The organism is Anianabacter salinae (assembly GCF_019061145.1).
In the GTDB taxonomy this organism is placed as follows: domain Bacteria; phylum Pseudomonadota; class Alphaproteobacteria; order Rhodobacterales; family Rhodobacteraceae; genus Anianibacter; species Anianibacter salinarum.
Genome location: NZ_JAHQZS010000002.1, coordinates 228,818 through 338,858 on the forward strand (window position 1 = coordinate 228,818; position 110,041 = coordinate 338,858).

Consider the following 110,041-nt stretch of genomic DNA (forward strand, 5'->3'; position numbering starts at 1 on the left):
TCCCGGACGCCGCCGCCAGCCTGACGTGGCGCGGGGACAGGGTGGCAGGAGCGTGTCCGTGTGCGTAAAGTGTGCAACGCGGGCCCGGCATGAGAACCGTCGATCCCAAGGAGAACCCAGGATGCCCCAGAGCGCAGCCACCGATGCAGCAAGGCTATCGACAGCCCCGATGATGGATGGTGGGGATTTAAGCTGTATTTCAAAGGGTTGAGTGGAGTCGTGTGCAATGTATGTTCATGTTTCGATCGCGCAATGTCGTGCGGCGTCGTGTTCTCTTCGGTTCGTCATGCTCGAAACGGCGGAACTCAATTCTCAAATCTCATCTTCCGAAATGTCAGCGAAATGCGTCGCGTTCGTCGGGACTTCTGGCCTTCGACAAGATCCGTCTTTCTGGCCGGGATGGCATGGGTCCACTCATGGCGGGCCTCACCTGCCATGACCAAGAGGCTGTTGGGCTGAAGCAGAAGCTCCATGTGCCGGGAAGACCTCTGCGCGGCAAACCGCATCATGCATGCCGAGAGCAAGCTCAGTGAGGCTATCGCTTCCCCGAAGCAGGGTTGGCAGTCGATATGGGCAGAAATGCCCTGTCCGGGCCGATATTCGTTGACGATGACCTGATCCGGAAAGGCTTGAAAATGGCCTTCAGAGGTCAACCGTTCCGCCAGGTGCTGAAAAATGTCAGGCAGTGGTCCAAGATAGTCTTCCCGCCGGGCTTGCCGCGCCTTGTAGTCGTAGCGACAGCCGTAATGCTGCACCCGCCGCTTCAGATCGGTGCGCCAGGGGGCTGCGTTAATCTTTCGGACGAGCCTTTCGGCCTCATCCTCCTGAATGTAATTTTCCAGATAGGTCAGCCCGTCCGGCCATTCATCCTGACGAAATGAGAGTTGGGCCGACCGCAAACTAAAGGTCACCTGTGCCAACTACGATCCACCGCGTCCGACAGGTTTGATTGACATATTCAGGTCGCCTTTGTAGCTCCATCATGACGATATGAGAATCCACGCCCCTAACACCCTTGTTTCCCAAAGGCGTGCCCGCTTCGGAAATCAGTTCTTCGTAGAGTGCAGCGTTTTCGACCTTTAGAACCAAACCAGTGTCTTCTCGCCACGCGAACCAGAAATCATTGTCCGGATCGGCTTCTAGCGCGAGCCCGTAAACTGTTGTTTCTGTGGCGTAGAACGGCCATGCGTCGCCCGGTAGCAATGACTTTCCGTTGTCAAACTTGGGCACGATATCTGGCCTGAAATATGGTCTGCTCAGATCAATCAGAGCTTGTTTACCGATGTTCAAGCCATTGGGAAGCTGCACGCAGTGCGTCGGAACCCCGCAGAAGAACCCTAGTGCAAGAACTGCAGAGAGCGTTCCGATTGCCAAAAGGGGGCGGAAGCTATCCATAGGCGCTTCGCGCAGGATCCAAGTAGATTTGCCCGCTCAGCGTCCCTGACCAGTCGTCAGTTATCGAATACGGCTCACCGGTTTGAACCCCAAGCCGTTGGGGGCCACGCGGTGGAAGGCCGGTACGGCCCCTGAGATGATTATCGAGGGGTCTGTGGATGTTCTCAAAGATTGTCTCGCCAGGATCAATGATCTCAACCCCTATGTCGGCAGGGTCAGCAAATTCGTCTCTCAAGTAGAAATCAAACGAGCCTTCCACGCTCAGGACACCGTGCTTTTCTTCTACATTACCTGACAATTCACCGCCGATCACCGTATCGCCGATGCTGAAAACAACACTTGTCCTGTTGTACGGCCTACCAAATGGATAGATGAAGCCACCCGTGCGTTTACGGCGTGCTTCGGTTGCAATTTGATCTTTCAGCCGTTTTTCCACCCGAGCCATGTACTCACTAACGATTGCCGACAGATGGCCAGTCTCGCGTATGGTGACGCTTCTACCGGTTCCACGGTAGTAGTGGTTCACAAAATCCCTGCTACTCCAAGCGGCACCGCCGCCCGAAACACCCTGCAGGGAGATTTCTATGAATTCGGAGGTCTGTGGGAGGTATGGTTCCGCCGTGCAGCGGCATCCATAATCTTCCCCAGGGTGGCCACCTTCTGGCGGATCGTCCCATAAGAAAACCTGACCTTCGCGCTCAGCATGAGACGAGCGCACTTTGCCATCGCGACGTGTCCGCCAGACGTAATCCGTGGTTGGCCGGGTGTTCTTCGTCTCAAACCGGATCGGTGTTCCCTTGCGCAGATATTGCACAAAGGCTTCCCGATACTCTTGCGGGTCGATCAGAGTCATTTCACGCACCGGGCTGCTTGTTCAAAACACCTTTGTACCGACGAGCGCTTTAGAAGAAGTTAATCATAAGTTCGGTGACCTCGCTCGTCGATGTAGTGCGTCCTGAGAGGCTCCGAAGGGCCCTCAGAGATCCTCTGGAGCGGCAAGGAAATCTGATGACATGGATTGGAGAAGTCTGAAACCGGTGCGCTTGCATTCTTCGCGCCGGATCTCGTCAAGCGACTTGCCGGAAAGTTCGCCGCGCCGCGCCTGCTCGATCCTCGGCTCCAGGAAGTTGGCCAGCGCCATGAAGGCCTGGTCCTCGCTCATGCCGTCGAGGGCAGGGGTGTCGCCAAGCGCTCGACCCAGAACATAGTCCTCGATGCTCTGCCCCTTGAGAGCAGCGATGGCCTTGAGCTTCTGGTGGTCTTCCGTCGAGATATCGATCGAGAGTCTGGAAACGGGGAGAGGATAGTCGATCATGTCCCACATTACAACATTTGTTGAAGCTGAAGGGTTCAGCAATGCCCCTTGTTTCGAGGCACCACTACTCAAACGCCGCCGTCTTCCTGTCTTTGCACGGGGTGGGGTGGCAGGACAGACGCCGTGTGCGTATTGTGTGCACAATGGGTCCGTTCCGGTCGAGGGCGCACCCGAGGAGATCGCTGAATGCCCCAGAACGCAGCCACCCGGGCCGCGCGGTTGTCCATTGCCCCGATGATGGACTGGACCGACCGCCATTGCCGGTACTTCCACCGGCTGATGTCGCGGCGCACGCTGCTGTATACCGAGATGGTGACGGCGCCCGCCTTGGTGAGAGGCGGCGCGCGGCATCTGTTGCGCTTTGACGCGGCAGAGCATCCCGTCGCGGTGCAGCTTGGCGGATCGGACTCGGCAGAGCTCGCACAAGCGGCAAGGATGGCGGCGGACGAGGGCTATGACGAGGTCAACCTGAACGTCGGCTGCCCGTCTGACAGGGTGCAGTCGGGGGCCTTCGGTGCGGTGCTGATGAAATCCCCCGGTCTCGTGGCCGACTGCGTGGCAGCGATGATCGCGGCGCAGCCTGTGCCGGTGACAGTGAAATGCCGCATCGGCGTCGATGACCAGGTCGCTGAAGACGTCCTGCCGGACTTCCTGTCTGCGGTGCAGGCAGCCGGGGTGCGGCGGATCACGATCCATGCCCGCAAGGCGTGGCTGCAGGGGCTCAGCCCGAGGGAGAACCGCGACATCCCGCCGCTCGACTATCCGCTGGTCCACGCGATGAAGCGGGAATTTCCGGGCCTGCACCTGTCGATCAACGGCGGCATCGCCTCGCTTGGTGCGGCGGAGGACCAGCTTGCGGCTGGCATGGACGGCGTGATGATCGGGCGCGTGGCCTACCAGCAGCCCGCAGACATCCTTCTGAACGCGGACCGGCGCATCTTTGGCGAGGCCTCAACTCCGCTCACCCGCGCCGAGGTGGCCGAAGCGATGAAGCCCTACATCTCGGCGCATCTGGCCGAGGGCGGCAGGCTGCACGACGTCACCCGGCATATGCTGGGCCTGTTCGCGGGCCTGCCGGGTGCGCGGGGCTGGCGGCGCGTCCTGTCCGAAGGGGCACACAGGTCGGGCGCCGGGCTCGGGTTGCTCGATGACGCCCTGGCGCAACTTCTGCCCGAGGCTGCGGCGGCAGAGTGACGGAACGCGCGCAGGGGCCCGCATGGGGCGTGCACAGACCCTGCGCGCAATAGCGATTGTGATCCGCCCGCCGCTGCGGTCTATCTGGCGCAAGTTCGCGTTGCCGCAGGAGGGCGCACCATGCCAGAGATGTCACTGATCCTGCCGATGCTGGCGCTCTTGCTGGTCATCGGCGCGCTGGCCGGCGTTCTAGCGGGGCTTCTGGGCGTGGGCGGCGGCATCGTGCTGGTGCCCGCGTTCTTCTACGCCTTCGCCGGGCTCGGCTATGACAGCCCCTACCTTATGCAGATCTGCCTCGCCACGTCGCTGGCCACGATCGTCGTGACGTCGCTGCGCTCTGTCCTTGCGCACAACAAGAAGGGCGCGGTCGACTGGACGATCCTTCGCGGCTGGGCGATCGGCATCGCCATCGGCGCGCTTCTGGGTGTCGGTGTCGCCGCCGCGCTGCGCACCCAGACGCTGCAACTCATCTTCGGCTGCCTTGCGCTGGTGATCGCCTTCTACCTCGCCTTCGGACGGCAAAGCTGGTCGCTCGGTCCGCAGATGCCATCGGGCCCGCGGCGCTGGGTGCTGTCCCCGGCGGTGGGGTTCCTGTCGGTGCTGATGGGGATCGGCGGCGGCAGCTTCGGGGTGCCGCTGATGAGCCTCTATTCGGTGCCGATCCACCGGGCCGTGGCCACGGCGGCGGGCTTCGGCATCCTGATCGCGGTGCCCTCGGTGGCGGGGTTCCTGCTGCTGGACCTGCCCGGCGACGTGACGCCGCCCTACACCATCGGCGCGGTGAACCTGCCCGCCTTTGCCGTCATCATCGCCATGACCCTGATCACGACGCCCCTTGGCGTGCGGCTGGCGCACGCGATGGACCCGAAACCGCTCAAGCGGGTCTTCGCCTTCTTCCTCGCAATGGTCGCCCTGAACATGCTGCGCCGCTCGCTCGGGTTCTAGCGCGCCGCCCTGCTCATCTTTGGTCTTCAAATACCTCCAGGGGGGTCTGGGGGGACAGCGTCCCCCCAGCCTCGCCCCCAGCGCCGAGCTATCCGTCGCGCCCGGTCCGACCCGCCCGTCCGCCGCGGCGTTTGCGCAGGCGCGGGGCACGGTCCGGCAAGGCCTCCAGCACCGCCCGGCGCTCGTCGCCGGTCATCCGCGACCAGGCCGCGATCTCGTCCAGCGTGCGCAGACAACCGACGCACAGCCGCTCTTCGGGGTGCACGACGCAGATGCGCACGCAGGGGCTTTGAACCTCGTCCCGGGTCCAGGTGTCGTCGCTCATCGCTCTGCCCTCAGATGCCGGATGCGGTCCAGCGCGCCTTGCAGGATCACCCCGGCTGCGACGTGGTCGATCACCTCGGCGCGGCGCCTGCGCGAGGTGTCGGCCTCTAGCAGCGCGCGTTCGGCGGCGACGGTCGACAGCCGCTCGTCCCAGAAGGTGATCGGCACCTCGGTCAGCCGCGAGAGGTTGCGCGCGAAGGCGCGCGTCGATTGGCAGCGCGGCCCCTCGCTGCCGTCCATGTTGCGCGGCAGGCCAAGGATCAGCCCGCCCAGCGCCCGCTCGGCGACGATCTTCAACAGCGCCTCGGCATCGACGCCAAACTTGCTGCGCCGCACGGTCAGAAGCGGCGTCGCCACCGAAAGGGTGCCGTCCGACACCGCGACGCCGATGGTCTTGTCGCCAAGATCGAGCCCCGCGATGGCGCGGCGCGGGGGCAGGGCGGCCAGGAAGGCGCCGATCTCGTCAAGGATCACTCTGCCACTCCTGCATCTTGCGCGGCGCTGCGGATCGCGGCCAGCGCGTCCGGCGCGTCGGCAAAGACGCTCTGGGCCTCGGCCCAGATCGCGGCGGCGCGGTCCGTGTCGCCCAGAACCCCCAGCGCCCCGATCAGGCGCGCCCAGTCCTCGGGCGGCCCGCCCTCCGAGCCAAGCCGCTGTGCCAACCCGTCGACCATGCCGCGGATCATCGCCTGGCGGTCTTCGGCGCTCATCTCGCCGGCCGCTTCCATCTGTTCCCGGGTCGGACCGGGCGCAGCACTTGCCGGCGGGGTCGCGATGTCGGCCAGCGTGAAGTCGACCCCGGCGCGGGCCGCCACATCCTCGATCTGGTCGCGAACGGGGCGGGTCCAGGGGTCGCCTTCGGCGCTGTCGGCCAGCAATGAACGCCAGATGCGGAACGCCAGGTCGGGCCGTCCCGTCTGCGCGTACATCAGGCCGTAGTAGTAGCGCGCGGTGCCGTTCGCCCCGTCCCGCGCCAGCGCGCCCTGCAAGGCCGCCTCGGCCTCGGGCGAGACATAGCCGCCCGCCGCGAGGATCAGAAGGTCGGCGTAATTGGCATAGTCGCGCGCCTCGGCGGCGTCTCCCTTGACCGACAGGATGCGCTCTGCCGCGTCGGCCGCGGCGCGGAAATTGCCCAGCCGCGCCTCGTTGCGCGCCAGAAGCTGCAAGCCCTGCACGTCATCGGGCCGCTCGGCGACGACGCCGCGCAGGCGCTCCATCAGCGCCATGAAGTCAGGCTCTGCAGCGGGAAGGTCGGGCAGTTGCGAGCGTGCCTCTACCTCGGCCTCTGCCTCGGCCTGGCCGGGGCGGTCGGCGCGCATCTGCTCTGCCGTCGCGATACGCTGTGCCAGCGGCAGGTCGGCGTATCCGGGCGATCCGATCCGGGCATAGGTCACAAGACCGCCGCCGACGATGACCAGCGCGCAGACCCCGGCCACGATCCAGGACGCGGCCTTTGGGGCGCGGCCTTCGGGCGGGGCTTCGGAGGCGGCCTTGTCGGCGGCCAGAAGGCGGCGCGAGACCTCGGTGCGCAGCCGATCTGCCTCGGCGTCGCTGACGACACCGCGCGCAAGGTCGCGGTCCACCTCGGCAAGCTGGTCGCGGTAGACGGCGACATCGAAGGCTTCGGCTGGGGCGGCCTCGCCCGAGCGGCGCAGGACCGACGCCAGAACGGCGCCTGCAACGGCAAGCGACAACACGGTGGCGACGATCCAGAACAGCATGCGGGTATCCCTTTGGTTCCGTCCCCATGTATCCGCACGCGCGCCGCCGCAAAACCCCCAAGGCGGGACAGGATGCCTCAGGCACGGCGAGGCGTGATGTCGCTATTCTGTTCAAACCTGCCGTTTGCCGTCAGCACCGCCCTTGCCCGTAAGATAGGGAAGGGGCACTCCGGCTGGAACGGGGCCGGGAAAGGGAATCGGGCCATGAAACGCTATTCCGCATTCGCCATCGCCCGCGAGGCGCTGCGCAACCACACCGGATGGGACCGCGCCTGGGCGTCGCCCGAGCCGAAGAAGCGCTACGATGTCATCATCGTGGGCGCGGGCGGGCACGGTCTGGCCACGGCCTATTATCTTGGAAAGAACTTCGGCATCACCAATGTCGCGGTGCTGGAAAAGGGCTGGCTTGGCGGCGGAAACACCGGGCGCAACACGACGATCATCCGCTCGAATTACCTGCAGGACCCGTCGGCGGCGATCTATGAAAAATCACGCTCGCTGTACGAGACGCTCAGCCAGGACCTGAACTACAACATCATGTTCAGCCCGCGCGGCGTCATCATGCTGGCCCAGACCGAGCACGAGGTGCGCGGCTACAAGCGCACGGCGCACGCCAACGCACTGCAAGGGGTCAAGACCGAATACATCACGCCCAAGCGCGTCAAGGAACTGGTGCCGATCATCGCGCTGGACGGGCCGCGCTACCCCGTCCTCGGTGGGCTGTGGCAAGCGCGCGGCGGCACCGCGCGGCACGATGCGGTCGCCTGGGGCTATGCGCGGGCGTGCTCGGCAATGGGCATGGACATCATTCAGCGCTGCGAAGTCACCGGCGTGACCCGCGACGGCGGCAAGGTCACGGGCGTGACCACCACGCGCGGCGACATCGGTTGCGACAAGCTGGGTATCGTCGTGGCGGGGCACTCGGGACATCTGGCCGACATGGCGGGTTTCCGTCTGCCGATCGAATCCGTCGCGCTTCAGGCGCTGGTGTCCGAGCCGATCAAGCCCTGCATGGACGTCGTCGTGATGGCGAACACCGTGCACGGCTACATGAGCCAGTCCGACAAGGGCGAGATGGTCATCGGCGGCGGCGCGGACGGCTACAACAACTACACCCAGCGCGGCAGCTTTCATCACATCGAGGAAACCGTGCGCGCGCTGATCGAGACGTTCCCGATGATTTCACGCCTCAAGATGCTGCGGCAGTGGGGCGGGATCGTCGACATGACCGGCGACCGCTCGCCGATCCTGTCGAAGACGCCGGTGGACGGCGTGTTCATCAACTGCGGCTGGGGCACCGGCGGCTTCAAGGCGATCCCCGGCTCGGGCTGGGCGATGGCCGAACTGATGGCAAAGGGCACGTCGCCGCTGGCCGATGCCTTTTCGCTCGGTCGCTTCCGCGAGGGCCGGTTCATCGACGAAAGCGTCGCGGCGGGGGTGGCGCATTGATGGCGAACTTGAACCCCGTCAGAACAAGTATAGGTCCGGTGGGCAATCACGGAGATGCCCCATGCGCCTGCCCAGACTGCCGACCCGCGAAGCCCTCCTGCGCCGCGCGCCCAAGGCCGCCGGTTTCGCCTTTGGTGTCGCGGTTTGTCTCGTGGGTGCAATGCTGGTCACGGTCATTTACCAGGGGCACGGCTATTTCGTCTCGCCGACGCCCGCTGACGTGGTCTATCCGAACCTCTAGCGCATTTGCGCTGTGTGCGGTGCTGGCGGGTCCAGTTCTTGCCCAGGATCTGGGCGAGACGTTCCGCACCCGCTTCGGCCCGTTCACGGTGGTCGGCACCTTCTCGAAGCAGACCTGTCAGGCGCAGCAGACCGCGCGCTCGGCCCAAGGCCAAGCGGTGGGATTCACCGTCTACTGGCGCCCCGGCCGGTCGCTGCACCTTATCACCCAGCATCCCGGCTACCGCGCCGTGCAAGGCAACCAGCCGATCCGCTTCGTGTTTCCGGACGGGCGGGCGATGGATTTCGACATGACCCGCAACGGGTCGGTTCTGGGCACGCAGATCGGGTTCGGATCGAAGGCGCAGCAGTTCTACCGCCTGCTGGAGGCCAACCAGAGCCTGCGCATCGACATGCCGGCGGTGAACGATTCCGTGCAGATCGACCTGGCAATGCGTCCCGAACTGATCCGCGCGATGTTCTTCTGCCGCGACGAATTCCTGAACTGAGGTCCCCATGCTGATCCTGACCTGCCCCTGTTGCGGCGTGGCCGCTGACGAGACCGAGCTGGCGCCCGGCGGCGAGGCGCACCTGAAGCGTTTCGGGCCCGGATCGTCCGAGGACGCGTTCGAGGGCTACCTGTTCCTGCGCCAGAACCCTCGCGGTGTGCATTTCGAGCGCTGGCGCCATGCCTATGGCTGCGGCAAGTGGTTCCACGCCGCCCGCTCGACCACCACGATGGAAGTGTTCGGCACCTATTCGGCACAAGTGACCGAACCGCCGCCCGAGATCACCGCGAAGATCGCCGCAGCCGGAAAGCCAACCGCATGACCACACGCCTTGCAACCGGCGGACGCCTCCTTGACCGGGGCCGTTCGGTGTCCTTCACGTTCAACGGCAAGCGCCTGAGCGGGGTCGAGGGCGACACGCTTGCCTCGGCGCTTCTGGCCAATGGCCAGATGCTGATGGGCCGGTCGTTCAAGTATCACCGCCCGCGCGGCGTCGTCGCTTCGGGCGCGGAGGAACCGAATGCGCTGATGAACCTCGGCTCGGGCGGGCGGTTCGAGCCGAACCAGCGCGCGACCACGCAAGAGCTGTTCGACGGGCTGGAAGCGGCGAGCCAGAACCATTGGCCGAGCCTCGAATTCGACATTGGCGCGGTGAACAGCCACGTCAGCCGCTTCCTGCCCGCAGGCTTCTACTACAAGACCTTCATGGCGCCGCGTCCCGCGTGGAAACATGTGTTCGAGCCGTTCATCCGCCAGTCTGCCGGTCTGGGACGCGCGCCCAAGGAGCGCGACGCGGATGTCTATGAACACGCCTACCTGCATGTCGACGTTCTGGTCGTCGGCGGCGGCGTCGCCGGGCTGACCGCAGCCCGCGCGGGGGGATTGTCGGGCGCGTCGGTGCTGCTGGTGGAACAGACCGGCCATTGGGGCGGCCGCGCGCCCGTCGACGGGGCCGAAATTGACGGGCAGGGCGCCGAGGACTGGATCGCGTCTGCCGTGACCGAGCTAGAGGCGATGCCCAACGTCCGCTTGCAGACCCGCACGATGGGAGCAGGGGTCTACGATCACGGCTATGCGCTGGTCTACGAGCGGCTGACCGATCACCTGTCCGACAAGACCGGCCCGCGCCACCGCCTGTGGAAGATCCGCGCGCGCCACATCGTGACGGCGACCGGCGCCATCGAGCGCCCGCTGTCCTTTGCCGCGAACGATCTGCCGGGGGTCATGCTGGCCTCTGCCGTGCGCGACTACGTGGTGAATTACGGCGTGTCGCCGGGCGACCGCACCGTGGTTGTCACGAACAACGACGACGCTTACCGCACGGCGCTTGCGCTGAAGGAGGCCGGGCTGGAGGTTCCTGCGATCCTCGACGCTCGCCTAGAGGCGACCGGCGCGCTGCCCGAAGCCGCGCGCGCGGCAGGCATCCGCGTGCTCACGGGGCGCGGCATCGCCAAGGTCAAGGGCCGCCGCGCCGTCGAAGGCGTGGCGATCTGCGCGCAGGCGGGCGAGGGCGCCGTTCTGGAGGAGATCAAGTGTGACGCTGTCGCCATGTCGGGCGGCTGGTCGCCGGTCGTGCACCTGTGGTCGCATTGCGGCGGCAAGCTGAACTGGGATGATGCGGGCGCATTCTTTCGCCCCGACCCGTCCCGCGCGCCCACCGGCGCCGACGGCACGGCCTTTGTCACCGTGGCAGGCACCGCGAATGGTCATCTGCTGACCGCCGAGGCCATCGCCGACGCCCATGAAGCGGGCAAGGCGGCGGCAAAGGCTGCGGGCCACACCGCCACGCGCAAGGCTGCGCCCAAGGCCACCTCAGAAGTCGAGGCGCCGATGGCGCCGGTCTGGATGATGCCGCAGGGCGCGGGGGCAGCGCTGCGCCAGAAGATGTGGCTCGACTACCAGAACGACGTGAAGGTGTCGGACGTCCAGCTTGCCGCGCGTGAAGGGTTCGAGAGTGTCGAGCATACCAAGCGCTACACCACGCTCGGCATGGCGACGGATCAGGGCAAGCTGAGCAATATCAATGGTCTGGCGATCCTTGCGGGCAGCCTGAACGCCGCGATCCCGCAGGTCGGTACCACCACCTTCCGCCCGCCCTATACCCCCATTTCGATGGGCGCGATCGCGGGCGAGGCGCGGGGCGAGCTGTTCCAGCCGCTGCGCCGCACGCCGCTGCACGACTGGCACGAGGCGAACGGCGCGGTGTGGGAACCTGTCGGCGCATGGCGCCGTCCCTATACCTACCGCAAGCCAGGCGAGGCGACCGAGGACGCGGTCGCGCGCGAGATCACCGCGACACGGGCCAGCCTTGGCCTTCTCGATGCCTCGACGCTGGGCAAGATCCTTGTCAAAGGCCCCGACGCGGGCCGCTTCCTCGACATGCTCTACACCAACATGATGTCGTCGCTGGCGATCGGGAAATGCCGCTATGGCCTGATGTGCTCGGAAAACGGGTTCCTGATGGACGACGGCGTGGTCGCGCGGCTGTCGGATGACGCTTTTCTCTGCCACACGACCACCGGCGGCGCGGACCGTATCCATGCGCACATGGAAGAATGGCTGCAAACCGAGTGGTGGGACTGGAAGGTCTACACCGCGAACCTGACCGAGCAATACGCGCAGATCGCCGTCGTCGGCCCGAATGCGCGCAAGGTGCTGGATAAGCTTGGCGGCATGGACGTTTCCAAAGAGACGCTGCCGTTCATGGCCTGGGCTGATGGCGCGCTTGCGGGCCATGCCGTACGGGTGTTCCGCATCTCGTTCTCGGGCGAGTTGTCGTTCGAGGTCGCGGTGAAGGCGAACGAGGGCCGCGCGCTGTGGGACAAGCTCTTGGACGCGGGCGCCGAGTTCGGCGCGACGCCCTATGGCACCGAGGGGCTGCATGTCCTGCGCGCGGAAAAGGGCTTCATCATGATCGGCGACGAGACCGACGGCACGGTGATCCCGCAGGACCTGGGCCTTGGCTGGGCGATCTCGAAGAAAAAGGACGACTACATCGGCAAGCGGGCGCAAGAGCGCAGCCACATGACCGATCCCGCACGGTGGAAGCTGGTGGGGCTGGAAACCGTCGACGGCACCGTCCTGCCCGACGGCGCCTATGCGGTGGGCGATGGGGTCAACGAGAACGGCCAGCGCGTCACGCAAGGGCGCGTCACATCGACCTACTATTCGCCGACGCTGGCGCGCGGCATCGCCATGGGGCTGGTGCTGGACGGGCCGGACCGGATGGGCGAGGTGATCGACTTCGCCTCGCTCGACGGCACCGGCACCGTGGTGAAGACGAAGATCGTCGATCCGGTGTTCTTCGACAAGGCAGGGGAGAAGCAGAATGTCTGACGCGGTTTCGGTGCTGCTGGGCGCGCGGGTGGACGGCCCCGTCACGGTCGAGGATGCGGGCCTGTGCGGCATGATCGTCCTGCGCGGGGATCTGTCGTCGCCAGCGTTCAAGGCGGCCTGCACGGAAATCCTGGGCGCCGGGGTTCCCGAGGCTCTTGGCAGCACCGTCGCCGGGGACCGCGCGGTTCTGTGGATGTCCACCGACGAGGTGCTGGTCCTTGCGCCCTTTGCCGAGGCTTCTGCGTTGACCGCAAGCCTCGCCGAGGCGCTGGAGGGAACGCACCACCTGGTCGCCGATGTTTCGGACGCCCGCGCGGTGCTGCGGCTGACCGGGGGCGCCTTGCGCGAGACGCTGGCGCGGCTGACGCCCGCCGATGTCGCGCCCGCTAGCTTCCCGCCGGGCATGGTGCGCCGCACCCGGCTGGCGCAATCAGCCGCCGCGATCCGCATGGTTTCGGACAACGAGGCAGAGGTCTACTGCTTCCGCTCGGTCGCGCGCTATGTGATGGATATCCTTGCCAATGCCGCGCAGGGACGCCCGCTCGGGCTGTTCTGAACGCGCCATCAGGCGGTGCGGAATGGATCGGCGACGGAACAGGCGGGCGGGCACTTTCGTTCCCCTATCGCTTGACGCCATGCCGCGCGGCACTCAGGTATGGCGCATCCGATTTCAAGAAACCCGTAGGAGGGGCACCCATGGCTTTTGAACTTCCCGATCTCCCGTATGCACATGACGCGCTGGCCGATCTTGGCATGTCGAAGGAGACGCTCGAATATCACCACGACATCCACCACAAGGCCTATGTAGACAACGGCAACAAGGCGATCGCCGGGACCGAGTGGGACGGCAAGTCGGTCGAGGAGATCATCAAGGGCACCTATGATCCCTCGAAGGTCGCGCAGAACGGCATCTTCAACAACGCCTCGCAGTTCTGGAACCACAACCAGTTCTGGGAAATGATGGCCCCCGGCGAAAAGAAGATGCCGGGCGAAGTTGAATCGGCGCTGAACGACGCCTTCGGATCGGTCGACAAGTTCAAGGAAGAATTCGCCGCCGCCGGTGCGGGCCAGTTCGGTTCGGGCTGGGCCTGGCTCGTCAAGGACACCGACGGCAGCCTCAAGGTCACCAAGACCGAGAACGGCGTGAACCCGCTTTGCTTTGGCCAGACCGCGCTTTTGGGCTGCGACGTGTGGGAGCATTCCTACTACATCGACTTCCGCAACAAACGCCCCGCTTACATCCAGAACTTCCTCGACAATCTGGTGAACTGGGAAAACGTCGCCGCGCGCATGTGATCGCAGCGGACCCGTCTGACTGTAGCGGCCCGGGCATTAGCCCGGGCCGCTTTCGTTTCAAGCGGCTTCAACGGTGTGTCAGAGCCGCTCACGCCTGCGTGAGGCGGTGAAACCCATGTACTCCCCGATGCGTGAGTTCGCGTGAGGGCCGCAACGATCGGTCCCGCTGACATGAGATCAACGGAGGACTTCACGATGAAGAAGACGCTTATCGCCACCGCCGCAATCCTCGGCACCGCCGGTTTCGCGACCGCCCAGATGGCCGAGAACCCGACGGTCGGCGGCGCGCCGATGATGGCAGACATGACCATCGCACAGAACGCATCGAACGCCCCGAACCTGACCACGCTGGTCGCCGCCGTTGGCGCCGCAGGCCTTGTTGACACCCTGAACAGCGCCGGTCCGTTCACGGTCTTCGCCCCCACGAACGATGCCTTCGGCCGCATTTCCGAGGCGTCGCTGCAGACCCTTCTGCAGCCTGAGTACAAGGGCCAGTTGACCGAGATCCTGACCTGCCACGTCGTCGCCGCCGAGGCGTTCGCAAGCACCATCACCGGCATGATCGCCGACAGCGGCGGTGTGCACCCCGTCGAGACGGTCGGCGGCTGCACCCTCGACGCCTATGTCGAAGGCGGTGAGGTCAAGCTGCGCGACGAGAATGGTCGTGTCGCGACCGTGACCATCGCCGATGTCGATCAGTCGAACGGCGTCGTGCACGTCATCGACCGCGTGCTGCTGCCCGCCGGTCAGGCAGGCTGACGTCGAGCAGTTACCAGGTTCCTGACGAGTGACTGGTTAACGATTCACTGTATCGAGTGTGGGCCGCCCTTCTGGGCGGCCCGTTTCGTATGCGGTCCTGCCGCAACGGCATCCCGGAACTGCCCTTCGCCGCCTCGCGTTTTCCCTGCAGACACGCAAAGGAGATCCCCATGGCCGAGCGCAAGCGATCCAAGGACGGACATCAGGAAACCCGCGATATCCTGGGCGAACAGCCTGACGTGGACATCGATCAGGCGGGGCGCGCGGGCGGTGCACCTGCCCGCAATGTCGCCACCGCCGACGAGAAGAAGCGCGCGGTGAAGGACCCGGCGGGAAAGACCCGCGTCACCAAGTCGCTGGAACGCGGGCAGGAGGACGAGTGATGTCCGAGCGGCTTGATACCGGCACCTGGGTGCTTGTCGCCGATGGCGAGAAGGCGCTGTTTCTGGAAAACATCGGCGACGGACAGGACCCGCATCTTGTCGTGCGCCGCGAGGAAGAACAGGACAACCCGTCCGATGCCGCGCAGTCGGCAAACAGGCCGGGGCGCTTCAATGACGGACCGTCGACACATCGCTCTGCGGTGCAGGACACCGACTGGCAACAGCTTGCCAAGGACAGGTTCGCCGACGATCTGGCGGACCGGCTCTACAAGATGGCGCACAAGGGGCGCTTCAAGCGGCTCGTCATCGTCGCGGCGCCCAAGGTGCTGGGCGAGATGCGCAGCCACCTGCACAAGGAGGTCGCGGGCAGCATCATCGGCGAGGTTCCGAAGACGCTGACCAACCACCCGCTCGACGAGATCGAGGCGGTGGTCAAGGACGCGCTTCACAACGCAGGCTAGAAGCGGCGGACCGGGGGCCGTGCCTTGCGGCTTTCGGTTTGCGGTCCGCCAGCCGTCGGCGCATGGTCGCGCCGACCAGACGACAGGGCAGGGCGACATGACAGACGCGGGCAAGGGCGTTCTTGCGATGGTGGGCGCGTGCTGCGTCTGGGGCCTTGCGCCGATCTACTACAAGCTGCTTGCGCATGTGCCGCCGCTGGAATTGCTGTCGCACCGCACGCTCTGGTCGCTGATCTTCTTCGGCGGAGTGCTGGGCGTGCAGGGCCGGATCGGGCTGGTGCCGAAACTGGTGCTCAGCCGTCAGGTCTGGGCTGTGGCCTTGGCGGCATTCTTCATCTCGATCAACTGGCTTCTGTTCATTCTGGCGGTGCAGACCGAACGCGCGCTGCAAGCCTCGCTTGGATATTACATCTATCCGCTCGTCGCCGTGCTGATGGGGGTCGTCCTGTTCCAGGAGCGGCTGAGCCGGGGCCAAGCGGTTGCCGTGGGGCTGGCTGCTGCCGCCGTCCTGACCCTGATCGTGGGGCTTGGTGCGGCGCCCTGGATCGCGCTTGCGCTGGCCGCAAGCTTTGGCACCTACGGTGTCGTCAAGAAGCGGCTGGACGTGGGGCCGGTCGTTTCCGTCACCACCGAGGTGGTGATCCTGGCGCCGCTTGCCATCTTCTGGCTGTGGGGCGTGCACGTCATGGGCTGGACCGGCTTTGTCGGGCGCAATCTTGGCGTGTTCGGAAGTGATCTTCGCGACAGTGCGCTTCTGGCGCTGTCAGGCCCGCTGACCGCGACGCCGCTGATCCTGTTTTCCTACGCCAGCCGCCGCGTGGCGATGAAGACCATCGGCCTGGTGCAGTACCTGAACCCGACGCTGCAGTTCCTTGTCGCAACGCTGATCTTCACGGAAACCTTCACGCTGTGGCACGGTCTGGCCTTCGGAATGATCTGGACCGCGCTGGCTCTCTACAGCGCCGAGGCGTTCCGTCAGGACAGGGCGTCGCGTCGGCCTAGGCTTCATGTACCGCATGCCACCCAAGCCACCTCGCATAAGAACTGATCCCACGCCCCTCCGTGTCGCAGGTGTGGTCAAACCCAAAGTTGCGCATGCGCCACATTCTAGGTGGCAGATGCATACCAGAGAGCATGGCGGTTGCCCTTGCGGCATCCCTCATCCCAAGCTGAACTTCTTTAAGGCGCTAGTGAGGTTCCCCGTGATCAACCTTAAGTCTGCCGCCGTTGCCACAAGCGCGCTGCTTTTGGGAACTGCCGCATCGGCGGACAACAACTACTGGACGCTGCATGGGAGCTATGGGCCGTTCCTTGAAGCACACAGCTTCTTCGCGCCGAACTCGAACGCGGGTGGTCCGTTGAGTGGCACGGTGAACTATGACGATGCCTTCACCATCGGCGGTTCGATCGGTCGTTTCGTAACGCCCAATGTTCGCATTGGCGTCGAAATCAATTACTTCAGCCTTGATACGACGAGCATGGATGTCGTCTATCCGACGCCTCCACCCAATGACAATGTGCTGCTCGGCGGCAGTATCCGTGGGGCGTCAGCGTTTGTCGATGCAGCCTACGAGCATCGTTTCAACGACCGCTTTTCGGGGTTTGTTGAGGCAGGTGCCGGGGTGCTGACCCTTTCTGCGTCTAACATCCAGACCGGGCCGAATTTCAACGGGTTCATCGACGACAGCGCTACGGTCTTTGCGGGTAAGATCGGCGTCGGTACGATCTATCGTCTGAGCGAGCGGATCGAACTCTTGGCGAAGTATACGTACGTCAAGGGTGAGGACGCGAACATGAGATTCACCGCCCCGGGTGCTGGGATTCCCAGTGTCCCGTTCTCCATCGAGACTTCGGCGCACAACGTGCAGGTCGGCGTCAGGATGCGGTTCTGAACCCGTTCAGAGCGCGTCGCGCAGGGCGGCCTCAAGCGCCTCTACGTTGGGAACGACCGTGACGTAATCCAGAAGCGTGGCATCGGCGAAGCCCTGGTCCACGACATGTTGCACTAGCGACATGAGCGGCGCCCAGTAATCCGATGTGTTCAATAGGAAAATCGGCTTGGCGTGCAGCCTTAGCTGGCGCCATGTCAGCACCTCGAAGAACTCGTCCAGCGATCCCGCGCCGCCCGGTAGCACCACGATGGCGTCCGAGTTCATGTACATGACCTTCTTGCGCTCGTGCATGTTCTCGGTGACGACGAACCGCGACAGGTCGCGCTTGCCGACCTCCCATTCCAGCAGGTGCACCGGGATCACGCCGAACGTCTCGCCGCCTTCGGCCTGCGCCGCGCGCGCCACCGCGCCCATCAGGCCGACATCGCCCGCGCCGTAGACCAGCCTCCAGCCCGCGCGGGCCAGTTGCCGCCCCAGGGCCTCGGCGTCCGCGCGGTAGGCCGGATCGCCCCCCGTGCGTGAGCCGCAAAAGACACAGATCGACGGGGCAGTCGCGGACATGTCAAGTGCCTTTCACTATTCGCTTTTGACCCCTGATAGGGGGGTTGCTATGCTCGATCAAGCGCCCCCGGCCTTCGGGGCGCGCAATATGGAGTGGTAATGGCAATCTGGTCAGGGCTTGGTGTCAGCGGAACCGTCGCGGCGGGGGCGGCCATGAGCGTGGCCGTGGTGGTCGGCGGACTGGTCGGCATGCGGATGCTGCAGGAAAGCCAGACCGAGCCTCCGGTCGCCGCGCTCGAGATGCCCGAGACCGCCGCCACACCGGCGCCAGCGCCCGAGGCCCCGGCAGAAGCCGCGCCAGAAGCCGCGCCCGAACCGGTCCCTGAAACCACGCCGTCGCTGCCGTCCTTTGACATCGTGCGCTCTGACGCGCTCGGGGATACGCTGGTCGCGGGCCGTGCTGCGCCGGGGTCGAAGGTGGGTGTCCTGATCGACGGCCAGGAAGTGCACAGCGCGATGGCGGATCAGGGCGGCAACTTTGTCGCGATGTTCAACGTCGACGCCGCCGCGCAGCCGCGCGTGGTCACGCTGAACATGGACGCGGCGGGCATCAGCACTCCTTCGCGCAGCTCCGTCATCCTTGCGCCAAGCGCCGCGCAGGCGCCGCAGATCGCGGTCGCCGAGGCAGAGCCTTCGCCCGAAACGCCGCAGCCCGCCGAACGCATCGCGCTGGCCAACCCCGAGACCGGCATGGCACCGCCCGGCGCCCCCGACACCGCCGCCGCGACCAGCGACACACCGACCCGGCCCCAGATCGGCGGTCCCGGCCTTGCAGATAGGCCCGCGCCGCCCGAGACCGAGGCAACCGAGGTCGCCAGCGCCCCCGATGCCGTGCCTGCGTCGCCCGCCACCCCCGCCGCACCGGACGCAGGCGAGGCCGCCGCGCCGCCCACCGTCGATACCGCAAGCGCGCCGCAGGTTCTGCTGGCCGACGAGACCGGCATCCGCGTGCTGCAGTCCGGCGGAGACACCCCGCCCGTGGTCAGCACCGTCGCCATCGACACGATCAGCTACGATCCGCAAGGCGAGGTGTCGCTGGGCGGGCGCGGGGCCAGCGACGGCTTTGTGCGCGTCTACCTCGACAATCGCCCGATCCTGACCACCGCCATCGCCGCCGATGGCCAGTGGTCCGCCGACCTGCCCGACGTCGACACCGGCGTCTACACCCTGCGCGTCGACGAGGTGGACGGCGAGGGCAAGGTCACCAGCCGCGCCGAGACCCCGTTCAAGCGCGAGGAGCCCGAGGTTCTGGCCTCGCTCGCGCCGGAGCCACAGGCGCAGACGCCCGGGCCGAATGTCATCACCGTGCAGCCGGGCAACACGCTTTGGGGCATCGCCTCGGACCGCTACGGCGACGGCGTCCTTTATGTGCGCGTCTACGACGCCAACCGCGACCGCATCCGCGACCCCGACCTGATCTATCCGGGCCAGGTGTTCGAGGTGCCGGGCGGCTGATCGCACTGGTAACACCCCGCGCCAATGCCTAGCTTCCCCCCGAGCAGGGGAACGCCAGATGACAGACAGCACCGCAGCGGACGACGAACAGCGCATCGCCGCAGAAGAGCGCGCCAGCGGTCTGAACGTGATCCGGCGCGTGGCGCCCTATCTCTGGCCTGCGGACAAGCCTTGGGTAAAGCGCCGCGTCGTGCTGGCGCTGGTGTCGCTGGTGATCGCCAAGATCGTCGCCGTGGGCACGCCGTTTTTCTACAAGGCCGCCGTCGACGCGCTGTCGGGCGATGCTGCCGCCGATGCCGCCTGGACGCTTGGTGCGGGCGCGGTCGGCCTGACGGTCGCCTATGGCATGGCCCGCGCGATGAACGTCGGCTTTCAGCAGCTGCGTGACGTGATCTTTGCCCGCGTTGGCCAGCGGGCCCTGCGGCAGATCGCGCTTGAAACCTTCGAGCACATCCACCGCATGTCGATGCGCTATCACATCACCCGCAAGACCGGCGGGCTGAGCCGCATCATTGAACGCGGGGTGAAAGGCGTCGAGTTCCTCCTGCGGTTCCTTCTGTTCTCGATCGGGCCGCTGTTTCTGGAACTGTTGATGATCGGCGTCGTCCTCGCCGTGGTGTTCGACATCTGGTATCTGGTCGTCGTTCTTGGGACGATCGTCGTCTACGTCGTGTTTACCTTCAAGGTCACGGAATGGCGCGTGCGCATCCGCCGGGTGATGAACGAGCAGGACACAGACGCCAACCAGAAGGCCATCGACAGCCTGCTGAACTTCGAGACGGTCAAGTATTTCGGCGCCGAACGCCGCGAGGCCGACCGCTACGACGCCGCCATGGCCGGCTATGAGGAGGCGGCGGTGCGAACGTCGTATTCGCTGGCGGCTCTGAACTTCGGGCAATCGCTCATCATCACATCGGGCCTTGTTGCGGTGATGGTCATGGCTGCCGTGGGCGTGCAGTCCGGCGCGCTGACGGTCGGCGATTTCGTCATGGTCAACGCCTACATGATCCAGATCACCATGCCGCTGAACTTCCTCGGCACCGTCTACCGAGAGATCCGGCAGGCGCTGGTCGATATGGGGCAGATGTTCGATTTGTTGGGTCAGAAGCCCGATGTGTCGGATAAAGCCGATGCCAAAAGCCTGAATGTGACAAGCGGTGTGGTTGAATTCCAGGATATCCGCTTTGGCTATGACGCCGCGCGTCCGATCCTCAAGGGCGTGACCGTCACCGTCGGCGCGGGCGAGACGGTGGCGCTTGTCGGTCCGTCCGGGTCGGGCAAATCGACCATCGGGCGCTTGCTGTTCCGCTTCTATGACGTCAGCGGCGGCGCGGTGCTGATCGACGGGCAGGACTTGCGCGATGTCACGCAAGCGTCCCTGCATGCGCGCATCGGCGTCGTGCCGCAGGACACGGTCCTGTTCAACGACACGGTGTACTACAACATCGCCTATGGCCGCCCCGACGCCCTCCGCGGCGACGTGGAAGCGGCCGCCAGGGCTGCGAAAATACATGATTTCATCGCGTCTTTGCCCGAAGGCTACGAGACCCAGGTGGGCGAGCGCGGGCTCAAGCTCTCGGGCGGCGAGAAGCAACGCGTCGGCATCGCCCGTACGCTTCTCAAGAACCCGCCGATCCTGTTGCTAGACGAGGCCACCAGCGCGCTCGATTCCGAGACCGAGCGCGATATCCAGGACGAATTGAGAGCGATGAGCCGGGGCCGGTCGGTCATCACCATCGCGCACCGCCTGTCCACCATCGTCGATGCTGACAGGATCGTCGTGCTGGAAAACGGCGAGGTCGTCGAGGAAGGCCGCCACGAGGTCCTGCTGGCGCGCGGCGGTCGCTATGCCGCGATGTGGACACGCCAGATGGCGGAAGAGCAGGCCGCCTAGGCGGCGAGGTCCACCCAGACCGGGACGTGATCCGACGGCTTCTCGCGCCCGCGCACCTCGCGGTCGATGCCGCACCCCGTCATCAGGTCGGCAGCCTGGGGCGTCATCAGGATATGGTCGATGCGGATGCCATTGTTCCGCTCCCAGCTGTTGGCCTGATAATCCCAGAACGAATAGTGACCGGGCCCCAGGTGCCGCGCGCGAAAGGCATCGGTAAAGCCGAGGTTGACGATCTTGCGGAACGCCGCGCGCGTCTGCGGCAGGAACAGCGCATCCTCGGTCCAGGCGCCGGGACGGGCGGCATCCTCGGGCAGCGGGATGACGTTGTAGTCCCCCAGCATCAACGCGGTTTCCTCGTTCTCCAGCAAGGCCTTGGCGCGCGTTCTTAAACGCTCCATCCAGGCCAGCTTGTAGTCGTATTTCGGGCCCGGCGCGGGGTTGCCGTTCGGCAGATACAGCCCGCAAAGACGCACCGCCTGTGTGCCGACGACCGTGGCCTCGATCCAGCGCGCCTGCTCGTCGCCGTCGTCGCCCGGCAGGCCGCGCACCACGTCTTCGAGCGGCAGCTTCGACAGGATCGCGACGCCGTTGAAGGATTTCTGCCCGTGGGTCTCCACGTTATAGCCCATGTCCTCGAACAGATCGCGCGGGAAGCCTTCGTCGACTGACTTGATCTCCTGCAGGACGGCGACATCCGGTTGCGACTCTTCCAGCCACGCGGGCAGGGCATTGGCCCGCGCCTTGATGCCGTTGATGTTGAACGTCGCGATCTTCATCCGGGCCTCCGCACCGCCGCCTTGCGCCTTTATCGGGCGGGGCGCGCGCCTTGTCCACCGCCTGCCGCGATGGCCGTGCCCGCGGCCCAGCCCGATGACCAGGCCCATTGGAAATTATAGCCGCCTAGCCAGCCGGTTACATCGACAACCTCACCGATGAAGTAAAGCCCGGGAACCGCCTTGGCCTCCATCGTGCGCGCGTCCAGCCCGTCGGTGTCGACACCGCCCAGCGTGACCTCGGCGGTGCGGTAGCCCTCGGTGCCGACCGGCGTCAGACGCCAGGCGCGCAAGGCGTCTTCGATGGCGTCCACCGCCGCGTCTGTCAGGTCGGCGACATTGCCCGACAGGCCCAGCCGCGCGGCCCAGAACCGGGCCAGCCGTTCGGGCAGAACCTCGGACAAGACCGTCACCGGCGCGCGCCGCCCCGCGGTCGCCCGCACCTCGCGCAGCCGCGCGGCGACGCGTGCCGACGGGTCCAGATCCACGGTGATCGCCGTCCCCTCGCGCCAGTAACTCGACGCCTGGATGCAGGCCGGGCCCGACAGCCCGCGATGGGTCAGCAAGAGCGCCTCGTCGAACCCCGCGCCCCCCGCCGTCACCCGCGACGGCGCCGCCACTCCTGCGAGTGGGCGCAGGTCGTCCATCACCTCAGGGCCGAAGACAAACGGCACAAGGCCCGCCCGCGTCTCGGTCACCGCCAGCCCGAACTGCCGCGCGATGTCATAGCCGAACCCCGTCGCGCCCATCTTGGGGATCGATTTGCCGCCCGTCGCCACCACCAGTGCTCTCGTTTCGACTGTGTCGCCCGGCGACAGCGTGACGCGAAATCCCGCCGCGCTGCGCTCGATCCCGGTCACCCGCGTGTCCAGCCGCAACTCGGCGTCGCCCATCTCGTCCAGCAGCATCTCGATCACCGCAGCCGAGCGGCCGTCGCAGAACAGCTGTCCCAGTGTCTTCTCGTGCCAGCCGATGCCGTGCCGGTCCATCAGCGCGACGAACTCCCAAGGGCCGTGCCGCGCCAGCGCCGACTTGCAGAAATGCGGATTGCCGGACAGGAAATTCTCCGGCCCCGCAAACATGTTGGTGAAATTGCAGCGCCCGCCGCCCGAGATGCGGATCTTCTCGCCGGGCGCCTTGGCATGGTCCACGACCATCACGCGCCCGCCCTGCGCGGCGGCAAGCCCTGCGCAATACATCCCCGCCGCACCCGCGCCGATGACCAGGCAATCGACCCTCATGCCCGGCGCGCGCCTGTGCATCTTTGGTCTTCAAATACCTCCGGGGAGCGCGAGGGGCAGAGCCCCTCGCTCCCGAAATCTGCCACGCAGAACCTCACATCGAGAACGAAACGCCGCAGCCGCAAGACGACGAGGCGTTCGGATTCTCGATCACGAAACGCGCCCCGATCAGTTCTTCGGTAAAGTCGATCACCGCGTTCGACAGGAACGGCAGCGATACCTTGTCGACCACGACCTTCTGGCCCTGGCCCTCCAGCACCAGATCGTCCGCCTCGGGCGCATCCAGCGAGATGTCGTACTGGAACCCCGAGCATCCGCCGCCCTCGACGGCGACGCGCAGGGCCTTGCCGTCCGTTCCGGCGCCGATCTCGGCAAGGCGGGCAAAGGCACGGTCGGTGACTTTGGGGGGCAGGGTCAGGTCCATCGCGGGAACACTCCGGCGTTTCTATTGCGTCTTCCTTTCGATATATGGGCCGCGGGACGGCACAGCAAGACGCAGAGCAGAACGGGCAACGGAACGGGCGGCACGCATGAGACAACCCTATGCCTCGCATCCCGAGGACAGCCGGGGTCGGCTGTTCGCGGAAGAGGAAAGCACCTTCCGCTCGTGTTTCCAGCGCGACCGTGACCGGATCATCCACGCCTCGGCGTTCCGGCGGCTCAAGCACAAGACGCAAGTTTTCATCGAGCATGAGGGCGATTATTTCCGCACCCGGCTGACCCATTCCATCGAGGTGGCGCAGGTCGCAAGGACGATCGCGGGCGTGCTTGGGCTGAACCCTGAACTGACCGAGGCCGTCGCGCTGGCCCATGATCTTGGGCATCCGCCCTTCGGCCACACCGGCGAGGATGCGCTGCAGCGCCTGATGGCGCCTTACGGCGGCTTTGACCACAATGCGCAGGCGATCCGCATCGTCACCTCGCTGGAACGCCACTATGCCGATTTCGATGGGCTGAATCTGACTTGGGAAAGTCTTGAAGGGATCGCCAAACATAACGGCCCCGTGACGGGAGATTTGCCATATGCGCTGGCCGACTACGACGCGCGGCATGATCTGGAACTCGGCACCTATGCCAGCGCCGAGGCACAGGTGGCCGCGCTGTCCGATGACATCGCCTACAACAACCACGACCTGCACGACGGTCTTCGGGCCGAGCTGTTCTCGACCGACGAGCTTGCCGAATTGCCGCTGCTGGACGACTGTTTCGCAGCGGTTGACGCCAAGTATCCCGATCTGAACTACTACCGCCGCCGCCACGAGGCGTTGCGCCGGTTCTTCGGCGTTCTGGTCGAGGACGTGATCGCCGAGGCGCAGGCCAGCCTGACCGACCTGAACCCGACATCGGTGCACGACATCCGCCATGCGGGCCGACCGATGATCCGCTTCTCCGGCGAGATCTGGACACGGCTGAAGGTGATCCGCGAATTCCTGTTCCACCGCATGTACCGCGCGCCCGGCGTGGTCGAGATGCGCGGCCATGTCACCAAGGTGATCGACGATCTGTTCCCGCTCTATCTGGCTCAGCCCGAGCTTCTGCCGCGGCAATGGCGCAAGGACGTCGCCGAGGCCAGCGGCGACACGGCCTTGGCGCGGATCGTGGCGGACTATATCGCAGGGATGACCGACAGGTTCGCGATCAAGGAACATGCCCGGCTGACGGGCGGGGAAGAGGCGGCGCTCATATGGCGATAGAAACGGCGGCGGGCGCGCTCTCGCCCGTGACGGCGATCGCGCTTGTGGGCGCGCTGGGGGTTGGCTCGCAATGGCTCGCGTGGCGGCTGCGGCTGCCTGCCATCGTGCTGATGCTGGTCGCGGGCGTCATCGTCGGGCCGGTGCTGGGCCTGTTCGACCCGCAGCGCGACATCGGTCCGCTGACGCAGCCGCTGATTGCGCTCGCGGTCGCGGTGATCCTGTTCGAGGGCGGCCTGACGCTTGAATTTCACGGGCTGAAGGACCGGGCGCGCGGGGTGCGGCGGCTGGTCTTCGTCGGTGCGCCGCTGGGCTGGCTTCTGTCGGCGCTGGCGCTGCATTTCGGTGCGGGGCTCAGCTGGGAATCCTCGGCGGTGTTCGGCGGCATCCTGATCGTGACCGGCCCCACCGTGATCGCGCCGCTGCTGCGGCAGGCGCGGCTGTCGCGGCGCCCCGCCGCTCTGTTGCAGTGGGAGGCGATCGTCAACGATCCCATCGGCGCGCTGGCGGCGGTTCTGGCCTTCGAGGTCGTGCAGGTCCTTTATACCGCGACGACGGCGGGCGCTGCGGTGACCGAGTTCGTGCTGGGCATCGGAATTGCCACCGCGCTTGGCTTTGCGGGCGGCTTTGGCGTCGCACAGTCGTTCCGCCGCGCCAAGGTGCCGGAATACATGAAGGTTCCGGTGATCTTTGCCGCGCTTCTGGCAGTGTTCGCCGCATCCGACGCCTTTCTTCACGAAAGCGGGCTTCTGGCCGTCACCGTCATGGGCATCGTCATCGCCAATTCTGACCTGCCCAGTTTCACCGAGGTGCGGCGTTTCAAGGAACACGCGACGATCCTGCTGGTGTCGGGCGTGTTCATCCTGCTGGCGGCCTCGCTGGATTTCGCGGCGCTTGGGGCGCTTGACTGGCGGGCGGGGCTGTTCGTGGCGCTGGTCGTGCTGGTCGCGCGCCCGGTCACTGTTCTGGCCGCGCTCATGTTCACCGATGTCCCGGTGAAAGAGCGGGTGCTGGTCGCCACCACCGGCCCGCGCGGCGTGGTTCTGGTCGCGGTCGCCGGCCTGTTCGGCGAGCGTCTGGCGGCGCTAGGCGTCGCGGACGGGGCGCTGGTCGGTCCCTTGGCCTTCGTGCTGGTGGCGGTCAGCGTCGTGCTGCACGGCTTTACGCTTGGCCCCATCGCGCGGGCGCTTGGCCTGACGGGCGGCGACAAGCCGGGGGTGCTGTTGGTGGGGGGCAATTCCTTTACCGTCGCGCTTGGCGAGGCGCTGCAAAAGGCCGAGGTGCCGGTCTTGATGGCCGATCCCAACCCGACGCACCTGCGCGCGGCGTGGAAATCGGGGCTCAAGACCTTCTACGGGGACGTGCTGTCGGATGCCGCCGAGGACCGGATCGAGATGGTGGCCTACACCACTGTCGTCGCGGCCACGGACAATGATGCCTACAACACGCTGGTCGCCACCGATCTGGCGCCCGAGGTGGGCCGCGCCAACGTCTACCAGGTCGCGCGCGAGAAATCGGACAGCGCCCGGTATTCGCTGCCCGCGTCGCTGGGCGGGCGGGCGTTCGGCCAGAAGCAGACCTTTGCCGCCTTCCGCAGCCTGATCTGGCGCGACTGGACGGTGCGCGTGACCAAGCTGTCCGAAGAGTTCACGCTGGACGACTGGCGCGCCACCAATCCCGAGGGCATCGTGATCGCCACCATCGCCAAGTCGAACGAGATCCGCTTTGTCGTCGACGACGAGACGCTGGAGCCGCCGAAAGGTGGGCGCATTGTCGCGCTCTATCCGCCCGAGCCGCAGTCCGCCGCCGCTGCCGCCCGTTGACGCTGGCCGCTTGCATGCTACACCCCGCCCGATCCTCGAAAGGAACGGGCGGATGAACCTATTCACCGACATTCACGCGCTGGTGCTGAAATCGCTTGCCGAGATGCAGGAGTCAGGTGCCTTGCCCGCCGGGCTTGATCTGTCGAACGTCGCGGTCGAGCCGCCGCGCGACGCCGCGCACGGGGACATGGCGACCAATGCCGCGATGGTGCTGGCCAAGCCTGCGGGCTTCAAGCCGCGCGACATCGCCGAGGCGTTGGCGTCCCGGCTGATCGCCGATCCGCGTGTCGAAAGCGCCGACGTGGCCGGGCCGGGGTTCCTGAACCTGCGGCTTGATGCGTCGATGTGGTCACGGCTGGTCACGGGCATCCTGTCGGATGGCGCAGACTATGGCCGCACCGGGCTGGGGCAGGGCCGCAAGGTGAACGTCGAGTATGTCTCGGCCAACCCGACCGGCCCCTTGCATGTGGGCCACACCCGCGGCGCGGTGTTCGGCGATGCGCTGGCGTCGCTCCTTGCCTATGCCGGGTATGATGTCACCCGCGAATACTACATCAACGACGGCGGCGCGCAGGTCGATGTCCTCGCGCGGTCGGTCTACCTGCGGTATCTTGAGGCACATGGCGAGGCGGTCGAGTTTCCCGACGGCACCTATCCCGGTGAATACCTGATCGACGTCGGACAAGCGCTGCGCGACAAGGTCGGCGAGGCCTATGTCGGGCAGGGCGAAGAGGTCTGGCTGGACGAGGTGCGCAGTTTCGCCACCGAGGCGATGATGGACCTGATCCGCGCCGACCTGAAATTGCTCGGCGTCGAGATGGACGTCTTCTATTCCGAAAAATCGCTGTATGGGACCGGGCTGATCGAGTCCGCCATCGAAAGCCTGCGCGCCAAGGGCCTGATCTACAAGGGCACGCTGGAGCCGCCCAAGGGCAAGACCCCCGATGACTGGGAGCCGCGCGAACAGACGCTGTTCCGCTCGACCGACCACGGCGACGATGTCGACCGCCCGATCATGAAATCCGATGGCGCCTGGACCTATTTCGCGCCCGATATCGCCTATCACTACGACAAGGTGCAGCGCGGCTATGACCAGCTGATCGACGTCTTCGGCGCCGATCACGGCGGCTATGTCAAACGGATGAAGGCGGCCGTCTCGGCGCTGTCCGAGGGACGGGTGCCGCTGGACATCAAGCTGACGCAGTTGGTCAAGCTCTACAAGAACGGCGAGCCGTTCAAGATGTCCAAGCGCGCGGGCAATTTCGTCACGCTCAGCGACGTGGTCGATCAGGTCGGCGCCGATGTGACCCGTTTCGTGATGTTGACGCGCAAGAACGACGCGCCGCTGGACTTCGATTTCGACAAGGTCACCGAGCAGTCCAAGGACAACCCGGTGTTCTATGTCCAGTATGCCAATGCCCGGATCAACTCGGTCCTGCGCAAGGCGGCAGAGCAGGGGATCACCCTGACCGATACGCCCGACATGACCGATGAGGCCGAGGTTGCGGTGGCCAAGAAGCTGGCGGAATGGCCGCGTCTGGTCGAGATCGCCGCCAAGGGACACGAGCCGCACCGCATCGCGTTCTACCTCTATGACCTTGCCTCGGACTTCCACGCGCTGTGGAACCGGGGCAACGACAAACCCGCGCTGCGCTTCCTGCAAGACGACGATCCTGCCGCATCGGCAGGAAAAATCGCGCTGCCCCGGGCCGTCGGCGTTGTTATTTGCGCAGGTTTGGGTATTCTTGGCGTGACCCCGGTCGAGGAAATGCGCTGACCACAAGGCGCGCCTTGGCCACCGGGTCGCGTGGCAGGCAAAGATAATCCGCCGGAACAGGCGGGATCGAGGCAGTGATGGGTGACAACGAACTTCGGGCCGCGATGCGGCCGTCGGGCTGGCGTGTTGGCGCCATTTCCTTCCATTGGTCGCATATCGCGGGCGCGGCGCTGGCCGTGGCCGTCGTTGGTGCGCCGACGCTGTGGATGGCCGATCTGGTGTCGCGGGACGTGTCCGGCGTGCCGGTCGTCCTTGCGCTGAATGGCGTCGTTCCGCCTGCACCGTCCGATGTCAGGATAGCCGAGTTGCCCGCGCCCGAGGCGGATACGCCCGAACAGGTGCCCGAACAGGTGGCCGAGCTTGACGCCGCCGGTGTCGACGAGGCGATGGAGACGGCGACCTTCACGTCGGCGGATCGCTCGGGCGGGGCATTGTCCGCACCCGCGCCGCTACGCATCGCGCCGCCAGAGCCGCTTGACCTTGCCGCCGCCGCGCTGCCGCGCCCGGCCGCAGTGGCCGAGGAGATGGACACGCTTTTGCCCGAAGGCACGGTTCAGCCGCGCACTGAAGCGGCCGTTGCCGCCTCGCCGCGCCCGGTGCGCCGGCCGTCTGCGCAGATCGCCTCGACGCCCGCGATGACGGCCTCCGAGCGGGAGGAAGACGCGACACGGCGGGCGATCCTCGAGGCGCTTGGCGGGCAGCAGGACGTCACCCTGATCGACGACGGCGATGACATCGCGCTGACCAACATCGCCTTCACCAATGCCGAGCCCCGGCCAGAGGCCGCAAATGGCGACTTCCGCATCATTCGCGCAGTCGCGGCGCCCGGTGCCGTGCCTGCAGCCGTTGCCGCAGCCCCCGGCGCCCTGCCACCGCAGACCGTCCATGCCGCCGGACAGTCCGAACTCGTGTGTGTCCCGAGGGGCGTAGTGGAGAAGCTTTGATGGCCGTCACGGGCGGGCGAGGGTTCGTCGAGGACCAGGGCGCGGATCACGGGCACACGCTGACCTCTGCCGTGACCTGGATCGGCGCGCTCCTGTCGCTTGCGCTGGTGTTGGGACTTGGCGGCTGGGGCTACAAGCTGGTGTCGCGCGACGTCGCGGGGATTCCCGTCGTGCGGGCCGAACAGGGTGCGATGCGCATGCGGCCCAAGTCTCCCGGCGGCGAATTGCCCGTGCAGCAGGGGCTTGCCGTCAATGCCATCGCCGGGACGGGTGCCGTCGCGCCGCCGCCCAACCGCATCATCCTTGCGCCGCGCCCGCTGTCGCTGGCCGCCGAGGATGTTCCAGCGGCCGACCTTGCGCTTCTTGCCGCTGCGAATTTGGCGGTGCCGCGCGCGATCCAGGATACGTCTGCCGTGATGGCGCCGGTCACGCTGGACCCAGCGATACCCGAGGGTGTTCCCGGCCTTGGTGTTGGCGACACGGCAAACCCCGAGCGTGAACTGGCGCTCGTGCCGCCCTCGGTGCCCGGCATCGCGGCCTCGCCGATCCCGCGCCCGCGTCCTTCGGGCGATCTTGTCGCCGCGGCCCTCGTGGCGCGGGTCGACCGCGCGGTGCGCGGCGATGCCGTCGATCCGGCCAGCCTTGCCCCCGGCACGCAGCTGGTTCAGCTTGGCGCCTTCGACAGCCCCGAGGTGGCCGAACAGGAATGGGCGCGTCTTGCCACGCGGTTCCCCGATTTCCTGATCGACAAGTCCCGCACCGTGCAGCGCGCCACCTCTGGCGGCAAGGCGTTCTACCGTTTGCGCGCGGTCGGCTTCGATGCCCTCGCCGATGCGCGCCGGTTCTGCGCCGTGCTGCAGGACGGCGGGGCGAACTGCATCCCGGTGGTGACACGGTGACGGGCGCCGCGATCTATGGCTGCGCGGGGACGGAACTGAGCGCCGAGGAGCGCGCCTTTTTCCGCGATGCCGACCCTTGGGGGTTCATCGTCTTTGACCGCAACCTTGAGAACGCAAGCCAGATCCGCGCGCTGTGCGATGCGCTGCGCGACGGCGTGGGCCGCGACGCGCCGATCCTGATCGACCAGGAAGGCGGGCGCGTGCAGCGTCTGCGCCCGCCGCTGGCGCGCGACTGGCTGCCGCCGCTCGATCAGGTGGCGCGGGCGGGCGAGAATGCTGCGCGGTCGATGTACCTGCGCTATCGCCTGATCGCGGACGAATTGCGCGCGCTGGGGATCGACGCCAACTGTGCGCCGATGGCCGACATCGCCGACGACACCACGCACCCGTTCCTGAAGAACCGCTGCTATGGCACGAATGTGGACGACGTTGTTGCCGTCGCGCGCGCTGTCGCGGACGGCTGCCTTGACGGCGGCGTGTTGCCGATCCTCAAGCACATCCCTGGACATGGCCGCGCGGTCGCCGACAGTCACCACGACCTGCCGCGCCTGAGCGATCCTGCCGAAGCGCTGTTCGAGAGGGATTTCGAGGCGTTCCGCAGGCTGAACGACATCCCCCTCGGGATGACCGCGCATATCGTCTACGAGGCGTTCGACGACCGCCCGGCCACCACCTCGCCCGAGGTGATGCGCATCGTGCGCGGCGAGATCGGCTTCGACGGGCTGGTGATGACCGACGACATCTCGATGAAGGCGCTGAGCGATCCAATGGCGGATCGGTGCCAGGACAGCCTTGCCGCCGGGTGCGACCTGATCCTGCACTGCAACGGCGACATGGCCGAGATGAGGGTCGTGGCGGAAGCCTCTGGCAGGTTGTCAAAGGCGGCACTGGCACGGTCAGAGGCGGCGCTGGCCTGCCGGAAATCGCCCGAACCCATTGACATCGAGGCCGCCGAGGCCGAGCTTTCAAGGCTTCTCGGGGGCGAGGTTCATGGCTGACGGCCCGGACGACGACGAATTCGAAGCGGTGACCAGCATCGACGCGCGGCGCGCGGCCGAGGCGCTGATCGTTGATGTCGATGGCTTCGAGGGACCGCTCGATCTGCTGCTGACCCTGTCGCGCACCCAGAAGGTCGACCTGCGCCGGGTGTCGGTCTTGCAACTGGCCGAGCAGTATCTTGTCTTTGTCGAGCGCGCCAAGGAGTTGCGGATCGAACTGGCCGCCGACTATCTGGTGATGGCGGCGTGGCTTGCGTTCCTGAAATCGCGCCTCTTGCTGCCCCCCGAACCCGAGGAAGACGGGCCATCGGGCGAGGATCTGGCGGCGCATCTGGCGTTCCAGCTTGAACGCCTGCAAGCGATGCGCGAGGCGGCGGCGCGGCTGATGGGTCGCGACCGGCTGGGGCGCGAGATCTTCGTGCGCGGCATCCCCGAGGACATCACCCGCAGCCGCAAGGTTACGTACAGCGCGACGCTGCTGGACCTGATGCAGGCCTATGCCCGCATCCGCACCCGCGACGATTTCCGCCCCTACGTGATGGACCGCGACAATGTCCTGACGATGGAGCAGGCGCTTGAGGAAATGCGCCACCTCATCGGCTTTGCGGGCGACTGGGCCGACCTGTCGCGGTTCCTGCCGCATGGCTGGGCGGAAGACCCGGTCCGCCGCCGCTCGGCCACGGTAGCGACCTTTGCCGCCGCGCTTGAGATGGCAAAGGCGGGGCGTATCGAAATCCGTCAAGGCGGCACCTTCGATCCCATCGAAATCCGCAGACGCGAGGCGCTCGATGGCTGACGACACCGCACCCGAGCGCGATCCGATGCTGTTCAGCGCGCCGCCAATGGCCGAGCAGGAGCGCATGGTCGAGGCGATGCTGTTCGCCAGCGCCGAACCCCTGTCCATCGCCGAGATGGCGGGCCGGATGCCGCACGGGTCTGACGCTGCAGAGGCCGTGCAGCACCTGCGCCGTCGCTATGCGGGGCGCGGCGTGCAGGTGGTGCGTGTCGGCGACCGCTGGGCGATCCGCACTGCGCCCGACCTCGGTTTTCTGATGCAGAAGGACGTGACCGAAGAGCGCAAGTTAAGCCGCGCCGCCGTCGAGACACTGGCGATCATCGCCTATCACCAGCCCGTGACCCGCGCCGAGATCGAGGAAATCAGGGGTGTTTCGGTGTCCCGAGGCACGGTAGACCAGTTGTTGGAACTGGAATGGATCCGGTTCGGCCGCCGCAAGATGACTCCGGGCCGTCCCGTCACATATGTGGTGACAGAGGGGTTCCTGGATCACTTCGGTCTGGAAAGCACGCGCGACCTGCCGGGCCTGCGCGAATTGCGGGCGGCGGGCCTTCTGGATGCCCGCTCGATGCCGGGCCGCGCGGACACCAGCGACGATGACGACGCCGAGGATGACGATCAGGGCGATATGTTCGAAGAGTAACCAGAGGAAGGCACGATCATGAATGCCAACCAGATCATCAACATGGTGATGCGACTTGTGATGCGGCGGCTTGTGGGGCGCGGCATCAACGCGGGGATTTCTGCCGCGAGCAAGCGGATGGGCAAGTCCAAGACCGACGATCCCCAGGCGCAGGCGCGCAATGCGCAGCAGGGTGCCGAGACGTCCAAGCGTGCGCGTCAGGCGGCCCGTGTCACGCGGAGGCTGGGGCGGTTCTGAACCGGCCCGTCACGCGCTGCGAAAGTGCTTGGACAGCTTCAGGCCCTGGCCCTGATAGTTCGACTTGATGCCCGCTCCATACAGCACCTCAGGGCGCGCGGACATGCGTTCATAGACCAGCCTGCCGACAGTCTGGCCATGCTCCAGCACAAAGGGCGCCTCGTGGCAGCGCACTTCCAGCACGCCGCGTGATCCCGCGCCGCCTGCCGCGTCATGGCCAAAGCCGGGGTCGAAGAACCCGGCGTAATGCACCCGGAATTCGCCCACCATCGCCAGGAACGGCGCCATCTCGGCGGCATAGTCGGGCGGGATGTGCACCGCCTCGCGGCTGACGAGGATGTAAAACGCGCCGGGATCGAGGATGATGCGCCCCTCGCGTGTGCGGATGTCTTCCCAGAACTCGCCGGGGGTGTAGTGGCCCAGCCGGTCAAGGTCGATCACCCCGGTATGCGGCTTGGCCCGGAAGCCGACCAGATCGCCATCCTCGGGCTGCAGGTCTACCGAAAAGCCAAGCCCGTCGCCGATCACGGGCTCGCCCGTGACCAGCCCGGTCTCCTGGTGCAGCGCCGTCAGTTCGGCGTCCGTCAGGATCGCCTGACCCCGCCGGAACCGGATCTGGTTGAGCCGCATTCCGGGCCGCACCAGCACCGAAAAGGACCGCGGGCAGACCTCGGCATAGATCGGACCTTGATAACCTGCGGGGATGCGGTCGAATTCGGTGCCTCCGTCGGCAATCACCCGCGTCAGAAGGTCAAGCCGCCCGGTCGAGGACTTGGCATTCGCCACGGCGGTCACGCCGTCCGGCATGTCCAGCCGTTCCATCAGCGGGATGAGGTAGACACAGCCCTTCTCGAGCACCGCACCGTTCGACAGGTCCACGCGGTGCATCTCGAAATCGGCAAGCCGGTCGATCACGCGCTGTCCGTGCCCCGCCAGGAACGAGGCGCGCACGCGGTAGGCGGTGGTGCCAAGGCGCAGGTCGAGCGAGGCGGGCTGGATCTGCCCCTCGACGGGCGGCCTGTCGCAAGCGATCGCGCCCGTATCCAGCAGCGCTGCGATCTGATGATCTGGAAGAACGCCGGTTCCGGTCATGCTGCGCGGTTCCCCAGGGCCCGTCCGGCTGCCCGCAGGCAACAAAAAGCGCCCGCTGCAACCGCAGGGGCGCGATGTGTTTTGGTCGGGCTAGCAGGACTTGAACCTACGACCTTCCGTCCCCCAGACGGACGCGCTACCAGACTGCGCCATAGCCCGACGTGGAGGCCTACATACCGGTTTCGCCGGTGGGGGCAAGGGAAAATCTCCATCCCCGATGCAGGTCAATCGGACTTCGGCGTCGGCTCTGCCGCCATGCGCACGCTGAGCCGGGTCAGACGCTCGTAAAGGGGCCGCAGCGCAGCCGCATCGGGGCGCGCACCGTCGCGCAGGGACGAGATAAGATCATGGGCCGACACATGCGGACGTGCAGGTTCGGGGGCGACGACAGGCGGAACGGAGGGGGGTGCCTCGGGCTCTGCAGTCGGGGGGGCCGGGGCAGGGCCAAGGTCTTCGGGCGCGGCGCTGACAGGCTCGGCGGGCGGCGGGGCCGCAGCGTCCTTGGCTTCGGTTTCCGCCTCGGGCGGGGTGTCGGCGCCGGTCTCGGCCAACAGGGCTGCAACGGCATCGTCGGTCGCAGGCTCTGGCTCTGGCTCTGGCGGCAGATCAGGGGCGGCAGCGGGCGAGGGATCGAGGGCAGGCTTGTCCTGCGCGTCCGCCTCGGCCGCAGCTTCCGCGCGCCGGGCGGCCCGCGTACCGCCGCGCCGTTGCTCGAATGCCAGCACTTCGGCGCCGGTCTGTTCCTCTGGCGCTTCAGTGAACGGCGCCTCGAGCGAATCCTCCAGATCCAGCGGCGGGGCCAACGCTGCGACGTGTTTCACGCCTTCTTCACGCAGCATCTTCTGCACGCCGCGGATGGTCATGCCGTCTTCGTGCAGGAGCTTCTTGATGCCGCCCAACAGTTCCATGTCAGAGGGGCGATAGTAGCGACGCCCGCCCGCGCGCTTGACCGGCTTCACTTGCGTGAACCGGCTTTCCCAAAAGCGCAGCACATGCGTCGGCGTGCCGAGCCAGTCGGCGACCTCGCTTATGGTGCGGAAGGCGTCGGGGGATTTTTCCATGCGAAGACGGGCCTTTAGTGTTTCTTGTTCCCGGCTGCGACACGCTCTTTCATGAGGTGGGACGGCCGGAAGGTCAGCACGCGGCGCGGGCTGATCGGCACTTCCTCTCCGGTCTTGGGATTGCGGCCGACGCGGGCCGCCTTGTCGCGCACGCTGAAGGTGCCGAAAGACGAGATCTTGACGGTCTCGCCCGCGACCAGCGCATCGGAGATGTGCAAAAGCACGCTTTCCACGAGTTGCGAGGATTCGTTGCGACTAAGCCCGACCTCGCGGAACACGGCCTCACTCAGATCCATGCGGGTCAACGTGTTTTCGCCCATACTCATCTCCTGAAACTTTCGTGAGCATAGGGTCAGGGATTTTTCCGAGTCAATCTCAATGACTTGGAGCAGGCGCTTGACGTGTCACCAGCGCAGCACGACCGAGCCCCAGGCAAGGCCCCCGCCGATGGCCTCGGTGACCAGAAGATCGCCCGGTTTGATCTGGCCGCGCGCCTTGCCGACCGACAGGGCCAGCGGGATCGACGCGGCCGAGGTGTTGCCGTGGTCCTGGACGGTCACGACGACCTTGTCCATCGGCAGCCCCATCTTCTGAGCGGTCGCCTTGATGATCCGCAGGTTCGCCTGATGCGGCACGATCCAGTCGACATCGTCGGCGCCAAGCCCGGCCTTGCCGAGCGCGGCATGCGCCGTGTCGGCCAGTTTCTCGACCGCGTGCCGGAACACTTCCTTGCCCTGCATCCTCAGGTAGCCGGTGGAGTTCGTGGACACACCGCCATCGACATAAAGCAGGTCCTTGTAGCGCCCATCGGAATTGAGGTCGGTCGACAGGATGCCGCGATCCTGCGGGGTGCCCGCAGCGTCTTCGGCCTGCACGATCAGCGCCCCCGCGCCGTCACCGAACAGCACGCAGGTCGACCGGTCGCTCCAGTCCATGATCCGGCTGAAGGTTTCCGCTCCGATCACCATGACGGTGCGGGCCTGGCCCGAGACGATCAGCGCGTTGGCGTTCGCCAGCGCATAGATGAACCCCGCGCAGACGGCCTGCACGTCAAAGGCATAGCCCTTGGTCATGCCAAGCGCGGCCTGCACCATCGTCGCGGCGGAGGGAAAGGTCAGGTCGGCGGTCGAGGTGGCGACGATCAGCGCGTCGACCTCGGAGATCTGCATCCCGGCGTCGTTCAATGCGGCCCGTGCCGCGCGCTGCGCCAGGTCCGACGTGGTCTGGCCCTCGGCCGCGAAATGCCGACGCTCGATCCCCGAGCGCGAGCGAATCCAGTCGTCCGTGGTGTCCAGCGATGTCTCGAATTCCGAATTCGGAACGATGCGGTCGGGCAGGTAGTGTCCCACGCCCCGCACAACGGCTCTGGTCGTCATTGGTCCTGCTCGCTCTCTTCCCCGGCGCGTGGCTCAGACTGGGCGAGGGACGGGACGGATGCAACCCGTGCCGCCAGTCGGTCGGTAAATCCTGATTGTGCCAGCGTGAACGCGAGCTTGATCGCCGAGGAGACGCCAGTGGCATCCGCCGAGCCATGGCTTTTCACGACAGTGCCGTTGAGGCCAAGGAACACCCCGCCGTTCACCCGGCGCGGGTCGATCCGTTTCGACAGGCGGCGCAGCGAGGTCAGCGCGAGCAGCGCGGCGATGCGGCTGAGGGGCGTGGCGTTGAACGCCTCTTTCAGGAAGTCGCGGATCAGAGACGCGGTGCCTTCGCCGGTCTTCAGCGCGATGTTCCCGGTGAAGCCGTCCGTCACCACCACGTCCACCCGCGCGGACGGGATGTCACCGCCTTCGACGAAGCCGACGAATTCGAACTGGCCGCTGGCCGCCGCCGCCGCGATGCGCTCATGCGCGTCGTGCAGCTCTGCGCTGCCCTTGTGCTCTTCGGTGCCGACGTTCAGAAGCCCCACGCGCGGCCGGTTGAGGCCAAGCCCGTTGCGGGCATAGCTTGACCCCATCAGGGCGTATTGCATCAGGTCCTGTGCATCGGCGCGGATGTCGGCGCCGACATCCAGCATCACGTTGAACCCGCCCGGGTTGCGCGACGGCCACAGGCAGGCGATGGCGGGCCGGTTCACGCCCGGAAGCTTGCGCAGGCGCACCATCGACAGCGCCATCAGCGCGCCGGTGTTGCCGCAGGACACGCAGACCTCGGCATCGCCGTCGCGCACCGCCTCGATCGCCGACCACATCGACGTGCCCTTGCCGTGGCGCATGACGTAGGATGGCTTTTCATCCATCGTCACCACGCCGTCGGCGTGGCGAATGACGCAGCGGTCCTCGATCTTGCGCTTGCGCACGAGCGGGGACAGCACGTCCTCGGGACCGTGCAGGATAAAGGCGATGTCGGGATTCTTGCGCGCCGAATGCGCAAGACCTGCCACCACGGTGGCAGGTCCACGGTCTCCGCCCATGGCGTCGACCGAAATCACGATACGCTTGCTGGGCGTCACATTGGCCGAAGGGAAATCCGACATACGCTTATGCGCCGCCGGCCAGAATTAGGCCGCGTCTTCGTCCAGGTCGATCTCGTCGGCCTGTGCGACGATTTCGCGGTCGGCATAGTGGCCGCAGGACGCGCACACATGGTGCGGGCGCTTCAGCTCGCCGCAGTTCGGGCATTCGTTCGGGTTCTCAGCGGTCAGCGAGTCATGCGAGCGGCGCATGTTGCGACGCGAGCGCGTGATCTTGTTCTGAGGGACAGCCATGTCTCAACCTCGGTCTTCCGGGGCGCATGTCCCCAAATTCATGAATATCTGCAGGGTGTTTCGCGGCCGTGGCCGTTCCGTTTCGAACCCTGTCGAGCGAAGCCGGGAACATACTCGGATTCCCCGGCAGCGCAAGGGGGTATCTGGACGGTTTCAGTCCTTGTCCCGGGCCAGCTTGTCGCGCAGTTCCGCAAGCCCGGCAAAGGGCTTCACATCATCATCGGTCAGCGGCTCGGCACCGGATTCGGTGAACCGGGCCTCGACCGGCGGGATACCGTCCTTGCGCGGAAACGGCGGCAGCGCCAGCGCCAGCGCCTCGCGCATCACGGCGCCAAGCTCCAGCGTCTCGGGCAGCGGCTCGACCGTGTCGTCCTCGGGCATCTCGACCTCGGTGGCCTCGGGCACCTCGGGCGGATTGGCGCTGTAGCGGCGCTTCACTGCCTCGTCGATGCGGGTCGAGACCGGATCGAGGGTGACAACGCAGGCCTGCACCACCGTCGCGCCCAGCACCGCCTCAAGCCGCCAGTCGCGCTTGCCGTCGGGGATCAGCCGCCCCTCCAGCCGCAGCTTGCGCAGGCCCAGGATGCCCAGGTCTGCGGCGATGGCAGCACGCTCGGACGCGTCCGGCTCGATCACGAATGCGCGCGTCTCGCCTGCAGGCAGGTCGGACAGTCTGAGGCGATCCTTGCCTATCTGGGCCATATCGTTTCCAATTCTTGAACCTTGTGTCCCGAGTGATGTAGGTCGAGGTACGGATTGATACGCCACGTGACAAGGGGTCAGGGCATTGGGAGGCAGAGCATGACAAAGGCAAGACGCTGGATCGCGGCCGCAGTGCTGTGCGTGATCGCCGCATGTTCGCCGATCGAGCGCAACCACGGCTATGTCCCGTCGGATGCGCAACTGGAGGAAATCATCGTCGGCGTCGACACCAAGGCCTCGGTGGAGGACGTGATCGGACGGCCCAGCGCCGCCGGAGTTCTCGACGGTGCGGGCTGGTATTATGTGCGTTCGGAATTCCAGACGCGCGGCCCGCTGCCCAAGCAGGAGGTCGACCGCGAGGTCGTGGCGATCACCTTCAACCAGGACGAGGTGGTGACCAACATCGAACGCTTCGGGCTTGAAGAGGGGCGCGTGGTGGCCTTGTCGCGCCGCGTAACCGATTCCAACGTCGAGGGCATCGGCTTCTTGCGGCAACTGTTCGGCAACATCGGCCGTCTCGACGCGGCGCAACTGCTGAACTGATCGAAGGCGGCCATCAAGATAGCGGCGAGGAGCCGTTAACGCCCCCGCCGCGACGCTTCAGCCGTCTTCGGGATCGAAGGCCAGCGCGACTCCGTTGATGCAGTAGCGCAGCCCGGTCGGCTGCGGGCCATCCGGAAAGACATGGCCAAGATGCGCGTCGCAGCGGTTGCAGTGCACTTCGGTGCGGGTCATGAACCAGCTCTTGTCGACGCTTTCGCCGACCATCTCTCCGTCCAGCGGTTGCCAGAAACTCGGCCAGCCGGTGCCGCTTTCGAACTTGTGCTCCTGGTCGAAAAGCGGCGCATCACAGCACACGCAGCGGAACGTGCCGGGCGCCTTGGGGAAATCATCGTGGGTAAAGGCCCGCTCGGTGCCGTGCTTGCGCGTCACCTTGTAGGCCAGATCGTCAAGCTGGGCCTGCCATTCAGCCTCGGATTTGACCACCTTGTCCATCTTTCGCGTCCTCCTGTGCCGTCAAACGGCTGTCATATCTTGTGTGCTAATGCACCTCGAACCATATTTAGGCGGTGATCCCCCGTCCTCCAAGCCAAGGAGCGCGCAAGACATGCTGAGCTTACGCAAGGGCCGCTACGCCGCGCGCTTCGCCAAGGGCGATGCCGACATCCGTGCGGCGCAGGAACTGCGCTACCTGACCTTCATCGCCTCGTCCGGCGCCGCCCCGCGCGAGGGCGCGCGCGATGCGGATGATTTCGACGCGGTCTGCGATCACGTTCTCGTGGAAGAGGTGAAGACGGGCCGCCTCGTGTGCTGTTTCCGCCTGCTGCCGCTGCCGCGCGGCACCGAGATCGGACGCAGCTATTCGGCGCAATACTACAACCTCAGCGCGCTCGAGGCGTTCGACGGCCCGATGGTCGAGATGGGGCGCTTCTGCATCCACCCGGATTACAAGGACCCCGATATCCTGCGCGTCGCCTGGGGCGCGATGACCCGCTATGTCGATGAGCAGGGAGTCGAGATGCTGTTCGGCTGCTCGTCCTTCCACGGCACCGAGACCGAGAATTACCTCGATGCCTTCGCCATGCTGAAAGAACGGCACCTCGCGCCCAAGCTGTGGCTGCCCAAGGTCAAGGCGCCGAACGTGTTCCGCTTTGCCCGCCGCCTGCGCCGCAAGCCGGACGCCAAGCGCGCGATGCTGACGATGCCGCCGCTGCTGCGCACGTATCTCGTGATGGGCGGCTGGGTGTCGGACCACGCGGTGGTCGACCGGGACCTGAACACGCTGCATGTCTTCACCGGGCTGGAGATCCGGGCGATCCCGCCCGCGCGCCAGCGCCTGTTGCGCGCGGCGGCCGGGTAGGGCGACAGGATTTCATCGAAATCCTGAACCAAAATCCTGTCAGGATTTTGCGCCCGTTGACGGCGCTGCGCGGCAAGGATAGCTCGGCGCCCATGGCACAGCCCCCACTCCTCCAGCTTTCCGATATCGCGCTGACGTTCGGCGGCGATCCCGTGTTCGACGGCCTTGATCTGGCCGTGCAACCCGGCGACCGCATTGCCCTTGTGGGGCGCAACGGATCGGGCAAGTCGACGTTGATGAAGGTCATGGCAGGGCTGGTCGAAGCCGACCGCGGCGCGCGTGTCGTGCCGCCCGGCGTTTCCGTGGGCTACATGGAACAGCACCCCGACATCTCGGGCTTCGCGACGCTGGGCGACTTCGCCGCCAGCGGCCTCGATCCCGATGACGCCTACCGCGTCGAGATGGCTGCCGAGGGTCTGAAGCTGCGGCTCGACACGCCCACCGACAAGGCCTCGGGGGGCGAGCGCCGCCGTGCGGCGCTGGCCAAGCTGATGGCCGAGGCGCCAGAATTGATGCTGCTGGACGAGCCGACGAACCATCTCGACATCCAGGCCATCGAGTGGCTGGAGGATCAGCTCAAGACCACGCGCACCGCCTTCATCCTCATCAGCCACGACCGCGCCTTCCTGCGCGCGCTGACCCGCGCGACGCTGTGGCTCGACCGGGGCGTCGTGCGGCGGCAGGAACAAGGGTTCGAGCATTTCGAGGCGTGGCGCGACAAGGTCTGGGACGACGAGGACGCCGCGCGCCACAAGCTTGATCGCAAGATCAAGGCCGAGGCCCGCTGGGCCGTCGAAGGCATCAGCGCCCGGCGCAAGCGCAACCAGGGCCGGGTGCGCGAACTTGGCAAGCTGCGCGAGACGCGGGCGGGCATGATCCGGCGGCAGGGCGCGGCGGCGATGGCGATCGACGCCGGGCCGAAGTCGGGCAAGAAGGTGATCGAGGCCGAAGCCATCTCGAAATCCTTTGGCGACCGCACGATCCTGAGGCCGTTCTCGTTGCGCGTGGAACGCGGTGAGTGCATCGCCTTCGTCGGCCCCAATGGTGCGGGCAAGACGACGCTTCTCAAGATGCTGACGGGCGAGGTTGCGCCGGACACCGGCCGCGTCAGCCTGGGCACCAACATCGAGATGGCGGTGTTCGACCAGAACCGCAGCGCGCTCGACCCCGACCTGACGCTTTGGGAATCGCTGACCGGCGATCACGGCATGCGGGTGTCGGGCAAGTCCGACCAAGTGATGGTGCGCGGCGAGCCGCGCCATGTGGTCGGCTATCTCAAGGATTTCCTGTTCTCGGACGCGCAGGCGCGCGCGCCGGTGCGCTCGCTGTCGGGCGGGGAAAAGGCGCGGCTGCTGCTGGCGCGGATCATGGCGCGGCAATCGAACCTTCTGGTGCTGGACGAGCCGACTAACGATCTGGATGTCGAGACGCTGGATCTGTTGCAGGAACTGGTCGCCGATTTCGACGGCACCGTCCTTGTGGTCAGCCACGACCGCGACTTCCTCGACCGCGTGGCGACGACGACGGTGGCGCTGGAAGGCGACGGCAAGGCGACGGTCTATGCCGGCGGGTGGAGCGACTACCGCGACCAGCGCGCGGAGGCAGCAGCGCTGGACGAGCCTGCACGGACGGCCCCCCAGAAGCCTGCGGTAAGCGGCAAGGCTTCCGCGAAAGCCCCGGACCCTGCGCTGACCTTTACCGAAAAGCACCGGCTGGACAGTCTTCCGGCAGAGATCGAGCGCCTCGAGGCCGAGATCGGCAAGCTGGAACAGTTGCTTGCGGATCCGGCGTTGTTCACGCGGGAGCCGGTGAAGTTCCGCAAGGCGACCGAGGCGCTGGCCGAACGCCAGACACGGCTGGCGCGGTGCGAGGACGAATGGCTGTCTCTCGCCGAAAAGGCGGGCGCCTGACACGTCTGCGTGAAAGGCATCTTTCCGCCGACACCCGGGCCCGGTTTGGGCAATTCGGCGCGCATGCGAAACGATCACGGAAACGCGCGTCGCAACCCCGGAACAAACCCGATTTCTGCCCGTTGAGCAGGCGATGGTCGTCACCGAACGGCGGCCGCGACGCTGCGAACCACAACGATGGAGACAGGCATGAAAACGCTACTGATCGCAGGCGGCTCCGCCGCCCTGATTTCGACCTCGGCATTCGCCGGGAACTTGGACCCCGCACCCGTTGAGCCGGTGATCGTCCAGCCTGCGCCTGTCGCAGCGCCCGCCGGTGTCGACTGGTCCGGCAGCTATGGCGGTGTGTCGCTGGGCTATGGCACGTCGGTGACGAGCACGGCCCCAAGCGGTGACGGCATCGTCGGCGGCGCGTTCGTCGGCTACAACTACGACTTCGGCAACTTCGTCGTGGGTGCGGAAACCGAATATCAGCAGTCGGGCATCACCTATGGCGGCGGCGCCGGCCGGATCGACAACTTCACCCGTCTGAAGGCGAAGTTCGGCGTCGAGGCTGACCGCGCGCTGTTCTACGCAACCGGCGGCGCGACGCTGGCGAACGGCACCGTGAACGGCAACAGCTTCTCCGACACCGGCTACAACGTGGGCGTCGGCATGGACTATGCCGTCACCGATCGCTGGACCGTCGGCGCCGAGGCGCTTTACAACCGCTTCGACGATGTCGGCAACACGACCACCGACGTCGATGCGACGACCTTCTCGGCGCGGGTCGGCTACCGCTTCTGATCCTTTGGCCTGAGAAACTCATTGAACGCCGGGCCTTTGCCCGGCGTTCTTCGTTTGTGACGTGAGGTCGCGCAGAACCTCTGCCACACACATCACGTCATCCCGGGTGCAGTCGAACTGTCCCACCTGCACGCGGATCACGAAGGCTCCGTCGTGGCGGGTCTGGGTCAGGTAGACGCGCCCGTCGTCGTTGATCCTCTCCAGCAGCGCCTCGGTCGCAGCGTTGTCGCCATGCCGGAAGGTGAACAGCGACAGGCGGGGTTCTGTAACGATCTCGAAGCCGTCCATGCCCCGGATCACCTCGCACAGCTCCGCCGCCCAGGTGACATGGTTCCTGATGCGCGCGCGCAGCCCTTCGAGGCCATAGGCGCGCATCAGGAACCACAGTTTCAGCGCGCGGAACCGGCGGCCCAGCGGCACGGTCCATTCATTGAAGTTGGTGATCTCGTCCTGCCCCAGCGTATTGAGGTATTCGGGCCGCAAGCCCAGCGTGCGGACCTGCGGAACCGGGTCGGCCAGGAACTGGACCGCGCAATCAAACTGCGCGCCAAGCCATTTGTGCGGGTTGAAGACGATGCTGTCGGCGCCGTCGACGCCGTCCCAGAGATACCGGAATTCCGGGCAGATCATCGCCGATCCAGCCCATGCCGCATCGACATGGACATAGGCATCATGCGCCTTGGCGACCTTCAGGCACTCGGCGATGCGGTCCGAGGCGCCCACCGACGTGCCGCCGACGGAAAGGATCACCCCCGCAATGGCCGTTCCGTTCGATTTGTGCTGCACCAGTGCATTGTTCAGGGCATCTGGACGCATGGACAGCGTGTCGTCTGTTGGAATCTTGATGGTGTTCGCCTGCCCGATCCCCGCGATACGCGCCGCCTTGTCGATCGAGGAATGCGTCTGCCCGCTGGCAAACAGCGCCATTTTCGGCATCCCCGACAACCCGTCCTCCAGCCCGCGCCAGTCCAGGGCCCGCTCGCGCATGGTCAGAACCGCCGACAGGGTCGCGGTGGTCGCGCTGTCGTGGATCACGCCGGTGAAGTGATGGCCAAGGCCCAAGGCATCGCGCAGCCAGCGCACCATGACCTGTTCGATCTCGGTCGCCGCGGGCGAGGTCTGCCACAGCATCGCCTGCGCGGCGATGGCGTTGGCCAGTTGTTCGGCCAGCATCGAGGCGGGGGCGGCGTTGGCGGGAAAATAGGCAAAGAAACGCGGGTGCTGCCAGTGGGTCATGGCGTTCGGCACGATCCGCTCGAAATCGGCAAAGATCGTTTCCATGTTTTCAGCGGCTTCGGGGGCCTGCGCGGGCAGGGCGGCGGCGGTCTGTCCGGGCTGCACCTGCGCGCGCACCGGGCGGTCCCGCAGGCCCGCGTGATAGTCGCGGGTCCAGTCGGCGGCTCGCTTCGACCAATGCGCAAGATCGTCGTGGTTCATGCGGTGTCCTTTCCGGCGCCGGTCAGCAGTGCATCGACGTCCGCGCCGGGCATCCCGGCCCCCAGCGCGCCGAAATCGCCGTGGTTGAAGATATCGCCTGCCGTCTCGGCGATCACCCGGTGGGTCAGGCGCGCCAGCGCCGATCCCAATGAGATCCGCGCGATCCCTGCAGCGGCAAAGGCGTCACGGCTGGTCGAGGCAAAGCGGCCCGCTGCAAGCGCGTTGACCGGCTTGGCCGTGGCCGCGACGACCTTCTTCAAGGACGCCATGCCGGGCGGCATCGGCACATAGAGGCAGTCGGCCCCGGCGGCGTCGAACGCCTCGATCCGCGCGATGGCCTCTTCCATGCCGTAGGCGCCGGTCATCACGCCGTCGGCGCGCGCCACCAGCACGAAATCACCCGAAAGGGCGCGGGCGGCGGCCACGGCGGCGCGGATGCGTTCCACCGCCAGATCGCGGGCGTAAGGCGCACCGGCCGCGAAATCGGTGTCCTCGATGGAGATGCCCGCAAGCCCCGCCTCGGCGGACAGGCGCACGGTCTCGGCCACGGTCTCGGGGTCATCGCCGAATCCGTTCTCGAAATCGCCGGACACCGGCACGTTGACCGCCGCGACAAGCGCCTCGGCATGGACCAGTGCCTCATCGCGGGTCACGGTGCCGCCATCGCGGCGGCCAAGGGTGAAGGCATGTGCGGCAGAGGACGTGCCGATCGCGGGCGCGCCAAGGGCGGCCAGCATCCGGGCAGACCCGGCGTCCCAGGCGTTCGCAAGGACAAAGGGCATGCCGGGGCGGTGCAGCGCGCGGAACTCCGCGCCGATGTCGCGTGTCATGGGGTGATCTCCTCTGTGAAGCGGATGAGGCTGGTCAGGGCGGCGTCCAGTTCATCATCGGGCCGGGTCAGCGCCAGCCGGACATGCCCCGCCGCCGCGCGCCCGAAACTTTCGCCGGGCATCACGGCAATCAGCCGCTCGGTCAGCAGGCGGTTTGCAAACTCGATGCCCGAAAGCCCCGTCGCGCGGATGTCGAGCATGGCATACATCGCGCCGCCCGGCGGGATCAGCCGCAGCACGTTCTGCCCTTCAAGCCGGGCCGCAAGCAGGTCACGCCGCCGCCGGAACGGCTCTGCGATGGACGCCTCGAAGTCCGGGCCACGGTTCAGCGCATAAAGCGCCGCCATCTGGATGAAGCCCGGCACGCCATAAGTGGTGGCCAGCGCAAGGCTCGCCAGCGCCTCGACCACCGGCGCGGGCGCGACGATCCAGCCGATGCGGCTGCCGGTCATGGCGTAGCTTTTCGACATCGAGCCGACGACGAGCGTGCGCGCGGCCATGCCGGGCAGGGCGCGCGGGCTGAAATGCGCGCCGTCCCAGACCTGGCTGTCATAGACCTCATCCGAGATCAGCCACAGGTCTCGGTCCTGTGCAAAGCCCGCGATGGTGTCCAGCGTGGCGGCATCATAGACCGTGCCGGTCGGGTTGTTCGGCGTGTTGATCAGCAGGCTGCGGGCCTGAGGTGCAGCGTCAAGATCGCGGCGCAACGGTTTGAAATCGTTGTCTGGAGAGGTTGCGATGACATGCGGAACCGCGCCCACGGCACGGATCGTGCCGGGATAGGTCACGTAGTAGGGATCGAGGTGCAGCGCGCCGTCGCCTGGATCGCAGGTCGTCGCGTGGGCCGCCAGAAGCGCCGCCTGTCCTCCCGCCGTCACGATCACGTTCTCGGGCCCCGTCGCAACGCCCGACTGCGCCGCGACCCGTCCGGCGATGGCCGCGCGCAGGGCAGGCAGGCCGGGCACGTCGGCGTATCCGGTGTGCCCGCCGCGCGCCGCGCGCATCATCGCGTTCAGGATCGCCGGGTCCGTCGGCACGTCATGCTCGCCGATGGTCAACTCGGTCACGGGCTGACCCGCCGCCTTCATCGCGCGCGCCTGGTAGAACACCGCCCAGCCGTCGCCGCCGCCGCCGTTGAGCCCGGTGATCCGTGCCGAGAGTTCCATTGCTTCACCTGTTAAGTATCCTGGTGCACACGACCCCGGCGCCGCCGACTTGTCAATGCGTCCCGCAGTCAGCCGAAACCCTTGACCGGCCAGGGGTCAAGCGCCGCTTGTGCCTTGCGCGTCAGCCCGGCGCGGATGAGGCTGTAAGACGCCTCGATCCGGTGGCGCAATTCATCCTCGGGGCAATCCTCGGGCAACAGGATCCACGAGCGGTGGAAATACGCAGGCTTGGTGCCGACACCCGCCGCGCGCAGCATCTCAGCCGTCTCGACCGAGTCGCATTTGACCACGACGCCGCGCTGCACCGCGCCGATGCAGGCGAACATCTTGCCGCCGACCTTCCACGCGTCATGTCCGCCGCCCCAGGGGTCGGAGACCTCGGCGCCGGGCAGCGGCGTGCAGATGGCGGTGACACGGTCATTGAACATGGCGTGATGCTATCATGCCGCTTGCAATGCGGGAACACGGCGGCTACCGCTGGAGCCATGAAAACGCGTGGCATCATTTCCTGCTGCATTCCCTGCTGACATCGTCGCGCGGGGTCTTTTCGTTTTCACTTTCCAACGAAGTTGTTAAAGCCCCGCCGGGACACGCGCCCTTGCGAGGACGACACATGACCGAGATCAGGCTAACGAATTCGAAGACCCGGAAGAAAGAGGTCTTTGCCCCGCTCGATCCTGCGGATGTGCGGATGTATGTCTGCGGCCCCACGGTTTACGATCGCGCCCATCTTGGAAATGCCCGCCCGGTGATCGTGTTCGACGTGCTCTACCGTCTCTTGCGGCATGTCTACGGCGCCGATCACGTCCGCTATGTCCGCAACTTCACCGACGTGGACGACCGCATCAACGAGACGGCGCTGAGGCGTCAGCAGGCAGGCGCCCCGGGCACGCTCGAAGACCTCATCCGCGAACGCTCGGACGAGACGATCCGCTGGTATCACGACGACATGGATGCGCTCGGCGCGCTGCGCCCGGGCGAGGAACCGCGCGCGACCGCCTACATCCCGCAGATGATCGCCATGATCGAGGATCTGGTGGCCAAGGGTCATGCCTATGCCGCCGAGGGGCATGTGCTGTTCGCCGTGGACAGCTATGCCAAATACGGCGCGCTGTCGGGCCGGTCGGTCGACGACATGATCGCCGGCGCCCGGGTCGAGGTTGCGCCCTACAAGCGCAACCCGATGGATTTCGTGCTGTGGAAGCCGTCGTCCGGCGATTTGCCCGGATGGGAATCGCCCTGGGGCCGCGGCCGCCCCGGCTGGCACATCGAGTGCTCGGCGATGGCCCACGCGCTGCTCGGAGAGAGCTTCGACATCCACGGCGGCGGCAATGATTTGATGTTCCCGCACCACGAAAACGAGATCGCCCAAAGCTGCTGCGCCCACGGCCACGCCGATGACGGCGAGGGCTTTGCGCAGGTCTGGCTGCACAACGAGATGCTGCAGGTCGAGGGCAAGAAGATGTCGAAATCGCTCGGCAACTTCTTTACCGTGCGAGACCTGCTGGATCAGGGGGTACCGGGCGAAGTGATCCGCTTCGTGTTCCTGTCGACGCATTACCGCAAGCCGATGGACTGGACTCTTAGAAAGGCCACTGAGGCTAGGCAGACTTTGAACCAATGGGCGGGTTTGCTTGGTTCTGACGGTGCCGCACGCCTAAAGGAACTGAAGCCGGGGAAACCCTTGCCGGAAGTGATGGACGCGCTTCGTGACGACCTTAATACCCATTCTGCACTTCAGGCACTACAGCCGAAATCTCTGAGGAAACATTTCAACGTAGCTGAGTTTTCGGAGCGCCTTGAGGACATTTACGCCTCGCAGATGCTCCTAGGTTTTGATCTCCGAGAGACTGCTTCAGCTATGCTACATGCAGAGTCTCGTGACGGCTTGGCCACTGTGGTCAATGAGGCATTGCACCGTGAACAGGCGCTTGCCAACAAGGTGTCGGAGGCGCACTCGACGGCCAAGGTGACCAAGGATTTCTCAGAGGTCGACCGTCTGAAATCCGCGCTTCTGACGGCTGGCGTCGAAGTCCGCATGTCGAAGGATGGCGTCGAACTTGTCCCCGGCCCCAACTTCGACCCCGCCAAACTCGAAGGCCTCGAATGACCCCGCGCCCCTCACATCTTTGGTCTGCAAATACCTCCGGGGGAGTCGCCGCAGGCGGCGGGGGCAGAGCCCCCTCATCGCGCCGCCGTAGGGCGGGACTTGTCCCGCCGCCCCCCGCCGAAAGGCAACTGCAATGACCCGCGAACGGCTCTATCTCTACGACACCACGCTGCGTGACGGGCAGCAGACGCAGGGTGTGCAGTTCTCGACCCCCGAAAAGCACCGCATTGCCGCGACGCTCGATGCGCTCGGGATCGACCATATCGAGGGCGGCTGGCCCGGCGCGAACCCCACCGACAGCCAGTTCTTCGACGACAAGCCGCAGATGAACGCCACGTTCACCGCCTTTGGCATGACCAAGCGCGCGGGCCGGTCGGCCGAGAACGACGACGTGCTGGCCGCTGTCCTGAACGCGGGCACCCCCGCGGTCTGTCTTGTCGGCAAGACCCATGATTTCCACGTCACCACCGCGCTTGGCATCAGGCTGGACGAGAACACCGAGAACATCCGCGCCTCGGTCGCGCATCTGGTGGCGCAGGGGCGCGAGGCGCTGTTCGACGCCGAGCATTTCTTTGACGGCTACCGCGCCAATCCCGGTTATGCGCTGGACTGCCTGCACGCTGCCCATGATGCGGGCGCGCGCTGGATCGTGCTGTGTGACACCAACGGCGGCACCCTGCCGGACGAGATCGCCCGCACCACCCGCGCCGTCATCGCCAGCGGCATTCCCGGAACGCGGCTGGGCATCCACACCCATGACGACACCGGCAACGCGGTGGCGAACAGCCTTGCCGCCGTGGATGCGGGCGCGCGGCAGATTCAAGGCACGCTGAACGGGCTGGGCGAGCGCTGCGGCAACGCCAACCTCACCACGCTGATCCCGACGCTTCTGCTGAAAGAGCCCTATCGCAGCGCCTATGAGATCGGGGTGACCGTGGACCGGCTGCCGACGATCACGCGCGCCAGCCGGATGCTCGACGAAATCCTGAACCGGGTGCCACTGAAGTCGGCGCCATACGTCGGCGCCTCGGCCTTTGCGCACAAGGCCGGGCTGCACGCCAGCGCCATCGCCAAGGACCCCGCCACCTACGAGCATGTCGACCCCGCGCAGGTCGGCAACACGCGCATCGTGCCGATGTCAAACCAGGCGGGGCAATCGAACCTGCGCGCGCGGTTGACCGATATGGGGATCGAGACGGACAAGGGCGACCCGGCGCTGGCGCGTATCCTCGACATCGTCAAGGAGCGCGAGACCCAAGGCTATTCCTACGACACCGCGCAGGCCAGTTTCGAGCTGATCGCGCGGAGCGAGCTTGGCGCGCTGCCGCGCTTTTTCGAGGTCAAGCGCTACCGCGTCACGGTCGAGCGGCGCAAGAACAAGTACAACCGTATGGTCAGCGTGTCCGAGGCGGTCGTGGTGACCAAGATCGGCGATCAGAAGAATCTGTCGGTGTCGGAAAGCCATGATGCCACGGGCACCGACCGGGGGCCGGTCAACGCGCTGTATCGCGCGCTGGCCAAGGATCTGGGCCCCTATCAGCACATGATCGACGACATGCGGCTGGTGGATTTCAAGGTGCGCATCACCCAGGGCGGCACCGAGGCCGTGACCCGCGTCATCATCGACAGCGAGGACGGGCAGGGTCGCCGCTGGTCCACCGTGGGCGTGTCGCCGAACATCGTGGATGCGTCCTTTGACGCGCTTCTGGACGCGGTGAACTGGAAGCTGATGCGCGACGGGGCGACTGCACCGTGACGGACGCTTTTTTTGAAATCCACAGTAGCCTTGACCGCGAAGGCCCCGGCGACCGCGACAGCCTCGACTGGGCGCTGGAGCTGGCCCGGGTGCCGAAGGATGCCCGCATCCTCGATGCGGGCTGCGGGCCGGGGGCGGACATTGCGGGGCTTCTGCACCATGCGCCCGAGGGGCATGTGACGGCGCTCGACAGCCATGCGCCGTTCATCGATGCAGTGCGTGCCCGGCATGCAGGGGACAGCCGGGTGACGGCGGAAGTCGCGGACATGCTGGCGGCAGACGGTCCGTTCGATCTGATCTGGTGCGCGGGCGCAGTCTATTTTGCGGGCGTGACCGAGGCGTTGACTGCGTGGACGCCCAGGCTGACGGGCTCGAAGATCGTCGCCTTCTCGCAGCTTGCCTGGAAATCTTCCGACCGGCCGACCGAGGCGGCGGCGTTCTGGGCGGAAGGCTATCCGCCGATGACCGACCGCGACGGCGTGCTGACGCAGGTGCAAGAGGCGGGCTATCGCATCGTGGCCGCGCGGTTTCTGCCCGATGCCGCCTGGGAGGCATACTACACGCCCCTTGGCCGCCGGGTGGCGTTCCTGCGGTCGGGCGAGGTGCCGGACGATCTGGCCGAGGCACTGGATGCGGAAGAGCGCGAAATGGCCCTCTGGCGTGCGCATCGGGACGCGTTCGGCTACCTTCAGGTCGTGGCCACGCCGGAGTGAACGACCGATGAGCCTGCAATCCTGCGCCGAACTTCTGGAACGCGGCGATCCCGACCGGCTACGCGCCGCGCTGGCCGCCCCGCCAACGGCGCGCAAGGTGCTGTTCCCGGTCTATGCCTTCAACCTCGAAATCGCGCGGGCGCCCTGGGTCACGGCAGAGTCGATGATCGCCGAGATGCGGCTGCAATGGTGGCGCGATGCGCTGGAAGAGATCGGGCAGGGCGCCAGGGTGCGCAGCCACGAGGTGACGCTGCCGCTGGCCGAGGTGCTGGATGCGGACGGTGCCGCGCTGCTCGACGGGGTCATCGCCGCGCGGCGCTGGGACGTGTATTCCGAGCCCTTCGAGGACGAGGATCATTTCCGCGCCTATCTCGATGCGACGTCCGGCAACCTTGCCTGGGCGGCGGCGCGGGCATTGGGGGCACAGGGCAACGAGGCTGCGGTGCGCGATGTCGCCTTTGCCAGCGGTCTTGCGCGGTTCTTTCAGGCCGTGCCCGATCTGCAGGCGAAGGGCAGGGTGCCGATGGTCGACGGACGGCCAGAGCGGGTGCGCGCCTTCGCGGCCGAGGCGCTGGACCGGCTGTCGCGTGCGGGCCGCATCCGGGGACCTGCGCGCCACGCGCTCAATGACACTGTGTTCGCCGCGCCGCTGTTGCGACTGGCGCAGCGTGATCCGCAGGCGGTCGCAGAGGGACGTCTCGCGCTCCCCGAAGGCCGCAAGCGCCTGCGCCTGATCCTGCGGATGCTGGGCGGCTGACGGCGGCCTACCGGCCCTTCCAGATCCAGCCGCCGCCGAAGATGCGCGTGCTTTCGGTGTCGTAGAACACGCAAGCCTGTCCGGGCGAGATGCCTTCCTCGGCCACCAGCAGTTCCACCTCGGCCTCGGTGTCCGACAGGGGCCGGATCACCGCCTCGCGCGGCGGGCGGGTCGAACGGACCTTGACCGCAACATGCCATTCGGCGCGCGACGTGAAGGGCGCATCACCCAGCCAGTTGATCTCGCGCACGGGAACGGTGCGGGCGGACAGCATGTCCTTGGGGCCGACGATCACGCGGCGCGCATCGACGTCCAGCTTGACGACATACAGCGGCTCTTCCAGACCGCCGATGCCAAGACCACGGCGCTGGCCGATGGTGTAGTGGATCACGCCCGAATGCGTGCCCAGCACCCGGCCATCGGCATGGACGATCTCGCCCGGCTCTGCCGCCCCGGGGCGCAGTTTCTCGATCACGCTGGCATAGTTGCCGTTCGGCACGAAGCAGATGTCCTGGCTGTCGGGCTTGTCCGCCACGGGCAGCCCGTGCCGCGCGGCAAGCGCGCGGGTGTCTGCCTTGGACGCCAGATGGCCCAGCGGAAAGCGCAAATAGGACAGCTGCTGCGGCGTGGTCGAGAACAGGAAATACGACTGGTCGCGCGCCGGGTCGGCGGCAGAATGCAGCTCTGGCCCGTTCGGACCGTCGAAGCGCTGGATGTAGTGACCCGTCGCCATGCAGTCGGCATCAAGGTCCTTGGCGGTTTCCAGCAGGTCGCGGAACTTCACCCGTTCATTGCAGCGGATGCAGGGCACCGGGGTCGCGCCCGCAAGGTAGCTGTCGGCGAATTCGTCGATCACCGATTCGCGGAACGTGTTCTCGTAGTCGAGGACGTAGTGCGGAAAGCCCATCGTCTCGGCGACGCGGCGGGCGTCGTGAATGTCGCGACCCGCGCAGCACGCGCCCTTTTTCGCCAGCGCCGCGCCGTGGTCATACAGTTGCAGCGTCACGCCGACGACGTCATAGCCTTCCTGCGCCAGCTCTGCCGCGACAACGGAGCTGTCCACGCCGCCCGACATCGCCACCACGACGCGCGTCTGCGACGGCGGCTTGGCGAAGCCGAGCGAATTGAGCGGGTGGTCGGTGCGGTCGAGCGCCATGGGGGAATGCCTTTTCCGGGGGTGTGCCGGAATATAGGAAAATGCGCCTTATTCACAAGGGGCGGTTTCATCGCTCCTTAAACACGGCTGCCGCAGGATCGGGACCGCACACAAAGGGGTGAGGCCGATGTACTTGCGAAAATCACCGGGGCCGCGATTGGTGACGCTGCCCGACGGAACCACCATGACGCGGGCGGACCTGCCGCCTGCCGATACCCGACGCTGGGTGGCGCGGCGCAAGTCCGCCGTGGTGCGCGCCGTCGATGCCGGGCTGATCTCTGAAGACGAGGCGCTGTCTCTCTATGACCTCTCGGCGGAAGAGTTCGGCATGTGGCGCAAGGGCTACACGGAATTCGGAGAGGCGGCTCTCAAGACCACGCTCACACAAAAATATAGACAACCATGAGTTGCGGTGCGCTCAATTATTGCTAACGGAGATTTAACTATTGTGTCCGATCTTTGGCCGGACAATGTTATGAAGGAGGCTGTCATGCGGGTGCTATTGGTCGAGGACGACGCCGCGACGGCGCGCAGTATCGAGATGATGCTCTCGAACGCCAATCTGAACGTCTATGCCACGGATCTGGGGGAAGAGGGCATCGATCTTGCAAAGCTCTACGACTACGACCTGATCCTTCTCGACCTCGGCCTGCCGGACATGAACGGTCTCGAGGTTCTGCGCCAGCTGCGCCTTGCCCGGATAGACACGCCGATCCTGATCCTGTCGGGCGCCGACGACACCGACAACAAGATCCGCGGATTCGGGTTCGGGGCCGACGACTACCTGGTAAAGCCGTTCCACAGGGACGAACTGGTGGCGCGCATCCACGCGATCATCCGTCGGTCCAAGGGGCATGCGCAATCGGTGATCCGCACCGGCCCGATCGAGGTGAACCTCGACGCCAAGACGGTCGAGGTCGGCGGGCGCACCGTCCACCTGACCGGCAAGGAATACCAGATGTTCGAACTGCTCTCGCTGCGCAAGGGCACGACCCTGACCAAGGAAATGTTCCTGAACCACCTCTACGGCGGCATGGACGAGCCGGAACTCAAGATCATCGACGTGTTCATCTGCAAGCTGCGCAAAAAGCTGGCCGAGGCGACGGGCGGCGCCAACTTCATCGAGACGGTGTGGGGGCGGGGTTATGTGCTGCGCGACCCGCAGCCTGACCACGACGCCGAACGGCTGGTGCTGCGGGCCTGATCCGGGCCTGATCCGGGCGGGGCACGGGGCGCAACGGACTGGACGCCGCTGGGGGCTGGACCTATCACTTGGGTCGCGCGCAGTAACCGATGAAAGGCGCCCCCCGCATGCCCGGTCCGACCCCGATCGACAAGCTGGACGAAGACGCCGCGCGCCGGGAACTCGCCGATCTGTCGCAGAACATTCATCGCGCGAACGAAGCCTACCACGGGCAGGACGCGCCAGAGATCACCGATGCCGACTATGACGCGCTGAAACGCCGCCTTGCCGGGATCGAGGCGCGCTTTCCCGGTCTCAAGCGCCCCGACAGCCCCTCGGACCAGGTCGGCGCCGCGCCCTCCGAAGGTTTTGCCAAGGTCCGCCACGAGGTGCGGATGCTGTCTTTGTCGAACGCCTTTGACGCGCAGGACGTGCGCGATTTCGACGACACGGTGCGCCGCTACCTGGGTCTCGGCGCAGATGCACCGCTGGCCTATACCGCAGAGCCCAAGATCGACGGGCTGTCCCTGTCGCTGCGCTATGAAGGCGGGCGGCTGGTGCAGGCCGCCACGCGCGGCGATGGCGAAACCGGCGAGAACGTCACCCGCAACGCGCTGACGGTCGACGACATCCCGCAAACGCTGACCGGCGCCCCGGACGTGCTGGAAGTGCGCGGCGAAGTCTACATGAGCCACGCCGATTTTGCCGCCCTGAACGAGCGGCAGGCGGCGGCAGGGGGCAAGACCTTTGCCAATCCGCGCAATGCCGCCGCCGGATCGCTCCGCCAGCTCGACCCCGAGATCACCCGGTCCCGGCCCTTGCGGTTCTTCGCCTATGCCTGGGGCGCGCTGTCGGATGCGCTGGCCGAAACCCAGATGGACGCGATCAAGCGGCTGGGGGACCTGGGGTTCCAGATCAACCCGCTGACGACGCTGTGCGACGGGCCGGACGAGATGCTGGCGCAGTACGCCCGGATCGAGACTGGGCGCGCGGGGCTGGGCTATGACATCGACGGCGTCGTCTACAAGGTGAACGATCTTGCGCTGCAACGCCGCCTTGGCTTTCGCTCGACCACGCCGCGCTGGGCCACCGCACACAAGTTCGCTGCCGAACTGGCCTGGACCCGGCTTGAGAGAATCGAAATCCAGGTCGGCCGCACCGGCGCGCTGTCCCCTGTCGCGCGGCTGACCCCGGTCAATGTCGGCGGCGTGATGGTGTCGAACGCGACGCTGCACAACGAGGATTACATCGCCGGCCGCGACGCCCGCGGCCAGCCGATCCGCGAGGGCCGCGATATCCGCGAGGGCGATCTGGTGCAGGTGTACCGCGCGGGGGACGTGATCCCCAAGATCGCGGATGTCGACCTGTCGCAGCGCCCGGGAGGGGCACAACCCTTTGCGTTTCCGCAAACCTGCCCCGAATGCGGGTCCGAGGCGATCCGCGAGGAAGGCGACGCGGTGCGGCGCTGCACCGGCGGGCTGATCTGCCCTGCGCAGGCCGTCGAAAAGCTGAAGCATTTTGTCAGCCGCGCCGCCTTTGACATCGAGGGGCTGGGCGCGAAACAGGTCGAACAGTTCTACCAGGATGGCTGGATCAAGGAACCTGCCGACATATTCACGCTGAAAGACCGCTACGGCAGCGGGATGCAGCAGCTGAAGAACCGCGAGGGCTGGGGTGAGAAATCCGCCGAAAACCTCTTTGCCGCGATCGAGGAAAAGCGGCGCATCCCGCTCAACCGGCTGATCTTTGCGCTCGGGATCCGGCATGTGGGTGAGGTTGCCGGACAGGTGCTGGCGCGGCATTTCGGATCATGGGACGCGCTGACCGCCGCCGTCGATGCCGCCGCCGCCGAGCCGATCCTGAATGCCCTTGAGGACCGCAAGGCCGCATTGGCCGCCAGCCCGCACTATGCCGAGATCCTCGGCATCGACGGCGTGGGCGAAACCCTGGCCCGGTCGCTGATCGCCACGATGGACCAAGAGGCCGAGCGCGCGTCGATCGACCGGCTGGCCGCGCATCTGACGGTCGAGGATGTGGCCGCGCCGCAAGATTCGGCCAGCCCCGTCGTGGGCAAGACCGTCGTCTTCACCGGCACCCTTGAAAAGATGACCCGCGCCGAGGCCAAGGCGCGTGCCGAGGCGCTGGGCGCCAAGGTGTCGGGCAGCGTGTCGGCCAAGACCGACCTTCTGGTGGCGGGGCCCGGCGCGGGGTCCAAGGCGAAGAAGGCGGCAGAGCTGGGCGTCGAGACCATCGACGAAGACGCCTGGCTGGCGCTGATCGCGGACGCATGAGCGGGCGCCCCGAGGTCCTGTTCCCGCTGTTCGCAGAGCTGGAAACGCTCGACGGGATCGGACCGAAGACGGCAAAGCATTTCGCGCAGATGGGTGTCGAGCGTCCGCGCGACCTGATCTTCACGCTGCCCTATTCCGGCATCGACCGGCGACGGCGTGCGACGATCCTGGGTGCGGATTTCCCCGAGACGGTGACAGTCGAGGTCGAGATCGGCCATCACCTGCCGCCGAAGTCGCGAGGGCGGCCCTACCGGATCGAGGTGCGCGACGCCGAGACGACGTTCCAGCTGGTGTTCTTTCACGCCCGCGGCGACTGGCTGATGACGCAATACCCCACCGGGCAGCGCCGGGTGGTGTCGGGCAAGGTGGAACTGTTCGACGGCATCGGCCAGATGGTCCACCCCGACCACATCCTGCGCCTTGAGGAGGCGGACGAGATCCCGGGGTTCGAACCGGTGTATCCGCTGACCTCGGGCCTGACGCAGCGCACGGTCTACAAGGCCGCCGCCGCCGCCGTCGCCCGCGCGCCGGAACTGGCCGAATGGATCGATCCGGCCCTGCGCGCCCGCGAAGGCTGGCCCGACTGGCACGTCGCGGTGGCCACCGCGCATCGCCCGCTGTCCTTGGCCGAACTGGCCGCGACGCATCCCGCGCGGCAGCGGCTGGCCTATGACGAGTTGATGGCGCACCAGTTGAAGCTGGCCCTGGCGCGCGCCTCGTTGCGGCAGGGCAAGGGGCGGGCGACGGCGGGCGACGGGCGCTTGCAGGCCAAGGTCTTGGCGGCGCTGCCTTATGCACCGACCGGCGCGCAGACCCGCGCCATCGCCGAGGTCGTCGCCGACATGGCCGCGCCGCAGCGGATGAACCGGCTTTTGCAGGGCGATGTCGGCGCGGGCAAGACGCTGGTGGCGTTCATGGCGCTGCTGAACGCGGTCGAGGCGGGCGGGCAGGGCGTGATGATGGCCCCGACCGAGATCCTCGCGCGGCAACATCTGGACGGGCTGCGCCCGCTGGCCGAGGACGCGGGCGTGGTGCTTGAATTGCTGACGGGCCGCGACAAGGGGCGCGAGCGGGCGGCGAAGCTGGCGGCGCTGGCGGCGGGCGACATCCAGATCCTCGTCGGCACCCACGCGGTGTTCCAGAAGGACGTGGCGTTCCGCGACCTGCGGCTGGCCATCATCGACGAACAGCACCGCTTCGGCGTGGCGCAGCGGATGGAACTGGGCTCCAAGGGCGCGCTGGCCGATGTGCTGGTGATGACGGCGACGCCGATCCCGCGCTCGCTGTCGCTGGCGCAATACGGCGACATGGATGTCTCGGTGCTGGACGAAAAGCCGCCGGGCCGGACGCCGGTGAAGACGGCGCTGATCTCGACCGCCCGCCTGGGCGAGGTGGTGGATCATCTGCGCCGCGCCGTGGCCGAGGGACGGCAGGCCTACTGGGTTTGCCCGCTGGTCGAGGAAAGCGAAAGCGTCGACATGACCGCCGCCGAAGAGCGGTTCAAACGGTTGCGGGCGAGCCTTGGCGAGTGTGTCGTCGGGCTGGTTCACGGCCAGATGCCGCCGCGCGACAAGGATGCGGCGATGGCGCGCTTCGTGGCGGGCGAGACAAAGGTGCTGGTGTCGACCACGGTGATCGAGGTCGGGGTGAACGTGCCGAACGCGTCGATCATGGTGGTGGAGCAGGCGGAATCCTTTGGCCTGGCGCAATTGCACCAGTTGCGCGGGCGTGTCGGGCGGGGGGCGGCTGCGTCGACCTGTCTGCTGATGTATCAGCCGCCTCTGACCGAGACGGGGCAGCGGCGGCTGGAGATCCTGCGCGAGACCGAGGACGGATTCCGCATCGCAGAGGAAGACCTTGCGATGCGCGGCGCGGGCGATCTGATCGGCACGGCGCAGTCCGGGCTGCCCCGGTTCCGCATCGCCGATCTGGAACGGCAGTCGGCGTTGATGGCGCTGGCGCAGTCGGACGCGCGCAAGCTGCTGCACGACGATCCCGCGCTTGAGACAGAGCGCGGCAAGGCGGCCCGAGTGCTGCTGTGGCTGATGGAGCAGGACCGCGCGATCCGGCTGATTTCCGTAGGCTAGGGAACCACTTACGCGTTTTGTTCTCAAATGTTCTCACAAAGTTCTTTACATGGCGTTAATCATGTGAGAACAAAGTGGCAACAGAGCACAAAAAAGCACAGAGGTTCGAGATGAAGACGCGCATCAAGGCACTGCTTTCCGACAACGGGTCGATCCTGGGCGATTTCGCCGGGGCGGCCTCGCTCATGGTCCTTCTGGTGGCGCTGCTGCACCTGCCCGCCGTCGCCTGACCTTACCCCGTTTCCCCAACTGCCTGCGGTCTGTCGCCGGTCATAAGTCCTTGCGCTGCCTGTCCCCATAGCCCTGCGCAGGGTTCCTGTCCCAAACCCAGAGCCGGGATTGCCTCATCCCCCGGCCGGCCGGTTGCCTACAGATACGCCCCTTGCCGCCGCTCCCCTGTCCCGGGAAGCGGCGGTTTTTTTATGTAAGGCTCTATTTCAGGCCCGGCGACGGCGGCCTGCGCCCCCGCGGCCCCGGCCCGAGCCCGCCTCGGCGGCAGCGCGGGCGGCGTCGGGAAAGCTGGTGCCATCCTTCATCGCCTCAAGCACGCGGGCAAAACGGATCCACTCGGCGCCGTTCGGGTCGTGGTTGGCGAGGAAGTTGGCGGCCTTGATCGCTTCCATCTCGACGTGGCGGACGGGGTTCATGATCGCGCTGGTCATGCCTGCACCGATCGCCATCGGCAGGAAGGCGGCGTTGATTCCGTGCCGGTTCGGCAGCCCGAACGAGATGTTCGACGCGCCGCAGGTGGTGTTGACGCCCAGCTCATCCCGCAGGCGGCGGACCAGCGTGAACACCTGCTGCCCGGCGGAGGCCATCGCGCCGACCGGCATCACCAGCGGATCGACCACGATGTCATGCGCCGGAATGCCGAAATCGGCGGCGCGCTCGACGATCTTCTTGGCCACGGCAAAACGCACGTCGGGGTCTTCGGAGATGCCGGTGTCGTCGTTCGAGATCGCCACGACCGGCACGTTGTACTTCTTGACCAGCGGCAGCACGAGTTCGAGCCGCTCTTCCTCGCCCGTCACCGAGTTCAGAAGCGGGCGGCCGTGGCAGGCGGCAAGCCCGGCCTCGAGCGCGGCAGGCACCGAGCTGTCGATGCACAGGGGCACGTCGACCAGCGCCTGCACCAGTTCGAGCATCTTCACCATCAGGGGCGGCTCGGTCTCGTTCGGGTTGGGGTTCGAGTTGTAGACGACGCCCGCGTTCACATCGAGCACCATCGCCCCGCAGGCGACCTGTTCCAGCGCGTCCTTCTCGACGGTCGAGAAATCGCCCGCCTCAAGCTCTGCCGCCAGTTTCTTGCGGCCCGTGGGATTGATCCGCTCGCCGATCACGCAGAACGGCTCGTCAAAGCCGATTGTGACGGTCTTGGTTTTCGACTCGATGACGGTGCGGGTCATGGATGGTCCTTCAGATGTGGTTTGCGGGGCGCGCCGAGGCGCCGCCGTTGGCGATGGCCCAGTCGGCATTGGTCTTTATGCCGCCAAGCGGGAAGAAATGCACGGCCTCGATCCCGAAGCCGGGGTTGGCGGCCTTGTGGCGGGCAAGGTCCATCAGGACCTCGTCCGGCGTGTAGGGCAGGACCAGCTTCGTCACGTCCATCGCGCGCTTTTGCAGGACGCGCAGCGACGGGCCGACACCGCAGGCGATGGCGAACTTGATGAGCGTCTGCAGCTTGGCGGGACCGGCGATGCCGATATGGACGGGCAGGTGGATGCCTTCGGCGTCCATCCGCGATACCCAGTCGATGATCGGCTGTGCCTGGAAACAGAACTGCGTCGCCAGTGCGACCTTGGCATCGGTGCGGTTCGCAAAGTCCTGCTTCCAGCGCAGCGCGTCCATCACCATGCGGTCCGACCCGTCGGGGTCGATGTCGCGGTTGCCCTCGGGGTGGCCCGCGACATGCAGGCGGGTAAAGCCCGCCTTGTCGAACAGCCCGGTTTCCAGAAGCTGCATCGACGAGTGGAACGCCCCCTTCGCCTGCGGCACGCCGCCCGCAAGGACAAGGCCCTGCCGCACGTCCGCCTCGCCCTGATAGCGCGCGATCCAGTCGGCCAGCATCGCCTCGTCCGCGATGATCCGCGCGGGGAAATGCGGCATCACGTTGAACCCGCCCGCCGCCAGACGACGCGCGGTGGCGACCATGTCCTCGATGGGCGTGCCGTCGATGTGCGCGATGTAGACGCGTGTGCCCTCGGGCAGCAGATCGCGGAACTCCTCGACCTTCTCGGCGGTGCGCGGCATCACCTCGATCGAATAGCCCTCCAGGAACGCCTCAAGCTCGGGCGCGGCGGCGCGCGGGCGGTCAGCCTCGCGGCGGCGGAAGTTCAGAAGCGATGCCATGCGGTCTCTCCATCCCGGTTGCGGACCGGGCGCGTCGGCCCGGTTCAGGCTCATGCCCAGCCATCGTTGGCGATCAGGGCCTTGATGCGGTCCTGGTCGTAGTCGCGGTCGATGCGCTCGGCCTCTGCCTGTGCCACCGCGTCGGGGTCTCCCTCGACGGTGTAGGGGTCGGCCTTGCGCCATTCGGCAAGGTAGGCGTCGGTGCCCGAGGCCCCGGTCTTCATCGCCGCCCGGTCGATCGCCTGTTCAAAGCGTTCGGGCAGCGCGGCCTTCGATCCCCGGCGGCCCTTGCCGACGATGACCTGGGCCGGGATGTCCCGCCAGTAGACGATGGTGACGTCGGGCATGTGCGATTCCCTTGACCGTTCCTTGCGCTTCTACGCGCCGCCGCAGGGTGTTCGGGGATGGATTTCGACATCTCCCCGCGACAATGCGACGGATACGAAATCGCGGGTCGGCAAACCAGACGCCGCCGCCGTCGTAATTCTCATATCCATTATGAGGCGGCGCGGGGTCACGGCAGGCAATCACAACGCTTGTTTGCGGCCCCGTGCAGGATTACTCTTCAAGGCAACTAGTTCTGGAGGGCGACACGATGGCGCCCAAGCGTCCCATAGGTGCGGGCGCGTTCCCGATTTCGGTAGAGCCGCCAGCGCCGCCAAAGCCCGACCCGGCCAGCCTGTATGCCGCGCTGGACCTCGGGACCAACAGTTGCCGCATGCTGATTGCCCAGCCCAAGGGCAGCCAGTTTCATGTCGTCGACAGCTTTTCCAAATCCGTGCAGCTTGGCTCGGGGCTGGAAGCGTCTGGGCGGCTGTCGCGCGGGTCGATGGCGCGCACCATTCAGGCGCTGCGGATCTGCAAGCGCAAGATCGACAAGCACAACGTCACCCGGATGCGGCTTGTCGCGACCGAGGCGTGCCGCCGCGCCACCAATGCCGCCGAATTCGTCAACGTGGTCGAGCGCGAGACCGGCCTGCGGCTGGACATCATCGAGACCGAGGAAGAGGCGCGGCTGGCGGTGATCTCCTGCGCGCCGCTGGTGTCCACCCGGACCGAACAGCTGCTGGTGGTGGACATTGGCGGCGGCTCGACCGAGCTGGTGTGGATCGACCTGACCCGCGTGCCCCGCGTTGAGCGGCCCAAGGCGATCATGCGGCTGCATACCGGGTTCACCCCCGCCGAGAGCCCGTTTCCCCATGCCAAGGTGGTCGACTGGATCTCGGTGCCGCTTGGCGTTGCGACGCTGCGCGACCAGTTCATCGACGTCGAGGACGATTCGGCCCGTTTTGCCCTGATGAGCTGGTATTTCGAGGAGAACCTCGCCAATTTCACCCCCTACGACGCCGAGCAGACGCGCGATGGGTTCCAGATCATCGGCACCTCGGGCACCGTCACTACTGTTGCCGCAAGCCACCTTGGCCTGCGCCGCTATGACCGCAACAAGGTCGACGGGCTGCGCATGACATCCGACCAGATCGACGCGGTGATCCGCGACTACCTGCACCTTGGCCCGGCGGGCCGCCGCGCCGATCCGCGTATCGGACGCGACCGCCACACGCTCATCATGTCGGGCGCGGCCATCCTGCAGGCGCTTCTGCGCGTGTGGCCGACCGACCGGCTGTCCGTCGCCGACCGCGGCCTGCGCGAGGGGCTTCTTTATGCGCAGATGTCCGCGGACGGCGTGCTGGAAGACGGGCCGTTCTAGTCAGCTCAGGCGGTCGTCTTGCGGATCACGTCGAAGCCGCCAAAGATCAGCCGCTTGCCATCGAACGGCATCTCGCCGCCATCGGTTTGCGACATCTGTGCCCAGCCTGCGTCGCGGGTGGCCTTGTCGGGCCAGACGATCCAGCCGGCGGTGACGACTTCGCCGTCCTCGCACTTCACCGCCATCGGTAGCGAGGTCAGCGTGCCGTCCGGAACGTCGCTGGCCCAGCCATCGACGACTTCGGTTGCGCCAAGGGTGAGGAAATAGCCCTGCATCTCGCTGCAGAACGTGGCGTAGCTGTCCTTCTTGTCCGCTGCGATGGGGGCGACGAACAGATCGAAATAGGCCATGGTATGCCTCCGGTTGATGGCTGCGCGCAGTATCGCACGGATCGCCGCCGCGCCGGTGATCTTTCGCATCCCGCGCGGGTGGCTTATGTGCGCAGGACAAGGCAGGATGACGACATGGCAAAAAACACGAGCGGACGCGGCGAACGCGAGTTGCGGGTCAAGGTCAAGACCGCGCGGGGGCGCAAGCTGTCCTCGACGCGCTGGCTCGAACGGCAACTGAACGACCCCTACGTCAAGCGCGCGAAGGCCGAGGGCTATCGCGGGCGCGCGGCGTTCAAGATCCTGGAGCTTGACGACAAGTACCGCTTTCTTGTGCCGGGCGCGCGGGTGGTTGACCTCGGCTGCGCTCCGGGGGGCTGGTGCCAGGTCGCGGTGGCCCGCGTCAACGCGCTTGGCGAAAAGCAGGGCAAGGCCGTGGGCACCGTGCTGGGCGTCGACCTGCAAGAGATCGAGCCGATCACGGGGGCCGAGATCCATCAGCTTGACTTCATGGCCGACGATGCTGACGCGCTGGTGAAAGAGTGGCTTGGCGGCACCGCGACAGTGGTGATGTCGGACATGGCCGCGGCGTCGTCGGGCCACAAGGGCACCGACCACCTGCGTATCGTCGCGTTGTGCGAGGCCGCCGCCTATTTCGCCTTCGACGTGCTGGAAGAGGGCGGCACCTTTGTCGCCAAGGTGCTGCAGGGCGGCGCCGAGGACAGCCTCCAGAGTGTGCTGAAGCAACGCTTCACCAAGGTCGCCAACGTCAAGCCGCCCGCCAGCCGGTCGGACAGCTCCGAGAAATTTGTCGTGGCGACGGGGTTCCGGGGACGCGAGAGCAATTCCTGAAAGGAATTGTGACCAAATCCTTGAAGGATTTGGACCCGCTCACATCCCCAGGATGCGCCGCGCGTTTTCCTTCAGGATCAGTGGGCGCACCTCGTCCCGCATCTCGAGCTGTTCGAACTCGGACAGCCAGCGGTCGGGCGTGATCGCGGGCCAGTCCGACCCGAACAGCATCTTCTTCTTCAGGATGGTGTTGGCATACTGCACGAAGATCGGCGGAAAGTACTTCGGCGCCCAGCCGGACATGTCGATGTAGACGTTGGGCTTGTGCGTGGCGACCATCAGCCCCTCTTCCGTCCAGGGAAACGACGGGTGCGCCAGCACGATGGGCATGTCGGGGAAATCCACCGCTACATCCTCGACATACAGCGGATTTGAATACTTCTGCCGCATCCCCATGCCGCCGCGCATCCCCGATCCGACGCCGGTCTGCCCGGTGTGAAAGAGCGAGATCGCGCCTTCATCCGCGATCGCCTCGTAGAGGTCATAGGCCATGCGGTCGTTGGGAAAGAAGCCCTGCATGGTGGGGTGGAACTTGAAGCCCTTCACGCCGAACTCGCGCACCAGCCGCCGCGCCTCGCGCGCGCCCATCTTGCCCTTGTGCGGGTCGATCGAGGCGAAGGGGATCAGGATGTCGTCATTCTCGGCGCAAAGTTTCGCGACTTCCTCGTTGGAATAGCGGCGAAAGCCGGTCTCGCGCTCGGCATCGACGGGAAAGATCACGGCGGCGATGTTGCGCTCGCGGTAGTAGGTGGCGGTGTCCTGCACGGCGGGCAGCATGCCGTCGGCCCCGGCGGGGTTGCGGAAATACTTGGCCATCGCCGCCTGGAAATCGTCATAGCCATCGTCACGCGGGCCGCAGCAGGGTTCCTCGGCGTGGGTGTGAAAGTCGATGGCGACCACGGTGTCGAGGTTCATGTCGGGTCCTTTCCGTTGGGCAGGGACAGATAGCGTTTCAGCAGCCGTTTCAGTGTCGCCTCGTCCTGCGGCGACAGCGGACGGGCGGCATCGGCCTCGTGTGTGTCAAAGGCGGGCTGCACCTGGCTAAGATACTTGCGGCCCGCCTCGGTCAGCGACAATTCGACGGCGCGGCGGTCGTCGTCGGGCACGCGGCGGTCGATCCAGCCGCTGCGTTCCATCTGCGCGACCATCTTGGCCATATGCGCGCGCTTGATCGACAGGTGGCGCGCCAGAACGCCCTGCCGCAGGCCGGGGTTGCGCGCGATCAGCATCAGCACCGACACCTCGCCGGGGCGCACGTCATGGTCGCCCATCGCCTCGAAGAACCCTTCGAAGGCGCGCAACTGCGCCAGCCGCAACAGGAACCCCAGCGACTCGCCAAGGGCGCCCAGATCGACCGGCGCATCGGGTGTCTTGGCGCCGTCAGCCATCGCCGGGCGCCTGCACCTTGGCCACGCGCTTTTCCAGGAAGGCGCGCAGGCGGTCCTTTGCCTCGGGCGTGTCGGACGCAATCGAGGCCATCAGCGATTCCGTGAACAGGCCGTCCTCGGCCGACATGTCGCGGATGCGGGGCAGGGCGTTGATGACGGCATAGTTCGACACCGGCGAATTCTCGGCCATGCGCGCCGCGATCTCGGAGGCGCGGGTCAGCGCCTCGCCTTCGGGCACGACGTAGGACACGCCGCCCCAGGATTCCATCCGGTCGGGCGAGACGGAACGGCCGGTCAGCATCATGTCGCCCATCCGCGCCGCGCCGATCAGCCGTGCGATGCGCACCGATCCGCCGCCGCCAACGAAGATCCCGCGCGTACCCTCGGGCAGGGCGAAGAAGGCGGTGGTGTCCGCCACGCGCACATGGGTCGCCGCCGCCAGCTCGAATCCGCCGCCCACGACCGCGCCTTTCAGCGCCGAGACGAAGGGGATGTTGCCGCGCTCGATCAGGTCGAACACCGCGTGCCAGCGCCGCGATCCCTTGACCGCGTCGAACAGCGGTTTCTCGGAATGCTCGGCCAGGTCCAGCCCGGCGCAGAAATGCGTGCCCTCGCTTGCGAAGACGGCCGCTTTGGCGTTCTCTGTGGCACGGGCCACCGCCAGCGCGATGGCCTCGACAAACCGGTCCGAGATGGCGTTACGCTTTTCAGGGCGGTTCAGGGTCAGGATTGCGACATCCCCGTCCTGTTCGTAGCGCACCAGATCATCGCTGTGGTTCTCGGTCATCGCCTGCTCTCCCTCACGCAATTAGTTTCCTAGTAGACAAATTCTGCGAAGACTGTCAATCTCCGGCGCGTCACGGGACCGCCTGGAGGAGACATGACCGGAACTCGCCCCGACGCCACGTTTTGGACCCCGACCGTGCGCAGCGAAACCCGCGCCGACGGGTCGATTCTTGTCTGGCAGGATGAGCCGCTGGGTGGCTATGCCCGGGCGATCACCGAATATTTCGGACATTGGGCCGAACGCACACCCGATACCGTCTGGATGGCAGAGCGCGGGCCGGATGGCGCCTGGGCGGAAACCACCTATGCCGAAGGCTGGGACCGGATCCGGGCGATCGGATCGGCGCTCATGGAGATGGGCCTGTCCGAGGACCGCCCGCTTCTGATCCTGTCGGGCAACTCGGTCGCCCATGCGCTGATGGCTCTGGGCGCGCAGCATGTCGGCGTGCCCTCGGCGGCGCTGGCGCCTGCCTATGCGCTGTCGGGCGGGGATCATGCCAAGCTGCGCGACGTGGCCGAACAGCTGACGCCCGGCCTTATCTTTGCCGACCGCACGCAGAAATTCCTGCCCGCCATCGACGCGGTGTTCGCCGCGGACGTGCCGGTGGCCAGTGTCGAGGGTGACGCGCCCGGCCGTGTCCGCCATGCCTTTGCCGACCTGGTCGCCACGCCCCGCAGCGCCGCTATGGAGGCCGCCCACGCGGCGATCACCCCCGACACGGTGGCCAAGTTCCTGTTCACCTCGGGCACGACCGGATCGCCCAAGGCGGTGATAAACACCCACGAGATGCTGTGTTCCAACCAGCAGATGGTGCGGCAGTGCTTTGTCTTCGTGACCGAAACGCCGCCCGTCGTGGTCGACTGGGCGCCGTGGAACCACACGGCGGCCGGCAACAAGGTCTTCAACATGGTGATGACCAACGGCGGCACCTATTACATCGACGATGGCAAGCCGACGCCGGACGGCATCCTCAAGACGGTGCGCAACCTCAAGGAAATCGCGCCGACCTGGTATTTCAACGTGCCGCTCGGCTACCAGATGCTGCTCGATCATCTGGAAGGCGACGCCGACCTGCGCCGCACCTTCTTTTCGCGCCTGTGCATGCTGTTCTACGCGGGCGCCGGGATGAGCCAGCCGGTCTGGGACCGGCTGACGGCGGCGTCCGAACGCGAGGTGCCGGGCGGCGTGATGATCTCGACCGGCTTTGGCTCGACCGAGACCGGGCCGTTCGCGCTGAATCTGACCGAGCGGCTGGAAAGCTCGGGCAACCTCGGCATTCCCGCGCATGGCGTGAGCTTCAAGCTGGTGCCGCAGGGCGACAAGCTGGAGGGGCGCATCAAGAGCCCCTCGGTGACGCCGGGCTACTGGCGCAATCCTAAGCTTTCGGCGGAAGCCTTTGACGAGGAAGGCTATTACTGCTTCGGCGACGCGTTCAAATTCGCTGAGGATGGCAACCCTGCGGCGGGCTTCCTGTTCGACGGGCGGCTGGCCGAGAACTTCAAGCTGGCCTCGGGCACCTGGGTCGCGGTCGGCCCGCTGCGCGCGGTGCTGACCAACGATCTCAAGGGGTTGGCGTCGGACACGGTGATCGCGGGCGAGGAACGCACCGAGCTTGGCGCGCTGATCGTGCCCGACTGGTCGGCGCTGCGCGCGCTGGCGGGCGAGGCGCTGGAGGGTGAGGCGCTCTTGGCGCATCCCAAGGTGCGCGGCGCGGTCGCACAGGCGCTGGCCGATCATATGGCACGCTCTACCGGGTCGGCCAGCCGCGTGACGCGGGCGATGTTCCTTGCCGATCCGCTGGAGTTCGACAAGGGCGAGGTGACTGACAAGGGGTCGATCAACCAGCGCGCCGTGCTGCGGCACCGCAAGGCGCTGGCCGATGCCCTGTGGGAGGACGACCCGCGCGTGATCCTCCCAGCGACCGAGCGGGCCTGAGGCCCGCTTGCGCGCTCACGGCAGGGGGATGTCGCCGACCTTCCTTGGCACGTCATAGCCCCGCTGCACGGCAGGGCGGTCCGCAAGGCGCAAGTACCAGTCACGCACGTTCGGGAACGCGTTCAGGTCGATCTCCTGCCATTCAAAGCGCGACACCCAGGGCCAGATCGCCATGTCGGCAATGGAATACTCATCAGCGACGAAATCGCGCCCCGTCAGTCGATCGTTCAGCACACGGTAAAGCCGCGCCGCCTCGCTGCCGAAGCGTTTCTCGGCATAGTCCGACGTGCCCTTGTTGAAGCGCAGGAAATGATGCGCCTGCCCAAGCATCGGGCCAAAGCCGCCCATTTGCCACATCAGCCACTCCATCGCCCGCCAATAGCCGTCGCCTTCGGGCAGGAACCGCCCCTCGCGCTGCGCCAGCCAGACCAGGATCGCGCCTGATTCCATCAGCGTCAGGCCGCTGGCCTCGTCGCGGATCGCGGGGATCTTGTTGTTGGGCGAGATGGCAAGGAATTCGGGCGTGAACTGCTCGTCCTTGGTGATGTCCACGGCAAGGGCCGTGTAGTCGATCCCAAGCTCTTCGAGCAGGATCGAGACCTTGCGCCCGTTCGGCGTGGTCCAGGTATAGAGGTCGATCATCGTCGCGGTCCTTGTGCGGGGTGCGGATGCCGTCAGGGTGCCGTCATGGAGGGCGCTTTGCCACCCCCGATCATGCGCCGCCGGATCAAGACACGCGCGGGCCGCTCGAACAGGCGGTAGGTGGCGGCCGCGACGGTCATCGCCACCGCGAGGAAGATCGCAAGATGCAGGGCCGCGGGTACTTCGCCCAGACGCGCGACCAGCCGGGTGACGACCTCGTTGGTGAACCAGTGGGTCAGGTACAGTGCATAGCTGATCTCGCCCAGCCAGACCGCGAGCCTAGCCAGCATTGCAGGACACCGCGCGCGGAAGGCGGCCATAACGACGATCGCCGAAAGGGCGCTCAGCCCCAAGTACGCCAGGGGTGCACGGTAGATGTCGCGCCCGTCGACGATCGAGAAAGCGAGCACGAAAACTAGCGCCGCCAGCGCTGCCCAGAACATGCGTGGATCGTCGGCGGGGCCGATACGCCAAGCCCAGAGCCCAAATGCAAAGAATGGCGCGAAGGTGAGAGGCGTGGCGTAGAAGTACCAGTGATCCGGCTGCCCCAGTGGCGCGATCACCCACATCAGAAGCTGCTGGAACAGGATGGCCGCCAGTGTCGCCGCCGCAAGCTGGGCGCTGCTGATCCGCGCCATGGCCAGGGCGACCAGCGGAAAGACGACGTAGAACATCGCCTCGATCCCCAGCGACCACGCGCCGACGGCGTTCGACAGATAACCGGGCAGATGGAACCCGAAGGCCGCAGTTCCGGTCAGGATCGCCTGCGGCAGGGCGCTGTCCATCGGCTGCCCCCGCACGGCCGCACGCAGGAACATGGCAAGCGCAACCAGCATGAGAAGTGGCAGGATGCGGGCGATCCGCTTGGCGAAGAAGTCATAAAGGCCCTCGGCGTCGATGCTGTGATGAAACCGCTCGGCATGGCTGATCATCATCGCAAGCGCTGAAAGGATGAAGAAGATATAGACTCCGAAGGCGCCTGCGCTCTCGATTGTCAGTCCATAGTTCCAGGTGGCGAAGTGGTAGCACGCGACAGCAACCGCGCACAGGCCGCGGATCAGGTCGAGGGTGAGGTAGCGCCGCGTATCCATCCAGAGACCCACTTGCCGATGTCATGCGCGGATAGCGCACTTCCTGACGTTGGGGAAGTCTCTGACATTCGCAAGCTCACAACGACGGCAGCCACAGGACCAGCGCAGGGACCGCCATCAGCAGCGCGACATGGAGGAGGTCGGCCAGCACGAACGGCGTCGTCCCGCGGAAGATCGTCGTCAGCGGGATATCCCGCGCCACGCCGCTCAGGACATAGACGTTCATCCCCACGGGCGGCGTAATCAGCGCGATCTCGGTCATCCGCACCACCAGCACGCCGAACAGCACCGCGTCGTAGCCCAGCCCCGTCACGAGCGGAAAGAACAGCGGCACGGTCAGGGTCATCATCGCCGAGGCGTCTAGGATCATGCCCAGCAGCAGGTAAAGCGCGAGGATGATCAGCAACACGGCGAGGGCAGGCAACTCGGCAGAACTGACCCAGCCGACAAGGTTCAGCGGAATCGTCGTCACCGTCACGAAGGCGTTGAACACCAGCGCGCCGAACAAGATGCCAAAGATCATGCCCGTGGTGCGCAGGGTGTCGTAGACGGCCTTGCGCAGGGCCGCGACGCTCAGCTTGCCCCGGATGCCAGAGATCACCAGCGCGCCGAATGCGCCCATCGCACCGGCCTCGGTCGGGGTGAACCAGCCCCAAAGGATGCCGCCCATTACGAAGACGAACAGGACGATCACGTCGCCAGTGCGCAGAAAGCCCTGCCAGCGCTCACGCCAGCCATATCGCGGACCTGCCGGGCCTGCCGCTGGCCGAATGCGGCAGAGGATGGCGATCACGGTCATGTAGAACAGCGCCAGCAGGATGCCGGGTATGATGCCCGCAGCGAACATGTCGCCGATAGAGGTCTCGGTCAGGATGCCGTAGATGATGAACATGCCCGACGGCGGGATCAGGCTGCCGATCGTCCCGCCTGCGGCCACCGATCCAGAGGCGAGCGACAGCGAATAGCCATGACGGCGCATTTCCGGCAGGGCGACAAGGCCCATCGTCGCGGTGGTGGCCAGCGACGAGGCGTTGACCGACGCAAAGCCGGCCGACGCGCCGACCGTGGCCATGGCCAGCCCGCCGCGCCGGTGCCCCAGCATCCGCGCCGCGAAGTCGAACAGGTCGTGCCCGATCCCCGAGGCGAACAGCACATGCGCCATGAACAGGAACAGCGGAACGGTCCCGATGGCATAGTTGGTCGCAAGATCGAACGCGATGACGCCAACCTTGATGACCGCCGCGTGAAAGCTGATGAGCAGTCCGAAACCAAGGATGCCGACCAGACCCATGGCAAAGCCGATGGGCATCCCGAAGGCGATGAAGACGAACATCGTGCCGATGCCGACCATGCCTGCCAGAACGGGTGTCATGTCCGGCGCTCCCGGCCCGCGATGAACTGAAGGCCGCGCAGAAGGCATATGGAAATCAGAAGCGTGATCGCCGCCACCATCAGCCAGCGGAACGGCGCGACGGGAATGTCCAGAAGCGGCGTCGTCTCGCCCTGACGGCCCCGGCGCAGCGCTTCTTCGATCCCGGCGTAGAGAACGAAGCCCCAGAAGACCGTTCCAGCCAGAAGCGTAAGCCCCTGCGCCGCGCCTGCAACGCGCGTGCGGAAGGTCTGGACCAGCAATTCGACCCGCGTATGTGCGTCGTCCCAGGCGGCGAAGGCCAGCGCGCAGGACACGGTCGGGATCAAGAGCAACTCGGCCAGCACATAAGTGCCGGGAAAGGCGATTCCGGCGGCGCGAAAGGCGACCGTCACCACCGTCAGCGCCATGAGCGCCACCAGCGACAGCACGCCCAGGGCGGCGGCCCCGCGCACGGCGGCGCGCAGAAGTGTTTCGACGGCTCGCATCGGGTTGCCTCCAGATGAAACCCGGCGGCGCGCCCTCCGCGCCGCCGGTCAGTCGTTACTCGGCGTAGGCCGCGCGGATCGCACCCAGCACTTCGGAGCCGGGCTTGCCCATCGCATCGAGGCCGTCCGCGACCTCCTGGATCGCAGGCGCGAAGGTCTCGGAGTATTCGGCCACGACCTCGGGCGCGACGGTGTTGAAGACGACGCCTTCTTCCTCGCCATAGGTGCGGCCCGCCATCTCGGCCACTTGCGCCAGTTCAAGCGTGCGCAGGCTCAGCCATTCCGCGTTGTCGTCGAACACCTGCTGGATGTCCTCGGGCAGGCTGTCCCAGACGCTGCTGTTCACGCCCCGCGACGGATAGGCCCCGCGCGAGTGCGGCAGTTCGGAGTAATACTTGACCACCTCGGCGAAGCTGAGCGATTTCAGCGCCTCGTAGGGGGCGATCACGCCGTCCACGACGCCCTTTTCCAGCGACGGATAGGTCTCGGTCATGGGCATCGTCACGCCTTCGGCGCCGAAGGCCGCCAGCGGGCCGATAAAGTCGACTGCCGAGCGGATGCGCAGGCCCTGAAGGTCGTCCAGCGTCTCGACGGGCTTGTCGCGCAGCAAGAGGTGCATCGGCGTGCCGACGTTGTAGCCGACGACGTGCACGCCCTGCAGTTCCTCGGCGAAGACCGGATAGGTCTCGACAAGGTCCATGTAGACCTGAAGCACCTTCTCGGGGTCGGTGTAGCCATAGAACATGCCCGGCACGAGGCGGTTCATGTCATAGCCCGAGCGTGCATAGATCGGCGCGATATAGCCGACGTCCGCGACGCCTGCAGCCAACTCGTCCACGCCTTCGCGCGACGTGACAAGCGAACCGCCCCAGTAGGGCGTGATGTCCACGCGCCCGCCGGTCTGTTCCTCGATGCGGGCGATCCATTCGGCATCGGCGGCGCCGTAGGGATGCATCTCGGTATAGGGCGAGGCGTAGGTCAGGTTGAAGTCGGCGGCCCAGGCGGGCAGCGCGGCGAGGCAGAGTGTCACAAGTGCCGTTGTCCGAAGCATGGTTTGTCCTCCCTTGCGGATGTTTCAGGGTCGTGCCGGGGTTGATGGCCCGGTCTGGTGCGCCTGTGTTTGCACAAGCGCGTTTATTTGAGTTTGGGTCAGTCCAAGGCCGGTCAGGACCTCGGCGGTGTGGGTGCCGGGCAGGGCGGCGGGCGCGGGCGCCGTGAACGGCCCAAGCCGGACGGGCGGGCCCGCCTGCGTCAGTGCGCCGCCGGGGGCGTCGAGCGCGATCACCATGCCACGCTCGCGGAAATGCGGCTCTTGCAGGGCATCGGCCAGGGTGTTGACCGGGGCGAATTGCGTTCCCGCAGCCTCCAGATGCGCCAGCCAATGCGCGCGGGGCCTGGCGGCAAAGACCGCCTGAAGCCCGTCGCGGATCTCGCGGCGGCGCGCCGGGTCCATCTGCCAGGTGGCATACTCGGGGCGGCCCATCGCGGTGCAGAAGGCGGCCCAATAGCGCGGCTCCATATCGGTCGTCACCAGCCATTCGCCGTCGGCACAGCGCCACAGACCCATATCGGCCCGCCGGGTGCCGCGCGGCGGGATCTCGGCGTGGTCCTCGTAGCGCGCGATCAGGTTGGCGAGCAGCACCAGCGAGCAATCGGCCATCGCCACATCGACATGCTGTCCCCGGCCGGTGGCGCGGGCCTGCATGACCGCCGCCAGCGTGGCAAAGGCCGCATGGGCGCCGGTGGCCACGTCGGCGGCGGCAAAGCCGGGCAGGCCGGGTGCGTCCGGGTCTTCGCCGGTGCGGCTGAGGACACCGGCCAGCGCCAGCGCCACCGGGTCATGTCCGGGCTTGTCGCGCAACGGGCCGGTCTGGCCGCACAGCGTAAGGGAGGTATAGACAAGGGCGGGGTTGCCTTTGGACAGGGCGGCATGGCCAAGGTTCAGGCCGTCCAGCACCCCCGGCCTGTAGTCCTCAATCACCACGTCCACCGTTGCTGCCAGATCGCGCAAGACACCTTGCGCCGACGCCTCGCCAAGATCGAGGCAGATCGATTTCTTCCCGCGCGCCAGCATGTCGCGTGCCCGTTGCCGCGCACGGCCCGCATCGTCCAGCTTGTCCCAGCCAAAGACCTTTGCCTGCTTGGCCAGTTCGCGCGGATGCTCGACGCGGATCACTTCTGCGCCCTGATCGGCCAGAAGCCAGGTGCAATACGGCCCCGGCAGCAGCCGCGAGAAATCGAGGACACGCAGACCGCTGAGCGCGCTCATGATCCGCGCCTCTTATGCACCGCGAACAGCGGCCCCGGCACGCCGTCCGCGTCGAAGACCCCGCGCGCCTTCATCTGCGGTGTATCCCGCACTTCGGACAGGCGGATCACCGGCGACAGGCCCCAGCCGTGGTCCAGCGACCAGTCGGCCAGCGTCTTGCGGTCATGTTGCACGAAGAACGCCGCAACGACGCCTTGCCAGCGGTCGATGATGTCCTGATCGGTGTCGGCGACAAGGATCGCGTCCCAGTCGATCGCGGCCAGTTCGCCCGCAGCGCCTTCGGCCTGCATCACCCGCACCAGCGCCCGCATCATGCCGGGATTGTCGATCATCGACCACGTCACATAGCCGTCCGCGCAAGGCCAGATCTGCCGCACACCCGATTTGCCGCGCACCAGCATGTTGCCGCGCCGCGTGCCGATCCGGCCCGTGTGTTCATACATCACCGCCTCGCGGTAATTGGCAAGCGCCGCCGATTGCAGCGCCGACAGCGCGATGCGCTGGCCCCTGCCGGTCAGCCGCCGCGCCCTCAGCCCCATCAGCGCCGCCGTCGCCGCCTGTATGCCGGTCAGCGCATAAGCCTGTTCGCCCGGCAGCCGCAGCGGGGGCCGGTCGGGCGTGCCGGTGACGTGCATCAGCCCGGACTGCGCCATCAGCGTGAGGTCGGTCATGGGGCGATGCGCGCCCGGAAACGCGGTCGCGATTACGTGGATCAGCCTTTCGTGCCGCGCAGCCACAGCATCGACACCGGCGCGCGGATCGCTCCGGCGGTCGTCGAGCAGGATGTCGGCACCGTCCAGAAGCTCGACCAGTGGCGCGTCCGAACGGATCATGCCCTTGTGCCACGCTTTGGCGCGCGCTTCGGTCACGGGCGCGGCGCTGGCAAGGATCACCTCGGCCCCAAGCCGTGCCAGCATGCTGCCGCCGAAATCGACAAGGTGATCGGCAAGGACCACGGCCTTGATGCCGGTAAGCAGCGTCATGCCAGCGCCCCTGCCGCCATCAGTGTTGCAACCTCGGCCTCGGTCAGCCCGATCTCGGCAAAGACCTGCGCATTGTCCGCGCCAAGGCACGGGGAGGCGCCGACATGGCACGGCGTGTCAGAAAACGCATAGGGCGGCGCGGGCATCTTCGCCGTGCCGATCATCGGATGATCGACCGCCACGAAATGCCCCGCCGCGTTCAGCGCCGGGTGTTCCGACAGCCCCTTGCCGTCAAGGACAGCCGCAGCCGGAATGCTCGCGGCCACCAGCGCCGCCTCAAGTGCCCCGATGTCCCAATCCGCCGTGTGATCCTCCAGCGGGCTGCCCACCACGGTCGCCAGCGCCGTGCGCTGCGCGTCGGTTTCGCAGGCGATGGCGATCCACTGGCCGTCCTTGCAGGGGAACACGCCGTGCGGGTGCATCTCGGGGTCGCCGTTGGCGGGCTTGTCGCCCGGCATCGCGGCGAACAGATCACCCGCGACATGCACCATCGCCTCGATCTGGCTGACATCCACGTGCACGCCGTGGCCGGTCTGGTCGCGGTGTTCCAGCGCCGACAGGATCGCCACCGTCAGCATCATCGGCGCGACGACATCGCCGTAGGCAAGCGGCGGCATATGCGGCTCCGATCCCGGCCAGCCGGTCATGTCGCAATGGCCCGACCACGCCGCAGCGGAATTGCCGTAGCCGCGAAACCCCGCCATCGGGCCGGTGCGCCCTGCGACAGATACGCTGGCAAGGATGATCCCGGGGCGGATGTCCTGCAATGTCTCCCAGCCCAGACCGATGCGATCCATGTAGCCGGGGCCGAAATTCTCGACCACCACATCAGCCCAGGCCACCAGCCGCTTGGCCACCTCGACCCCGCGCGGGTCCGACAGGTTGATCGTCACGCTTTTCTTCGACGTGTTGGTCTGCGCGAAGAACACCGACGCATCGTGGTTGCGCCGGTCGCCCCCTGCAAAGGGGGGCGACCGGCGTCCCAGATCGAGACGGCGGGAGGATTCCACCTTGACCACCTCGGCCCCGTTGTCCGCCAGATCCTTGGTGGACCGTGGCCCGGCGCCCACCCAAGAGAAATCCGCGACCTTCAATCCGTCCAGCGCGCCCATCATGCAGCCTCCCTCTGGTCCAGCGCGGCGCGCACCTGCGCCTCCATCGCGGCGCGGTCCCAGTCGCGCGGATCGACCATGTCGGACAGGATCTCGACCACCCGAACGCCCGCCGCCTTCAGCGCCTCGCGCGCGAAATACGACCCGTAGCCGGAAAACCGGTCATGCTCGGGCACCAGCATCACGGCGACGTCGATCCGCCAGCGCTGGGCTTCCTTGACCAGCCATTCGTTGACCCACGGCGGTTGGTGCAACTGTTCGTTCATCGCCGAGACCCTTGCGGCCAGCGCGCGCAGCGGATCGCCGTGATCGGCCCGGATGTAGCCGTCTGCGGCAAAGGGCAGATACATCGACCAGGCGAAAACCGCGCCGTGGCTGTCCTCGAAGGCTCGGTAGAACGACGTGTCGAACCACAGGCCCGCACCGATCCACATCATCCGCGTGCGCTCGCCCTCGCAGACTGCCTCGCCCGCTGCGATGCGGGCGTCGATCTCGTCGCGGAAGGCGCAGACATGCGACAGCGCCCAGTCCGACCCCCGGTGCCATTGCGGGATCATCACGTTCGGCATCTGCTCGGCGATGCCGATGGGGCATTTTTTGGCGTTCGCGATCTTGTCCGCGACCTCGTCCAGGATGCGTTCCTGTTCGTCGATGCGCGCCATGTAGGCGGCGAACCCGGCAAGGTCGAAATCGCGTCCGGTCAGGCGTTCGAGCGCTGCGATCAGCGGCTCCATCTCGGCGACCATCAGGTCGAGCCGGGCGCTGCCGTATAGGCCCTCCCAGTCCGTGCGCGCCTGCGCCCACCAGTCCGGCGCGGGATCAGGCACCGCCGGAGCAGACAGGATGTGCAGGTCGGCGCCGGTCAACTCGGCCCACCGCTGAAAGATGCGCGGATGCTCGTCCGAGCTGGCGCGCGCGCACAGGATCGCGGGCGCGGGCAACCCGCCCCAGGGCTGGCGGTCAAAATCCGCCTCCATCTGCGCGATCAGCGGCAAGCTGGAATAGCGCGGCAGGTGCGCGTGGAACCCCAGCGCCTCCATCCGGTCGAAGTAGTGCGGGGCCAGTTGCTTGGCGGCGATCACGGCGGACCACCACTGGTTCGTGACCATCGGCACGCCCATGAAATGAAACAGCTCGTGCGGGGTGTCGGCGTTGACGAAGGCGTAGGCGGTTCCGGCGGTGATCTGCGCGCGCAGACCCTTGAGCCAGTCGCGCTGATACGCAGTCGCGGCGGCGGCGCAGGTCATGCCAAAGCCTCCGCGATGCGGCCGCGCGCCCTGTCCTGCCATGCCGCATCCGGGCGGAATGGACGGAACCCGAGGTTCAGGAACCGCGCACCCCGCGCCTCGGTTGCGCGTTTGAGGATCGGCAGTTCCCAGCCGAACGAGTCGTCGTTGCTGTCCATGCTGGCGACGACGAGCTCGGCGGTCTCGGTGCCGCTTTGCAATGCGCGGGTGAAACGGTCTGGCGGCGCGGCACGGACGGCAAGGGGATCCTTCGCGAGGCTCTGCAAGAGGTCGGCGGCATTTTCGGCGATTGGGCGAGGGCGGCCATAGTCCTGAAGATCGGCGCAAACCTGGCCGAACCCGGAGCAGAGATCGTGCATCACGGGAACGTCACAGGCGCTGCCGACCAGCGCGATGTGTGGACCGTCCGTCTGCGCCACTGGGCCGAGGGCGGCTGTGTGGTCCTCTGACGTCATCCAGCGCCCGGCATTGCGTGCCACGAACGCCTCGGCCCCGCCGGAGGGCAGGGACGCGACGGCCTTTGCGCGGCGGGTTTCACCAGCGACGGCGGCGGACAGCTTGTCCGGGTCGGGCACCGAGCCAAGCGTTTCGGCCAGATGGTCGCTCAGCCGCGCAAGCTCTGTCCTGTTGAAGGCCAGTGCCGGGGGGCTGTCGCTGTGCAGCATGTTCCACAGGTAAAGGCGGGGCCCCGTGGCAGGCAGCCGGCCGGAGCGGCGCAGTTCCAGCGCATACTGGTAGGACGCCAGACCGGCCACGTCATCGCGCGCAAAGATCAGCGTGGCGTAGCTGTCGAAGGCCCCGGCGGCAAAGCGGTGCAGGAAGCGCGCGGCGAAAGCGTCGAGGAACGGCTCGGTCACGGCGGCGACGACTGCAGAGTGCGGGCCATCGGCTGCATCGCTCAGGGGCGGCGCCTTGATGTCCAAGGCCAGCCCGCCCATCGCCGCGATCAGGGGCAGCGGAACGCCCTCGCCGAACACGCCGACACGCGCGGCGCCAGCGGCGCGCGCACCGTCCGCGCGGGTCCTGAAGGCGTGCTCCAACGTGGCATGAACCGGCACTGCGCCCTCCCTTGCGACTATGCCTTAAGACTGGGTCTTAAAACTGGTTCATCTTGGAAACTGTTTTGCGAGTCTGTCAACAGCAAAGTTTGACAAGCCCGGGTCTGCGGCATAGCGAAGAACGACCCAAGCGGAGCCTCAGGACGATGGACAAGCCACCCGAGCCTCAAGACGCCCCGATCCTGGGGCATCTGGCAGAAGACTTGTCCTTCGTGACACGGATCCTGCGATCCGAGATCCTTGAGCGCAACGCGTCTTTCTTTGCCACGCACGAGGTTGCGGGCGGCGAGGTTGCGGTGCTCAACCTCATCGGGCTCAACCCCGGCTTGACCCAGAAGGACCTTGCCAAGGTGGTGGTGCTGCGCAAGTCCGCCCTGACCAAGCTGGTCAACGAGATGGAGCGCACAGGCCTGATCGAGCGGCGCAAAGAAGGCGCGGACAAGCGGTTGAATGCGCTGTATCTGACCACCGAGGGGGCGGCGCGCCTGGCGCGGATGCGCCCCGACATGGCCCGTTTGCAAGAGGATCTTCTGGCGCCGCTGACCTCTGCCGAACGGGCGATGCTGTTCGAGCTGTTGTGGCGCCTGATCGATAATTCGGGCGCGTCCGACCGGATTTGAGGCTTGCGAGGTTCTTGACAGAACCGCACATTCCGTTTCTTTTGGAAACCAGTTTGACCTGATGTTGGCGGCAACGCGGCTCGGTCGCAGGGAAAGGATCGCGCCATGGCCAAGCCGCTTGACGGGATACGCATCGCGGATTTTAGCCATGTGATCGCGGGTCCGCTTGCTACGCAGTTCCTCAATCTTCTGGGGGCCGAGGTCATCAAGGTCGAGCCGCCCGCCGGGGATCCGATGCGCTACTACACCCGTGATCCGGGTCGGCGCGGTATGGCAGAGCCGTTTGTCGGGGCGAACGCGGGCAAGAAATCCGTCGTGCTCGACCTCAAGACCGACACGGGCCGCGCCGCCGCCCGCGACCTGGTGGCGACGGCGGACGTGGTCGTCGAGAATTTCCGCCCCGGGGTCGCGGACCGGCTGGGGCTTGGCCCCGCGACGCTGTCGGCGGCGCATCCCTCGCTGATCTGCTGCTCGGTCTCGGGGTTCGGGCAGGATGGCCCGTTGCGCGATTTCCCCGCCATCGACCAGGTCATCCAGAGCGTTTCGGGCCTTATGCTGTTGTCGGGGCACGAGGGCGAGGCGGCGGAACGCATCGGCTTTCCGGTCGTGGACACGTATTCGGCGCTGCTGTCGGCCTTTGCGATCCTGTCTGCGGTGCTGCAGCGCGAACGTGATCCGGCGCGGCGAGGGCAGGTGATCGACGTCTCGATGCTGGACGCGACCATGGTGATGATGAGCTCGGTCGTGGTGCCGATGCTCCTGTCCGGGCAAGAGCCTGTGCGCGCGGGAAATCGCGGTTTCTCCGGCGCGCCCACCGCCGACACGTTTCCGACCGCCGACGGCGAGATCACCATCGGCGCGGTGCAGCAGGTCCAGGTGGCGCGCCTGTTCCGCACGCTTGGCTGTGCCGAGTTGCTGGAGGATGCGCGCTTTGCGACGCCCGACGCGCGCCTGAGCCATGACGCAGCGCTGCGTCCCCTGCTGGTCGAGCGCTTTGCCGACCGGACGGCCGCGGAATGGGAGGCCGACCTGGCGGCGGCGGGCGTGCCCGCAGGCAAGGTGCGCCCGCTGAACGAGGCGATCGAGATGGAACAGTTGCAAGGCCGTGACCTGTTCCAAGACCTGCCGGACGGATCGCGCGTCCTGAACGCCGGTTTCCGCTTTGGCCGGGACGGGCCGGGCGTGGCAAGCCTCGCGCCTGAACTGGGGGCCGACACCGAGGCGGTTCTGGCCAGCCTGCGCGGGCGAGTGGACGCGGGCTGATACGGACGGCCGCGCGCGGCCACATCGAAATTTGCTATCTCAGGGGGATAGACACGATCGCCTGACGACCAGGGCAAGCACCCCTTGGCCGGGGGCTATCGCCATGAAATCCGGAAATTATTGCGGTTTCACAGCTCACCTGCGCTCGCGCGGGCAAGCGGTGGCGGAGAGACAGGGATTCGAACCCTGGGACCCCGTGAAGGGTCAACGGTTTTCGAGACCGCCCCGTTCGACCACTCCGGCACCTCTCCGCTGAAGGGTCTGTAGGCGGGCCGTCTAAGGCATCGGGATTCCGGGTGCAACAGGGATTTTGCGGTGCATCCTTTCCGGCTGCAATCGAGGCTCAGGCTTGGAAACCGGGGCAGGGCGGCGTATCTGAAGACAAACGGTCAAAGGTCGTCCCATGCTGCGCAAAACCCTGTCTGCCCTTGTCTTGTCGCCGCTCCTGGCGTTCGGTCTGCCTGCGCAAGCGCAGGACAGCGATGTCGACCGGCTGTATGACCTTTTGGGTTTTCCGGAACTGTTGCCGATCATGGTCGAAGAAGGCAGATCCTACGGCGACCAGATCCGGGACGATCTGTTTCCGGGGCGCGGCGGCGCGGTCTGGCAGGCAGAGGTCGACCGGATCTACGACAGCGGCCGCATGGGCGAGACGGTGCGCGCAGAGTTCGCAGCCGCGCTGGACGGGACCGACATCGGCCCAATGATCGACTTCTTCGGATCGCCCCGCGGCGAAAGGATCGTCGCGCTGGAATTGTCCGCGCGCGAGGCGATGCTGGACGACAGCGTGGAAGAGGCGGCGCTTGAGGCCTTCGCGCGGCTCGCAAATGAAGACCCCGGGCGTGTCGCCTTGCTGCGCGAGTATGCCGAGGTGAACGGGCTTGTCGAAAGCAACGTCGTCGGCACGCTCAATTCCAATTTCGCCTTCTACAAGGGCCTCGGTGCGGGCGGCGCGTTCCCGGGCGGAATGACCGACAGCGAGATCGCGGGCGACGTCTGGGCGCAGGAAGCCGCCATCCGAGAGTCGACCGTGGATTGGGTCTATTCCTACACCGCGCTGGCCTACGGGCCACTCGACGATGACGATCTGGCCGCCTATGTCGCCTTTTCGCGCAGCGAGGCGGGGCAGGAGATTACCCGCGCCATTTTTGCGGCGTTCGATGTGCTGTTCGTCGACATCTCTCGCGATCTCGGGCTTGCGGCGGCGCAGCTTGTCGGCGGGCAGGAGCTTTGACCGGCCCTTGACAGGCGGGCCATTCGCCGCGATACAGCGGCCTCTCTCCGGTGGCGCAAGCTGCCGGTGATTCATTTCAAAGTCGCCCCCAGACGGGCGCGCTGTCCGAGGTGGTCCCAGCAGGGGCCGGAACGCCGGGAACTCCGGGGCCGAACGACGCGGTAGAAAAAAGGAAGACGCGCATGTTCGCGGTCATGAAGACTGGCGGCAAGCAGTACAAGGTTCAGAGCGGGGACATCCTCCGCGTCGAGAAACTTGCAGCTGACGCCGGCGAGAAAATCCAGTTCAACGAGATTCTGATGGTCGGCGACCAGATCGGCGCCCCGCTGATCGACGGTGCGGCCGTGCAGGCCGAGGTGATCGACCAGATCAAGGCCGACAAGGTCATCCACTACGTCAAGCGCCGCCGGAAGCATTCGTCGCAGCGCACCAAGGGCCACCGCCAGAAGCTGACGCTTGTGCGCGTCACCGACATCCTCGCCTCTGGCGCGGATGCGACTGGCGTGAAGGCAGCAATCGGCGCCGGGTCCGTATCGGGTGCCGCGATCACCGCGGCTGCCCCCAAGGCGGCGAAGGCTGAAAAGCCCGCCAAGGCCGCAGCTCCGGCAAAGGCGGCCAAGCCTGCCGCTGCCGCCGCTGCAGGCGCGGACGACCTGAAAGAGCTGTCGGGCGTTGGCCCCGCGCTCGAGAAGAAGCTGCACGAGGCTGGCGTAACCAGCTTCGCACAGATCGCTGCCTGGACCGATGCCGACATCGCCGAGATGGACGAGAAGCTGAGCTTCAAGGGCCGGATCGAGCGTGAAGGCTGGGTCGACCAGGCCAAAGCGAAGACCGCAGAGTAAGGAGAGACACCGATGGCACACAAAAAAGCAGGCGGTTCATCCCGGAACGGGCGCGACTCTGCCGGTCGTCGCCTTGGCGTGAAGCTCTTTGGCGGCCAGTCCGCGATCCCGGGCAACATCATCGTGCGCCAGCGCGGCACCAAGTGGTGGCCGGGCGAGGGCGTCGGCATCGGCAAGGATCACACGATCTTTGCCAAGGTCGAAGGTCATGTGACGTTCCGCAAGGGCCTCAAGGGCCGCACCTTCATTTCGGTGCTCCCGGCGGCGGAGGCCGCAGAGTAAGCCGACACCTCTGGCTGAATGATTTTCGGGGGATCGGCGCAACGCCGGTCCCCTGTTGCGTTTCGGGGGGCCTTTTCCGGGGAACCTGACAGGCCATGCGAAACCTTTACGATCATCTGCCCAGTTTGGGCGCGGGGCGAGCCCCGCAAGCGTTTGGGAGGAGAGCGCCGATGCTGACCGAGCCGACTGTCGAGCAAATGACGATCGAGGCCGCGCGCTTTGATCTGCGTCCCGTGCGGGCGTCGGACAGGGGTCTTCTGGACCTCTATGCCAGCGACCGCCGCGTGGCCGAGATGACCCGCTCGATCCCGCATCCGCTGCCGCCCGGCTCGTCCGAGGCGTTCCTGCGCCGCGCCCATGCGCCCGACCGGGACGAGGACGTGTGGGCGATGGACGGCACCAAGTCGAACCTGTCCGAGCTTCTGGGCCTGATCGCGCTGGAACGGATGGACCGCGACCAGTGCGAGGTCGGCTATTGGGTCGCGCCCGCGTTCTGGAACACTCATATCGCGTCCGAGGCGGTCGAGGCGATCATCGCCGCCAACCCGCTGGGCGCCAAGACCATGTTCGCCAGCGTGTTTCAGGACAACGCTGTGTCGGCGCGCGTGCTGACGAACGCGGGCTTTGAATACATCGGTGACGCCGAAGCCTTCTCGGTCGCGAGAAACGCCAAGGTCGCCACCTGGACCTATATTCGCAAGCTGTAGGGTTTCGCGGCGGGGCTTGAGAGCCTCCTGCGCCTCGGCTATCCGACGACAGAAAGCTGAAGGCGCACGCCATGAAATTCCTCGATCTCACCAAGGTCTATATCCGTTCGGGCAGCGGCGGCGGCGGCTGTTCCAGCTTTCGCCGCGAGAAGTTCGTCGAATACGGCGGTCCTGATGGCGGTGACGGCGGGCGCGGCGGTGACGTCTGGGCCGAGGCGGTGGACGGTCTGAACACCCTCATCGACTTTCGCTACCAGCAGCACTTCTTTGCGAAGAACGGCACGCCCGGCATGGGCCGCCAGCGCACCGGCGCGGACGGTGACGACATCATCCTGCGCGTGCCTGTCGGGACCGAGATCCTGGACGAGGACGAGGAAACGGTCATTGCCGACCTGACCACCATCGGCGAGCGCGTGCTTCTGGCCAAGGGCGGCAATGGCGGCTGGGGCAACCTGCGCTTCAAGACCTCGACCAACCAGGCGCCGAACCGCGCCAATCCGGGTCAGGAGGGCATCGAGCGCACGATCTGGCTGCGGCTCAAGCTGATCGCCGATGCGGGGCTTCTGGGCCTGCCGAACGCAGGCAAATCGACGTTCCTTGCCGCCACATCGAACGCGCGGCCCAAGATCGCAGACTATCCCTTTACCACGCTGCACCCGAACCTTGGCGTCGTCGGCGTGGACGAGGTCGAATTCGTCATCGCCGACATTCCGGGCCTGATCGAGGGCGCACACGAGGGGCGGGGCCTTGGCGTTCTGTTCCTTGGTCATGTCGAACGCTGCTCGGTGCTTCTGCATCTTGTCGACGGCACCGCCGACGACCCGATGGAGGACTGGCGCACCATCATCGGCGAGCTTGAGGCCTACGGCGGCGCGCTGGCCGACAAGCCGCGCGTCACCGTCCTGAACAAGATCGACGCGCTCGATGACGAGGAACGCGCCTTCCTGCGCGACGAGATGGAGGCCGTGACAGGCGGCGAGGTCATGCTGATGTCCGGCGTCACCCGCGAGGGCGTGACCGAGGTTCTGCGAGCGCTGCGGGCCCGCATCGACGCTGACCGTCTGCGCCACCGGACAGCCGAGGACGAGGCCGAGGAGGACGCGCCTTGGCGTCCCTGACGGGTGCGCGGCGGCTGGTCGTCAAGATCGGCTCTGCGCTGCTGGTGGACCGCGACTCTGGCGCGCTGCGCGACGGCTGGCTGCGTTCGCTGGCCGAGGACGTGGCGCGCATCAAGGCGCGCGGCACCGACGTGATCCTTGTCTCGTCCGGGTCCATCGCGCTGGGACGCGGCGTGCTGGGCTGGCCCGCCGGGACACTGGCGCTGGAACAGTCGCAGGCCGCCGCTGCCGTCGGCCAGATCCGCCTTGCGCAAGCCTACCAGGAGGTGCTCGCCCCTCACGGCATCACCGCCGCGCAGGTGCTGGTCACGCTCGAGGACAGCGCCGACCGCCGCCGGTACCTGAACCAGCGCGCCACGATGGAGACGCTGATGGGCGCGGGCGCTGTGCCCATCGTGAACGAGAACGACACCGTCGCCACCGACGAGATCCGCTATGGCGACAACGACCGGCTTGCCGCGCAGATCGCCGTGACCGTGGGTGCCGACACGCTGGTCCTGCTGTCGGACGTCGACGGCTTCTATTCCGGCAACCCGCGTGAGGATGCTTCTGCCACCCGCTTCGACGTGGTCGAGCGGATCACGCCCGAGATCGAGAAGATGGCGGGCGACGTGGGGTCCGGCCTGTCCAAGGGCGGCATGAAGACCAAGCTGATGGCGGCCAGAACCGCCATCGGCGCGGGCTGCGCCATGGCGATCACCGAAGGGTCCGTGCTGCATCCTCTTCTGGCGCTGGAGAACGGCGCCGCCGCGACGTGGTTCCTGGCCGAGGGGGACCCGCAGGCCGCCCGCAAGCGTTGGATCGCCGCGATGAAGCCCAAGGGCGAGGTCAGCATCGATGCGGGCGCTGCCCGTGCGCTGTCGGACGGCAAGTCGCTGCTGCCTGCGGGTGTCACCGGGGTGACAGGGCGCTTCGGGCGCGGCGATCCGGTGGCCATTCGCGGCCCCGAGGGGGTGCTGGCCACCGGCCTGTCGCGCTATACCTCGGACGAGGCGCGCGCGATCAAGGGGCACCGCAGCGCCGAGATCGAGGCGCTTCTGGGCTATCCGGGGCGGGCCGCGCTGGTCCACCGCGACGATCTGGTGATGTGAAGGAGACGGCGATGAAGGAAACTGCGATGACCGACGGCAGCGACATTCCCGCGATGATGCAGGACATCGGCGCCCGCGCCCGCGCCGCCGCAGCCGACCTTGCCTTCGCTCCTGCAGAGGCCAAGCGCCGCGCGCTCGAGGCCGCCGCCGATGCTGTCTGGAAGGACCGCGCGCGGATCATCGAGGCGAACGCGCGCGACATGGCCTTTGCCCGCGAAAAGGGCCTGTCGGGCGCCATGCTCGACCGGCTGATGCTGGACGAGGCGCGGATTGAGGACATGGCGGCAGGCCTGCGTGCTGTCGCGGCCCAGGACGATCCCGTGGGGCAGGTCATCGCGGAATGGACGCAGCCCACGGGCCTGCATTTTCGCCGCGTCCGCACGCCGCTTGGCGTTGTCGGCGTGATCTATGAAAGCCGCCCGAACGTGACCGCCGATGCCGGTGCGCTGTGCCTCAAGGCGGGCAATGCCGTGATCCTGCGCGGCGGGTCGGAAAGCTTTCATTCGTCGGGGGCGATCCACGATTGCCTTGTGAAGGGGCTCAAGGCGGCGGGCCTGCCGCTGGATGCGATCCAGCGCGTGCCGACCCGCGACCGCGCCGCCGTCAGCGCGATGCTGACCATGACCGACCATATCGACGTGATCGTGCCGCGCGGCGGCAAGGGCCTCGTCGGCCTTGTGCAGCGCGAGGCGCGGGTGCCGGTGTTTGCCCATCTCGAAGGCATCGTGCATATCTACATCGACAAGGCGGCCGATCCGCAAAAGACGCTGGATGTCGTGCTGAACGCCAAGACCCGCCGCACCGGCGTTTGCGGCGCTGCCGAATGCCTGCTGATACACCGCGACGTGGCGGACACTCTGGGCCGCGATCTGATCGACCTGCTGGTCAAGGCTGGCGTTCGGGTGCATGCCGATGCCGCGCTGCATGACGAAGGGCGCACGCTGGCTGCGACGGATGACGATTGGGGCCACGAATACCTCGACATGGACATCGCGGCCAAGGTCGTCGGCGACATCGACGAGGCCATCGCGCACATCCGCCGCTTCGGGTCGAACCACACCGATTGCATCCTGACCGAGGACGCGGGCGCAGTGGCGCGGTTCTTCGAAAGGCTCGACAGCGCGATCCTGATGCACAACGCCTCGACCCAGTTCGCGGACGGGGGCGAGTTCGGCATGGGCGCCGAGATCGGCATTGCCACCGGCAAGATGCACGCGCGCGGGCCGGTGGGGGCCGAGCAACTGACCAGCTTCAAGTATCTTGTCGTCGGAGACGGCACGCTGCGCGCCTGAGCCGTCAGAACCGCAAGTCGATCGCGGAGGGTGCAAGCGAGACCTGAAGCGGACGTGCAAGCGCGCGCGCGGCGAGGGGGGCCAGCGCGAACTGAACGTCGTTTGCCGTCAGCGCGCCGGGCAGGTCTTGCTCCCCGTACAGATGCGCCCAATGCGCGGGGTCGGCGCGCAGACGCTCTCCCTCCGCCGCCAGATGCCAGCCTGTGCCGCCACGCGTGACGCGAAGATGCCCGCCTAGCGCAAGCGGAGCCTCGACGCACAGAAGCAACAGGAACGCGAGACGCAGCTCGGCGCGCGGCACGGCGTCCGTGACCTGCCAGTCGATCACCATGCGCCCGCCGCCATGAAGCACCTGCAGGATATCCCCCGCCTCGTGCCCCGACACCGGCGCGCCCGAAGCGCCGCCAAAGGCGATGCGCAGGAACCGCAGCCGCGCCGAAGCGCCCGCCGCGCTGTCCGAAATGAGACGGGCCTCTGGCCCGTCTGCGCCGCCGGTCATCGCCAAAAGCTCGATCCCGTTGGCGATGGCGCCGACGGGCGAGCTGAGGTCATGGCAGATCCGCGCGCCGATCAGCGCGCAAAGGTCCAGAGCGCCGCGATCATCGCCCTTGGCATTCATGCCGCGCGCCCGTTACGCTTGCCCATCATGTCTGACCTGAATTCCCTTCTTGAACCCGGAATGTTCGTGCGCAACCCGGCGCGTCCCGATTGGGGCATCGGACAGGTGCAATCGAACATCGGCGGCAAGGTGACCGTGAATTTCCAGAACGAGGGCAAGCTGGTCATCGATGGTCGCAAGGTCGAGCTCATGCCGGTCTATGATATGTGATCCGTGCCTCTCAGCATGGCCGTGAACGGTAAACACAGCCTTAACGTGTGTCGAGCCACCTGTTGCAAACGCGGCCTGCCGCCAGTAGACGAACCCGACCTTTCAACGACAGGACGCCCCAGCGCCGATGATCGCCGCAGAGCCTGACTTCGAGTTGCGCCTTGCCGCCGACGAAGCCGACCTGCGCGCGGCGCAGCGTCTTCGCTATACGGTCTTTGTCGAGGAACTGGGCGGCAGCGGCCCGCTGGTGGATCACGACGCGCGGCTGGAACGCGACGCGCTCGATCCGCATTTCGACCATCTTCTGTTGATCGACAAAGGACGCACCGGCGCGCCCGTCGTGGGCGTCTACCGTCTGTGCCGCAGCGATCAGGCCGCCACCATCGGCCGGTTCTATTCGGAAACCGAGTATGACCTTGCGCCGCTGCGCGCCTCGGGTCGCCCCCTGCTGGAGCTTGGCCGGTCCTGCCTGCATCCCGACTACCGCGGCGGCACCGCGATGTATCACCTGTGGAACGGGCTGGCTGCCTATGTGAAGGACCACGGCATCGAGGTGCTGTTCGGCGTCGCCTCGTTCCACGGCACCGACATCGCCGCGCTGGCCGAGCCGTTGTCCTACCTGCACCACCGCTATCTCGCGCCACCCGACATGCGGGTAAGGGCGCAGCCCGCGCAGTTCCAGAGCATGGACCTGCTGCCGCTGGACAGCATCGACCGGGTGCGCGCGATGCGCGCGACGCCTGCGCTTATCAAGGGATACCTCAGGCTTGGCGGGTTCGTGGGCGAGGGGGCGTTCATCGACCACGCCTTCAACACCACCGACATCTGCCTTGTGATGGACACGGCCCGCCTGAACCCGCGCCAGTCGGCTATCTATGCGCGGGGCGCCGCGTGACCACCTGGCACTCCGACACGGCCCCGCCCGAGCCTCGCGTTCCGGTCGCCGGAAAGCTGCGCGCGATTGTTCGCGGGACGGTGCTGGGCGCGGTGATCTTCGGTCTGTTCGCGGTGCAGATGCTGCTGCGTCTGATCGAGCGGCCGCTGTTCGGGCTGCACCGCCCCTGGACGCCGTGGATCACCGTCGCGGCCGCCCGCGCCGCCTTTGCGGTGCTGGGGATCAAGCACAGCATCACCGGGCGGATGATGACCGAGCCGGGCGCTCTGGTCGCCAATCACTGCGGCTGGCTGGACATCTTTTCACTGAACGCCGCCGGGCCGCTTTACTTCGTGTCGAAATCCGAAGTGGCGGGCTGGCCCGGCATCGGACTTCTGGCGCGCGGGGTTGGCACCGTGTTCATCACCCGCGATCCGCGCCACTCCGGCCACCAGCGGCAGGTGTTCGAGGATCGGCTCAAGGCCGGGCACAAGCTGTTGTTCTTTCCCGAAGGCACCTCGACCGATGGCCGCCGGGTGCTGGATTTCAAATCGACGCTGTTCGCCGCCTTCTTCGCGGACGATCTGCGCGAGCTTCTTTCGGTGCAGCCGGTCAGCGTGATCTACCACCCGCCAGAAGGCGCCGATCCGCGATTTTACGGCTGGTGGGGCGACATGAGTTTCGGCGCGCACCTGGTCAAGACGCTGGCCGCGCGGCGGCAGGGCTCAGTCGAGATCGTGTTTCACGACCCCCTCAAGGTCGCCGAGGCGCAGGACCGCAAGGCGCTGGCGCGGGCCTGCGAGCTGGCCGTGCGCGGCGGGGTCGAGGATCGGCTGCCCCTGGGCGCCGAAGCCTCAGCCCATCGCCGCGACAAGGCGCTTTAGCGTCGCAATCGGGTCCTCGGCGCTCCAGACTTCGTCGCGGAACGCGAACCAGTCTGTGACCGGGGCCAGATCGGCGATCAGCGCCTCTGTCAGCGCGCCTTCGGCGACGACGGGCAGTTCGATGATCTCGGACCACCACTCGAACACCTCACGCTCGACGCGGGTGCCGTCGCCCAGCACCGTCTCGCCCACGGGGCCGAACGAGACGTAGTCCGCGCCGATCTCGACCGCCGTCATCCCGTCATGGCGCGAGGTGCCGCAATATGTCCCGACGATCGCATCGGCGCCGAGATCGGCGCGCACCTTGCGAATCGAGCGCGCCCCATCGTTGAGGTGCACCCCGTCGAGGCCAAGGCGCTCGACCATCGCGACATGCGCCTCGATCACGATTGCGACGTCGCGGTCGTGGGCGATCCCGCGCAGCGCATCAGCCACCCGCGCCACATGATCCGCGTCGCTGGAGCCGAGGGTGAGGCGCACGCAGGCGACCTCGACCGCGTCCAGCACGGCGGCAAGACGGTCCGGGAACTGCTGCGCATCGGCATCGGGTGGCGTGACAAGGTAGATCTGAGGGCGATCGGCGGCGTCGGCCATGTGCGGGCTCCTGTTCCTGGACCCGCGCTATACCTGCTTGTTCATTTGGGGGGAAGTGTCGCGACAAAGCCCGTCGCCATCTTCAGAAGGGCGGCGCGCGTGTCATCGTCGGCTGCCGCGTCCTCGGCCGCCCAGACAAAGCCGGTCATGCGGCGCCCACCCATCTCGACCTGGTCGACCCCGTCCAGCGCCGTCGCGGCGGGCATGTTCGCGGCGCCGACGCGGAACATCGCGTGGCCCGACATCGCGCCGCACAGCATGTGCCCCTCCAGCATGAAGCACAGACCGCCGAACATTTTCTGCTCGCGGACATCGCGCCCCTCGAGATCGCCGCGCAGCGTCTCGGCCAGCCCCTCGTCATAGGCCATCGCCCGCCCTCCTTGCCCTTGCGCCGGGTGCAGCCTATCACCGCGCCGGATAAACGGGAACGCGCCATGACCTCTTTGCCGACACAGCCTGCCTTCGTCCTTGTCCGCCCGCAGATGGGCGAGAACATCGGCGGCGCCGCGCGGGCGATGTGGAATTTCGGCCTCGACCGGATGCGCGTCGTCGCCCCGCGCGACGGCTGGCCGAACCCCAAGGCGGCGGCAATGGCCAGCGGGGCCGGGCGGCTTCTGGACAATGCGGGGCTGTTTGACGATACGGCGCAGGCGGTGGCGGAATGCACCCATGTCTACGCCACGACCGCGCGCCAGCGCGGCATGACCAAGCCCGTGCTGACCCCCGAAGAGGCGATGCGCGACGCCGCCCTGCGGATCGCAGGCGGCGAACGGGTCGCGGTGCTGTTCGGGCCCGAGCGCACGGGGCTCGAGACCGAGGACATCACGCTGGCGAACACGATCATCTCGGTGCCGGTGAACCCGGACTTCCCGTCGCTCAACCTTGCGCAATGCGTGCTGCTGACCGCCTATGAGTGGCGCCAGCAGGTCACGGATACCCCCGCCCGCCGCACCGAGATGGCGGGGTCCGACTGGGCCACGCAAGGCGAGATCGACGCGCTTGCCCGCCATGTCGAGGAGCGGATGGAGGTTGCCGGCTTCTTCTATCCCGAAGACAAGGCCGCCAGCATGAAGCGCAACCTGCGCAACCTTTGGTCCCGGATGCCGCTCACGCGCCCTGATGTGCAGATCCTGCACGGGGTGCTGCGTCAAATGGTGCGCTGGAAGGAACGCGGCGACTGACTTGAAGGGCCGGGGGGCGGGGCCTACTGTCCCCCTCGCACAAGCGAAAGGGCAGGGCGTGGCCGAGAAACGATCCATCTTCGAGGAAGTCGACGCGAACAAGGCCGATGCCCCGCAAACGCGCGCGACCGGCGTGATCGACGCCAAGGCCCGCGGCGCTCGCGGCGCCATCCGGGTCTGGCTGATGGTCCTGTTCGCGCTGGTCGTCCTGATGATCGCGGTGGGCGGGCTGACCCGGCTGACCGATTCCGGCCTGTCGATTACAGAATGGCGTCCCGTGACCGGCGCGCTGCCGCCGATGTCCGACGCGGCATGGGAGGCAGAGCTGGAGAAATACCGCGCCATTCCCGAATACCAGTTGCAGAACCGAGGCATGTCGCTGGCCGAGTTCAAGGTGATCTACTGGTGGGAATGGGGCCACCGCCAGCTTGGCCGCATCATCGGCCTTGTCTGGGCGGCGGGGTTCTTCTTCTTCCTGGCGACCCGGCGCATTCCATTGGGCTGGACGCCGCGCCTGTTGGGCCTTGGGGCACTTGGCGGCCTGCAGGGCGCGATCGGCTGGTGGATGGTGTCCTCGGGCCTGACGGGCACGATGCTTGACGTGGCCAGCTACCGGCTGGCCACACATCTTGGCCTGGCCTTCGTGATACTTGGTCTCATTGCCGCGTATGTCTTCCAGCTTGGCCGGACCGAGCGTGACCTGATGCAGGCCCGCCGGGCGCACGAGCCGCGCCTGAAGGGCCACGCCACCGGCCTGATGCATTTCGCCTTCCTGCAAATCTTGCTGGGCGCGCTGGTCGCCGGGATCGACGCAGGGCGCAACTATACCGACTGGCCGCTGATGGCGGGGGGCCTTTTGCCGCCCGGCCCGCTGGCGCTGGAGCCGGTGTGGCGCAACTTCTTCGAGAACGACGGCCTTGTTCAGTTCATGCACCGCATCGCCGGATATCTGCTCTTTGCCTTTGGTATCGTGACGTGGTTCCGCTCGCGCCGGTCGTCCTATACCCGCACCAGGCGCGCCTTTGATCTGGTGCTCGGGATGCTGGTCCTGCAGATGCTGCTTGGCATCGTCACCGTGATGTATTCCGCGCCGCTTCAGCTTGCGATCCTGCACCAGTTCGGCGCGGTCTTGCTGTGGGTCCTCATCATCCGTGGCCGCCACCTTGCCCAATTCCCCCTGTCCCAATCCGTGAGAGACGCCTGATGATGTCCGCCTATGACGATCTGACCGCCTTCCAGCGCGAAACCGAAGCCCTTGGCGCCGTCGCGGGCCGTCTGGGATGGGACCAGGAAACCATGATGCCGCGCGGCGCGGCCCAGCAGCGCGGCGAGGAGATGGCGGCGATGGAGGGCGTGCTGCACGCCCGCCGCACCGATCCGCGCCTTGGCGACTGGCTGGCCGCGATCGACGATTCCGCGCTGGACGCGGCGGGGCAGGCAGTGATGCGCCACATGCGCCGCGACTATCTGCGCAATACCAAGGTGCCTGCGCGGCTGGCGTCCGAGATCGCGCGCGTCACGTCCGTTGCGCAAGGCGTCTGGGCCGAAGCGCGCGCCGCCGAGGATTTCGCCGCCTTCGCGCCGACGCTGGAAAAGGTGATCGCCCTGCGCCAGCAAGAGGCTGCCGCCATCGCCGACGGCGGCGATGCCTATGACGCGCTTCTGCAGGACTACGAGCCGGGGGCATCCGCGGCCTTCCTCGAAGACCTGTTCGGTGCAATGCGCCCGCGCCTTGTGGCCTTGCGCGAAAAAGTGCTGGGCGCCGCCCGCCAGCCCGCCGCGCTAAGTCGCGATTTTCCCGCCGATCAGCAGATGGCGCTCGCCGCCGAGATCGCGGGCGCCTTCGGCTACGACTTCAACAGGGGCCGCATCGACAAGGCGGTGCACCCGTTCTCGTCGGGCGGCGGCGCCGATGCGCGCATCACCACCCGCACCGCGCCCCGCGATCCGTTCAACTGCATCTATTCGACCATCCACGAGGTCGGCCATGCCAGCTATGAACAGGGGATCGACCCGTCCTACTGGCTGACCCCGCTGGGGCGCGGCGTGTCGATGGGCGTGCACGAAAGCCAAAGCCGGATCTACGAGAACCAGCTTGGCCGCTCACGCGCCTTCACCTCCTACCTCTATGGCCGCATGACCGACCGCTTCGGCGACATCGGCATCGACGGCCCCGAAGCATTCTACGCCACCGTGAACCGCGTCCATTCAGGCTACATCCGCACCGAGGCGGACGAGGTGCATTACAACCTGCACATCCTGATGCGCTTCGATCTGGAGCGGAAGCTGATCTCGGGCGATCTGCCGGTCGCCGACCTGCCGGAGGCGTGGAACACCCGCTTCGAGGCCGATTTCGGCGTTGCGGTCGACAAGCCCTCGAACGGCTGCCTTCAAGACGTGCACTGGTCGGTGGGCCTGTTCGGCTATTTCCCGACCTACACGCTGGGCAACGTCTATGCCGGCTGCCTGCACGAGGCGCTGCGCAAGGCGGTCCCTGACCTCGACGCGCAACTCGCCGCCGGGGACACCAGCATGGCGACCGCCTGGCTGCGCGAGCACCTGCAACAGCACGGCGGCCTGCACGAGCCCCGCGCCACCATCGCCCATGCCGCCGGAAACCAGCCGACCGAAGGCCCGCTGCTCGATTACCTCGACGCCAAGTTCGGCGATCTCTACGGGGTGTAGCGCCTATTCCAGCGGCTTGATCTTCAGCCGCGACAGGCGGTTCTCCTTCTTGGCGACCACCTCGAACCGGAAGCCGTGGAACAAGAACACCTGTCCCTGCGCCGGGATCATCTGGGCCTCGTGGATCACGAGGCCCGCGATGGTGTTCGCCTCCTCGTCGGGCAGCAGCCAGTCCATCGCGCGGTTGAGATCGCGGATGGTCATCGCGCCGTCCACCAGGAACGAGCCGTCATCGGCCTTGCGTACCGGATGCTCGCCCTCGGCGTCGAATTCGTCGGTGATCTCGCCGACGATCTCTTCCAGGATGTCCTCAAGCGTGATCAACCCCTGCAGTGCGCCGTATTCGTCCACCACCAGCGCGAAATGCGTGTGGCGGCGCAGGAACTGCCGCATCTGGTCATCCAGCGTCGTCGTCTCGGGCACGAAATAGGGCTTCATCGCCACATCAAGGATGTCGAAGCCGTCAAGCGGGTCCGCGCCGTCGCCAGGATCACTCATTCGCGCATACATCGCGCGCAAGAGGTCCTTGGCGTGGATCACCCCGACGATGTTCTCCTTCTCGGAACGGAACACCGGCAGGCGGGTATGCGCCGAGGCAAGGCACTGCTCCAGCACCTCGCGGGGCGGCAGCGAGGCGTCGATCATCTCGATGCCGGAGCGATGCAGCATGATCTCCTCGACCGTGCGGTCGCCAAGATCCAGCGCGCCAAGCAGGCGGTCGCGGTCTTCCTTTTCTACCGCACCCTCGGAATGGCCCAGTGTGATCGCGCCGACGATCTCGTCGCGCACCGCCAGGATCTGGCTGTCGGGATCGGCGCGCACGCCGAACACCCGCAGCATCCCGCGCACCAGCAGACGCACGGCGCTGACCACCGGCGAGAACACCAGCACGATGACCCGGATCGGGCGCGCCACGCGGGCGGCGGCGACCTCGGCGTTGGTGATGGCATAGGTCTTTGGCAGCACCTCGGCAAAGATCAGCACCAGCAGCGTCATAATCAGCGTGGCCAGCGCCACGCCGCTTTCGCCGAACAGCCGGGTGAACAGCGCCGTGGCAAGCGACGTCGCCAGGATGTTGACCATGTTGTTGCCAAGCAGGACCGAGCCGATCAGCCGCTCGTTGTCCTCGGTGATCTCGAGCGCCTGCGCCGCGCCCTTCGATCCCTTGTCGGCCTGGCTGCGCAGCTTGCCGCGCGAGGCCGCCGTCAGCGCCGTCTCGGAGCCGGAAAAGAACGCCGATAGCACCAGCAGTCCAAGGATCGCCGCGGCGCTGATCCAGAAGGCGCTGTCGAGATGTAGGGTCAGGTCGTCCATTGGCTCGCAACTGTCATGATCCGGGCGGACTTAGGGGCACCGCCCCCCCATCGTCAAGCGCGCGCCCGCTTTCATCTTTGGTCTTCAAATACCTCCAGGGGGGTCTGGGGGGACAGCGTCCCCCCAGCCTTACCCCTTGGCGAGCGGGTGGTGGTCCAGAACCAGTTGCCGAAGCCGGGCTTCCAGCACATGGGTATAGATCTCGGTCGTGGCCACGTCGGCGTGGCCCAGCAGCGTCTGGATCGAGCGCAGGTCGGCGCCGTTCTCCAGAAGATGCGTCGCGAAGGCGTGGCGCAGGGTGTGCGGCGTCACCTTGGCGGGGCTGACCCCGGCGGCGGCGGCAAGCTCCTTGATCAGCATGTAGAAGCGGTGCCGCGTCAGATGCCCGTCTTTCGACGGAGAGGGGAACAGGAAGCCTGAGGCGCGGTGCCCGTCAGTGGCGCGCGCCGCTTCGGCAGCATCGCGCGCGGCAAGCCAGCCGGTCACAGCCTCGCGGGCCGCTTCCGACAGGGGCACCATGCGCTCCTTGCCGCCCTTGCCGCGCACCAGAAGCATCCGAGGATCGCCCCGCGCTGCCGACACCGGCAGCGACACCAGTTCCGTGACCCGCATGCCCGTCGCGTAAAGCAGCTCCATCAGGCAGGCGTTGCGCAGGCGGTCGGCCTCACCGCGCCCGTGGCCGTGCGCCGCCGCGATCAGGCGGTCGACCTCGTCGATGGACAGCGTCTTGGGCAGGCGCTTGTCGCGGCCCGGTCCCTTGATCTGGATCGCCGGGTTGTCGGCGCGCAGGCCTTCCTCAAAGGCGAAGCGGTAGAGCTGCTTGATCGATGACAGCCGCCGCGCCCGTGTCGCGCGGGCCAGCCCGTGCGCATCACAGTGCACCAGATACGCTTCGATCTCGTCCCGCGTCGCGGCCTCAAGGCCCGATCCCCGCACCGCCAGCCAGTCCTCAAAGTCTTTCAGATCACGCGCATAGGCAAGCTGGGTGTTGTGCGCCGCGTCCAGTTCCGCCGCCTGCGCCTCGATGAAGCCCTGTATCCAGCGGCGGCTCATCCCCGCTGGTCCAGAATCAGCGTCTGAAGCGCCGCGCGGCGGGCGGTGTCGTGCAGTCCGATGGCGCGAAAGAACGCGACCGCGTCCGTCAGATCGCGCAGATCGCCGGCGGCGCCGCGCTCGAAATGCCCGATCGCCGACAGGATCGCGGCGCCAAGGCCGGAGGTTTCGATTTCGCGTCCGTAGCGCTCGGGGATACCGCGCGCGCGAAACCCGTCCAGCAAGGCGCGGGCCTGGGCGTCGCTGCCCTCGACCCCGTCCGCGCGCCCGGTGGCGATGGCGACGGCAAGGGGGCCCGCCTCGGCCGCTGTGGCCTGCGCTGCGCTTTCATAGGCGGGCCCAAGAAGCCGCAGGTGCACCGCCAGCCGCGCGGCGTCCCCTTCGAGGTCCACGGTGGCCAGCCGGTCGGCGTAAAGATCGGCCAGCGCGACGGCCAGCCCGGCGCCTTGCATTTCCGACCAGACAGAGGGCAGGGCGGCGGCCACGGCATCCGCCCCGCCCGATGCCAGCGCGGCATCGAAGGCCTGCACCGCCGCGACCCTGTCCCACAGGCCGCCCGACGCGGCGGGGCTGCGCTCGGTGTAGAGGCCGAGCAAAAGGTTCGGCTCCAGCGCGCCCGACCGCACCAGCCGCTCTGCCGCCTCGATCTTCTGGCGCCAGCCGGTCTGGTCGGACAGGTCGGCGCGGGCAAAGGCGAGGGGCATGTTGCCGGTTGGCAATGTCTCTCCGATGGCTTCGAACAGGCGCAATTCCAGCGGCGTCGGCTGCCGCGGCGGTGCAAGCGACGCGCCGTTCTCGGCCGCCTCGGGGTCGAGGAAGCGGTGCAGAAGGTCGCCCTCGGCCGGGTCGATCACGCCGATGGCCTCGCCTGTGCCCAGCGTCAGCGCGGCGGTGTCCCAATCGCCCGCCCGCGCAAGGCAGAACACCCGCGCCGGAAAGCTGGGCGCAAGATCGGGCGAGGCGGCAAGGCGCTCGCACGCCTCGGTTTCGGTGCCGGTCAGAAGGGCCGCGTCGAAATACCGGCGAAAGATCGGCGGAGTGGTCCGTCCCGCCCGGTCGACGAGCGCCTTGACGTCATCGACCGCGCCGTAGCGCAGCAGGGTATCGAGACGTGCCAGAAACAGTGTATCTGCGGGATCGCCGCCCAAAGGCGGATCGACCTCGGCCAGGAGCAGCGTGAACGCCAGGTCGCGCAAGCCCGGGGTCAGCCCCTGGGGCAAGGCGGCGAAGGCAGCGGCGATGTCGGCAGGCTTGCCCTTGCCCCACAGATCGCGCGGCAGCCCGGTAACGGACACCGGCAAAAGACCCACGGCCACGGGGGCGGCATTTTCGATGGTCGAAACGGTGATGCCTGGGGGCGACGCGCCGTCGCTGGTGGGCGGCTGGGGCCGCGGCGCGGCCACCGCAGGCTCGGCCATGCTGTTCGACAGCCAGTCGATGATCGACAGCGGACCCTCTTGCGCCCCTGCCGGAAGGACGCCGAACATCAGAACTGCGGCTGCTGCCCTAGTCCGCATTCAGGATCACCGGAGTGGTGACATCGGACTGGTCCGGTGACAGGTCGCCCAGATAGGCATACCCGACCAGCCCGATCCCGCCGAACAGAAGGGCGATCAGGATCAATCGAAAGAGCCACCGAAACATGCCTGTCTGACCTCCGCTCGGGTTTCCGGCCACGGCCGGTTTTACCTTGCGTTTATATATGGCATTTCAGGCTACAACAGGCCATTGAGACGGGCGATTTATTTTGCGCGAGGGCCCGCCGGTTGGGCTGGAAACTGAAGAAAACGGTTGTGCTTGTTGGAATGATGGGGTCGGGCAAGACCGCCGTCGGCACAGCCCTTGCGCGAATGCTTGGCGTGCATTTCCTTGATTCCGACGCCGAAATCGAAGCGGCAGCCAATCGGACCGTCGCCGAGATATTCGCTCGCGACGGCGAGGATTTCTTTCGCGGCAAGGAATCGCAGGTGATCGCGCGTCTGCTCGAAGGTACACCGGGCGTGTTGTCCACCGGCGGCGGCGCCTGGCTTGCGCCCGGCAACCGCGACCGCATCAAGGCCGAGGGCGTGGCGGTCTGGCTGCGGGCCGATCTTGACCTGCTCTGGCAACGGGTCCGGCACAAGACGACCCGGCCGCTGCTGCGCACGCCCGATCCGCGCCGGACGCTTGCCGATCTCGACCGGGTGCGCAGGCCCGTCTATGCGCTGGCCGACCTGATCGTCGACGCGGACCCGGGCTATTCCATCGACGACATGGCGCGCCGCGTGCTCGCCGCCCTGCAGACAAGACCCGACGTGCTGGAGACGCCGAGATGAGCATCGAGACGGTTCACGTTCCCCTTGGCGCGCGCGCCTATGATGTCCGCATCGGCCCGGGGCTTCTGGCGCGGGCCGGAGAGGAAATCGCGCCGCTGCTGGACCGGCCCCGCGTGGCGGTGCTGACGGACGAGACCGTGGCTGCCTTGCATCTGGGCGCGCTGACGGACGGGTTGGCGGCGCGCGGCATCGAGGCGGTGTCGCTGGCGCTGCCGCCGGGCGAGGCGACCAAGGGCTGGCCGCAGTTCAGCCGCGCCGTTGAATGGCTGCTGGCCGAGAAGATCGAGCGGCGCGATGTGGTCATCGCCCTGGGCGGCGGCGTGATCGGCGATCTGGGCGGTTTTGCCGCCGCCGTCCTGCGGCGCGGTGTGCGCTTTGTTCAGGTGCCGACCTCGCTTCTGGCGCAGGTGGACAGTTCCGTCGGCGGCAAGACCGGGATCAACGCGCCGCAGGGCAAGAACCTGATCGGCGCATTTCACCAACCCTCGCTGGTGCTCGCCGACACCGACGTCCTGCACACCCTGCCGCGCCGCGACTTTCTGGCGGGCTATGGCGAGGTGGTGAAATACGGCCTGCTGGGGGATGCCGCGTTCTTCGACTGGCTCGAGGCGCATGGATCAGCGCTGCGCGACGGCGACGAGACGGCGCGGCGGCATGCCGTGCGCCGGTCCGTCGAGATGAAGGCCGAGATCGTGGCCCGCGACGAGACCGAGCAGGGCGACCGCGCGCTTCTGAACCTTGGCCATACCTTCTGCCACGCGCTCGAGGCCGCGACGGGATATTCCGACCGCCTGCTGCACGGCGAAGGCGTCGCCATCGGCTGTGCGCTGGCCTTCGAGACCTCGGCGCGGCTGGGGCTCTGTGCGCAGGAAACCCCAAGCCGGGTGCGCGCGCATCTGCGCGACATGGGAATGAAGACCGACCTTGCCGACATTCCGGGCGATCTGCCGGATGCAGAGGGACTGCTGGCGCTGATGGCGCAGGACAAGAAGGTGGTCGGCGGCAAGCTGCGCTACATTCTTGCGCGCGGGATCGGCGCGGCATTCGTTGCCAGCGACGTGCCTGCGGACACGGTGCGCGCCGTGCTGAAGGACGCGCTGGCCGTCCGCTAGGGCGCTGTCACCAGCCGGGAGCAGACCCGCGTGGCCGCCGCCATGTCCTGCAGGGATATCCATTCGAGCGGGCCGTGAATGTCCTGCATCCCGGTGAAGATGTTCGGGCAGGGCACGCCAAGCTCGGTCAGCCGCGATCCGTCCGTGCCGCCGCGAATGGGCACGGACACCGGCGTCAGTCCCTCGGCGCGGACCGCTTCGCGCGCCAGATCAACGGGCGTCATGTCGTTCTCCAGCCAATAGCGCATGTTGCGATACTGCTTGCGGATGTCGCAGGTGACGCGGGTGCCGGGATGCGCCGCCTCGGTCTCGGCGCAGAGCGCGCGCAGGCGTGCGCCCTTGTCCTCAAGCCCGTCCAGTTCGAAATCGCGCAGGATGAAGCGGACAGTCATCGTCGCCGCGCCGCCTTCCATCCCGTAGCAATGGATGAACCCGTCGCGGCCATCCGTCGTCTCGGGGGTCTGTCCGTCCACGTCGAGCGCCGAGACGATGCGCGCCGCCAGATGCGCGGCGTTCACCAACCGGTCCTTGGCATAGCCCGGATGCGCCGAGACGCCGTGTATCGTCACCGTGGCGGCATCGGCGGAAAAGCTTTCATACTCGATCTCGCCCTTGCGCGCCCCGTCGAGCGTGTAGGCGAAATCGGCGTCCATGTCGGCAGGCAGGCGCGGATCGACACCACGGCCGATTTCCTCGTCCGGGGTAAAGGCCAGCCGGATCTTGCCATGCGCCAGCCCGGGCGTCGTCAGCAGGTATTCCGCCAGCGTCACGATGATCGCGACCCCCGCCTTGTCGTCCGCGCCCAGAAGCGTGGTGCCCGACGCGGTGACGATATCCTCGCCCTCCTTGCCCGCGAGGTAGGGCGCGGCGGTGGCATCAAGGATCAGGTCCGGCGCGTCGGGAAAGGTGATCGCGCTGCCGTCCCATGCCTTGTGCAGGCGCGGCTTGACGCCCGCGGCGTGAAACTGCGGCGCGGTGTCGACATGGGCGCAGAACCCGATGACCGGCTTGCCCTCTGCGGTGGCGGGCACCGTGGCCAGCACCGCGCCATACTCGGTCAAGGTGACATCATGCACGCCGATCCGTTCCAGTTCGGCGACAAGATGGCGCTGCATGTCAAGCTGGATCGCCGTGCTGGGCTGGCTCTCCGACTGCTCGTCGCTCTGGCTGTCGATGGCGCAATAGGCCATCAGCCGCGCGCCAAGCGCATCCTCGAAGGCGGGGAAGGTGGTCACGGGCGCAGTATCCTAGAACGGGATTTCGTCGTCGATGTCCCCTGTAGGCGCCGGGCCGCCATAGCCGCCACGGTCGCCGCCACCGCCACCCGAGGACCCGCCACCATAGCCGCCGCCATCGTAGCCACGGTCATCCTGCTGATAACCGCCGCCGCCGCCACCGCTGCCGCCCGACGCGCCGTCGAGCATGGTCAACTCTCCCTTGTAGGGACGCAGCACCACCTCGGTAGAATAGCGGTCCTGACCGCTCTGGTCCTGCCATTTGCGGGTTTCAAGCTGGCCCTCGATGTACACTTTCGAGCCCTTCTTGAGATACTGCTCGGCGATGCGGGCAAGCGGTTCGGAAAAGATCGCGACCGAATGCCATTCGGTGCGTTCCTTGCGCTCGCCGGTGTTCTTGTCCTTCCAGTTCTCGGACGTGGCGATGCGCAGGTTGCACACCTTGCCGCCGTTCTGGAAGGTCCGCACCTCGGGGTCGCGCCCGAGATTGCCGACGATGATTACCTTGTTCACGGACCCGGCCATTCTGACCTCCTGTCGATATGTCGATTCTGCGTTGTCCCGGAGTCATCACCCGAGATTGGTTAAGGCAACCGTAATCGCCCCCGCTCGCGGCGTCGAGAGGCTGGCCCGCACCGGGCGCGGCATTGGCCTTTGCAGTCGATTGCGCTATAAACCGTTTGGATGAACTTGGGGGACAGACGAGTGATGCGTGCCTGTATCGGCGTGTTCGCGGCGATTGCCTTCGCCGCTTCGGCACCGGCCTTTGCCGAGGGCCTGAACTTTTCCCAGAAGAATCGCACAGCGCTCTTCAAATCGCAGACCAGCGTGCTCGACCGAAGGGCGTCGCAGCAATACGCGGCCAGCGTTCGGCTGCAGCCGACGACCCACAGCATACCGGGCAAGACCGCGCCCTATACCGGCGCCTACAACGGCCCCTATATCGCGCATGCCCGGGCGGCGGCGCGGAAATATGGCGTGCCCGAGGATCTGTTCCTCAAGCTGGTCCATCAGGAATCGCGCTGGAACGATACCGCGGAATCACACAAGGGCGCCTATGGCCTTGCCCAGCTGATGCCCGCGACCGCCTCGATCCTTGGCGTCGACCATACCGATCCGATGCAGAACCTCGACGGCGGCGCGCGCTATCTCAAGATGCAATACGACCGCTTCGGCTCGTGGCGGCTGGCGCTGGCGGCCTACAACGCCGGACCAGAGGCGGTCGAGCGTCATGGTGACATCCCGCCCTACAAGGAAACCCAGAACTACGTGAAGGTGATCTGGGGCAGCTGAGTCGCTCTGTCCTGGAGGCTCCTGCTCCCTGGCATTTCTGCCGATCCCGTGCATGCATCGGCGGAATTCGGCCCAGCCGCGCCGGGCCTCTGGGGAACAAACTGTGACCCGCCGGTCTTTACCTCCCGATCCCCGCTCCGGACTTGCCGTGCACTGTGCACATCGGGCCGGACGCGCAGACAGGAGTAGACCCCATGCTCAAGACCAGCATTCTCGCCCTTGGCCTCTCGCTTGCCGCGCTGCCGGTGGCCGCGCAGCCCATGCTTGCCGTGAACGACATCGAAGTGACCGCTGATTTTTCGGCCGTCGATGACACAAACGTCCTGCAGCGCTGGCCGAACCTCGAAGCCGATCTGCAGCAGGTCGTCGCACAGACGCTGATCGACCGGGCGGCGGACGATGGCTATGACATCCGCATCACGCTGAACGAGGTCAGCCTCGACGGTGCGGTGACGCTTGGCGACGACGGCGCGTTCAACACCATGAGCGGCGATGCCGCGATCTACGATGGCAACGAAGAAATCCTCGGCAATGCGGTCATCGCGCTGCGGGCCGAACTCGGGTCGCTGACCGTGCCCCCGGGCACGCTGATCGCGCTGCCGTCCGACACCGCGTTCTACAACGCGATGCTCCTGGGCTTCGCCGAACAGGTTGATGCCGAGATCGATCAGGTGTCACTGCGCACGCCGACCGCGGATGCGAAAAGCGGCGGTGTGTCGAACTGACCGCATCAAACGTAGTCTCCACAGGACAGGGCCCGTGCATCGCGCGGGCCCTTTTTCTGCGCGGTGCTATTCCGCGGCGAGCGTGATTACCGGCTCCATCCCCGCCATCTGATCGTCGGTCAGGTGGCACTTGATCTGATGCCCCGGCGCGGTGGTCTTGATCGGCGGCATCACCGTCTCGCACAGGTTCCCCGGCACCTCGGACTTCCAGCGGCAGCGCGTCTGGAACGGGCAGCCTGGCGGCGGGTCCATCGCTGACGGGATCTCGCCCTCAAGCACGATGTGCTTCTTCTTCACCCGCGTGTCCGCGATCGGTACCGCCGACAGCAGCGCCTCGGTGTAGGGGTGGTAGGGCGGCGAGAAGACCTGGTCTGTCGTTCCCAACTCGACCACATGGCCAAGATACATCACCAGCACCCGGTCCGACAGGTAACGCACGATGGACAGATCGTGGCTGATGAACAGCAGCGTCGTCTTCTGCTCGCGCTGCAATTCCATCAACAGGTCCGTGACCGCCGCCTGCACCGACACGTCCAGCGCCGACACCGGCTCGTCCGCGACGACCACCCGCGCGCCCCCTGCAAAGGCCCGCGCGATGCCGACCCGCTGCTTCTGCCCGCCCGACAACTGCCGCGGCATCCGCTCGGCAAAGGCACGCGGCAATTTCACCAGATCCAGCAGCGTCAGCATCCGCTCGCGCCGGTCCGCGTCCGACGTGCCGATGCGGAACACCTCGAGCGCGCGCATGATCTGGCGGCCCACGGTCATCGAGGGGTTCAGCGTGTCGAACGGGTTCTGGAACACCATCTGCACATCGGCGACGGTCTTGGTGTCGCGCTTCTCGATCGCCACATCCCCGAGCGAGCGGTTGTCGAGCGTGATCGTGCCCGAGGTTGCCGTCTCCAGCCCCATCAGTACCTTGGCGAAGGTCGACTTGCCGCAGCCCGATTCGCCGACGATGGCCAGCGTTTCGGATTCGCGCGCCTCGAAGCTGAGGCTCTCGTTGGCCTTCACCACCTTGCGCGCGCCGCGCCCGAACAGCGCATTCGGCGCGACCTCGTAGTATTTCTTCAGATCGTCCATCCGCAGGATCACATCGCCCGGCTCGGTCTTCTGTGTGGCGTCCTTGCCCAGCGGGATCATCGACCAGTCGATCTCCTCATGGCGCAGGCAGCGCGTGCGGTGCCGCTCGTCGCCCTCGACAAGATCCATCGGAATCTCGCCCGCATCGCAGCGCCCGGCCTCGAAATATTCGCAGCGCGGGCCAAAGTTGCAGCCCGGCGGGCGTTCATGGGGCAGGGGGAAATTGCCGGGGATGGCGATCAGCGGCTTGGCGTTCTTGTCTGCCCCCGGCAGCGGGATCGAGCGGAACAGCGCCTGCGTATAGGGATGGCGCATCTTGTCGAACACGTCCTCGATGCTGCCCGTTTCCACCGCTTCGCCGGAATACATCACGCACAGCCGGTCACAGGTCTCAAGCACCAGCCCAAGGTTGTGGCTGATGAACAGCATCGAGGTGCCGTATTTCGTGCCCAGATCCTTGACCAGATCGACTACCGCGGCCTCGACGGTCACATCGAGCGCCGTCGTCGGCTCGTCCAGGATCAGCAGTGAAGGCTTTGACATCAGCGCCATGGCGATGACGATGCGCTGCTGCTGACCACCCGACAGCTGGTGCGGATAGGCCCGCAGGATGCGCTCGGGGTCCGGCAGCTTCACGTCGCCCACCACCTCCAGCGCGCGCCTGCGCGCCTCGGCCTCCGATACACCTTCGTGGATCATCGGCACTTCCATCAACTGCTGGCCGACCCGCATGGCGGGGTTCAGCGACGCCATTGGCTCCTGGTAGATCATCGCGATCTCGGACCCGCGGATCTTGCGCAACTCGGCCGGGGACATCGCGTTCAGGTCACGCCCCTTGAACTTGATCGAGCCGCCCACGATACGCCCGTTCACGCCAAGGTCCTGCATAACCCCCAGCGCGACCGTCGACTTGCCGCAGCCCGATTCGCCCACCAGCCCCATCGCCTCGCCCGGAAACACCCGGCACGAGAAATCCATCACCGCCGGGATCTCGCGCAGCCGCGTGAAGAACGAGATCGACAGGTTCTCGATCTCCAGGATCGGACCTTCATATCCGGTGTCTTTCATTCCCGCGCCTTTCCCATCTTTGGTCTTCAAATACCTCCGGGGGGTCCGGGGGGCAGAGCCCCCCGGCCTTGGCCCCCCGCCGCGCGCCCCGTCAGTCGCGCAGCGATTCCTCGCGCAGCCCGTCCGCGAGCAGATTCAGTCCCAGCACCATCGACAGAAGCGCGAAGGACGGCACCAGCGCGGGATGCAGGTAGATCGTGAGCAGGCGGCGCCCGTCGTTGATCGTCGTGCCCCAGTCCGGGCTTTCGGGCGGCAGGCCGAGCCCGAAAAAGCCCAAGGTGCCCAGCAGGATCGTGGTGTAGCCGACGCGCAGGCAGAAATCGACGATCAGCGGCCCGCGCGCGTTCGGCAGGATCTCCCACAGCATGATGTACCACGGGCCCTCGCCGCGGGTCTGGGCGGCGGCGACGTAATCGCGCGTCTTGATGTCGAGCGCGAGGCCCCGGACGATGCGGAACACAGTCGGCGAATTCACGAACACCACCGACACGAACACCACCAGGACGCCGCCCGGGATGCTGATCGCGTCCAGCGAGGCGGGCAGCACCGCGATGGGGGTGAAGGGCTCTGACACCAGCGACAGGTAAAGGTATCCCGCCACCACGACGATGCCCACGATCACCGGCACGTTGATCCGCGCCTGCGTGCGGTAGCGCGCGTTCACCAGCACCACCAGGAACACGATGGGGAACAGGAACATCACCGCCGCCATGTATTGCGGAATGCCGGTCTCGACGATCTCGGGCGTGACCAGCAGGTAGAACAGAAGGATCACCGGGAAGGCGAGGATCAGGTTGGCGAGGAACGACAGCACCGTGTCCAGCCGCCCGCCGTAATAGCCCGCAGGCAGTCCCAGGGTGATCCCGACCATAAAGGCGAACAACGTCGCCAGCGGCGCGATCTGAACCACGATCCAGGCGCCCGCCACCATCCGGCTGAACACGTCGCGCCCCAGGTTGTCGCCGCCAAAGAGATACCAGCCGAAGCGCGCATCGCCGTCCGGCAGCGGCGAGCCCGGCACGTCGTTCTTCATCTGCGCGATCTGTGCCAGCGGATCGTGCGTCATGATCAACCCGCCCAGCAGCGCGGTGAAGATCCAGAACATCACCAGCGCAAAGCCGATCATGCCGATGGGGCTGTCGAACAGCTTGCCGTAAAGGCCGGTCCGGCGCCTCGTGGACAGCGACACGGCGAACAGCAGGGCAAGCGCCAGCCAGACCGGCCAGAAGCGTGCCAGCACGGTGGGAATGATCTCGGCCCAGGTCAGGGTTTCCATGGTGGTCCTTCCTCAGGCGATGCGGATGCGCGGGTTGAGATAGACATAGCCGATGTCCGAGATCAGCTGCGTCACCAGCACCACGAAGACAGACACCACCGACACGCCCAGAAGAAGCTCGATGTCGTTGTTGCCTGCCGCCTGCACCAGCGTCCAGCCAAAGCCCTTGTAGTTGAACAGCGTCTCGACGATCACCACGCCGTTCAGAAGCCACGGGAACTGCAGCATGATCACCGTGAACGGCGCGATCAGCGCGTTGCGCAGCGCATGCTTCATCACGATGTTCGGAAAGCTCACGCCCTTCAGCCGCGCGGTGCGGATATATTGCGCCGTCATCACCTCGGCCATCGAGGCGCGGGTCATCCGGGCGATATAGCCGATCCCGTAAAGCGCGATGGTCAGCACCGGCAGGAAGAAGTTGTCGAAATTGGCCGATTCCATCGCGCTGGTCGCGGTGCCCTTGAACCATTTCAGCCCCACCGCGGATGAGGCGAAGACCGCGATCAGGATCACGCCAGAGACGTATTCGGGGGTCGCCGTGCTGAGGATCGACACCGACGACAGCGAACGGTCCAGCTTGGACCCCTCGCGCATGCCCGACAGCACGCCGATGATCAGCGCGGCGGGCACCATCAGGACCATCACCCAGAACATCAGCTTGCCGGTCAGCGCCAGCCGCGTGGTGACGATGTTCCAGACGGAATCGCGAAACACGGTGGAATAGCCCCAGTCCGCCTGCAGCACCCCGCAGAAGCGCGGCGCATTGGTGGCCTCGACCCCTTCGCCGATGCAGCTTCCGACCGCACGGCCCGCGCTGTCCTCGCCGACGAACCCGGGCACCACGCCCAGCCAGCGGCCATATTTGATCAGCACCGGGTCGGAATAGCCGCGCCGGTCCAGCCAGCTTTCGACTTGCTCGTCCGTCATGCGGACGTTGCCTTGGGTCTTGGCGAGCTTTTCGAGATTTGGCTCGAGGTTGGTCAGCACGAAAACGACGAACGTCAGGCACAAAGCCGTCAGCAGCATCACGCCGATCCGGCGCAGGATGAACATGGCCATGGGCAAGGGTCTCCTAAGGGGCGGACGGCGCCCTGCGCGCGTGACCATGGATCACTGTCGCAGGGCCAGGCCGTCCGTGTGCCTGCGCGCGGGAGGTCCCGCGCGCAGGCGTTGGCATCGTCAGGAGGCGAAGCCGAACTTGTAGAGGTGGAACTCGTGCGCCGGGTGTTTCTCGGCGTTGAGAACGTTGCCGTTGTTGTGGTTGTAGAGCGAGCGCCAGAACGGCTGGATCATCACCCCGTCGTCGCGCAGCGTCTGCTCGATCTGCTCCATCACCGCGCGGCGTGCGTCGGAATCCGCGATCGACAGCGCCTCGGCCATCAGCGCGTCGAACTCGGGGTTGTTGTAGGCGCTCTCGTTCCACGCCTCGCCCGAGCGGTAGGCGAGCGACAGGACCTGCACCTCGAGCGGGCGGTGGTTCCAGGTCGTCGCGCTGAACGGATAGTTCAGCCAGTCGTTCCAGAACGTCGAGCCCGGCAGGACGGTATGACTGATGTTGATGCCCGCATCCGCGATTTGCGCGGCGATGGAGGCGCCTGTGTTCCGCTCCCAGTCGTCGTCGAGCGTGATCAGCTCGAAGGCGAAATCGCCAAAGCCCGCCTCATCGACCATCGCCTTGCCGGCCGCCGGATCGAATTCCGCCGGGCCGATGTCGGCATAGGCCGGGTGGATCGGGCAGACATGGTGGTTCGCCGCCACTTCGCCCCGGCCGGAATAGCCAAGCTCGAGGCAGACGCTGTTGTCGACCATCATCGCAAGGCCCTTGCGCACGTCGCGGTTGGAATAGGGCACCACGCCGTCGACCTCGGCCACCTGGTTGAAGCGGTTGACCAGCGTCGCCGCCGTCACCGTCTCGGTCTTCTGCCAGCCGATCGCGTCCATCACGTCGATGAACTCGCCAACCGTTTCGTAGAACAGGTCGACTTCCTCGGCCTCGGCCGCCGCCACCCAGGCGGCAGGGTCGGTGCCGTAGTCGATGAACTCGATCCGGTCGAGGTACGGGCCGCCATATACGTCGGTCCCCCACCAGGTGTGGCCTTCGGCGCGCTCGATCACGGCCTTGACGCCGACCTCGATCGAGACCGGGCGGAACGGGCCGGTGCCGATGCCGTGGGCATAGACATCGCCGCCGTCATAGCTCGAATGGGTGATCGCCGCCGGATAGTCGGACATGTTGGCGATGATCGCGATGTCGGGCGCCGACAGGTTCAGCCGCACCGTCATGTCGTCGACGACGTCGATGGCACCGTCACGGGCCTGGCCGGTCGCCTCGTCGATCAGCCCGCCCATGCGCGACGCCATCGAGTTGGCTTCCATGCCCTTGTCGCACCAACCTGCGATGTTGCGGGCCACATCCTCGGCGGTGAAGGCGTCGCCGTTGTTCCAGGTCACGCCGGGGCGGACGTTCAGGACGTACTCGGTCGCGTCCTCGTTCACTTCCCAGCTTTCCAGCAGCATTCCGCGGAACGAGCCGTCGCGCTGGTATTCCACAAGGTATTCGAGGAAGCCGCGCGACTGGTTGCCGATCTCGGACCAGTCATAGGCGCGGGGGTCTTTCATCGCCTTGACGAGCGTCTGGATGCGTAGGGTGCCGCCCTGAACCGGGGTCGCCTGCGCCTGTGCGGGCTGCGGCAGACCGATCAGAGCGTAGGCAGCGGGTGCGGCAACACCAAGGGCGGTCGCGCGGGTCAGGAATTCGCGGCGGCTCAGCTTGCCCGCCTTGAACTCGCTTGCATGCATGCGGGCCGCCGAATGGATCGGCTTGGCGGTGTCGGGTGCGAAAGTCATGATGTTCTCCCTGTCATCAACAGTATTTTCAGCGTGCTTTTCACGCGGTGCGTCCGCGCGGTTGCGCCGCGCGCGGCGGATGCTCTTGGTCTTGTCACAGTTGCACATGGCACAGGTGCCTGCGTCAACGGCTATAACAGACCGTATCCGTCACGAATGCGACATGGATGATGTTTAAAAACGACATCCTCGCGCCCGGTGCAACCGGGTATCCGCGCGCCGGGTCAGCCGTGTTCGCGAAACGCCGATGGCGTGAGGCCGGTGTATTTCTGGAAGGCGCGGGTGAAATAGGCGGCCGAGGTAAAGCCCAGCTCGCTCGCGATGTCCTTGACCGGGCGCTTGGATTCCACAAGCAGGCGGCGGGCCTCATAATGGATGCGGTCCGCCAGGATCGCCGAAGCAGGGCGCCCGCAGGACGTGTTGCAGGCCCGTGACAGGTGTGTCGGCGTGACGCCCAGTTCGGCGGCGTAGTCGTTGATCGTCTTGCCCGAGCGATAATGCGCCTCGACCAGCGCGGAATAGGCGGCGGCCAGACGGCGGGACGCATCGGTTTCCATATCGACGTCGCGGGTCTTGATCAGTTCACGCTCCAGCCAGACCGACAGAAGCCCGCCCTGATACATCAGCGCCCGGTCCTTTGCGGGCGCGTCGTGTTCCAACTCGCGCGACAGCGCGTCGATGTGCTGGGTCAATTCGCCCTGCGCCTGCGTCTCGCGGAACTTGAAATGCACCGGCTCTTGCGGAAGCGACAGATCGGCGCTGCGCGGGAAATAGACGGCGGTGCCGAACACCTGGCCGGACATCTCGAAGCCGTGCATCGTGCCGGGCGGCATGAAGAACGCGTGGTGCGGGCCGTAGCCGCGGGTCACGCCCGACACGATGATCCGCCCCTGTCCGCGGGTGAACCACAGCAGCATCGGTTGCCGGTAACTGCGCATCGCCTCGGTCCGCCAGCGCCCGCCAAAGGCAAGCCGGGGCAGGGGAATCACCCGGAAACTCTCAATCCGGGCATCTTCACTGATCTCTGGGGAGGGAGGGGCGGTTTTCAGCATGATGTTGGTATTGTGCTGTCTTTCGTCTTC

General features: G+C 66.5%; 114 protein-coding genes and 2 tRNA genes. 59 read left to right on the top strand and 57 right to left on the bottom strand.

The genetic code is table 11. From position 1 onward, the window contains the following. Nucleotides 1-305 precede the first annotated feature (305 nt). The 4 genes from KTJ87_RS05670 to KTJ87_RS05685 form a co-directional block, all read right to left on the bottom strand. Nucleotides 306-911, bottom strand: coding sequence for an alpha-ketoglutarate-dependent dioxygenase AlkB (locus tag KTJ87_RS05670; RefSeq protein WP_267138743.1), 606 nt, complete (start codon nt 909-911; stop codon nt 306-308). Continuing rightward, entirely contained in the window at nt 901-1,395 is a 495-nt protein-coding gene (locus KTJ87_RS05675) for a hypothetical protein (protein WP_267138130.1), read from the bottom strand. The genes KTJ87_RS05670 and KTJ87_RS05675 overlap by 11 nt, the downstream gene beginning before the upstream one ends. After that, the gene (locus KTJ87_RS05680) at nt 1,388-2,248 is read right to left on the bottom strand and encodes a minor capsid protein (RefSeq protein ID WP_267138131.1); all 861 of its coding nucleotides are present in this window, start codon (nt 2,246-2,248) and stop codon (nt 1,388-1,390) included. Before KTJ87_RS05680 ends, KTJ87_RS05675 begins: the two co-directional genes overlap by 8 nt. Before the next feature lie 123 nt (nt 2,249-2,371). Next, a complete protein-coding gene (locus KTJ87_RS05685) occupies nt 2,372-2,710 on the bottom strand; it encodes a hypothetical protein (protein ID WP_267138132.1) in 339 nt (112 codons plus the stop codon). A 186-nt stretch (nt 2,711-2,896) separates the two neighbouring features. On the opposite strand from KTJ87_RS05685, the gene dusA reads away from it, so the two are divergent. After that, nucleotides 2,897-3,904 carry a tRNA dihydrouridine(20/20a) synthase DusA gene (gene dusA, locus KTJ87_RS05690; protein WP_267138133.1) on the top strand — a complete coding sequence of 336 codons (1,008 nt, stop codon included), beginning with the start codon at nt 2,897-2,899 and terminating at the stop codon, nt 3,902-3,904. A 120-nt stretch (nt 3,905-4,024) separates the two neighbouring features. Further along, complete coding sequence (locus KTJ87_RS05695) at nt 4,025-4,849, top strand: sulfite exporter TauE/SafE family protein (RefSeq protein WP_267138134.1); 825 nt, start codon at nt 4,025-4,027, stop codon at nt 4,847-4,849. Between the two features lie 88 nt (nt 4,850-4,937). Here the strand turns inward: KTJ87_RS05695 and KTJ87_RS05700 are convergent, their stop codons facing one another. Genes KTJ87_RS05700 through ccmI form a run of 3 tightly spaced genes read right to left on the bottom strand, consistent with a single transcriptional unit; the run spans nt 4,938 to nt 6,894 of the window. Continuing rightward, entirely contained in the window at nt 4,938-5,174 is a 237-nt protein-coding gene (locus KTJ87_RS05700; RefSeq protein WP_267138135.1) for a DUF1289 domain-containing protein, read from the bottom strand. Next, the gene (gene ruvX, locus KTJ87_RS05705) at nt 5,171-5,647 is read right to left on the bottom strand and encodes a Holliday junction resolvase RuvX (protein WP_267138136.1); all 477 of its coding nucleotides are present in this window, start codon (nt 5,645-5,647) and stop codon (nt 5,171-5,173) included. The genes KTJ87_RS05700 and ruvX overlap by 4 nt, the downstream gene beginning before the upstream one ends. Then, a complete protein-coding gene (ccmI, locus tag KTJ87_RS05710; protein ID WP_267138137.1) occupies nt 5,644-6,894 on the bottom strand; it encodes a c-type cytochrome biogenesis protein CcmI in 1,251 nt (416 codons plus the stop codon). The genes ruvX and ccmI overlap by 4 nt, the downstream gene beginning before the upstream one ends. A gap of 204 nt (nt 6,895-7,098) precedes the next feature. Here ccmI and KTJ87_RS05715 point away from each other — a divergent pair, with 204 nt between their 5' ends. From KTJ87_RS05715 to KTJ87_RS05770, 12 genes are all read left to right on the top strand, one after another. Further along, nucleotides 7,099-8,343 carry a sarcosine oxidase subunit beta family protein gene (locus KTJ87_RS05715; protein ID WP_267138138.1) on the top strand — a complete coding sequence of 415 codons (1,245 nt, stop codon included), beginning with the start codon at nt 7,099-7,101 and terminating at the stop codon, nt 8,341-8,343. Between the two features lie 61 nt (nt 8,344-8,404). Further along, nucleotides 8,405-8,584: a hypothetical protein gene (locus KTJ87_RS05720; protein WP_267138139.1), complete on the top strand. Its 180-nt coding sequence runs from the start codon at nt 8,405-8,407 to the stop codon at nt 8,582-8,584. Nucleotides 8,585-8,603: 19 nt separating this feature from the next. Next, nucleotides 8,604-9,071, top strand: a complete 468-nt coding sequence (locus KTJ87_RS05725) for a hypothetical protein (protein ID WP_267138140.1) — start codon at nt 8,604-8,606, stop codon at nt 9,069-9,071. Nucleotides 9,072-9,078: 7 nt separating this feature from the next. After that, on the top strand, nt 9,079-9,393 hold the full coding sequence (locus KTJ87_RS05730; RefSeq protein WP_267138141.1) for a sarcosine oxidase subunit delta: 315 nt from the start codon (nt 9,079-9,081) through the stop codon (nt 9,391-9,393). After that, entirely contained in the window at nt 9,390-12,407 is a 3,018-nt protein-coding gene (locus KTJ87_RS05735; protein WP_267138142.1) for a sarcosine oxidase subunit alpha family protein, read from the top strand. The genes KTJ87_RS05730 and KTJ87_RS05735 overlap by 4 nt, the downstream gene beginning before the upstream one ends. Further along, on the top strand, nt 12,400-12,963 hold the full coding sequence (locus tag KTJ87_RS05740; RefSeq protein ID WP_267138143.1) for a sarcosine oxidase subunit gamma: 564 nt from the start codon (nt 12,400-12,402) through the stop codon (nt 12,961-12,963). Before KTJ87_RS05735 ends, KTJ87_RS05740 begins: the two co-directional genes overlap by 8 nt. 140 nt (nt 12,964-13,103) lie before the next feature. Then, entirely contained in the window at nt 13,104-13,703 is a 600-nt protein-coding gene (locus tag KTJ87_RS05745) for a superoxide dismutase (protein ID WP_267138144.1), read from the top strand. 195 nt (nt 13,704-13,898) lie between these two features. Next, a complete protein-coding gene (locus KTJ87_RS05750) occupies nt 13,899-14,462 on the top strand; it encodes a fasciclin domain-containing protein (protein WP_267138145.1) in 564 nt (187 codons plus the stop codon). Nucleotides 14,463-14,632: 170 nt separating this feature from the next. Then, nucleotides 14,633-14,845: a hypothetical protein gene (locus KTJ87_RS05755; protein ID WP_267138146.1), complete on the top strand. Its 213-nt coding sequence runs from the start codon at nt 14,633-14,635 to the stop codon at nt 14,843-14,845. Further along, nucleotides 14,845-15,306: a host attachment family protein gene (locus KTJ87_RS05760; protein WP_267138147.1), complete on the top strand. Its 462-nt coding sequence runs from the start codon at nt 14,845-14,847 to the stop codon at nt 15,304-15,306. Before KTJ87_RS05755 ends, KTJ87_RS05760 begins: the two co-directional genes overlap by 1 nt. A 97-nt stretch (nt 15,307-15,403) precedes the next feature. Further along, nucleotides 15,404-16,354 carry an EamA family transporter RarD gene (gene rarD / locus KTJ87_RS05765; RefSeq protein ID WP_267138148.1) on the top strand — a complete coding sequence of 317 codons (951 nt, stop codon included), beginning with the start codon at nt 15,404-15,406 and terminating at the stop codon, nt 16,352-16,354. Between the two features lie 154 nt (nt 16,355-16,508). After that, nucleotides 16,509-17,198 carry an outer membrane protein gene (locus KTJ87_RS05770; RefSeq protein ID WP_267138149.1) on the top strand — a complete coding sequence of 230 codons (690 nt, stop codon included), beginning with the start codon at nt 16,509-16,511 and terminating at the stop codon, nt 17,196-17,198. A 6-nt stretch (nt 17,199-17,204) separates the two neighbouring features. On the opposite strand, the gene KTJ87_RS05775 is transcribed toward KTJ87_RS05770, so the two are convergent. Then, complete coding sequence (locus KTJ87_RS05775) at nt 17,205-17,759, bottom strand: LOG family protein (protein WP_267138150.1); 555 nt, start codon at nt 17,757-17,759, stop codon at nt 17,205-17,207. 99 nt (nt 17,760-17,858) lie between these two features. Here KTJ87_RS05775 and KTJ87_RS05780 point away from each other — a divergent pair, with 99 nt between their 5' ends. After that, a complete protein-coding gene (locus KTJ87_RS05780) occupies nt 17,859-19,214 on the top strand; it encodes a LysM peptidoglycan-binding domain-containing protein (RefSeq protein ID WP_267138151.1) in 1,356 nt (451 codons plus the stop codon). 58 nt (nt 19,215-19,272) lie between these two features. Continuing rightward, nucleotides 19,273-21,108 (top strand): ABCB family ABC transporter ATP-binding protein/permease, encoded by a 1,836-nt coding sequence (locus tag KTJ87_RS05785; RefSeq protein WP_267138152.1) that lies wholly within the window; start codon nt 19,273-19,275, stop codon nt 21,106-21,108. Here the strand turns inward: KTJ87_RS05785 and xth are convergent. The 3 genes from xth to KTJ87_RS05800 form a co-directional block, all read right to left on the bottom strand. Next, a complete protein-coding gene (gene xth, locus KTJ87_RS05790) occupies nt 21,105-21,884 on the bottom strand; it encodes an exodeoxyribonuclease III (RefSeq protein WP_267138153.1) in 780 nt (259 codons plus the stop codon). The two genes, KTJ87_RS05785 and xth, sit on opposite strands and share 4 nt — an antisense overlap. Nucleotides 21,885-21,913: 29 nt before the next feature. Next, complete coding sequence (locus KTJ87_RS05795; protein ID WP_267138154.1) at nt 21,914-23,122, bottom strand: BaiN/RdsA family NAD(P)/FAD-dependent oxidoreductase; 1,209 nt, start codon at nt 23,120-23,122, stop codon at nt 21,914-21,916. 94 nt (nt 23,123-23,216) lie between these two features. Next, nucleotides 23,217-23,540: a HesB/IscA family protein gene (locus KTJ87_RS05800; protein ID WP_267138744.1), complete on the bottom strand. Its 324-nt coding sequence runs from the start codon at nt 23,538-23,540 to the stop codon at nt 23,217-23,219. 112 nt (nt 23,541-23,652) lie between these two features. Between KTJ87_RS05800 and KTJ87_RS05805 the strand changes: the two genes are divergently transcribed. From KTJ87_RS05805 to KTJ87_RS05845, 9 genes are all read left to right on the top strand, one after another. Then, entirely contained in the window at nt 23,653-24,816 is a 1,164-nt protein-coding gene (locus KTJ87_RS05805; protein WP_267138155.1) for a deoxyguanosinetriphosphate triphosphohydrolase, read from the top strand. Next, nucleotides 24,807-26,636, top strand: a complete 1,830-nt coding sequence (locus tag KTJ87_RS05810) for a cation:proton antiporter (RefSeq protein ID WP_267138156.1) — start codon at nt 24,807-24,809, stop codon at nt 26,634-26,636. Before KTJ87_RS05805 ends, KTJ87_RS05810 begins: the two co-directional genes overlap by 10 nt. Nucleotides 26,637-26,688: 52 nt before the next feature. Then, nucleotides 26,689-28,413, top strand: a complete 1,725-nt coding sequence (argS, locus tag KTJ87_RS05815) for an arginine--tRNA ligase (RefSeq protein ID WP_267138157.1) — start codon at nt 26,689-26,691, stop codon at nt 28,411-28,413. Nucleotides 28,414-28,490: 77 nt separating this feature from the next. Beyond that, nucleotides 28,491-29,357 (top strand): hypothetical protein, encoded by an 867-nt coding sequence (locus tag KTJ87_RS05820; protein ID WP_267138158.1) that lies wholly within the window; start codon nt 28,491-28,493, stop codon nt 29,355-29,357. Next, complete coding sequence (locus tag KTJ87_RS05825) at nt 29,357-30,256, top strand: SPOR domain-containing protein (RefSeq protein ID WP_267138159.1); 900 nt, start codon at nt 29,357-29,359, stop codon at nt 30,254-30,256. The genes KTJ87_RS05820 and KTJ87_RS05825 overlap by 1 nt, the downstream gene beginning before the upstream one ends. Then, the gene (gene nagZ, locus KTJ87_RS05830; protein WP_267138160.1) at nt 30,253-31,254 is read left to right on the top strand and encodes a beta-N-acetylhexosaminidase; all 1,002 of its coding nucleotides are present in this window, start codon (nt 30,253-30,255) and stop codon (nt 31,252-31,254) included. Before KTJ87_RS05825 ends, nagZ begins: the two co-directional genes overlap by 4 nt. After that, on the top strand, nt 31,247-32,050 hold the full coding sequence (locus tag KTJ87_RS05835; protein ID WP_267138161.1) for a segregation and condensation protein A: 804 nt from the start codon (nt 31,247-31,249) through the stop codon (nt 32,048-32,050). Before nagZ ends, KTJ87_RS05835 begins: the two co-directional genes overlap by 8 nt. Beyond that, nucleotides 32,043-32,693, top strand: a complete 651-nt coding sequence (gene scpB, locus KTJ87_RS05840; protein WP_267138162.1) for an SMC-Scp complex subunit ScpB — start codon at nt 32,043-32,045, stop codon at nt 32,691-32,693. Before KTJ87_RS05835 ends, scpB begins: the two co-directional genes overlap by 8 nt. Before the next feature lie 18 nt (nt 32,694-32,711). Further along, nucleotides 32,712-32,930, top strand: coding sequence for a hypothetical protein (locus KTJ87_RS05845; protein ID WP_267138163.1), 219 nt, complete (start codon nt 32,712-32,714; stop codon nt 32,928-32,930). A gap of 9 nt (nt 32,931-32,939) precedes the next feature. On the opposite strand, the gene KTJ87_RS05850 is transcribed toward KTJ87_RS05845, so the two are convergent. From KTJ87_RS05850 to KTJ87_RS05885, 8 genes are all read right to left on the bottom strand, one after another. Further along, complete coding sequence (locus KTJ87_RS05850) at nt 32,940-34,022, bottom strand: 2'-deoxycytidine 5'-triphosphate deaminase (protein ID WP_267138164.1); 1,083 nt, start codon at nt 34,020-34,022, stop codon at nt 32,940-32,942. Between the two features lie 82 nt (nt 34,023-34,104). Next, nucleotides 34,105-34,181 (bottom strand) — tRNA-Pro (locus tag KTJ87_RS05855). 65 nt (nt 34,182-34,246) lie between these two features. Further along, on the bottom strand, nt 34,247-35,083 hold the full coding sequence (locus tag KTJ87_RS05860; RefSeq protein ID WP_267138165.1) for a MerR family transcriptional regulator: 837 nt from the start codon (nt 35,081-35,083) through the stop codon (nt 34,247-34,249). A gap of 14 nt (nt 35,084-35,097) precedes the next feature. Continuing rightward, complete coding sequence (gene ihfA / locus KTJ87_RS05865) at nt 35,098-35,403, bottom strand: integration host factor subunit alpha (protein ID WP_267138166.1); 306 nt, start codon at nt 35,401-35,403, stop codon at nt 35,098-35,100. Between the two features lie 84 nt (nt 35,404-35,487). Continuing rightward, nucleotides 35,488-36,459: a beta-ketoacyl-ACP synthase III gene (locus tag KTJ87_RS05870; RefSeq protein WP_267138167.1), complete on the bottom strand. Its 972-nt coding sequence runs from the start codon at nt 36,457-36,459 to the stop codon at nt 35,488-35,490. Next, a complete protein-coding gene (gene plsX, locus KTJ87_RS05875) occupies nt 36,456-37,559 on the bottom strand; it encodes a phosphate acyltransferase PlsX (protein WP_267138168.1) in 1,104 nt (367 codons plus the stop codon). The genes KTJ87_RS05870 and plsX overlap by 4 nt, the downstream gene beginning before the upstream one ends. 24 nt (nt 37,560-37,583) lie before the next feature. Next, entirely contained in the window at nt 37,584-37,790 is a 207-nt protein-coding gene (rpmF, locus tag KTJ87_RS05880) for a 50S ribosomal protein L32 (RefSeq protein ID WP_267138169.1), read from the bottom strand. A 153-nt stretch (nt 37,791-37,943) separates the two neighbouring features. Then, the gene (locus tag KTJ87_RS05885; protein WP_267138170.1) at nt 37,944-38,492 is read right to left on the bottom strand and encodes a YceD family protein; all 549 of its coding nucleotides are present in this window, start codon (nt 38,490-38,492) and stop codon (nt 37,944-37,946) included. Between the two features lie 99 nt (nt 38,493-38,591). Here KTJ87_RS05885 and KTJ87_RS05890 point away from each other — a divergent pair, with 99 nt between their 5' ends. Continuing rightward, nucleotides 38,592-39,035 (top strand): outer membrane protein assembly factor BamE, encoded by a 444-nt coding sequence (locus KTJ87_RS05890; protein WP_267138171.1) that lies wholly within the window; start codon nt 38,592-38,594, stop codon nt 39,033-39,035. 57 nt (nt 39,036-39,092) lie between these two features. Here the strand turns inward: KTJ87_RS05890 and msrB are convergent, their stop codons facing one another. Then, nucleotides 39,093-39,488 (bottom strand): peptide-methionine (R)-S-oxide reductase MsrB, encoded by a 396-nt coding sequence (msrB, locus tag KTJ87_RS05895; RefSeq protein ID WP_267138172.1) that lies wholly within the window; start codon nt 39,486-39,488, stop codon nt 39,093-39,095. A gap of 112 nt (nt 39,489-39,600) precedes the next feature. On the opposite strand from msrB, the gene KTJ87_RS05900 reads away from it, so the two are divergent. The 3 genes from KTJ87_RS05900 to KTJ87_RS05910 all read left to right on the top strand — a co-directional run bounded on the left by KTJ87_RS05900 (nt 39,601) and on the right by KTJ87_RS05910 (nt 43,049). Beyond that, nucleotides 39,601-40,353 (top strand): GNAT family N-acetyltransferase, encoded by a 753-nt coding sequence (locus tag KTJ87_RS05900; RefSeq protein WP_267138173.1) that lies wholly within the window; start codon nt 39,601-39,603, stop codon nt 40,351-40,353. Between the two features lie 92 nt (nt 40,354-40,445). Beyond that, nucleotides 40,446-42,263 (top strand): ABC-F family ATP-binding cassette domain-containing protein, encoded by a 1,818-nt coding sequence (locus tag KTJ87_RS05905; protein ID WP_267138174.1) that lies wholly within the window; start codon nt 40,446-40,448, stop codon nt 42,261-42,263. 189 nt (nt 42,264-42,452) lie between these two features. Further along, complete coding sequence (locus KTJ87_RS05910; RefSeq protein WP_267138175.1) at nt 42,453-43,049, top strand: outer membrane protein; 597 nt, start codon at nt 42,453-42,455, stop codon at nt 43,047-43,049. An 18-nt stretch (nt 43,050-43,067) separates the two neighbouring features. On the opposite strand, the gene KTJ87_RS05915 is transcribed toward KTJ87_RS05910, so the two are convergent. From KTJ87_RS05915 to KTJ87_RS05930, 4 genes are all read right to left on the bottom strand, one after another. After that, complete coding sequence (locus KTJ87_RS05915; protein ID WP_267138176.1) at nt 43,068-44,486, bottom strand: pyridoxal phosphate-dependent decarboxylase family protein; 1,419 nt, start codon at nt 44,484-44,486, stop codon at nt 43,068-43,070. Beyond that, the gene (locus KTJ87_RS05920; RefSeq protein WP_267138177.1) at nt 44,483-45,316 is read right to left on the bottom strand and encodes an isocitrate lyase/PEP mutase family protein; all 834 of its coding nucleotides are present in this window, start codon (nt 45,314-45,316) and stop codon (nt 44,483-44,485) included. The genes KTJ87_RS05915 and KTJ87_RS05920 overlap by 4 nt, the downstream gene beginning before the upstream one ends. Next, nucleotides 45,313-46,482: a pyridoxal phosphate-dependent aminotransferase gene (locus tag KTJ87_RS05925; protein ID WP_267138178.1), complete on the bottom strand. Its 1,170-nt coding sequence runs from the start codon at nt 46,480-46,482 to the stop codon at nt 45,313-45,315. The genes KTJ87_RS05920 and KTJ87_RS05925 overlap by 4 nt, the downstream gene beginning before the upstream one ends. Before the next feature lie 68 nt (nt 46,483-46,550). Continuing rightward, entirely contained in the window at nt 46,551-46,910 is a 360-nt protein-coding gene (locus KTJ87_RS05930; protein ID WP_267138179.1) for an MmcQ/YjbR family DNA-binding protein, read from the bottom strand. A 185-nt stretch (nt 46,911-47,095) separates the two neighbouring features. Here KTJ87_RS05930 and cysS point away from each other — a divergent pair, with 185 nt between their 5' ends. From cysS to KTJ87_RS05950, 4 genes are all read left to right on the top strand, one after another. Next, nucleotides 47,096-48,592, top strand: a complete 1,497-nt coding sequence (gene cysS, locus KTJ87_RS05935) for a cysteine--tRNA ligase (RefSeq protein ID WP_267138180.1) — start codon at nt 47,096-47,098, stop codon at nt 48,590-48,592. A 133-nt stretch (nt 48,593-48,725) separates the two neighbouring features. Then, nucleotides 48,726-50,348: a citramalate synthase gene (gene cimA, locus KTJ87_RS05940; protein ID WP_267138181.1), complete on the top strand. Its 1,623-nt coding sequence runs from the start codon at nt 48,726-48,728 to the stop codon at nt 50,346-50,348. Next, nucleotides 50,345-51,061, top strand: coding sequence for a class I SAM-dependent methyltransferase (locus tag KTJ87_RS05945; protein WP_267138182.1), 717 nt, complete (start codon nt 50,345-50,347; stop codon nt 51,059-51,061). The genes cimA and KTJ87_RS05945 overlap by 4 nt, the downstream gene beginning before the upstream one ends. Nucleotides 51,062-51,068: 7 nt before the next feature. Next, on the top strand, nt 51,069-51,818 hold the full coding sequence (locus tag KTJ87_RS05950; RefSeq protein WP_267138183.1) for a squalene/phytoene synthase family protein: 750 nt from the start codon (nt 51,069-51,071) through the stop codon (nt 51,816-51,818). Nucleotides 51,819-51,825: 7 nt separating this feature from the next. On the opposite strand, the gene mnmA is transcribed toward KTJ87_RS05950, so the two are convergent. Then, complete coding sequence (mnmA, locus tag KTJ87_RS05955) at nt 51,826-52,974, bottom strand: tRNA 2-thiouridine(34) synthase MnmA (protein ID WP_267138184.1); 1,149 nt, start codon at nt 52,972-52,974, stop codon at nt 51,826-51,828. A gap of 127 nt (nt 52,975-53,101) precedes the next feature. Here mnmA and sciP point away from each other — a divergent pair, with 127 nt between their 5' ends. The 4 genes from sciP (at nt 53,102) to recG (ending at nt 58,535) form a co-directional block, all read left to right on the top strand. Further along, nucleotides 53,102-53,380, top strand: a complete 279-nt coding sequence (sciP, locus tag KTJ87_RS05960) for a CtrA inhibitor SciP (protein WP_267138185.1) — start codon at nt 53,102-53,104, stop codon at nt 53,378-53,380. An 84-nt stretch (nt 53,381-53,464) separates the two neighbouring features. After that, the gene (gene ctrA, locus KTJ87_RS05965) at nt 53,465-54,178 is read left to right on the top strand and encodes a response regulator transcription factor CtrA (protein ID WP_267138186.1); all 714 of its coding nucleotides are present in this window, start codon (nt 53,465-53,467) and stop codon (nt 54,176-54,178) included. Between the two features lie 107 nt (nt 54,179-54,285). After that, the gene (gene ligA, locus KTJ87_RS05970) at nt 54,286-56,448 is read left to right on the top strand and encodes an NAD-dependent DNA ligase LigA (RefSeq protein ID WP_267138187.1); all 2,163 of its coding nucleotides are present in this window, start codon (nt 54,286-54,288) and stop codon (nt 56,446-56,448) included. Beyond that, nucleotides 56,445-58,535 carry an ATP-dependent DNA helicase RecG gene (gene recG, locus KTJ87_RS05975; protein WP_267138188.1) on the top strand — a complete coding sequence of 697 codons (2,091 nt, stop codon included), beginning with the start codon at nt 56,445-56,447 and terminating at the stop codon, nt 58,533-58,535. The genes ligA and recG overlap by 4 nt, the downstream gene beginning before the upstream one ends. A 437-nt stretch (nt 58,536-58,972) precedes the next feature. Here recG and KTJ87_RS05980 read toward each other — a convergent pair whose 3' ends face one another. Genes KTJ87_RS05980 through KTJ87_RS05990 form a run of 3 tightly spaced genes read right to left on the bottom strand, consistent with a single transcriptional unit; the run spans nt 58,973 to nt 61,231 of the window. Next, entirely contained in the window at nt 58,973-59,941 is a 969-nt protein-coding gene (locus tag KTJ87_RS05980; protein ID WP_267138189.1) for a methyltetrahydrofolate cobalamin methyltransferase, read from the bottom strand. A 10-nt stretch (nt 59,942-59,951) separates the two neighbouring features. After that, nucleotides 59,952-60,884, bottom strand: coding sequence for a methylenetetrahydrofolate reductase (locus KTJ87_RS05985; protein ID WP_267138190.1), 933 nt, complete (start codon nt 60,882-60,884; stop codon nt 59,952-59,954). A gap of 50 nt (nt 60,885-60,934) precedes the next feature. Beyond that, complete coding sequence (locus tag KTJ87_RS05990) at nt 60,935-61,231, bottom strand: virulence factor (protein WP_267138191.1); 297 nt, start codon at nt 61,229-61,231, stop codon at nt 60,935-60,937. Nucleotides 61,232-61,479: 248 nt separating this feature from the next. Between KTJ87_RS05990 and KTJ87_RS05995 the strand changes: the two genes are divergently transcribed. Beyond that, nucleotides 61,480-62,592, top strand: coding sequence for a Ppx/GppA phosphatase family protein (locus KTJ87_RS05995; protein WP_267138192.1), 1,113 nt, complete (start codon nt 61,480-61,482; stop codon nt 62,590-62,592). 5 nt (nt 62,593-62,597) lie between these two features. Here KTJ87_RS05995 and KTJ87_RS06000 read toward each other — a convergent pair whose 3' ends face one another. Next, nucleotides 62,598-62,942 carry a DUF1428 domain-containing protein gene (locus tag KTJ87_RS06000; RefSeq protein ID WP_267138193.1) on the bottom strand — a complete coding sequence of 115 codons (345 nt, stop codon included), beginning with the start codon at nt 62,940-62,942 and terminating at the stop codon, nt 62,598-62,600. Nucleotides 62,943-63,056: 114 nt separating this feature from the next. On the opposite strand from KTJ87_RS06000, the gene KTJ87_RS06005 reads away from it, so the two are divergent. Next, nucleotides 63,057-63,773, top strand: coding sequence for an RlmE family RNA methyltransferase (locus tag KTJ87_RS06005; protein ID WP_267138194.1), 717 nt, complete (start codon nt 63,057-63,059; stop codon nt 63,771-63,773). A 39-nt stretch (nt 63,774-63,812) separates the two neighbouring features. Here the strand turns inward: KTJ87_RS06005 and KTJ87_RS06010 are convergent, their stop codons facing one another. The 3 genes from KTJ87_RS06010 to KTJ87_RS06020 are packed head-to-tail and all read right to left on the bottom strand — an operon-like array spanning nt 63,813 to nt 65,948. Continuing rightward, on the bottom strand, nt 63,813-64,688 hold the full coding sequence (locus KTJ87_RS06010; RefSeq protein WP_267138195.1) for an amidohydrolase family protein: 876 nt from the start codon (nt 64,686-64,688) through the stop codon (nt 63,813-63,815). After that, the gene (locus KTJ87_RS06015) at nt 64,685-65,161 is read right to left on the bottom strand and encodes a MarR family winged helix-turn-helix transcriptional regulator (protein WP_267138196.1); all 477 of its coding nucleotides are present in this window, start codon (nt 65,159-65,161) and stop codon (nt 64,685-64,687) included. Before KTJ87_RS06015 ends, KTJ87_RS06010 begins: the two co-directional genes overlap by 4 nt. Then, the gene (locus tag KTJ87_RS06020) at nt 65,154-65,948 is read right to left on the bottom strand and encodes a crotonase/enoyl-CoA hydratase family protein (RefSeq protein WP_267138197.1); all 795 of its coding nucleotides are present in this window, start codon (nt 65,946-65,948) and stop codon (nt 65,154-65,156) included. The genes KTJ87_RS06015 and KTJ87_RS06020 overlap by 8 nt, the downstream gene beginning before the upstream one ends. A 93-nt stretch (nt 65,949-66,041) precedes the next feature. Here KTJ87_RS06020 and KTJ87_RS06025 point away from each other — a divergent pair, with 93 nt between their 5' ends. Next, entirely contained in the window at nt 66,042-67,883 is a 1,842-nt protein-coding gene (locus tag KTJ87_RS06025) for a feruloyl-CoA synthase (protein ID WP_267138198.1), read from the top strand. A gap of 15 nt (nt 67,884-67,898) precedes the next feature. Here the strand turns inward: KTJ87_RS06025 and KTJ87_RS06030 are convergent, their stop codons facing one another. The 10 genes from KTJ87_RS06030 to KTJ87_RS06075 all read right to left on the bottom strand — a co-directional run bounded on the left by KTJ87_RS06030 (nt 67,899) and on the right by KTJ87_RS06075 (nt 78,142). Continuing rightward, the gene (locus KTJ87_RS06030; RefSeq protein ID WP_267138199.1) at nt 67,899-68,525 is read right to left on the bottom strand and encodes a glutathione S-transferase family protein; all 627 of its coding nucleotides are present in this window, start codon (nt 68,523-68,525) and stop codon (nt 67,899-67,901) included. A gap of 32 nt (nt 68,526-68,557) precedes the next feature. Beyond that, a complete protein-coding gene (locus tag KTJ87_RS06035; protein WP_267138200.1) occupies nt 68,558-69,616 on the bottom strand; it encodes an acyltransferase family protein in 1,059 nt (352 codons plus the stop codon). Nucleotides 69,617-69,692: 76 nt separating this feature from the next. After that, nucleotides 69,693-70,988, bottom strand: a complete 1,296-nt coding sequence (locus KTJ87_RS06040) for a TRAP transporter large permease (protein WP_267138201.1) — start codon at nt 70,986-70,988, stop codon at nt 69,693-69,695. Next, nucleotides 70,985-71,473 carry a TRAP transporter small permease gene (locus KTJ87_RS06045; RefSeq protein WP_267138202.1) on the bottom strand — a complete coding sequence of 163 codons (489 nt, stop codon included), beginning with the start codon at nt 71,471-71,473 and terminating at the stop codon, nt 70,985-70,987. Before KTJ87_RS06045 ends, KTJ87_RS06040 begins: the two co-directional genes overlap by 4 nt. A gap of 55 nt (nt 71,474-71,528) precedes the next feature. Then, complete coding sequence (locus KTJ87_RS06050) at nt 71,529-72,524, bottom strand: TRAP transporter substrate-binding protein (RefSeq protein WP_267138203.1); 996 nt, start codon at nt 72,522-72,524, stop codon at nt 71,529-71,531. 24 nt (nt 72,525-72,548) lie between these two features. Further along, entirely contained in the window at nt 72,549-73,742 is a 1,194-nt protein-coding gene (locus tag KTJ87_RS06055; RefSeq protein ID WP_267138204.1) for a CaiB/BaiF CoA transferase family protein, read from the bottom strand. Beyond that, the gene (locus KTJ87_RS06060; protein WP_267138205.1) at nt 73,739-74,725 is read right to left on the bottom strand and encodes a CoA transferase; all 987 of its coding nucleotides are present in this window, start codon (nt 74,723-74,725) and stop codon (nt 73,739-73,741) included. Before KTJ87_RS06060 ends, KTJ87_RS06055 begins: the two co-directional genes overlap by 4 nt. After that, a complete protein-coding gene (locus KTJ87_RS06065) occupies nt 74,722-75,840 on the bottom strand; it encodes a CaiB/BaiF CoA transferase family protein (RefSeq protein WP_267138206.1) in 1,119 nt (372 codons plus the stop codon). The genes KTJ87_RS06060 and KTJ87_RS06065 overlap by 4 nt, the downstream gene beginning before the upstream one ends. Further along, a complete protein-coding gene (locus KTJ87_RS06070; RefSeq protein WP_267138207.1) occupies nt 75,837-77,084 on the bottom strand; it encodes a 2-hydroxyacyl-CoA dehydratase family protein in 1,248 nt (415 codons plus the stop codon). Before KTJ87_RS06070 ends, KTJ87_RS06065 begins: the two co-directional genes overlap by 4 nt. Beyond that, complete coding sequence (locus KTJ87_RS06075; protein WP_267138208.1) at nt 77,081-78,142, bottom strand: hypothetical protein; 1,062 nt, start codon at nt 78,140-78,142, stop codon at nt 77,081-77,083. Before KTJ87_RS06075 ends, KTJ87_RS06070 begins: the two co-directional genes overlap by 4 nt. Before the next feature lie 146 nt (nt 78,143-78,288). Here KTJ87_RS06075 and KTJ87_RS06080 point away from each other — a divergent pair, with 146 nt between their 5' ends. Both KTJ87_RS06080 and KTJ87_RS06085 read left to right on the top strand, forming a co-directional pair. Beyond that, nucleotides 78,289-78,762 carry a MarR family winged helix-turn-helix transcriptional regulator gene (locus KTJ87_RS06080; RefSeq protein ID WP_267138209.1) on the top strand — a complete coding sequence of 158 codons (474 nt, stop codon included), beginning with the start codon at nt 78,289-78,291 and terminating at the stop codon, nt 78,760-78,762. 105 nt (nt 78,763-78,867) lie between these two features. Beyond that, nucleotides 78,868-80,025, top strand: coding sequence for a CaiB/BaiF CoA transferase family protein (locus KTJ87_RS06085; RefSeq protein WP_267138210.1), 1,158 nt, complete (start codon nt 78,868-78,870; stop codon nt 80,023-80,025). 161 nt (nt 80,026-80,186) lie between these two features. Here the strand turns inward: KTJ87_RS06085 and KTJ87_RS06090 are convergent. Beyond that, nucleotides 80,187-80,276 (bottom strand) — tRNA-Ser (locus tag KTJ87_RS06090). 152 nt (nt 80,277-80,428) lie between these two features. Between KTJ87_RS06090 and KTJ87_RS06095 the strand changes: the two genes are divergently transcribed. The 7 genes from KTJ87_RS06095 to KTJ87_RS06125 all read left to right on the top strand — a co-directional run bounded on the left by KTJ87_RS06095 (nt 80,429) and on the right by KTJ87_RS06125 (nt 86,591). Continuing rightward, on the top strand, nt 80,429-81,259 hold the full coding sequence (locus tag KTJ87_RS06095; RefSeq protein WP_267138211.1) for a DUF2059 domain-containing protein: 831 nt from the start codon (nt 80,429-80,431) through the stop codon (nt 81,257-81,259). A gap of 182 nt (nt 81,260-81,441) precedes the next feature. Then, the gene (locus KTJ87_RS06100; RefSeq protein WP_267138212.1) at nt 81,442-82,101 is read left to right on the top strand and encodes a 50S ribosomal protein L21; all 660 of its coding nucleotides are present in this window, start codon (nt 81,442-81,444) and stop codon (nt 82,099-82,101) included. Between the two features lie 12 nt (nt 82,102-82,113). Beyond that, nucleotides 82,114-82,383, top strand: a complete 270-nt coding sequence (gene rpmA / locus KTJ87_RS06105) for a 50S ribosomal protein L27 (protein ID WP_267138213.1) — start codon at nt 82,114-82,116, stop codon at nt 82,381-82,383. A gap of 170 nt (nt 82,384-82,553) precedes the next feature. Then, nucleotides 82,554-83,090: a GNAT family N-acetyltransferase gene (locus KTJ87_RS06110; protein ID WP_267138214.1), complete on the top strand. Its 537-nt coding sequence runs from the start codon at nt 82,554-82,556 to the stop codon at nt 83,088-83,090. A 71-nt stretch (nt 83,091-83,161) separates the two neighbouring features. Further along, the gene (gene obgE, locus KTJ87_RS06115; RefSeq protein WP_267138215.1) at nt 83,162-84,208 is read left to right on the top strand and encodes a GTPase ObgE; all 1,047 of its coding nucleotides are present in this window, start codon (nt 83,162-83,164) and stop codon (nt 84,206-84,208) included. Further along, a complete protein-coding gene (gene proB / locus KTJ87_RS06120) occupies nt 84,196-85,299 on the top strand; it encodes a glutamate 5-kinase (RefSeq protein WP_267138216.1) in 1,104 nt (367 codons plus the stop codon). Before obgE ends, proB begins: the two co-directional genes overlap by 13 nt. Before the next feature lie 26 nt (nt 85,300-85,325). Then, nucleotides 85,326-86,591: a glutamate-5-semialdehyde dehydrogenase gene (locus KTJ87_RS06125; protein ID WP_267138745.1), complete on the top strand. Its 1,266-nt coding sequence runs from the start codon at nt 85,326-85,328 to the stop codon at nt 86,589-86,591. Between the two features lie 4 nt (nt 86,592-86,595). On the opposite strand, the gene KTJ87_RS06130 is transcribed toward KTJ87_RS06125, so the two are convergent. Next, a complete protein-coding gene (locus KTJ87_RS06130; RefSeq protein ID WP_267138217.1) occupies nt 86,596-87,210 on the bottom strand; it encodes a histidine phosphotransferase family protein in 615 nt (204 codons plus the stop codon). 27 nt (nt 87,211-87,237) lie between these two features. Between KTJ87_RS06130 and KTJ87_RS06135 the strand changes: the two genes are divergently transcribed. The 3 genes from KTJ87_RS06135 to KTJ87_RS06145 all read left to right on the top strand — a co-directional run bounded on the left by KTJ87_RS06135 (nt 87,238) and on the right by KTJ87_RS06145 (nt 89,178). Then, complete coding sequence (locus KTJ87_RS06135; protein ID WP_267138218.1) at nt 87,238-87,420, top strand: DUF3553 domain-containing protein; 183 nt, start codon at nt 87,238-87,240, stop codon at nt 87,418-87,420. A gap of 127 nt (nt 87,421-87,547) precedes the next feature. Further along, nucleotides 87,548-88,315, top strand: a complete 768-nt coding sequence (locus tag KTJ87_RS06140; RefSeq protein ID WP_267138219.1) for a GNAT family N-acetyltransferase — start codon at nt 87,548-87,550, stop codon at nt 88,313-88,315. Further along, the gene (locus tag KTJ87_RS06145) at nt 88,312-89,178 is read left to right on the top strand and encodes a lysophospholipid acyltransferase family protein (protein WP_267138220.1); all 867 of its coding nucleotides are present in this window, start codon (nt 88,312-88,314) and stop codon (nt 89,176-89,178) included. Before KTJ87_RS06140 ends, KTJ87_RS06145 begins: the two co-directional genes overlap by 4 nt. Here KTJ87_RS06145 and KTJ87_RS06150 read toward each other — a convergent pair. Beyond that, nucleotides 89,149-89,772, bottom strand: coding sequence for a thiamine phosphate synthase (locus KTJ87_RS06150; protein WP_267138221.1), 624 nt, complete (start codon nt 89,770-89,772; stop codon nt 89,149-89,151). The genes KTJ87_RS06145 and KTJ87_RS06150 overlap by 30 nt on opposite strands. A gap of 41 nt (nt 89,773-89,813) precedes the next feature. Continuing rightward, entirely contained in the window at nt 89,814-90,140 is a 327-nt protein-coding gene (locus tag KTJ87_RS06155) for a TfoX/Sxy family protein (protein WP_267138222.1), read from the bottom strand. 66 nt (nt 90,141-90,206) lie between these two features. Here KTJ87_RS06155 and KTJ87_RS06160 point away from each other — a divergent pair, with 66 nt between their 5' ends. Genes KTJ87_RS06160 through KTJ87_RS06170 form a run of 3 tightly spaced genes read left to right on the top strand, consistent with a single transcriptional unit; the run spans nt 90,207 to nt 93,638 of the window. Beyond that, nucleotides 90,207-90,953 carry an RNA methyltransferase gene (locus tag KTJ87_RS06160; RefSeq protein ID WP_267138223.1) on the top strand — a complete coding sequence of 249 codons (747 nt, stop codon included), beginning with the start codon at nt 90,207-90,209 and terminating at the stop codon, nt 90,951-90,953. 58 nt (nt 90,954-91,011) lie between these two features. Next, nucleotides 91,012-92,157, top strand: coding sequence for a heme A synthase (gene ctaA / locus KTJ87_RS06165; RefSeq protein ID WP_267138224.1), 1,146 nt, complete (start codon nt 91,012-91,014; stop codon nt 92,155-92,157). A gap of 2 nt (nt 92,158-92,159) precedes the next feature. Further along, nucleotides 92,160-93,638, top strand: a complete 1,479-nt coding sequence (locus tag KTJ87_RS06170; RefSeq protein WP_267138746.1) for a carboxypeptidase M32 — start codon at nt 92,160-92,162, stop codon at nt 93,636-93,638. Nucleotides 93,639-93,641: 3 nt separating this feature from the next. Here KTJ87_RS06170 and KTJ87_RS06175 read toward each other — a convergent pair whose 3' ends face one another. From KTJ87_RS06175 to KTJ87_RS06190, 4 genes are all read right to left on the bottom strand, one after another. Beyond that, nucleotides 93,642-94,952: an HlyC/CorC family transporter gene (locus KTJ87_RS06175; protein WP_267138225.1), complete on the bottom strand. Its 1,311-nt coding sequence runs from the start codon at nt 94,950-94,952 to the stop codon at nt 93,642-93,644. 129 nt (nt 94,953-95,081) lie between these two features. Beyond that, nucleotides 95,082-96,005: a site-specific tyrosine recombinase XerD gene (locus tag KTJ87_RS06180; RefSeq protein ID WP_267138226.1), complete on the bottom strand. Its 924-nt coding sequence runs from the start codon at nt 96,003-96,005 to the stop codon at nt 95,082-95,084. Next, nucleotides 96,002-97,492 (bottom strand): hypothetical protein, encoded by a 1,491-nt coding sequence (locus KTJ87_RS06185; protein ID WP_267138227.1) that lies wholly within the window; start codon nt 97,490-97,492, stop codon nt 96,002-96,004. The genes KTJ87_RS06180 and KTJ87_RS06185 overlap by 4 nt, the downstream gene beginning before the upstream one ends. Before the next feature lie 19 nt (nt 97,493-97,511). Next, nucleotides 97,512-97,649, bottom strand: coding sequence for a hypothetical protein (locus KTJ87_RS06190; protein ID WP_267138228.1), 138 nt, complete (start codon nt 97,647-97,649; stop codon nt 97,512-97,514). Nucleotides 97,650-97,771: 122 nt separating this feature from the next. Between KTJ87_RS06190 and KTJ87_RS06195 the strand changes: the two genes are divergently transcribed. Continuing rightward, a complete protein-coding gene (locus KTJ87_RS06195; RefSeq protein WP_267138229.1) occupies nt 97,772-98,320 on the top strand; it encodes a shikimate kinase in 549 nt (182 codons plus the stop codon). Next, nucleotides 98,317-99,432 carry a 3-dehydroquinate synthase gene (gene aroB, locus KTJ87_RS06200; RefSeq protein WP_267138230.1) on the top strand — a complete coding sequence of 372 codons (1,116 nt, stop codon included), beginning with the start codon at nt 98,317-98,319 and terminating at the stop codon, nt 99,430-99,432. Before KTJ87_RS06195 ends, aroB begins: the two co-directional genes overlap by 4 nt. On the opposite strand, the gene pepT is transcribed toward aroB, so the two are convergent. Continuing rightward, on the bottom strand, nt 99,429-100,667 hold the full coding sequence (gene pepT, locus KTJ87_RS06205; RefSeq protein WP_267138231.1) for a peptidase T: 1,239 nt from the start codon (nt 100,665-100,667) through the stop codon (nt 99,429-99,431). The two genes, aroB and pepT, sit on opposite strands and share 4 nt — an antisense overlap. A 12-nt stretch (nt 100,668-100,679) precedes the next feature. Continuing rightward, on the bottom strand, nt 100,680-101,192 hold the full coding sequence (ssb, locus tag KTJ87_RS06210; RefSeq protein ID WP_267138232.1) for a single-stranded DNA-binding protein: 513 nt from the start codon (nt 101,190-101,192) through the stop codon (nt 100,680-100,682). A 183-nt stretch (nt 101,193-101,375) separates the two neighbouring features. On the opposite strand from ssb, the gene KTJ87_RS06215 reads away from it, so the two are divergent. Both KTJ87_RS06215 and KTJ87_RS06220 read left to right on the top strand, forming a co-directional pair. Next, nucleotides 101,376-101,960 carry a lytic transglycosylase domain-containing protein gene (locus KTJ87_RS06215; RefSeq protein ID WP_267138233.1) on the top strand — a complete coding sequence of 195 codons (585 nt, stop codon included), beginning with the start codon at nt 101,376-101,378 and terminating at the stop codon, nt 101,958-101,960. 194 nt (nt 101,961-102,154) lie between these two features. Beyond that, a complete protein-coding gene (locus KTJ87_RS06220) occupies nt 102,155-102,685 on the top strand; it encodes a hypothetical protein (RefSeq protein ID WP_267138234.1) in 531 nt (176 codons plus the stop codon). Between the two features lie 66 nt (nt 102,686-102,751). Here KTJ87_RS06220 and KTJ87_RS06225 read toward each other — a convergent pair whose 3' ends face one another. The 5 genes from KTJ87_RS06225 to KTJ87_RS06245 all read right to left on the bottom strand — a co-directional run bounded on the left by KTJ87_RS06225 (nt 102,752) and on the right by KTJ87_RS06245 (nt 109,948). Further along, entirely contained in the window at nt 102,752-104,836 is a 2,085-nt protein-coding gene (locus tag KTJ87_RS06225; RefSeq protein WP_267138235.1) for a dipeptide ABC transporter ATP-binding protein, read from the bottom strand. Between the two features lie 91 nt (nt 104,837-104,927). Next, nucleotides 104,928-106,112, bottom strand: a complete 1,185-nt coding sequence (locus KTJ87_RS06230; RefSeq protein WP_267138236.1) for an ABC transporter permease — start codon at nt 106,110-106,112, stop codon at nt 104,928-104,930. Nucleotides 106,113-106,124: 12 nt separating this feature from the next. Continuing rightward, nucleotides 106,125-107,171, bottom strand: a complete 1,047-nt coding sequence (locus KTJ87_RS06235; protein ID WP_267138237.1) for an ABC transporter permease — start codon at nt 107,169-107,171, stop codon at nt 106,125-106,127. 120 nt (nt 107,172-107,291) lie between these two features. Next, nucleotides 107,292-108,959: an ABC transporter substrate-binding protein gene (locus KTJ87_RS06240; protein WP_267138238.1), complete on the bottom strand. Its 1,668-nt coding sequence runs from the start codon at nt 108,957-108,959 to the stop codon at nt 107,292-107,294. Between the two features lie 224 nt (nt 108,960-109,183). After that, nucleotides 109,184-109,948, bottom strand: a complete 765-nt coding sequence (locus KTJ87_RS06245; RefSeq protein WP_267138239.1) for a helix-turn-helix domain-containing protein — start codon at nt 109,946-109,948, stop codon at nt 109,184-109,186. Nucleotides 109,949-110,041: the final 93 nt, after the last annotated feature.

Coding starts and splice junctions, on each gene's coding strand:
- KTJ87_RS05675 (WP_267138130.1), bottom strand. CDS start 1,395: ATGGATAGCTTCCGCCCCCTTTTGGCAATCGGAACGCTCTCTGCAGTT.
- KTJ87_RS05680 (WP_267138131.1), bottom strand. CDS start 2,248: ATGACTCTGATCGACCCGCAAGAGTATCGGGAAGCCTTTGTGCAATAT.
- KTJ87_RS05685 (WP_267138132.1), bottom strand. CDS start 2,710: ATGATCGACTATCCTCTCCCCGTTTCCAGACTCTCGATCGATATCTCG.
- dusA (WP_267138133.1), top strand. CDS start 2,897: ATGCCCCAGAACGCAGCCACCCGGGCCGCGCGGTTGTCCATTGCCCCG.
- KTJ87_RS05695 (WP_267138134.1), top strand. CDS start 4,025: ATGCCAGAGATGTCACTGATCCTGCCGATGCTGGCGCTCTTGCTGGTC.
- KTJ87_RS05700 (WP_267138135.1), bottom strand. CDS start 5,174: ATGAGCGACGACACCTGGACCCGGGACGAGGTTCAAAGCCCCTGCGTG.
- ccmI (WP_267138137.1), bottom strand. CDS start 6,894: ATGCTGTTCTGGATCGTCGCCACCGTGTTGTCGCTTGCCGTTGCAGGC.
- KTJ87_RS05715 (WP_267138138.1), top strand. CDS start 7,099: ATGAAACGCTATTCCGCATTCGCCATCGCCCGCGAGGCGCTGCGCAAC.
- KTJ87_RS05720 (WP_267138139.1), top strand. CDS start 8,405: ATGCGCCTGCCCAGACTGCCGACCCGCGAAGCCCTCCTGCGCCGCGCG.
- KTJ87_RS05730 (WP_267138141.1), top strand. CDS start 9,079: ATGCTGATCCTGACCTGCCCCTGTTGCGGCGTGGCCGCTGACGAGACC.
- KTJ87_RS05735 (WP_267138142.1), top strand. CDS start 9,390: ATGACCACACGCCTTGCAACCGGCGGACGCCTCCTTGACCGGGGCCGT.
- KTJ87_RS05740 (WP_267138143.1), top strand. CDS start 12,400: ATGTCTGACGCGGTTTCGGTGCTGCTGGGCGCGCGGGTGGACGGCCCC.
- KTJ87_RS05745 (WP_267138144.1), top strand. CDS start 13,104: ATGGCTTTTGAACTTCCCGATCTCCCGTATGCACATGACGCGCTGGCC.
- KTJ87_RS05750 (WP_267138145.1), top strand. CDS start 13,899: ATGAAGAAGACGCTTATCGCCACCGCCGCAATCCTCGGCACCGCCGGT.
- KTJ87_RS05755 (WP_267138146.1), top strand. CDS start 14,633: ATGGCCGAGCGCAAGCGATCCAAGGACGGACATCAGGAAACCCGCGAT.
- KTJ87_RS05760 (WP_267138147.1), top strand. CDS start 14,845: ATGTCCGAGCGGCTTGATACCGGCACCTGGGTGCTTGTCGCCGATGGC.
- rarD (WP_267138148.1), top strand. CDS start 15,404: ATGACAGACGCGGGCAAGGGCGTTCTTGCGATGGTGGGCGCGTGCTGC.
- KTJ87_RS05775 (WP_267138150.1), bottom strand. CDS start 17,759: ATGTCCGCGACTGCCCCGTCGATCTGTGTCTTTTGCGGCTCACGCACG.
- KTJ87_RS05780 (WP_267138151.1), top strand. CDS start 17,859: ATGGCAATCTGGTCAGGGCTTGGTGTCAGCGGAACCGTCGCGGCGGGG.
- KTJ87_RS05785 (WP_267138152.1), top strand. CDS start 19,273: ATGACAGACAGCACCGCAGCGGACGACGAACAGCGCATCGCCGCAGAA.
- xth (WP_267138153.1), bottom strand. CDS start 21,884: ATGAAGATCGCGACGTTCAACATCAACGGCATCAAGGCGCGGGCCAAT.
- KTJ87_RS05795 (WP_267138154.1), bottom strand. CDS start 23,122: ATGAGGGTCGATTGCCTGGTCATCGGCGCGGGTGCGGCGGGGATGTAT.
- KTJ87_RS05805 (WP_267138155.1), top strand. CDS start 23,653: ATGAGACAACCCTATGCCTCGCATCCCGAGGACAGCCGGGGTCGGCTG.
- KTJ87_RS05810 (WP_267138156.1), top strand. CDS start 24,807: ATGGCGATAGAAACGGCGGCGGGCGCGCTCTCGCCCGTGACGGCGATC.
- argS (WP_267138157.1), top strand. CDS start 26,689: ATGAACCTATTCACCGACATTCACGCGCTGGTGCTGAAATCGCTTGCC.
- KTJ87_RS05820 (WP_267138158.1), top strand. CDS start 28,491: ATGGGTGACAACGAACTTCGGGCCGCGATGCGGCCGTCGGGCTGGCGT.
- KTJ87_RS05825 (WP_267138159.1), top strand. CDS start 29,357: ATGGCCGTCACGGGCGGGCGAGGGTTCGTCGAGGACCAGGGCGCGGAT.
- KTJ87_RS05835 (WP_267138161.1), top strand. CDS start 31,247: ATGGCTGACGGCCCGGACGACGACGAATTCGAAGCGGTGACCAGCATC.
- scpB (WP_267138162.1), top strand. CDS start 32,043: ATGGCTGACGACACCGCACCCGAGCGCGATCCGATGCTGTTCAGCGCG.
- KTJ87_RS05845 (WP_267138163.1), top strand. CDS start 32,712: ATGAATGCCAACCAGATCATCAACATGGTGATGCGACTTGTGATGCGG.
- KTJ87_RS05850 (WP_267138164.1), bottom strand. CDS start 34,022: ATGACCGGAACCGGCGTTCTTCCAGATCATCAGATCGCAGCGCTGCTG.
- KTJ87_RS05860 (WP_267138165.1), bottom strand. CDS start 35,083: ATGGAAAAATCCCCCGACGCCTTCCGCACCATAAGCGAGGTCGCCGAC.
- ihfA (WP_267138166.1), bottom strand. CDS start 35,403: ATGGGCGAAAACACGTTGACCCGCATGGATCTGAGTGAGGCCGTGTTC.
- KTJ87_RS05870 (WP_267138167.1), bottom strand. CDS start 36,459: ATGACGACCAGAGCCGTTGTGCGGGGCGTGGGACACTACCTGCCCGAC.
- plsX (WP_267138168.1), bottom strand. CDS start 37,559: ATGTCGGATTTCCCTTCGGCCAATGTGACGCCCAGCAAGCGTATCGTG.
- rpmF (WP_267138169.1), bottom strand. CDS start 37,790: ATGGCTGTCCCTCAGAACAAGATCACGCGCTCGCGTCGCAACATGCGC.
- KTJ87_RS05885 (WP_267138170.1), bottom strand. CDS start 38,492: ATGGCCCAGATAGGCAAGGATCGCCTCAGACTGTCCGACCTGCCTGCA.
- KTJ87_RS05890 (WP_267138171.1), top strand. CDS start 38,592: ATGACAAAGGCAAGACGCTGGATCGCGGCCGCAGTGCTGTGCGTGATC.
- msrB (WP_267138172.1), bottom strand. CDS start 39,488: ATGGACAAGGTGGTCAAATCCGAGGCTGAATGGCAGGCCCAGCTTGAC.
- KTJ87_RS05900 (WP_267138173.1), top strand. CDS start 39,601: ATGCTGAGCTTACGCAAGGGCCGCTACGCCGCGCGCTTCGCCAAGGGC.
- KTJ87_RS05905 (WP_267138174.1), top strand. CDS start 40,446: ATGGCACAGCCCCCACTCCTCCAGCTTTCCGATATCGCGCTGACGTTC.
- KTJ87_RS05910 (WP_267138175.1), top strand. CDS start 42,453: ATGAAAACGCTACTGATCGCAGGCGGCTCCGCCGCCCTGATTTCGACC.
- KTJ87_RS05915 (WP_267138176.1), bottom strand. CDS start 44,486: ATGAACCACGACGATCTTGCGCATTGGTCGAAGCGAGCCGCCGACTGG.
- KTJ87_RS05920 (WP_267138177.1), bottom strand. CDS start 45,316: ATGACACGCGACATCGGCGCGGAGTTCCGCGCGCTGCACCGCCCCGGC.
- KTJ87_RS05925 (WP_267138178.1), bottom strand. CDS start 46,482: ATGGAACTCTCGGCACGGATCACCGGGCTCAACGGCGGCGGCGGCGAC.
- KTJ87_RS05930 (WP_267138179.1), bottom strand. CDS start 46,910: ATGTTCAATGACCGTGTCACCGCCATCTGCACGCCGCTGCCCGGCGCC.
- cysS (WP_267138180.1), top strand. CDS start 47,096: ATGACCGAGATCAGGCTAACGAATTCGAAGACCCGGAAGAAAGAGGTC.
- cimA (WP_267138181.1), top strand. CDS start 48,726: ATGACCCGCGAACGGCTCTATCTCTACGACACCACGCTGCGTGACGGG.
- KTJ87_RS05950 (WP_267138183.1), top strand. CDS start 51,069: ATGAGCCTGCAATCCTGCGCCGAACTTCTGGAACGCGGCGATCCCGAC.
- mnmA (WP_267138184.1), bottom strand. CDS start 52,974: ATGGCGCTCGACCGCACCGACCACCCGCTCAATTCGCTCGGCTTCGCC.
- sciP (WP_267138185.1), top strand. CDS start 53,102: ATGTACTTGCGAAAATCACCGGGGCCGCGATTGGTGACGCTGCCCGAC.
- ctrA (WP_267138186.1), top strand. CDS start 53,465: ATGCGGGTGCTATTGGTCGAGGACGACGCCGCGACGGCGCGCAGTATC.
- ligA (WP_267138187.1), top strand. CDS start 54,286: ATGCCCGGTCCGACCCCGATCGACAAGCTGGACGAAGACGCCGCGCGC.
- recG (WP_267138188.1), top strand. CDS start 56,445: ATGAGCGGGCGCCCCGAGGTCCTGTTCCCGCTGTTCGCAGAGCTGGAA.
- KTJ87_RS05980 (WP_267138189.1), bottom strand. CDS start 59,941: ATGACCCGCACCGTCATCGAGTCGAAAACCAAGACCGTCACAATCGGC.
- KTJ87_RS05985 (WP_267138190.1), bottom strand. CDS start 60,884: ATGGCATCGCTTCTGAACTTCCGCCGCCGCGAGGCTGACCGCCCGCGC.
- KTJ87_RS05990 (WP_267138191.1), bottom strand. CDS start 61,231: ATGCCCGACGTCACCATCGTCTACTGGCGGGACATCCCGGCCCAGGTC.
- KTJ87_RS05995 (WP_267138192.1), top strand. CDS start 61,480: ATGGCGCCCAAGCGTCCCATAGGTGCGGGCGCGTTCCCGATTTCGGTA.
- KTJ87_RS06000 (WP_267138193.1), bottom strand. CDS start 62,942: ATGGCCTATTTCGATCTGTTCGTCGCCCCCATCGCAGCGGACAAGAAG.
- KTJ87_RS06005 (WP_267138194.1), top strand. CDS start 63,057: ATGGCAAAAAACACGAGCGGACGCGGCGAACGCGAGTTGCGGGTCAAG.
- KTJ87_RS06010 (WP_267138195.1), bottom strand. CDS start 64,688: ATGAACCTCGACACCGTGGTCGCCATCGACTTTCACACCCACGCCGAG.
- KTJ87_RS06015 (WP_267138196.1), bottom strand. CDS start 65,161: ATGGCTGACGGCGCCAAGACACCCGATGCGCCGGTCGATCTGGGCGCC.
- KTJ87_RS06020 (WP_267138197.1), bottom strand. CDS start 65,948: ATGACCGAGAACCACAGCGATGATCTGGTGCGCTACGAACAGGACGGG.
- KTJ87_RS06025 (WP_267138198.1), top strand. CDS start 66,042: ATGACCGGAACTCGCCCCGACGCCACGTTTTGGACCCCGACCGTGCGC.
- KTJ87_RS06030 (WP_267138199.1), bottom strand. CDS start 68,525: ATGATCGACCTCTATACCTGGACCACGCCGAACGGGCGCAAGGTCTCG.
- KTJ87_RS06035 (WP_267138200.1), bottom strand. CDS start 69,616: ATGGATACGCGGCGCTACCTCACCCTCGACCTGATCCGCGGCCTGTGC.
- KTJ87_RS06040 (WP_267138201.1), bottom strand. CDS start 70,988: ATGACACCCGTTCTGGCAGGCATGGTCGGCATCGGCACGATGTTCGTC.
- KTJ87_RS06045 (WP_267138202.1), bottom strand. CDS start 71,473: ATGCGAGCCGTCGAAACACTTCTGCGCGCCGCCGTGCGCGGGGCCGCC.
- KTJ87_RS06050 (WP_267138203.1), bottom strand. CDS start 72,524: ATGCTTCGGACAACGGCACTTGTGACACTCTGCCTCGCCGCGCTGCCC.
- KTJ87_RS06055 (WP_267138204.1), bottom strand. CDS start 73,742: ATGAGCGCGCTCAGCGGTCTGCGTGTCCTCGATTTCTCGCGGCTGCTG.
- KTJ87_RS06060 (WP_267138205.1), bottom strand. CDS start 74,725: ATGACGCTGCTTACCGGCATCAAGGCCGTGGTCCTTGCCGATCACCTT.
- KTJ87_RS06065 (WP_267138206.1), bottom strand. CDS start 75,840: ATGATGGGCGCGCTGGACGGATTGAAGGTCGCGGATTTCTCTTGGGTG.
- KTJ87_RS06070 (WP_267138207.1), bottom strand. CDS start 77,084: ATGACCTGCGCCGCCGCCGCGACTGCGTATCAGCGCGACTGGCTCAAG.
- KTJ87_RS06080 (WP_267138209.1), top strand. CDS start 78,289: ATGGACAAGCCACCCGAGCCTCAAGACGCCCCGATCCTGGGGCATCTG.
- KTJ87_RS06085 (WP_267138210.1), top strand. CDS start 78,868: ATGGCCAAGCCGCTTGACGGGATACGCATCGCGGATTTTAGCCATGTG.
- KTJ87_RS06095 (WP_267138211.1), top strand. CDS start 80,429: ATGCTGCGCAAAACCCTGTCTGCCCTTGTCTTGTCGCCGCTCCTGGCG.
- KTJ87_RS06100 (WP_267138212.1), top strand. CDS start 81,442: ATGTTCGCGGTCATGAAGACTGGCGGCAAGCAGTACAAGGTTCAGAGC.
- rpmA (WP_267138213.1), top strand. CDS start 82,114: ATGGCACACAAAAAAGCAGGCGGTTCATCCCGGAACGGGCGCGACTCT.
- KTJ87_RS06110 (WP_267138214.1), top strand. CDS start 82,554: ATGCTGACCGAGCCGACTGTCGAGCAAATGACGATCGAGGCCGCGCGC.
- obgE (WP_267138215.1), top strand. CDS start 83,162: ATGAAATTCCTCGATCTCACCAAGGTCTATATCCGTTCGGGCAGCGGC.
- KTJ87_RS06125 (WP_267138745.1), top strand. CDS start 85,326: ATGACCGACGGCAGCGACATTCCCGCGATGATGCAGGACATCGGCGCC.
- KTJ87_RS06130 (WP_267138217.1), bottom strand. CDS start 87,210: ATGAATGCCAAGGGCGATGATCGCGGCGCTCTGGACCTTTGCGCGCTG.
- KTJ87_RS06135 (WP_267138218.1), top strand. CDS start 87,238: ATGTCTGACCTGAATTCCCTTCTTGAACCCGGAATGTTCGTGCGCAAC.
- KTJ87_RS06140 (WP_267138219.1), top strand. CDS start 87,548: ATGATCGCCGCAGAGCCTGACTTCGAGTTGCGCCTTGCCGCCGACGAA.
- KTJ87_RS06150 (WP_267138221.1), bottom strand. CDS start 89,772: ATGGCCGACGCCGCCGATCGCCCTCAGATCTACCTTGTCACGCCACCC.
- KTJ87_RS06155 (WP_267138222.1), bottom strand. CDS start 90,140: ATGGCCTATGACGAGGGGCTGGCCGAGACGCTGCGCGGCGATCTCGAG.
- KTJ87_RS06160 (WP_267138223.1), top strand. CDS start 90,207: ATGACCTCTTTGCCGACACAGCCTGCCTTCGTCCTTGTCCGCCCGCAG.
- KTJ87_RS06170 (WP_267138746.1), top strand. CDS start 92,160: ATGTCCGCCTATGACGATCTGACCGCCTTCCAGCGCGAAACCGAAGCC.
- KTJ87_RS06175 (WP_267138225.1), bottom strand. CDS start 94,952: ATGGACGACCTGACCCTACATCTCGACAGCGCCTTCTGGATCAGCGCC.
- KTJ87_RS06180 (WP_267138226.1), bottom strand. CDS start 96,005: ATGAGCCGCCGCTGGATACAGGGCTTCATCGAGGCGCAGGCGGCGGAA.
- KTJ87_RS06185 (WP_267138227.1), bottom strand. CDS start 97,492: ATGTTCGGCGTCCTTCCGGCAGGGGCGCAAGAGGGTCCGCTGTCGATC.
- KTJ87_RS06190 (WP_267138228.1), bottom strand. CDS start 97,649: ATGTTTCGGTGGCTCTTTCGATTGATCCTGATCGCCCTTCTGTTCGGC.
- aroB (WP_267138230.1), top strand. CDS start 98,317: ATGAGCATCGAGACGGTTCACGTTCCCCTTGGCGCGCGCGCCTATGAT.
- ssb (WP_267138232.1), bottom strand. CDS start 101,192: ATGGCCGGGTCCGTGAACAAGGTAATCATCGTCGGCAATCTCGGGCGC.
- KTJ87_RS06215 (WP_267138233.1), top strand. CDS start 101,376: ATGCGTGCCTGTATCGGCGTGTTCGCGGCGATTGCCTTCGCCGCTTCG.
- KTJ87_RS06220 (WP_267138234.1), top strand. CDS start 102,155: ATGCTCAAGACCAGCATTCTCGCCCTTGGCCTCTCGCTTGCCGCGCTG.
- KTJ87_RS06225 (WP_267138235.1), bottom strand. CDS start 104,836: ATGAAAGACACCGGATATGAAGGTCCGATCCTGGAGATCGAGAACCTG.
- KTJ87_RS06230 (WP_267138236.1), bottom strand. CDS start 106,112: ATGGAAACCCTGACCTGGGCCGAGATCATTCCCACCGTGCTGGCACGC.
- KTJ87_RS06235 (WP_267138237.1), bottom strand. CDS start 107,171: ATGGCCATGTTCATCCTGCGCCGGATCGGCGTGATGCTGCTGACGGCT.
- KTJ87_RS06240 (WP_267138238.1), bottom strand. CDS start 108,959: ATGACTTTCGCACCCGACACCGCCAAGCCGATCCATTCGGCGGCCCGC.